This window comes from Escherichia sp. E13S3 (assembly GCF_004212325.1).
In the GTDB taxonomy this organism is placed as follows: domain Bacteria; phylum Pseudomonadota; class Gammaproteobacteria; order Enterobacterales; family Enterobacteriaceae; genus Escherichia.
This window is the reverse complement of the sequence record NZ_RHJR01000018.1, coordinates 115,344-230,029: the sequence shown is the minus strand read 5'-3', so window position 1 is coordinate 230,029 and position 114,686 is coordinate 115,344. Positions and strand designations below refer to the sequence as shown.

Sequence of the window (114,686 nt, the reverse complement as noted above, 5' to 3'; positions counted from 1 at the left end):
GATCTGCCTGAAGGTGAAGATTTATAAGGAGTTGTCGATGTCAGTACCTCTCATTCTGACCATACTGGCGGGGGCAGCCACGTTTATTGGCGCGTTTCTCGGCGTTCTCGGGCAAAAACCCTCGAACCGACTGCTGGCGTTTTCGCTAGGGTTTGCGGCGGGGATCATGTTGCTGATCTCATTGATGGAGATGCTCCCTGCCGCATTAGCCGCCGAAGGAATGTCCCCCGTTCTGGGCTACGGGATGTTTATTTTTGGTCTGCTGGGCTATTTTGGTCTGGACCGCATGTTGCCGCATGCGCATCCGCAGGATTTAATGCAAAAATCGGTGCAACCGTTGCCCAAATCACTCAAGCGCACTGCTATTCTGCTCACTCTTGGAATCAGTCTGCATAACTTCCCGGAAGGGATTGCCACCTTTGTTACGGCAAGCAGTAACCTGGAGCTGGGCTTTGGCATCGCACTGGCCGTGGCTTTGCACAATATTCCTGAAGGTCTGGCGGTTGCGGGGCCGGTTTACGCGGCAACGGGGTCGAAACGCACCGCAATTCTGTGGGCGGGGATTTCTGGGCTGGCGGAAATTCTCGGCGGCGTTCTGGCGTGGTTAATCCTTGGTAGCATGATTTCCCCGGTGGTCATGGCGGCAATCATGGCGGCGGTTGCAGGAATCATGGTGGCGCTCTCCGTAGACGAATTAATGCCGTTAGCCAAAGAGATTGATCCCAATAATAATCCCAGCTATGGCGTGCTGTGTGGGATGTCAGTAATGGGATTTAGTTTAGTGCTGTTACAAACGGCGGGAATTGGTTGAAAACAACTTCAGATGTTGTCCAGCATGGACAACATCTGCAGGCATCGCAGAAGCACTACTCCAGCTTTTCTGCTGTCTCTTCTCTCGCACTGTTTAAGTATTTGTTTCTCGCTTCAAGCAGTGCGTCTCTGTCCTGGCGAAACGCCCGACAATAACGTTTCAAATGCAGGAAATACCCCACCACAACCAGCGCAATCAATACAATCCAGTACCAGGAGATAAACATCCTTTTTACCCTTAATATTTAACAATACCAAACATTTAGCGCATAAATTTCACATATCCATTTTCGGATATATTTATATGGTCGCATAATATCGGAACATTTATATGATTTTGATCATAATGAAAAAGGTTGTCTGATATTAGTGAAATTTACTCATAGATAAAGCGGTGAAATTTACATTCAGCAGGGTAAGGGCAAAATAAAACCGAAGCCTTCTACAGCTTCGGTTTCTTTGATTATCGCACCAGTTTTAGCAGTTATTTTCAGCTAGCTTTGCGCTCATGCGCCTGACGGTATGCAACCAGATCCTCAATAGTGACCAGCGCCATATTGTGTTTGTTGGCAAACTCGATGCACTCTGGCGCGCGGGCCATGGTGCCATCGTCATTAGTCAGTTCACACAGCACACCTGCAGGTTTAAAGCCTGCCAGCGTCATCAGATCAATAGTCGCTTCGGTATGACCGCCACGAGTCAGTACACCACCCGCCTGTGCGCGCAATGGGAAAACGTGGCCAGGGCGATTCAAGTCTGAAGGTTTAGCACCATCAGCAATCGCAGCGCGAACAGTCGTGATACGGTCAGCAGCAGAAACACCGGTAGTCACACCTTCAGCAGCTTCAATGGTCACGGTAAAACCAGTGCCATAGGCGCTGGTATTATTTTCGACCATCATTGGCAGATCGAGTTGTTTACGGCGTTCTTCGGTTATGCACAAGCAAACAATACCGCTACCGTGGCGAATGGTCAGAGCCATCTGCTCAACGGTCATGGTTTCTGCCGGGAAGATCATATCGCCTTCGTTTTCACGGTCTTCATCATCAAGCACCATCACACCGCGTCCTTCACGCAGCGCAGCCAGTGCATTTTCAACACGTTCGAAAGGCGTACCAAAAGAGGAAAGTAGCGTCTGATTCATGGTAAAAAAACCTCACTAAAATTATGGTTACCAGAATCAGGGCAGTCTTAGGAGTGGCGGCATATAGCCAAAATAACGTGAGCGGGTCCATGCCCGACAGAATCGTTACTCTCTCCCATCCGGACTCTAACCGTCGGCCCCGGAATTACACCGGATCTGCTGTCCTTTGAGTTTGCACCCAAAGCGCTCGCGGGCTTTCAACTGAGTTGATTTACCGCCGGTGGGGAATTTCGCCCCGCCCTGAGAATAAGCGGATTCACTATAACGCTAATGATTAGCGGCAGCAACGCATAGGTTCACATAATTCTGGTTTATGACTTACCCTTATCGCACTACAATGGCACTAAACACCTATCAGTACAGGGAAACTACAATGATTGACCCGAAAAAAATTGAGCAAATTGCTCGCCAGGTTCACGAATCAATGCCTAAAGGAATCAGGGAGTTCGGGGAAGATGTGGAGAAAAAAATCCGCCAAACCCTACAAGCACAGCTGACTCGCCTCGATTTGGTAAGCCGCGAAGAATTCGATGTGCAGACGCAGGTCCTGTTACGGACTCGTGAGAAACTGGCGTTACTGGAGCAGCGCATCAGTGAACTGGAAGCTCGTAGTAATCCGGCAGCAGAAGTTCAATCTCCTCCCGCCATCCCGCCAGTTGATAAAGCAGAATAAAGCACCACAAAAACGGGCCTGACGGCCCGTAATATCAATGTTCTAGTTCCAGTTCTCTTGACTGTGTCATTTGCTGGCAATACCAGGCATAACGAGCGCAAAACCAGGTTCTGTGTTCTTCATCCATATTACCAGTGACGGCCAGAATATCGACCGGTCGACCTTCAGCATTCATTCTGGCAAAACTACGCGCCAGGAAATCGAAATTATTTAAAGAATTAAGACCATGATCCATAAGCACATCCTCCGGTTATCGCATACCTTTTAAGGCCATATGCTTTTTCTGATTTCAGTATTCCTTAATCAGTGTAGTGCCTTTAAACATAACGTGCGTAAATATATTGTTTTGGATCACACTTTTTATTGAAAATAATTACAACGTTAAAAGACTTTCCCTTTTAAAATTTCACTAACGCATGTTATTATTAGCAAAGATAAATGTAAGAAAGGAAATCATACCATAGTAAACAATGCGTCACTGAATGGACGATGGAGTGACTGATGATTTTATTTGCCGACTATAACACACCTTATCTTTTCGCTATTTCCTTTGTACTTTTGATCGGCCTGTTAGAAATTATTGCTATTGTCTGCGGTCACATGCTCTCCGGTGCTCTTGATGCACATCTTGATCATTACGATTCCATAACCACAGGTAATATTAGTCAGGCACTTCATTATCTTAATATTGGAAGGCTACCAGCCCTCGTCATCCTCTGCCTGTTAGCTGGTTTTTTTGGCCTTATCGGCATCGTTCTACAGCATGCCTGCGTGACGGTCTGGAAAGCTCCGCTCTCAAACCTGTTGGTGGTTCCTGTTTGTTTACTGCTCACTGTTATTACAGTGCATTATATCGGCAAGGCGATCGCCCCCTGGATTCCTCGCGATCATAGTTCTGCTATTACAGAAGAAGAATATATTGGCTGCATGGCATTAATTACCGGTCATCAGGCAATATCTGGCAGACCCTGTGAAGGAAAACTTACCGATCAATTTGGTCAAATACACTATTTATTACTGGAACCTGAAGAAGGAAAAAACTTCACCAAAGGTGACAAGGTATTGATTATTTGCCGACTTTCTGCAACACGATATTTAGCAGAAAAAAATCCCTGGCCAAATATATTGTAAATATTTAATCAAAAGGAAATTTAATAATGGATGATATTGTTAACTTAGTACCGTCATGGATGTTTATGGCGATTGTTGCCGTATGTTTTCTGTTTATTATCGGTATTATTTTCGCGCGACTTTATCGTCGGGCATCTGCCGAGCAGGCATTTGTTCGTACCGGGTTAGGCGGGCAAAAAGTGGTAATGAGCGGCGGCGCAATCGTAATGCCGATCTTCCACGAAATCATTCCTATCAATATGAATACGCTCAAGCTGGAAGTCAGCCGTTCTACTATTGATAGCCTGATTACGAAAGATCGTATGCGTGTTGATGTTGTAGTGGCTTTCTTTGTACGGGTAAAACCGTCAGTAGAAGGCATCGCCACTGCGGCCCAGACGTTGGGGCAACGCACGCTATCACCAGAAGATTTACGTATGCTGGTCGAGGATAAATTCGTCGATGCCCTACGCGCCACCGCTGCGCAAATGACCATGCATGAGTTACAGGATACCCGCGAGAACTTCGTGCAGGGTGTACAAAATACCGTGGCAGAAGACTTGTCGAAAAACGGACTGGAACTGGAAAGTGTTTCACTCACCAACTTTAACCAGACTTCGAAAGAGCATTTTAACCCGAACAACGCTTTTGACGCCGAAGGTTTGACCAAACTAACCCAGGAGACGGAACGCCGTCGTCGCGAGCGTAACGAAGTTGAACAGGATGTAGAAGTTGCGGTGCGAGAGAAAAATCGAGACGCTCTTTCGCGGAAACTGGAGATTGAACAGCAAGAAGCGTTTATGACGCTTGAGCAGGAGCAGCAGGTTAAAACCCGTACCGCTGAGCAGAATGCGAAAATTGCGGCTTTTGAAGCTGAACGTCGTCGTGAAGCAGAGCAGACGCGAATTCTGGCTGAACGACAGATTCAGGAAACGGAAATCGACCGCGAACAGGCCGTCCGCTCAAGAAAGGTTGAGGCTGAACGTGAAGTTCGCATTAAAGAGATCGAACAGCAGCAGGTCACCGAAATCGCCAACCAGACGAAATCAATCGCCATTGCGGCAAAATCAGAGCAACAATCCCAAGCAGAAGCGCGTGCCAACCTCGCACTTGCAGAAGCGGTAAGTGCGCAACAAAACGTAGAAACCACTCGCCAGACAGCCGAAGCCGATCGTGCCAAGCAGGTGGCGCTGATTGCCGCAGCGCAAGACGCAGAAACCAAAGCGGTCGAACTGACCGTCCGAGCAAAAGCAGAGAAAGAAGCCGCAGAGATGCAGGCGGCAGCGATCGTTGAGTTAGCCGAAGCTACGCGTAAAAAAGGTCTGGCGGAAGCAGAAGCGCAACGTGCGCTGAACGATGCAATCAACGTACTTTCTGATGAACAAACCAGCCTTAAATTCAAACTGGCGCTATTACAGTCGTTACCTGCGGTAATAGAGAAATCCGTTGAACCGATGAAGTCTATCGACGGCATCAAGATTATTCAGGTCGATGGATTGAACCGTGGTGGCGCTGCGGGGGATGTGGCATCAGGCAGCGTTGGTGGCGGAAATCTGGCGGAACAGGCATTGTCTGCCGCCCTTTCTTACCGCACACAGGCACCGCTGATTGACTCCTTGCTCAATGAAATTGGCGTTTCAGGCGGCTCGCTGGCGGCATTGACTTCACCCTTAACCTCAACAACTCCCGTCGCAGAAAACGTAGAATAAATATTCATCTATGAATATCCCTGGCCCAAAAAGCCGGGGATTTTTTATATCTGCATTCCGCTAAAAAGTGTAAATGATCAGGTTGTTACAGCGTTTTGCGAGTCGACTCGGGGAAGAGAAAACTGCATCAGAGAAAGCGTTGCGTGGGGTCAGGCGCTAATCAACAATCGGGGAGCCAGCAAGGGGCTGAAACGGGAAAGCCCCTCCCGAGGAAGGGGCCTTACAGAAGGAAAGGGTTATGATGAAGCTTGTCATCATACTGATTGTGTTGTTACTCGTAAGTTTCGCAGCTTATTAACAGCCAATCAGAGGGGGGAGAAATCCTCCCTCACCCTTATTCCTTTACTCTAGGTTGAAAAAACAACAGCGTCAATAGGTCTACCTGCCACGAAGCGAGATCTGTGAACCGCTTTCCGGTTAGCCTTTTTTATCCTGTTGGATCTTCTTGATGATGTTGGTCGTCGAACAACCGTCTTCAAAGTTGAGCACCAGCACTTCGCCGCCGTTGGCCCAGACTTCTTTACTCCCGGCAATCTCTTCCGGTTTATAGTCGCCACCTTTCACCAGCAGATCTGGCAGGATGCCTGCAATCAGGCGCTGCGGCGTGTCCTCTTCAAACGACACCACCCAGTCGACCGCTTCCAGTGCGCCCAGCACAATCATACGCTGTTCGAGCGGGTTAACCGGGCGAGAATCCCCTTTCAGGCGTTTGGTGGAGGCATCGCTGTTCACGGCGACAATCAAGCGGTCACCCAGCTTGCGGGCATTTGCCAGATAAGAGACATGCCCGGCGTGGAGAATGTCGAAGACGCCGTTGGTCATCACTACTTTTTCGCCACGTTTACGCGCCGCCGCTACAGCCAGCTTCAGCTCATCTTCGGTCATCACGCCAAAACCGGTATCTGCACGTCCACGTACTGCGTTTTCCAGCTCGATCGGCGAAACCGTGGATGTCCCCAGTTTGCCGACCACCACACCAGCCGCCGCATTGGCAAAGAAGCAGGCTTCTTCCAGCGAATTACCCGCTGCCAGCGTTGCCGCAAGCACGCCAATCACCGTGTCGCCTGCACCGGTAACGTCATAGACTTCTTGCGCCTGAGTTGGCATATGTAGCGGCTCTTTACCCGGTTGCAGCAGCGTCATCCCTTGCTCGGAACGGGTTACCAGCAGCGCAGAGAGTTCGTAGTCGGCAATCAGTTTCAAGCCGCGTTCAACAATCTCTTCTTCGGTTTTACATTTACCAACAACAGCTTCAAATTCCGAGAGATTAGGCGTTAACAGCGTAGCGCCGCGGTAGCGTTCAAAATCGGTGCCTTTTGGATCAATCAGCACCGGAACGCCCGCTTTACGCGCCAGTTGGATCATCTGCTGTACGCTTGCCAACGCACCTTTCGCATAGTCAGAAAGCACCAGCGCGCCAATCGTACCGAGAGCCTGATTAATCCGCTCATGCAGCGGCTGCGGATCAACACCTTCGAAACCTTCTTCGAAATCCAGGCGGATCAACTGTTGGTTACGAGAAAGCACCCGCAGTTTGGTGATGGTCGGATGCGTCGGCACAGAAACGAAGTCGCATTTTACGTTCACGTCGGCCAGCGATTTACTGAGCGCGCGCGCCGCATCATCAATACCTGTCAGCCCCACCAGGCGTGCGTTTGCACCGAGAGAAGCGATGTTCATCGCCACGTTGGCCGCGCCGCCCGGACGTTCTTCGATGGTATTCACTTTAACCACGGGTACTGGCGCTTCCGGCGAGATACGGCTGGTGGGACCGTACCAGTAACGATCCAGCATTACATCACCAACCACCATCACTCCTGCACGTTCAAACTCTGGCAGCGTTACTTTCATTCCTGTCTCCTGAGAGATTCAAAATTTGCGCGCGATAATACCATATTTCATTCCTCCACCAGCCACTTCTGCCAGCTTGCCCGCACCAGTTCACGCTCTGCGGTAAAGTAATCCTCCGGCACATGGCCCGGCAACTCTTGTAATGCCAGATGATGAAGTTCATCGCGCAGCGTAGTGTAAGCACGGCTCAGCGCCATCGCTTCCTGCTCTTCCATAATGTCGTTTTGCGCCAACAGTTCCAGAATGCGCACGTTGTCTGACCAGCGCGTTAACTTCGGTTTTTCATGGGCGTAGCGCAACACCAGATATTGGGTAATAAATTCGATATCGGTAATTCCGCCTTCATCGGCTTTGATATCAAAGCGATCGCGATGTTTATTGCCGAGATGGGCGCGCATTTTCTCGCGCATTTCCCGCACTTCTGTCTGTAAGGTTTTGCCCTCACGCGGCAGCGTCATAATCTCCCGGCGTACTGCGTCAAATTGAGCGGTCAATTGTGGATCACCATATACCACGCGAGCACGTACCAGCGCCTGATGTTCCCACGTCCAGGCCTCGTTTCTCTGATAATCGGCAAACGCTTCTGCGGAAGTCACCAGCATTCCCGCCGCCCCGGACGGGCGTAGCCGTGCATCCACTTCGTACAAAATACCGGAAGACGTGCGCGTGCTGAACAAGTGCATAATGCGTTGCGCCAGACGCAGGTAAAACTGCCGCCCGTCGATTTCCCGCTCGCCGTCCGTCATTACATCCATCGGGCAATCATGGAGGAAGATCAGGTCAAGATCAGAACTATATCCCAGCTCCCAACCGCCCAACTTGCCGTAGCCAACCACCGCAAAGCCGCGACCTTCGCGTTCGTTCAGGTGGGTCGGTTTTCCGTAACGGGCGACCATTTGAACCCACGCCTGCTGAACGACGGCATCTATCATGGCTTCCGCCAACCAGGTTAAGTGATCGCTCACTTTCATTACTGGCAGCGTACCGGCAATATCCGCTGCGGCGATGCGTAACAGTTGCGCCTGTTTAAACTGACGCAGCGCCTCAAGTTGTTGTTCTTCGTCATCTTCTGGCACGCGCAGTAAATACTGGCGCAATTCGTCACGATAGGCATCCGTCGCTGTCGGCTGGTAGAGGGTGTTCGGATCGAGCAGTTCATCCAGCAATAATGGATAACGCGCCAGTTGACTGGCAATCATCGGCGATGCAGCACACAGAGAAATCAAATGCTTAAGCGCCGCGGGGAATTCACTGAGCAATTCTAAATAGGTGGTGCGGGTAACAATCCCCACCAGCAAGGCGGTAATGCGCGACAGCGTGACAGCAGCGTCTTCACGCGCGCATACGTCACTTAACAAATGCGGCATGAGATGGTCGAGCACCTGACGTCCGCGCGGCCCAATAGTGCGCTTATCCAGCTCTTTGCGGAAATCGGCAATCAGCGTCAGCACCTGTTTGCGATCATCTTCTCTAAGATGCGCCAGCACTGGCGTGGTGTCATCTTCCTGCAATGCATCCTGCCACAGCTCACGCCACTGCTCCGATAGAGTCTCTTCCAGGGTTTCGCTTTCGTCGTCACCAATCAGATCGTTAAATACCCGACGCACATTAGCCATATGTCCGCCCAGCGCTCCGGTCAGTTGCTGCCAGTCAGCAAAGTCCATCGCCCACGCCAGCCGCGCACGGTTAAGCTCATCAGAAGGAAGCGTCTGGGTTTGTTCGTCATTAATGCTTTGCAGCAGGTTTTCCAGACGCCGCAGGAACAGATACGCCACTCGCAATTGTTCCGCATCGTTTTCAGAAAGCAGATGCAGCGCGGCAATGGCGCTGAGCGTTGGCAGTAAAGAGCGCGATTGCAGCGACGGTTCGCGCCCGCCGCGAATGAGCTGGAACACCTGGACGATAAATTCAATTTCGCGAATGCCGCCTGCGCCGAGTTTGATGTTGTCGGTCAAACCGCGGCGACGCACTTCACGGGCAATCATTCCTTTCATGTTGCGCAGAGACTGAATCACACTGAAATCGATGTAACGACGAAAAACAAACGGGCGCAGCATCGAACGCAATTCGTTAGCATAAGCGCCGTCGCTATCGCCCATAATCCGCGCCTTGACCATCGCGTAACGCTCCCAGTCACGCCCCTGCTCCTGGTAATAATCTTCCAGCGCTGCAAAGCTCAGCACCAGCGGGCCACTTTCGCCAAACGGACGCAGCCGCATATCTACGCGATAGACAAAGCCATCTTGCGTTGGTTGATCCAGCACTTTAATCAGCCGCTGCCCCATGCGGGTAAAGAACTGAGCGTTGTCCAGTTCCCGGCGTCCGCCCTGCGTACAACCATGTTCAGGCCAGGCAAAAATCAGATCGATATCTGAGGAGAAATTCAGTTCCCCTCCACCCAGCTTACCCATGCCTAAAATCAGCAGCGGTTGCGCTTCGCCCTGCGCATTGCACGGCGTTCCCCACTCGCGGCAGCATGCGTCATACAACCAGTCACGCGCCGCGACAATCAGCGTCTCAGCGAGATGGCTGAGCTGCTGCAATATGCTCTCTTCAGTAACCAGCGCCAGCGTTTGCGCCCAGGCGATACGTACCATAATGCGCCGCCGGAACAGCCGCAGTTCACGCATTAACCCAGCCTCGTCACTCACGTTACTGAGCGCCTCCTGTAACCACTCGCCGTAATACTGCCATTCATCGGCTTGTGGCGGCTCGCTTTCCAGCTCCGTCAGCCACTCTGGATGCGCAATTACGCTATCCTGCACAAAATCACTAAAAGTAAGTACTGACTTCGCCTGTGCGCTAAGTGATTCCTCGGCTAAAGGCGCTGGCAGCCGCTCAACAACGGTCTGCCAGTACTGCTGTAACGGTGAAGAGAGCGGCTTCATAAGCGATTTTATCCTTGCCTGATTAACGTTTTCCGCTATGCAACCAGAACGGTTCCTGATTGTTTGCCTCATTACGGAAATGTTCAATTTCAATGCGTTGCCCGGTCGCAATAGCGTGACGCAGCCCCTGCCAGTTCTCCAGCCAGGCTTGCGCGACGACAGGATCGTAGTAACCCGCCAGCAACAGTATTGAGTCAATGTCACGTGTCAGGCGTGGCAACTGGTCACGGTAGCGATCGCCCAGCGGCTGGCAAAAAACGCTTTTCAGTTCAGCAGCATGGCGGGAAAGATGGATATCGGCAAAGCGTTTGAAGGAATCGCTGATTTTGCCCTGCGCTTTGGCATCTAAAAACGGCTGCCAGGCTTTGCTAACCAGCCATTCGGTCAACGCCAGTTTCGCCATTGCCGTTTCGGTAGAATAGACCGCCGTCACGGCAGAAACCGCAGAAGCAATGGTCGCCTCGCATTGAGTCAGCAGATCACGTAAGTGAGTGCTCGCTTTACGCGGCACGATACCGCCGAACAGCATCAGAGTATGGCGAACCAGGCCGATTGCTGCCAGCACCTGCTCTTTTGCCGCCTCGTTGCCGCGTATCCACAACTCTTCATGGTACTGCCATTGTGCTAACGCCAGCTCGAGCGCCGCTTCCAGCCCCTGTTCCACATCGGCTTTTGCCGCAACATGCAAAATGGTGGTGGGTTTGATTTCACGCGCGGGATTTCCCTGCGCCAGATGATAGCCACGCGCCGCCTTGCTCAGGCTGCCCTGGCGTAAACCAGTTTGCGATACCAGTTGGTTTGCCAGTTTCAGCACCGCGCGCGTTTCGCCGCGAAGTAGTTCCAGTTCCAGCTCGCAGATAGATTCAGCAAATTCTCCGGCTTTCACCTCCCCCTGATCGAGGGCGATTTCAATCCGACTGCCATCGATCTCCACCAGCCATTTTTCGCGATAAAAATCGGTGCTGAACAGCGGTTGTACGCGGGAAGCGAGATCGGCAGGTAACTCGTTGTTCGGCCAGACTTCCGTCGGCAACTGCGCCAGGTCGAGCGTCGGTTCGTTCAACGCCACGTTATATTCCGGGCGCTGGTGTAAACCGCCAGTCACTCGCCCGGCGACTTTCATCGTCATTTCATAGCGACCATTTTCGCCACGAATACGCAAGCCCATATCGTGCCCACGCAGCCAGTTATCCGGCGTTTCGTAGTAAATATTCAGCAACTGCACGGGGTCATGGTGCTCGCCGCCCAGCGTATTGAGATGGTCACGCAACGCCTCAACGGCACTGTGATTAACAATAAACTTTAATTCGATTTCCTGAGCCATGGCCTTTACTTATCCGGTTATGTCACATTAGTGACGATGAACGGCGAACTTAATGCGATCTTTTTTGTCAGTAGATAGTATTTTGCGCCAAATTGCCATGCAACGGGCAATTTGACGGGCGTAAAAGATTGAAGCTGTGGCAAGACCTGACACAGAGGATTCCGATTGATAGCGAATGCTTTGCGTAGCGACACTGATGCCACTACTATCGTTCCACTTTTCCCAGACAATAACGACAGCCTGATGCCAAAATTACGCCTGATCGGATTAACTATACTTGCACTTAGCGCCACTGCCGTCTCGCACGCCGAAGAAAAGCGCTATGTTTCTGACGAACTGAACACCTGGGTCCGCAGCGGTCCGGGGGATAATTATCGCCTCGTGGGCACAGTTAACGCGGGCGAGGAAGTAACCTTATTACAAACTGACGCCAACACCAATTATGCCCAGGTGAAAGACAGCTCCGGCCGTACCGCCTGGATCCCGTTAAAAGAACTTAATACCGAGCCAAGCCTGCGCACTCGTGTACCGGTGCTGGAAAATCAGGTCAAAACGCTGACCGATAAGCTCACCAATATTGATAACACCTGGAATCAGCGCACTGCAGAAATGCAGCAAAAAGTGGCGCAAAGTGACAGCGTGATCAACGGGTTAAAAGAAGAAAATCAGAAGCTGAAAAACGAACTGATTGTCGCACAGAAAAAGGTCGATGCCGCCAGCGTGCAGTTAGATGACAAACAGCGCACCATCATCATGCAATGGTTTATGTATGGCGGCGGTGTACTGGGTCTTGGCTTGCTGCTCGGACTGGTATTACCGCACCTGATCCCAACGCGCAAACGCAAAGATCGCTGGATGAACTAAATCGCCTTCTTCGTTGCACTGTCTTATTATTAGGAATTGTGTATTTGACGAAGGGAAGATGGCGTGAAGATTTATCTGGTCGGTGGTGCGGTACGGGATGCATTGTTAGGGCTACCGGTCAAAGACAGAGATTGGGTGGTGGTCGGCAGTACGCCACAGGAGATGCTCGACGCGGGCTACCAACAGGTAGGCCGCGATTTTCCTGTTTTTCTGCATCCGCAAACGCATGAAGAGTATGCGCTGGCACGTACCGAACGGAAATCCGGCTCCGGTTACACCGGTTTTACCTGCTATGCCGCACCGGATGTCACGCTGGAAGATGATCTTAAGCGTCGCGATCTGACCATTAATGCGCTGGCCCAGGACGATGACGGCGAGATTATCGACCCGTACAACGGTCTGGGCGATCTGCAAAATCGTCTGTTACGCCATGTTTCCCCCGCTTTTGGCGAGGATCCGCTACGCGTGCTGCGCGTGGCGCGTTTTGCTGCGCGTTATGCCCACCTCGGTTTTCGTATTGCTGATGAAACCCTGGCGCTGATGCGCGAGATGACCCACGCGGGCGAACTGGAACACCTGACGCCTGAACGGGTGTGGAAAGAGACGGAAAGCGCCCTCACCACCCGCAATCCACAAGTGTTCTTCCTAGTGCTGCGCGATTGCGGCGCACTGCGCGTTTTATTCCCGGAAATTGACGCCCTGTTCGGCGTTCCGGCCCCCGCCAAATGGCATCCGGAAATCGACACCGGGATTCATACCTTAATGACGCTCTCCATGGCGGCGATGCTAAGTCCGCAGGTCGATGTCCGTTTCGCGACGTTATGCCACGATCTCGGTAAAGGGCTGACGCCGCCAGAGCTTTGGCCTCGTCATCACGGCCACGGTCCGGCAGGTGTTAAGTTGGTGGAACAACTATGTCAGCGTCTGCGCGTGCCAAATGAAATTCGCGATTTAGCCAAACTGGTGGCTGAGTTTCACGATCTCATTCACACCTTCCCGATGCTGAACCCGAAAACCATCGTTAAATTATTTGATTCCATTGATGCCTGGCGTAAACCGCAGCGTGTTGAGCAACTGGCGCTGACCAGCGAAGCTGACGTGCGCGGCAGAACCGGTTTTGAATCGGCGGACTACCCGCAAGGCCGCTGGTTGCGCGAAGCCTGGGAAGTGGCACAGTCAGTGCCGACAAAAGCCGTCGTTGAAGCAGGATTTAAAGGTGTAGAGATTCGCGAAGAGCTGACTCGCCGCCGGATTGCAGCGGTAGCTTGCTGGAAGGAACAACGTTGCCCAAAGCCTGAGTGAGTGTTGGGCATTTTGCCGGATGCGACGTGAACGCCTTATCCGGCTACATGTCAACGACGGTTGTAGGCCTGATAAGACGCGCGAGCGTCGCATCAGGCGTTGATTGCCGGATGGGCGTGAACGCCTTATCCGGCCTACGCAATCGTGGACAATTCCAGGCATCCGACACTATTCTTCACATCAAAAGAACACGACGTACACCGCAGCCGCCACAATAAAGCGATAAATGGCGAATGGGATAAACGAAATCCGCTTAATCAATTGCAGGAAGGTTTTAATCGCTATCAGCGCCACTACGAAGGCAGTGATAAACCCAACAGCAAACATCGGGATATCGCCGGTTGTCAGGAAGCCCCAGCTTTTGTAGAGATCGAGCGCCGTTGCGCCCATCATCATCGGCACTGCCAGCAGGAACGAGAACTCAGAAGCCGCGTAACGGCTCACCCCCATCAGCATCCCACCTGAAATGGTCGCCCCGGAGCGAGAGAATCCCGGCCACAGCGCCAGACACTGGAAGCAGCCAATCATAAACGCCTGGCGATAGGTCATATCATCCAGACCCGGCGCACGCGGCTCTTTCGGCTTCAGGCATTCGGCGGCAATCAGCAACAAACCGCCGACGACCAGCGCATACATGACATTTATCGGGTTAAACAAGGATTTAATCATGTCGTGGAACAACAGCCCCAGTACCACCGCCGGAATCATCCCCAGCAAAATGTGGATCAGCGTTAAACGACCTTTGCTTTCTCCTTCGTGCTGCAACGGGCGGCCAAAGTGAATGCCAATCAGCCCAAACAGACGCCGCCAGAACATCACTACTACCGCCAGAATTGATCCTAACTGGATCACGACTTCAAAGGTTTTCGCCGTATCGCCCTCAAATCCCAACAAATGACCGACAATAATCATATGGCCCGTGCTGGATACCGGCAGAAATTCTGTCAATCCTTCGACCACACCCAATATTGCCGCTATCAGCAGCGAGTGCATATCGCTCATCAATAAACCCCTAAATTATTAAAATGTACCGCTTGTCCGAACTACTGCAGTATGACCAGGTTATAACCGTTTGGTTTAACAGCTGTAAAATTAATTATTTTCTTTCAGATTATTGCCACGCTCAATGATGACGCCGACATTCGCCGCCCGCGCCACTGCGCCTGGCTTGCTGAGTTTGATGCGAACCCACGGCGAGTTGAAGCGTGCTAACAGCAGCTCCGCCACCTCTTCCGCCACACGTTCCACCAGCGCAAAACGCGCCCCCTCGACGTGGCTGACCACCGTTTCTGCAATGTCAGCGTAACTGAGGCAATCCGCCACATCATCACTTTTCGCCGCTTTACGGTTATCCCACGCCATTTCGATATCGAACACTAACTTCTGTTCGATGGTCTGTTCCCAGTCGTAAACACCAATAGTGGTGATTACCGAAAGTTGCTCTATAAATACAATATCCATCACGTCCTGCCTGCTTTTTGGCTAACCGGATACCACTTCCGGCGAAATGTGCGTATTATCCACAGATTCATCGTTGAACACGAATTTTCAAAACGGAACAGCTTATGAGTGCAATCGCGCCTGGAATGATCCTCATCGCGTACCTCTGCGGCTCCATTTCCAGTGCCATTCTGGTTTGCCGCCTTTGTGGCTTGCCCGACCCGCGAACCAGCGGCTCCGGTAATCCTGGCGCGACCAACGTTTTACGCATGGGTGGCAAAGGGGCAGCCGTAGCAGTGCTGATCTTTGACGTTCTAAAAGGTATGTTGCCTGTCTGGGGAGCATATGAATTAGGCGTCAGCCCCTTTTGGCTGGGATTAATTGCGATTGCCGCCTGTCTTGGACACATCTGGCCCGTTTTCTTCGGTTTTAAAGGGGGAAAAGGCGTTGCCACCGCTTTTGGCGCTATTGCTCCGATCGGCTGGGATTTAACGGGCGTGATGGCGGGGACCTGGCTGCTTACCGTGCTATTGAGTGGATATTCGTCGCTGGGGGCGATTGTCAGCGCGCTGATTGCTCCGTTTTATGTCTGGTGGTTCAAGCCACAGTTCACCTTCCCGGTTTCGATGCTCTCTTGCCTGATCCTGCTGCGTCATCATGACAACATCCAGCGTCTGTGGCGTCACCAGGAGACAAAAATCTGGACGAAATTCAAAAGAAAGCGCGAAAAGGATCCCGAGTGATTTCTCGCGAGTCTACATAACCTGATAGCCTTCGTCGGGCTTGCCCAGCCGTTGCTGGCACCATGCCGCCAGAAATTCCACACAGACACGTAATTTCATGCTGCGATAGAGCGGCTCCCGGTAAACAGCCCAGATATTGGCGCTTTGCGCATACTCCGGCAATACTCGCACCAGTTTACCACTCTCCAGAAACGGCAACACATCCCACTCGGAACGCAGCATAATCCCTTTGCCCTCCAGCGCCCATTGCAGCACAATCTCGCCGCTGTTGGAGGAAAGATGCCCGCTTACCTTCACCGATTTTTTCTCCTGGCCGTTCCCCAACTCCCATATTCCGTGGGTCATGTCGCGCTCTTTGGTCACCAGACAGTCATGACGACTTAATTCCTGTAAGGATTGTGGCTGCGGATATTTTTGCAGATACTCAGATGCGGCGCATAATATTCTTTTATTTTTTGTCAAAAGATGCGCAATATAATAATCAGGAATTTCGTCATTAATACGAATATCCAGATCAATATTATCCTGCACTAAATCAATTTGCCGATCGAACAATTCAAAATGCACCTGTAATTCAGGGTAATTGCGCATCAGTTCGGTAATAGCTGGCGCAATATGGCTGCGCCCAAAACCAAAACTACAGCCAATACGAATCATCCCCTCCGGGCGCGTTTTGATTTGCGTGACGTCATCGACCAGTCGCTGATATTGGGTGAGGATTTCCAGCGCATGTTCGTAACAACGTTGGCCACCTTCAGTCAGTGCCACGCCGCGAGCGGAGCGGTTCAGCAGTGTGGTTGCCAGCGTATTTTCAAGGATTTGGATCCGCTTGGTGACAAATGCAGGCGTTTGCCCAAGCGTTGCCGCAGCGGCGCTAAAACTCCCGCTATGGACGATTTCCACCAGTACCTGCAAGTCTTTGGCTAAAGGCCAGCTATTTAGCATTGTTAAATATCCGCAGTTTTGATAAACGCAGTGTATTTCGCAAAACATTGCTATTCCCTGCTCTGGCGCAATATTCGTTCTTATTTTCGTGTTGATTAACGAACTGTTAATTACATATTCACGGTGGCAAAAAGTATAAAACCACATTTTTAGTGGTAGTTTGTGGCGGTGAATTTTTCCAGACAAATACATAAACTGGAGTTGCCATGATGAGCGAATGTAATAAGCAACAGGCAGTAAAAAAGTTGACGGATATTGTCGCTAACTTTACCGCCATGATTTCTACCCGAATGCCCGATGACGTGGTGGACAAACTAAAACAGCTAAAGGATGCCGAAACGTCGTCGATGGGGAAAATTATCTACCACACGATGTTCGATAACATGCAAAAAGCGATCGATCTTAATCGCCCTGCCTGTCAGGACACCGGGGAGATTATGTTCTTCGTTAAAGTCGGTTCCCGCTTCCCGCTGCTTGGCGAGCTGCAAAGCATTCTTAAGCAAGCTGTGGAAGAAGCAACCGTCAAAGCGCCACTGCGCCACAACGCGGTGGAAATTTTTGACGAAGTGAACACCGGCAAAAATACCGGCAGCGGCGTACCGTGGGTTACCTGGGACATCATTCCCGACGGTGACGATGCGGAAATCGAAGTTTACATGGCTGGCGGCGGCTGCACACTGCCTGGCCGCTCGAAAGTGTTAATGCCGTCAGAAGGCTACGAAGGCGTGGTGAAATTCGTCTTCGAAAATATCTCCACCCTCGCCGTAAACGCCTGTCCACCGGTACTGGTGGGCGTGGGCATCGCCACCTCGGTGGAAACCGCCGCGGTGCTCTCGCGTAAAGCCATTTTGCGCCCGATTGGCAGCCGCCATCCCAATCCAAAAGCGGCAGAGCTGGAGCTACGCCTGGAGGAAGGACTCAACCGTCTGGGGATTGGTCCACAAGGGCTGACTGGCAACAGTTCAGTGATGGGCGTACATATCGAATCTGCCGCCCGCCATCCGTCAACCATCGGCGTTGCTGTTTCTACAGGCTGCTGGGCGCATCGTCGCGGCACGCTGCTGGTTCATGCCGATCTCTCCTTTGAAAATCTGTCTCACACCCGGAGCGCGTTATGAAAAAGATCCTGACAACCCCGATCAAAGCTGAAGATCTGCAAGATATTCGCGTCGGCGATGTGATCTACCTGACCGGTACGCTGGTGACCTGCCGTGACGTTTGTCACCGCCGCTTGATCGAACTCAAACGTCCGATCCCTTACGATCTCAACGGCAAAGCGATTTTCCACGCTGGCCCCATCGTGCGCAAAAACGGCGACAAATGGGAGATGGTTTCCGTCGGCCCGACAACCAGTATGCGTATGGAAAGTTTTGAACGTGAATTTATCGAGCAGACCGGCGTGAAACTGGTGGTTGGCAAAGGTGGAATGGGGCCGCTGACCGAAGAAGGCTGCCAGAAATTCAAGGCGCTACATGTGATTTTCCCGGCTGGCTGCGCGGTGCTGGCGGCAACTCAAGTGGAAGAGATTGAAGAGGTGCACTGGACAGAACTCGGGATGCCAGAGTCGCTGTGGGTCTGTCGGGTCAAAGAGTTCGGTCCGCTGATTGTCTCTATTGATACCCACGGCAACAACCTGATAGCCGAAAACAAAAAGCTGTTCGCCGAACGCCGCGATCCCATCGTGGAAGAGATATGCGAGCACGTCCATTACATCAAATAACCCTCCCGGAGAGGCTCGCCCCCTCTCCTTTTTCGCAGGCATAACACGATGAAACCTTCCACTGAATGGTGGCGATACCTTGCGCCGCTGGCGGTCATCGCCATTATTGCTCTACTTCCGGTTCCCGCAGGGCTGGAGAGTCATACCTGGCTCTACTTTGCCGTTTTTACTGGCGTGATCGTTGGGCTGATCCTCGAACCCGTGCCGGGTGCCGTGGTGGCGATGGTGGGTATATCCATCATCGCCATACTGTCTCCCTGGCTGCTGTTTAGCCCGGAGCAGCTCGCCCAGCCAGGCTTTAAATTCACTGCAAAATCCCTCTCGTGGGCGGTTTCCGGTTTTTCTAATTCGGTTATCTGGCTGATTTTCGCCGCCTTTATGTTTGGTACGGGCTATGAAAAAACCGGGCTGGGGCGACGTATCGCGCTGATTCTGGTGAAAAAGATGGGGCATCGCACACTGTTTCTCGGCTATGCGGTGATGTTCTCCGAGCTGATCCTAGCACCTGTAACACCGTCCAACTCGGCGCGTGGTGCGGGGATTATCTATCCCATCATCCGTAACCTGCCGCCGCTCTATCAATCACAACCAAACGACAGCAGTTCGCGCAGTATTGGCTCGTACATCATGTGGATGGGGATTGTTGCCGACTGCGTGACCAGCGCCATTTTCCTGACGGCGATGGCTCCTAACTTGCTGTTAATTGGACTGATGAAAAGCGCATCTCACGCCACGCTGAGTTGGGGCGACTGGTTCCTCGGGATGTTGCCGCTCAGTATTTTACTGGTCCTGCTGGTTCCCTGGCTGGCTTACGTGCTGTACCCGCCGGTACTGAAGTCAGGCGATCAGGTGCCGCGCTGGGCAGAGACGGAACTGCAGGCAATGGGACCACTCTGTTCGCGTGAAAAACGGATGCTGGGGCTGATGGTAGGCGCGCTGGTGCTGTGGATTTTCGGCGGTGATTATATCGATGCCGCGATGGTCGGTTACAGCGTGGTAGCACTGATGCTGCTTCTGCGCATTATCTGCTGGGACGATATTGTCAGTAATAAAGCGGCGTGGAACGTTTTCTTCTGGCTGGCCTCGCTTATCACCCTCGCTACCGGACTCAACAACACCGGTTTTATTAGCTGGTTTGGCAAACTGTTAGCAGGCAGCTTAAGCGGTTATTCGCCGACGATGGTGATGGTGGCGTTGATTGTGGTGTTTTATCTGCTGCGCTACTTCTTTGCCAGCGCCACGGCGTATACCTCTGCTCTCGCACCGATGATGATTGCCGCTGCGCTGGCGATGCCGGAAATCCCGCTGCCGGTGTTCTGCCTGATGGTTGGCGCGGCAATTGGTCTGGGGAGCATTCTTACACCATACGCCACCGGACCCAGTCCGATTTACTACGGTAGTGGTTATCTGCCAACGGTGGATTACTGGCGACTGGGGGCGATTTTTGGGCTGATATTCCTCGTGTTGCTGGTGATTACCGGCTTACTGTGGATGCCCGTGGTGTTGCTTTAAGAAAGGAAGGTGCCGGAAGAGACTATCCGGCACCTGATAGTTTTACGCAGCCGGTAACTCCGCCAGCGGCCAGCGCGGACGCACGCTCACGCCGAGATCCGCCGTCGCGCCTGCTTTAAACCGCACCATTCCGGCATAGGCGATCATCGCGCCGTTATCAGTACAAAATTCCGGACGCGCGTAGAACACTTCGCCACGACGCTTTTTCATCATTTCCGCCAGTTTCGCCCGCAGCGTGCGGTTAGCACTCACGCCGCCCGCCATGACCAGTCGCTTAAAGCCCGTCTGATCCAGTGCTCGCTTACACTTAATCATCAACGTATCGACCACCGCATCTTCAAAGGCGCGGGCGATATCAGCACGCGTCTGGTCGTCGGTGCCGTTATCACGAATAGTGTTCGCTGCGAAGGTTTTCAGGCCAGAGAAGCTGAAATCCAGCCCCGGACGGTCGGTCATCGGGCGCGGGAATACAAAGCGTCCGGCTGTACCCTGAGCCGCCATTTTCGACAGTAACGGTCCGCCAGGATAATCCAGCCCCAGCAGCTTCGCGGTTTTATCAAACGCTTCACCGGCGGCATCATCAATAGACTCGCCGAGCAGCTCGTACTGCCCAATGCCAGTCACGCTGATTAACTGCGTATGACCGCCGGAAACCAGCAGCGCGACAAACGGAAATTCTGGCGGGTTATCTTCCAGCATCGGCGCTAACAGATGCCCTTCCATATGGTGTACCGGGATCGCCGGAACGTCCCAGGCAAACGCCAGAGAACGCCCCACGGTCGCGCCAACCAGCAGCGCGCCGACTAATCCAGGACCTGCGGTATAGGCCACAGCGTCAATGTCTTTTGCCGTTAAACCAGACTCCTTCAGCGCTGCCTGGATCAACGGTACGGTTTTACGCACGTGATCGCGGGAAGCCAGTTCAGGCACTACACCGCCGTAGTCAGCGTGCAATTTCACCTGACTATACAATTGGTTGGCTAACAAACCTTTTTCATCGTCGTAAATGGCGATGCCAGTTTCATCGCAGGAAGTTTCAATACCCAGTACACGCATGACTTGTTTTACCTCGCTTTATTACCGCGCAGTGTAGGACCAATGCGGGTTGATGTAAAACTTTGTTCGCCCCTAGAGAAAGCCTCGTGTATACTCCCCACCCTTATAAAAGTCCCTTTCAAAAGAGGCCGCGGTGCTTTACAAAGCAGCAGCAATTGCAGTAAAATTCCGCACCATTTTGAAATAAGCTGGCGTTGATGCCAGCGGCAAACCGAATTAATCAAAGGTGAGAGGCACATGCCGGTAATTAAAGTACGTGAAAACGAGCCGTTCGACGTAGCTCTGCGTCGCTTCAAGCGTTCCTGCGAAAAAGCAGGTGTTCTGGCGGAAGTTCGTCGTCGTGAGTTCTATGAAAAACCGACTACCGAACGTAAGCGCGCTAAAGCTTCTGCAGTGAAACGTCACGCGAAGAAACTGGCTCGCGAAAACGCACGCCGCACTCGTCTGTACTAATTCCCCGAGAGCGTTGCTCTCCGATCAGACCGAGTTGTAGTTGTAAGGCCGTGCTTCCGAAAGGAATGCGCGGCTTATTTTCGTTTATGAATTGCTAAAAATCGGGGCCTATGGCTGGACGAATCCCACGCGTATTCATTAATGATCTGCTGGCACGCACCGACATCGTCGATCTGATCGATGCCCGTGTGAAGCTGAAAAAGCAGGGCAAGAATTTTCACGCGTGTTGTCCATTCCACAACGAGAAAACCCCGTCATTCACCGTTAACGGTGAGAAACAGTTTTACCACTGCTTTGGATGTGGCGCGCACGGCAACGCGATCGACTTCCTGATGAACTACGACAAGCTCGAGTTCGTCGAAACGGTCGAAGAGCTGGCGGCAATGCACAATCTTGAAGTGCCATTTGAAGCAGGCAGCGGCCCCAGCCAGATCGAGCGCCATCAACGGCAAACGCTTTATCAGTTGATGGACGGTCTGAATACGTTTTACCAACAATCTTTACAGCAACCTGTTGCCACGTCTGCGCGCCAGTATCTGGAAAAACGCGGATTAAGCCACGAGGTTATCGCCCGCTTTGCGATTGGTTTTGCGCCCCCCGGCTGGGACAACGTCCTGAAACGGTTTGGCGGCAATCCAGAAAATCGTCAGTCATTGATTGATGCGGGCATGTTGGTCACTAACGATCAGGGTCGCAGTTACGATCGTTTCCGCGAGCGGGTGATGTTCCCCATTCGCGATAAACGCGGTCGGGTGATTGGTTTTGGCGGGCGCGTGCTGGGCAACGATACCCCCAAGTACCTGAACTCGCCGGAAACGGACATTTTCCATAAAGGCCGCCAGCTTTACGGTCTTTATGAAGCGCAGCAGGATAACGCTGAACCCAATCGTCTGCTTGTGGTCGAAGGCTATATGGACGTAGTGGCGCTGGCGCAATACGGCATTAATTACGCCGTTGCGTCGCTGGGTACGTCAACCACTGCCGATCACATACAGCTGTTGTTCCGCGCAACCAACAATGTCATTTGCTGTTATGACGGCGACCGCGCAGGTCGCGATGCCGCCTGGCGAGCGCTGGAAACGGCGCTGCCTTACATGACAGACGGTCGTCAGCTACGTTTTATGTTTTTGCCTGATGGCGAAGACCCTGACACGCTGGTACGAAAAGAAGGTAAAGAGGCGTTTGAAGCGCGGATGGAGCAGGCGATGCCGCTCTCCGCATTTCTGTTTAACAGCCTGATGCCGCAGGTTGATCTGAGTACCCCTGACGGACGCGCGCGCTTAAGTACCCTGGCGCTACCGCTGATTTCACAGGTGCCGGGCGAAACGCTGCGAATATATCTTCGTCAGGAATTAGGCAATAAGTTAGGCATACTTGATGACAGCCAGCTTGAACGATTAATGCCAAAAGCGGCAGAGAGCGGCGTTTCTCGCCCTGTTCCGCAGCTAAAACGCACGACCATGCGTATACTTATAGGGTTGCTGGTGCAAAATCCAGAATTAGCGACGTTGGTCCCGCCGCTTGAGAATCTGGATGAAAATAAGCTCCCTGGACTTGGCTTATTCAGAGAACTGGTCAACACTTGTCTCTCTCAGCCAGGTCTGACCACCGGGCAACTTTTAGAGCACTATCGTGGTACAAATAATGCTGCCACCCTTGAAAAACTGTCGATGTGGGACGATATAGCAGATAAGAATATTGCTGAGCAAACCTTCACCGACTCACTCAACCATATGTTTGATTCGCTGCTTGAACTGCGCCAGGAAGAGTTAATCGCTCGTGAGCGCACGCATGGTTTAAGCAACGAAGAACGCCTGGAACTCTGGACATTGAACCAGGAACTGGCGAAAAAGTGATTTAACGGCTTAAGTGCCGAATAGCGATCGGGAAGCCCCCGACAGCCGCACTGAGAGGCAGCGGCAAATATATAAGTACGCCCTCGTAATTATCGTTGGCGGTAAACAGCCGTTGGATTTCAGCGTTAACACCTGAAGGACATCGGGTCAATCGCCCAACACCAACCTCATGAAATAAGTGTGGATACCGTCTTATGGAGCAAAACCCGCAGTCACAGCTGAAACTTCTTGTCACCCGTGGTAAGGAGCAAGGCTATCTGACCTATGCCGAGGTCAATGACCATCTGCCGGAAGATATCGTCGATTCAGATCAGATCGAAGACATCATCCAAATGATCAACGACATGGGCATTCAGGTGATGGAAGAAGCGCCGGATGCCGATGATCTGATGCTGGCTGAAAACACCGCGGACGAAGATGCTGCCGAAGCCGCCGCGCAGGTGCTTTCCAGCGTGGAATCTGAAATCGGGCGCACGACCGACCCGGTACGCATGTACATGCGTGAAATGGGCACCGTTGAACTGTTGACCCGCGAAGGCGAAATTGACATCGCTAAACGTATTGAAGACGGGATCAACCAGGTTCAATGCTCCGTTGCTGAATACCCGGAAGCGATCACCTATCTGCTGGAACAGTACGATCGTGTGGAAGCAGAAGAAGCGCGTCTGTCAGATCTGATCACCGGCTTTGTTGACCCGAACGCAGAAGAAGATCTGGCACCAACCGCCACTCACGTCGGCTCTGAGCTTTCCCAGGAAGATCTGGACGATGACGAAGATGAAGACGAAGAAGATGCTGACGACGATACCGCCGACGATGACAACAGCATCGACCCGGAACTGGCTCGTGAAAAATTTGCGGAACTGCGCGCTCAGTACGTTGTAACGCGTGACACCATCAAAGCGAAAGGTCGCAGTCACGCTGCCGCCCAGGAAGAGATCCTGAAACTGTCTGAAGTCTTCAAACAGTTCCGCTTGGTGCCGAAGCAGTTTGACTACCTGGTCAACAGTATGCGCGTCATGATGGACCGCGTTCGTACGCAAGAACGTCTGATCATGAAGCTCTGCGTTGAGCAGTGCAAAATGCCGAAGAAAAACTTCATCACCCTGTTTACCGGCAATGAAACCAGCGATACCTGGTTCAATGCGGCAATTGCGATGAACAAGCCGTGGTCGGAAAAATTGCACGATGTCTCTGAAGAAGTACATCGCGCCCTGCAGAAACTGCAGCAGATTGAAGAAGAAACCGGCCTGACTATCGAGCAGGTTAAAGATATCAACCGTCGCATGTCCATCGGTGAAGCGAAAGCCCGCCGTGCGAAGAAAGAGATGGTTGAAGCGAACTTACGTCTGGTTATTTCTATCGCCAAGAAATACACCAACCGTGGCTTGCAGTTCCTTGACCTGATTCAGGAAGGCAACATCGGTCTGATGAAAGCGGTTGATAAATTCGAATACCGCCGTGGTTACAAGTTCTCCACCTACGCAACCTGGTGGATCCGTCAGGCGATCACCCGTTCTATCGCGGATCAGGCGCGCACCATTCGTATTCCGGTGCATATGATTGAGACTATCAACAAGCTCAACCGTATTTCTCGTCAGATGCTGCAAGAGATGGGCCGCGAGCCGACGCCGGAAGAATTGGCTGAACGTATGCTGATGCCGGAAGATAAGATCCGCAAAGTGCTGAAGATCGCCAAAGAGCCAATCTCCATGGAAACGCCGATCGGTGATGATGAAGATTCGCATCTGGGGGATTTCATCGAGGATACTACCCTCGAGCTGCCGCTGGATTCTGCGACCACCGAAAGCCTGCGTGCGGCAACGCACGACGTGCTGGCTGGCCTGACCGCGCGTGAAGCGAAAGTTCTGCGTATGCGTTTCGGTATCGATATGAACACCGACCATACGCTGGAAGAAGTGGGTAAACAGTTCGACGTTACCCGCGAACGTATCCGTCAGATCGAAGCGAAGGCGCTGCGCAAACTGCGTCACCCGAGCCGTTCTGAAGTACTGCGTAGCTTCCTGGACGATTAATCGGTAGCCGGATAAGGCGTTTACGCCGCATCCGGCACTTGTCCCTTTGCACAAACGCCACCTTTTCGGTGGCGTTTTTTATCGCCCACGCACCACCAGTGCCTGGTCCAGCTCGCGATACGCCTCCACCAGCTTTTCCAGAGAAACTCGACTTAAACCGCTGGGATTTGGCAGCACCCAAATCTGCGTCGAACCAATAGTGAGCGTTTGTTTCCCCCACTGTGCGCCGCGCTGGCTGAATCCCTGCTCATATGCTTGTTTGCCCAGAATCGCCAACGCCTGAGGCTGATAATCTTCAATTTTTTCAATCAACTTACGCCCGCCTGCGTGCATCTCCTGCTTTGAAACTTCATTGGCTTGCACCGTTGGACGGTCAACCAGTTTGGTCACTCCACAACGATAATCCAGCAAATGCTGCGCCTCCTGCGGCTTCAACTGTCTGTCAGTAAACCCGGCCTGATAAATCACCTTCCAGAAACGGTTCGCCGGATGAGCAAAAGGAAAGCCAGTATCCGCAGATGAAAGCCCCGGATTGATGCCGCAAAACACCACGCGCAACCCTGGTGCAATAATATCTTCAACCATATTAACCCCTGAACAACACAACCTGGAGAAAGTATAACGAATTGAAAACACATTGTTTATAAAAACAGCAGGCGCGCGGTAATGGCTGGATTGCGACACGGAGTTACTTTATAATCCGCTACCATGGCCCCTTAGCTCAGTGGTTAGAGCAGGCGACTCATAATCGCTTGGTCGCTGGTTCAAGTCCAGCAGGGGCCACCAGATACAGTAAAGGCTGACGAGAAATCGTCAGCCTTTTTCTTTTCATATATCAGTTACTTCGCGTGCCAGTAAGCCGCTGCACGTACCTGTTGAGGGTCATACTGTTCCGCTTCAAAGCGACGGCTTAAATTCTTCACCACCTTCCCTTCGCCGGTTATCCAGATGAAGTAATCATCGGCAGGGATTTGCATCTGCGCCAGACGCGCATCTACCGCCTGCTCATCATGCGCCAGCCATTCGATATTAAAACCATCAAGGTGCGCGAGATAATCCTGACAGGCGTTATCCCGCACGCTGACCAGCGCGGTAACTTGCGGTTTAACGGCAAGTTTGCTCAACGTTTCCAGGCGGCGGCGCAGTGCGGGCATCCCGGATTCATCGCAGACATACAGCTGATACGCGTAATCCTCTGGCACCACCAGCGAACCGCGCGGACCTGCCACCGTGAGTTTATCGCCCGGTTGCGCCTGCATCGCCCAGCCACTGGCGACGCCGCCTTCGTGAATAAAGAAATCGATCGCCAGTTCATGGCGTTGTTCGTCATACAGCGGCGTATAGTCACGCGACGGTGGGCGTGGTCCTTCCGGCCAGACGATCCCCTCTTCCGTTACCGTTGGCGGCACAAAGTGAGCGTCAGGTTGAGGAAAGAAGAGTTTGCTGTGATCGTCAAAGCCGCGCGACGTAAAGCCGTCCAGCGCCTCGCCGCCGAGGACAATGCGCTGAAAACCGGCGCTGATGCGCTCAACGCGTAACACAGTCAGTTCACGGAAGCGCAGATCATTGCGAACGCGCTGCGGGTAGCGGGGGGAGTTATTCATTGTTATCGCCTTCGTGATGGTAATCAGATATATCTAAATAAATTTCGCAAATGATAATGATTGCTAATCATGATAAATGCAAGCGATTTGTAGAACTGATATATCTATTGTCTGATAAGACGAACCGCCTCTTCTCAGGCATCATTGCTCAATGCCGGATGCGGCGTGAACGCCTTATCCAGCCTGGATGTTGAGTACATCTGCGTTTAAAAATCATTTTTACACTTGCAAGAACTCTCATATCAGATATAAATTAGATATATCTAATTAAGCAAAAGGAGGCTGATATGAGCCATCATCACGAAGGGTGTTGTAAACATGAAGGCCAGCCACGCCATGAAGGCTGCTGCAAAGGTGAGAAGTCAGATCACGAGCACTGCGGACACGGTCACCAGCATGAACACGGTCAATGCTGCGGGGGGCGCCACGGTCGCGGCGGCGGTCGTCGGCAACGTTTCTTTGGTCACGGTGAATTGCGTCTGGTGATTCTGGATATTCTCTCGCGCGATGACAGCCACGGCTACGAGTTGATTAAAGCGATTGAGAATCTGACCCAGGGGAATTACACCCCAAGCCCGGGCGTCATCTACCCGACGCTGGATTTTCTGCAGGAGCAGTCGCTAATTACCATCCGCGAAGAGGAAGGCGGCAAAAAGCAGATTGCGTTGACCGAACAAGGCGCGCAGTGGCTGGAAGAAAACCGCGAACAGGTGGAGATGATTGAAGAACGCATCAAAGCGCGTTGCGTTGGTGCGGCGCTGCGCCAGAACCCGCAAATGAAGCGAGCGCTGGATAATTTTAAAGCGGTGCTGGATTTACGCGTCAATCAGAGCGACATCAGCGACGCGCAGATAAAAAAGATCATTGCGGTGATCGACCGCGCCGCGTTTGATATTACGCAACTGGATTAATCACCGATTGCCGGATGCGGCGTGAACGCCTTATCCAGCCTACGCGCCGCCCCGTAGGCCTGATAAGATGCGCCAGCATCGCATCAGGCATCGTGTATCAACCGCCGGATGCGACATACCGATTAATGCAGCACCGTCACCGCGTCTTCCAGTCGGCTGGCGCGGTGTTTCACCATCGCCGACACCTGCGCACTCTCTTCCACCAACTCGGCGTTTTTCTGCGTGATCAGGTTAAGCTCATCCACCGCACGGGTCAGGCTGGAAAGCCCATCGGCCTGTTCCAGCGTTGAGTGGCTAATCTGGGCGATCAACTGGGTGACATTTTTCACCTGCGCCACAATATCGTCCATCGTCCGTCCGGCAGCGTGCACCTGCTGCGAACCGGATTGCACCTTATCAGCACTGGCATCGATCAACTTGCGAATATCGTTGGCAGCATTGGCACTGCGGCTGGCTAAATGACGCACTTCCCCTGCCACCACTGCAAAACCTTTGCCCTGTTCTCCGGCACGCGCCGCTTCCACCGCCGCATTCAGGGCGAGAATATTGGTCTGAAACGCAATATCGTTAATCAGCGAAGTAATGGTGCCAATGCGCTGGGTACTGTCGGCGATATCGTCCATCGTCTTGATCACCGTGGTCATCGCTTCCCCGCCCTGCACAGCCGCATTACTGGCGGTGATAGAAAGTTTATCGGCAGCCGATGCTGTGGCTGAGTTCTGTTTCACCGACGCCGCCATCTGGTTCATGGTCGCTACAGTTTGCTGGACATTATCTACCGTCTGCTGAGTATGCTCGTTCAGTTCATCAGTGCCTTTTGCCAGCGCCTCACTCCCGTTTCTGACGCTGGAAACCTGGCTTGAGACATCATTAATCAACCAGCGACACATCAGGCCAAGCTGCCCTACCGCGCGTAATGTCAGCCCCAGCTCATCGCTGCGATTCAGGTGCTCAACACTATTACGTTCCCCGGTCGCCACCTTCAGTGCCTGGCTGGCGACATTTTCTATCGGACGTACAATTTGCCATTCAAAACAGGCATTTCCCAACAACATCACTAACGCACAGAGGAAATACGTCACCACCGGGGCAGCGGCAAACCAGAGCATGGCCGCCAGCACGATAAACATCAGTGTCATCACTCCACGCACTCGCCAGCGAAGCGGTAATGAAGGCAGTTTACCCAGCCAGCCTTTACGCACCACCAGGCCTTTATGAATACGTTTATTGGTACGTCCAGCGTTCAGCGCCTTATACAGCGGCTCCACCGCCGCGATTTCTTCATCCGTCGCCCGGGAGCGAATCGACATATAGCCACTGATTTTGCCCTCGCGCACCATCGGCACCGCATTCGCCCGTATCCAATAATGGTCGCCATTTTTGCGGCGATTTTTCACGATGCCGCTCCAGGGTTCCCCTTTTTTCAGGGTGTACCACATATCCGCAAACGCCGCTTTTGGCATATCCGGGTGACGCACCATGTTGTGCGGCTGGCCCTGTAACTCCTGCAAGGTATAGCCGCTCACTTGCACGAAAGAATCATTGGCGTGGGTGATATAGCTTTGCAGATCGGTAGTGGACATCAGGGTAGTATCGTCAGCCAGCGGGGTATTTTGCTGGGTGACATACGGATGAGAAGACATAATCGCGTCCTGTGCAGGTTATATGGTTGTTAACTTCTTGTCGGAAGTTATGTCGGCCCCGGCGCGGTTATCTTTAGCACTTTAATTTGATTTAGATCGCAATTTGCAACTAAAGCACAAAGCCTAATCCCTTGATTTAAAATACTTTCATTCTGTTATTATCCGAGAACGTTAATTATCTTGCCCAAAAATCCGGCATTTATTGCCCTGAAAGAATGCATTTGCACAGCGATCGCAAAATTCCCCCCCGATAAAATCGTACAAAATAACGACAACAGTTAACATTTAGCATTAAATGTTACGCAAATGATAATGTAATTTGTGTTTATCCCGATTTTCGCGATCGCAGCCGGAGTGGCGCAATCCCTGCAATACTTAAATCGGTATCATGTGATACGCGAGCCTCCGGAGCATATTTTGAACAGGTTACCTTCGAGCGCATCGGCTTTAGCGTGCAGCGCCCACGCCCTGAATCTCATTGAAAAGCGAACGCTGGATCATGAGGAGATGAAAGCACTTAACCGGGAGGTGATTGAATACTTCAAAGAGCATGTCAATCCGGGGTTTTTAGAGTATCGCAAATCTGTTACCGCTGGCGGGGATTACGGAGCCGTAGAGTGGCAAGCGGGAGGTTTAAATACGCTTGTCGACACCCAAGGACAGGAGTTTATCGACTGCCTGGGAGGTTTTGGAATTTTCAACGTGGGGCACCGTAATCCAGTTGTGGTTTCCGCCGTACAGAATCAACTTGCGAAACAACCGTTACATAGCCAGGAGCTGCTCGATCCGTTACGGGCGATGCTGGCGAAAACCCTTGCTGCGCTAACGCCCGGTAAACTGAAATACAGCTTCTTCTGTAATAGCGGCACCGAGTCCGTTGAAGCAGCGCTGAAGCTGGCGAAGGCTTACCAGTCACCGCGCGGCAAGTTTACTTTTATTGCCACCAGCGGCGCGTTCCACGGTAAATCACTTGGCGCGCTGTCGGCCACGGCGAAATCGACCTTCCGCAAACCGTTTATGCCGCTGCTGCCGGGGTTCCGTCATATACCGTTTGGCAATATCGAGGCCATGCGCACAGCCCTTAGCGAGTGCAAAAAAACCGGTGATGATGTTGCTGCGGTGATCCTCGAACCGATTCAGGGTGAAGGTGGCGTAATTCTGCCGCCGCCGGGCTATCTCACCGCCGTGCGTAAGCTGTGCGATGAGTTCGGCGCACTGATGATCCTCGATGAAGTACAAACCGGTATGGGGCGCACGGGCAAGATGTTTGCCTGCGAACATGAGAACGTTCAGCCGGACATTCTGTGTCTGGCAAAAGCCCTCGGCGGCGGCGTGATGCCGATTGGCGCAACCATCGCCACTGAAGAGGTGTTCTCAGTCCTGTTCGACAACCCGTTCCTGCATACCACCACCTTTGGCGGCAACCCGCTGGCCTGTGCGGCGGCACTGGCGACCATCAATGTGTTGCTGGAGCAGAACTTACCGGCTCAGGCTGAACAAAAAGGCGATATGTTGCTGGACGGTTTCCGTCAACTGGCGCGGGAATATCCCGATCTGGTACAGGAAGCGCGTGGTAAAGGGATGTTGATGGCGATTGAGTTTGTTGATAACGAAATCGGCTATAACTTTGCCAGCGAGATGTTCCGCCAGCGCGTACTGGTAGCCGGAACGCTCAATAACGCCAAAACGATCCGCATTGAACCGCCACTGACACTGACCATTGAACAGTGTGAACTGGTGATCAAAGCGGCGCGTAAGGCGCTGGCGGCCATGCGAGTCAGTGTCGAAGAAGCGTAATATCAAATCGGATGGCGATACGACGTCGCCATCCGATCTTTTTATACGATACGTACGCCCGCAGGCATCATCCGCTCCGGCGTTAACAGCACGCTTTCACTGCCGTCATCGGTTTCCGCACACAACAGCATGCATTCCGACGTTTCACCGCGCATTTTCGCTTTTTGCAGATTGCACAAGACCACCACCGTTTTCCTCATCAGCTCTTCTTCGCTGTAGTACGGCACCAGGCTGGTCACGGTTTGCAGCGTTTTTTCCCCCACATCAACCTGTACGATGTACAGCTTGTCGGCGTTTTCATGGCGTTTCACTTCCACAATCTTTCCGACGCGCATTTCCAGACGTGCAAAATCAGCGTAAGCCACGGTTTCCATTGTTTCCTCCCTTCGAGTAAAATTTTACTAAACTATAGCAAAAATTTTTCTCAATCCTGTAGGCTAAAAATGGAGAATGCAGGCGTGATCACATTCGCAAGCCGCTGTGTTACCGTTACAGCGTCAAAGAAACGCGCTTTATTTACTGAAAACAGGTGACCCGATAAGCACTTCCTCTACAATGGAAGCGCACATCAGGGAAAGTAAAAAAGGTAAACATGGCAACACTAAAAGACATCGCAATCGAAGCTGGCGTATCCCTGGCGACAGTATCCAGGGTCTTAAATGACGATCCGACATTGAATGTGAAAGAAGAGACGAAACATCGCATTCTCGAGATCGCCGAAAAGCTGGAGTACAAGACCAGTAGCGCCCGTAAACTCCAGACAGGTGCAGTCAACCAACACCATATTCTGGCTATCTACAGCTACCAACAGGAGCTGGAGATCAACGATCCTTACTATCTGGCGATCCGCCACGGCATTGAAACTCAGTGCGAAAAGCTGGGCATCGAGCTCACCAACTGTTATGAACACAACGGCTTACCAGACATTAAAAACGTCACCGGTATTTTAATTGTCGGCAAACCCACGCCCGCCCTGCGCGCCGCTGCCAGCGCATTGACCGACAATATCTGTTTTATCGACTTTCACGAACCCGGCAGTAATTACGATGCAGTAGATATCGATCTGGCACGCATCAGTAAAGAAATCATCGACTTCTATATCGATCAGGGCGTTAATCGCATTGGTTTTATTGGCGGCGAGGACTTGCCTGGCAAGGCGGATATTCGTGAGGTCGCCTTTGCGGAATATGGCCGACTGAAACAAGTGGTACGCGAAGAGGATATCTGGCGCGGCGGTTTTTCCAGTTCGTCGGGCTATGAACTGGCAAAACAGATGCTGGCGCGGGAAGACTATCCGAAGGCACTGTTTGTTGCTTCCGATTCCATTGCTATCGGCGTACTGCGGGCAATTCATGAACGTGGCCTGAACATCCCACAGGATATTTCGCTTATCAGTGTGAACGACATCCCCACCGCGCGATTTACCTTTCCGCCGCTCTCCACCGTGCGCATCCATTCCGAAATGATGGGAAGTCAGGGCGTTAACCTGGTGTATGAAAAAGCCCGCGATGGTCGCGCGCTGCCGCTGTTGGTCTTCGTTCCCAGCAAATTAAAACTGCGCGGCACGACCCGTTAAATCCCCTTACACACTGTCCGGCAATCGTTTTTGCCGGACAGTGCTGCCGTTTATTTTCGTGATCCAGTTAAAGTAAATGCATTTACCTGCTACTTTTTAGTAAAAATTTTACTAAACTCCCCAGCAATTACACAAACTACCATCACCATGAATGGTTCCGATTTCTCTCTACCGGGAGGCCCTATGAATCGCTGGGAAAACATTCAGCTCACCCACGAAAACCGACTTGCGCCGCGTGCGTACTTTTTTTCTTATGATTCTGTTGCGCAGGCGCGTACCTTTGCCCGCGAAACCAGCAGCTTATTTCTGCCCTTAAGCGGTCAGTGGAATTTCCACTTTTTTGATCATCCGCTGCAAGTGCCAGAAGCCTTCACCTCTGAGTTAATGGCTGACTGGGGGCATATTACCGTCCCCGCCATGTGGCAAATGGAAGGCCACGGCAAACTGCAATATACCGACGAAGGTTTTCCGTTCCCCATCGATGTGCCGTTTGTCCCCAGCGATAACCCAACCGGTGCCTATCAACGTATTTTCACCCTCAGCGACGGCTGGCAGGGTAAACAGACGCTGATTAAATTTGACGGCGTCGAAACCTATTTTGAAGTCTACGTTAACGGTCAGTATGTGGGGTTCAGCAAGGGCAGTCGCCTGACCGCAGAGTTTGACATCAGCGCGATGGTAAAAACCGGCGACAACCTGTTGTGTGTGCGCGTGATGCAGTGGGCAGACTCTACCTACGTGGAAGACCAGGATATGTGGTGGTCAGCGGGGATCTTCCGCGATGTTTATCTGGTCGGAAAACAACTAACGCATATTAACGATTTCACCGTGCGTACCGACTTTGACGAAGCCTATTGCGATGCCACGCTTTCCTGCGAAGTGGTGCTGGAAAATCTCGCCGCCTCCCCTGTCGTAACGACACTGGAATATACCCTGTTTGATGGGGAACGCGTGGTGCACAGCAGCGCCATTGAGCATCTGGCAATTGAAAAGCTGACCAGCGCCAGCTTTGCTTTTACTGTCGAACAGCCGCAGCAATGGTCGGCAGAATCCCCTTATCTTTACCATCTGGTCATGACGCTGAAAGACGCCGACGGCAACGTTCTGGAAGTGGTGCCACAACGCGTTGGCTTCCGTGATATCAAAGTGCGCGACGGTCTGTTCTGGATCAATAACCGTTATGTGATGCTGCACGGCGTCAACCGCCACGACAACGATCATCGCAAAGGCCGCGCCGTTGGAATGGATCGCGTAGAAAAAGATCTCCAGTTGATGAAGCAGCACAACATCAACTCCGTGCGTACCGCTCACTACCCGAACGATCCGCGTTTTTACGAACTGTGTGATATCTATGGCCTGTTTGTGATGGCGGAAACCGACGTCGAATCGCACGGCTTTGCTAACGTCGGCGATATCAGCCGCATTACCGACGATCCGCAGTGGGAAAAGGTCTACGTCGAGCGCATCGTTCGCCATATTCACGCGCAGAAAAACCATCCGTCGATCATCATCTGGTCGCTGGGCAATGAATCCGGCTATGGCTGTAACATCCGCGCGATGTACCACGCGGCGAAGGCGCTGGATGACACGCGACTGGTGCATTACGAAGAAGATCGCGATGCTGAAGTGGTCGATATTATTTCCACCATGTACACCCGCGTGCCGCTGATGAATGAGTTTGGTGAATACCCGCATCCGAAGCCGCGCATCATCTGTGAATATGCTCATGCAATGGGGAACGGACCGGGCGGGCTGACGGAGTACCAGAACGTCTTCTATAAGCACGATTGCATTCAGGGACATTATGTCTGGGAGTGGTGCGACCACGGGATCCAGGCGCAGGATGACCACGGCAATGTCTGGTATAAATTCGGCGGCGACTACGGAGACTATCCCAACAACTATAACTTCTGTCTTGATGGTTTGATCTATTCCGATCAGACGCCGGGACCAGGCCTGAAAGAGTACAAACAGGTTATTGCGCCGGTAAAAATCCACGCGCTGGATCTGACTCGCGGCGAGCTGAAAGTCGAAAATAAACTGTGGTTTACCACGCTTGATGACTACACCCTGCACGCAGAGGTGCGCGCCGAAGGTGAAACGCTCGCGACGCAGCAGATTAAATTGCGCGACGTTGCGCCGAACAGCGAAGCCCCCTTGCAGATCACGCTGCCGCAGCTGGACGCCCGCGAAGCGTTCCTCAACATTACGGTGACCAAAGATTCCCGCACCCGCTACAGCGAAGTCGGGCATTCTATCGCCACTTATCAGTTCCCACTGAAGGAAAACACCGCGCAGCCAGTGCCTTTCGCACCAAATAATGCGCGTCCGCTGACGCTGGAAGACGATCGTTTGAGCTGCACCGTTCGCGGCTACAACTTCGCGATCACCTTCTCAAAAATGAGTGGCAAACCGACATCCTGGCAGGTGAATGGCGAATCGCTGCTGACCCGCGAGCCAAAGATCAACTTCTTCAAGCCAATGATCGACAACCACAAGCAGGAGTACGAAGGGCTGTGGCAACCGAATCATTTGCAGATCATGCAGGAACATTTGCGCGACTTTGCCGTAGAACAGAGCGATGGTGAGGTGTTGATCATCAGCCGCACGGTTATAGCACCGCCGGTGTTTGACTTCGGGATGCGCTGCACCTACATCTGGCGCATCGCTGCAGATGGCCAGGTTAACGTGGCGCTTTCCGGCGAGCGTTACGGCGACTATCCGCACATCATTCCATGCATCGGTTTCACTATGGGAATTAACGGCGAATACGACCAGGTGGCGTATTACGGTCGTGGACCGGGCGAAAACTACGCCGACAGCCAGCAGGCTAACATCATCGATATCTGGCGCAGCACCGTCGATGCCATGTTCGAGAATTATCCCTTCCCGCAGAACAACGGCAACCGTCAGCATGTCCGCTGGACGGCACTGACTAACCGCCACGGCAACGGTCTGCTGGTGGTGCCACAGCGCCCAATTAACTTCAGCGCCTGGCACTATACCCAGGAAAACATCCACGCTGCCCAGCACTGTAACGAGCTGCAGCGCAGTGATGACATCACCCTGAATCTCGACCACCAGCTGCTTGGCCTCGGCTCCAACTCCTGGGGCAGCGAGGTGCTGGACTCCTGGCGCGTCTGGTTCCGTGACTTCAGCTACGGATTTACGTTGCTGCCGGTTTCTGGCGGAGAAGCTACCGCGCAAAGCCTTGCGTCGTATGAGTTCGGCGCAGGGTTCTTTTCCACGAATTTGCACAGCGAGAATAAGCAATGAGGATCATCGATAACTTAGAACAGTTCCGCCAGATTTACGCCTCTGGCAAGAAGTGGCAACGCTGCGTTGAAGCGATTGAAAATATCGACAACATTCAGCCTGGCGTCGCCCACTCCATCGGTGATTCATTGACTTACCGCGTGGAGACAGACTCCGCGACCGATGCGCTATTTACCGGGCATCGACGCTATTTTGAAGTGCATTACTACCTGCAAGGGCAGCAAAAAATTGAATATGCGCCGAAAGAGACATTACAGGTAGTGGAATATTATCGTGATGAAACTGACCGTGAATATTTAAAAGGCTGCGGAGAAACCGTAGAGGTCCACGAAGGGCAAATCGTTATTTGCGATATCCATGAAGCGTATCGGTTTATCTGCAATAACGCGGTCAAAAAAGTGGTTCTCAAAATCACCATCGAAGATGGTTATTTCCATAACAAATAACAACTACGGCGGCAAAAGGAGTTTGCCGCCACCGCTACCCTACTCATTTTCGGAGATGTGTTATGTCTGATACCAAACGTAATACAATCGGTAAATTCGGCTTGCTCTCGCTGACTTTTGCCGCCGTTTACAGCTTTAACAACGTTATCAATAATAATATTGAGCTTGGACTGGCCTCGGCACCGATGTTTTTCCTCGCGACGATTTTTTATTTTATTCCCTTCTGTCTGATCATCGCAGAATTTGTTTCGTTAAATAAAAACTCAGAAGCTGGTGTCTACGCGTGGGTAAAAAGTTCGCTGGGCGGACGTTGGGCATTTATTACTGCCTATACCTACTGGTTCGTAAACCTGTTCTTTTTCACCTCGCTGTTGCCGCGCGTTATTGCTTATGCTTCGTATGCCTTCCTCGGCTACGAATATATTATGACGCCGATTGCCACCACTATTATTAGTATGGTGCTGTTCGCCTTCTCCACCTGGGTTTCTACCAACGGGGCGAAAATGCTGGGGCCAATCACCTCCGTCACCTCAACACTGATGCTGCTGTTAACGCTCTCCTATATTTTACTGGCAGGTACGGCGCTGCTTGGCGGCGTACAGCCTGCCGATCCGATCACCGTTGACGCAATGATCCCGAACTTCAACTGGGCGTTCCTCGGCGTTACCACCTGGATCTTTATGGCCGCAGGTGGTGCGGAGTCCGTCGCGGTATACGTTAACGACGTCAAAGGCGGTTCGAAATCGTTCGTTAAAGTGATCATCCTCGCTGGGATTTTTATCGGCGTACTGTATTCCGTCTCCTCAGTGCTGATTAACGTCTTCGTCAGCAGCAAAGAGTTGAAATTTACCGGTGGATCGGTGCAGGTATTCCACGGCATGGCGGCGTATTTTGGTCTGCCGGAAGCGCTGATGAATCGCTTTGTCGGTCTGGTGTCCTTTACCGCGATGTTCGGTTCCCTGCTGATGTGGACCGCAACACCGGTGAAAATTTTCTTCTCCGAAATCCCGGAAGGCATCTTTGGTAAGAAAACCGTCGAACTGAACGAAAACGGCGTTCCGGCGCGCGCGGCGTGGATCCAGTTCCTGATCGTCATCCCGCTGATGATTATCCCGATGCTCGGTTCCAATACTGTGCAGGATCTGATGAATACCATTATTAATATGACTGCCGCAGCGTCCATGCTTCCGCCGTTATTCATCATGCTGGCTTACCTGAATTTACGCGCCAAATTAGATCACCTGCCACGCGATTTCCGTATGGGCTCCCGCCGCACCGGTATTATCATTGTTTCAATGCTGATTGCGATATTTGCCGTAGGGTTTGTCGCTTCGACATTCCCGACTGGCGCGAATATTCTGACCATCATTTTTTATAACGTCGGCGGTATTGTTATCTTCCTCGGGTTTGCGTGGTGGAAATACAGTAAATATATAAAGGGATTAACGGCTGAAGAGCGGCATATTGAAGCGATGCCAGCCAGCAATGTTGATTAAGCAGACTAATAAAAAATGAGCAGGCATTTTCCCTCTTCCTGGATGGGGAGAGGGAAAATAGTTTCTGCCTTTATATTTTTATAATTACAACGATAAAAGGCTGTACTTTTTCTTTAGCTCATGGATTAACACAATGAAATTAATCACTGCACCATGCAGAGCATTACTTGCTCTGCCGTTTTGCTATGCCTTTTCTGCGATGGGCGAAGAAGTACGTCCGGCAGAACATGACGACACAAAAACACCCGCAATTACCTCAACATCTTCTCCTTCATTTCGTTTTTACGGCGAATTAGGGGTTGGTGGATATATGGATTTAGAGGGTGAGAATAAACATAAATACAGCGATGGTACCTATATTGAAGGTGGTCTGGAGATGAAGTACGGCTCCTGGTTCGGCCTGATTTACGGCGAAGGCTGGACCGTGCAGGCCGACCACGACGGTAATGCCTGGGTGCCTGACCATAGCTGGGGCGGTTTCGAAGGTGGGATTAACCGTTTCTATGGCGGTTATCGTACCAATGATGGCACCGAAATCATGCTCAGTCTGCGTCAGGATTCCTCGCTGGATGACCTGCAATGGTGGGGCGATTTCACGCCCGATCTGGGCTACGTCATTCCCAATACCCGCGACATTATGGCCGCGCTGAAGGTACAGAACTTAAGCGGTAACTTTCGTTATAGCGTCACCGCCACACCTGCCGGACATCATGACGAAAGCAAAGCCTGGCTACATTTTGGCAAGTACGATCGCTACGACGACAAATACACCTATCCGGCAATGATGAACGGTTACATCCAGTATGACCTTGCCGAAGGCATCACCTGGATGAACGGTCTGGAAATCACCGACGGCACAGGCCAACTCTATCTCACGGGCCTGCTAACCCCTAACTTTGCCGCTCGCGCCTGGCACCATACCGGACGCGCCGACGGGCTGGACGTACCGGGAAGTGAAAGCGGGATGATGGTGAGCGCCATGTATGAAGCGTTAAAGGGTGTTTATCTCTCCACCGCTTACACCTACGCCAAACATCGCCCTGACCACGCTGACGATGAAACCACCTCTTTCATGCAGTTTGGTATCTGGTACGAATACGGCGGCGGACGTTTCGCAACGGCTTTTGATAGCCGCTTCTACATGAAAAATGCCTCTCACGATCCCAGCGACCAAATCTTCCTGATGCAATATTTTTACTGGTAATAAGGACAGTAATCTCATGAAAATCAAAACTATTTTAACGCCAGTAGCCTGTGCTCTGCTGATGAGCTTTTCCGCCCATGCCGCTAACGCCGACAATTATAAAAACGTGATTAACCGTACCGGCGCGCCGCAGTACATGAAGGATTACGATTACGACGACCACCAGCGTTTTAATCCGTTTTTTGATCTCGGTGCCTGGCATGGTCATCTGTTGCCAGACGGCCCGAATACCATGGGCGGTTTTCCGGGCGTTGCGCTGCTGACGGAAGAGTACATCAACTTTATGGCCAGCAATTTCGACCGCCTGACCGTCTGGCAAGACGGCAAGAAAGTCGACTTCACGCTGGAGGCATACAGTATTCCCGGCGCGCTGGTGCAAAAACTGACAGCAAAAGATGTGCAGGTCGAAATGACTCTGCGCTTCGCCACGCCGCGCACGTCACTACTGGAAACCAAAATCACCAGCAATAAACCGCTGGATCTGGTGTGGGATGGCGAACTGCTGGAAAAACTGGAAGCGAAAGAAGGAAAACCGCTTTCCGATAAAACCATTGCTGGCGAGTACCCTGACTATCAGCGCAAAATCAGCGCCACCCGTGATGGCCTGAAAGTCACCTTTGGCAAAGTGCGCGCTACCTGGGATCTGCTGACCTCCGGCGAATCGGAATATCAGGTGCATAAATCCCTGCCGGTGCAGACTGAAATCAATGGCAATCGCTTTACCAGTAAGGCACATATCAACGGTTCGACCACGCTCTATACCACCTATTCCCACCTGCTGACCGCCCAGGAAGTTAGCAAAGAGCAGATGCAAATCCGCGATATTCTGGCGCGTCCGGCGTTTTATCTCACCGCCTCGCAGCAACGCTGGGAAGAGTATCTGAAGAAAGGGTTAACCAATCCGGATGCGACGCCGGAACAGACGCGCGTCGCGGTGAAAGCGATCGAAACGCTCAACGGTAACTGGCGCTCGCCTGGCGGCGCGGTGAAATACAACACCGTCACGCCGTCGGTGACCGGACGCTGGTTCTCCGGCAATCAGACCTGGCCGTGGGATACCTGGAAGCAGGCGTTTGCGATGGCGCATTTCAATCCGGATATCGCCAAAGAGAATATCCGCGCGGTCTTCTCCTGGCAGATCCAGCCCGGCGACCGCGTGCGTCCGCAGGATGTGGGCTTTGTCCCCGACCTGATAGCGTGGAACCTTAGCCCGGAGCGTGGCGGCGATGGCGGCAACTGGAACGAACGTAATACCAAACCCAGCCTTGCCGCCTGGTCGGTGATGGAAGTGTATAACGTCACCCAGGATAAAACCTGGCTGGCAGAGATGTACCCGAAACTGGTGGCCTATCACGACTGGTGGTTACGTAACCGCGATCATAACGGCAACGGCGTGCCGGAATATGGCGCGACCCGCGATAAAGCCCACAACACCGAGAGCGGCGAGATGCTGTTTACGGTGAAAAAAGGTGACAAAGAAGAGACGCAGTCTGGGCTGAACAACTACGCCCACGTGGTGGAGAAAGGCCAGTACGACAGTCTGGAAATTCCGGCACAGGTCGCTGCGTCGTGGGAATCGGGCCGTGATGATGCCGCCGTCTTTGGGTTTATCGACAAAGAACAGCTGGATAAATATGTCGCTAATGGCGGCAAACGTAGCGACTGGACGGTGAAATTCGCCGAAAACCGCAGTCAGGACGGAACGTTGCTGGGCTACTCGCTATTGCAGGAGTCGGTGGATCAGGCCAGCTATATGTACAGCGATAATCATTATCTGGCGGAGATGGCGACGATTCTCGGTAAACCAGAAGAGGCTAAGCGCTATCGCCAGTTGGCACAGCAGCTCGCGGACTACATCAACACCTGTATGTTCGACCCGGCTACGCAGTTCTACTATGACGTGCGTATTGAAGATAAACCGCTGGCGAACGGCTGCGCGGGCAAACCGATTGTCGAACGCGGTAAAGGGCCGGAAGGCTGGTCACCGCTGTTTAACGGTGCGGCAACGCAGGCCAACGCCGACGCGGTGGTGAAGGTGATGCTCGATCCTAAAGAGTTCAACACCTTTGTCCCGCTGGGAACGGCAGCGTTAACCAACCCGGCTTTTGGCGCGGATATCTACTGGCGCGGGCGCGTATGGGTGGATCAGTTCTGGTTTGGTCTGAAAGGGATGGAGCGTTACGGTTATCGCGATGATGCCCTGAAACTGGCGGATACGTTCTTCCGGCACGCCAAAGGGTTAACCGCCGATGGCCCGATTCAGGAAAATTACAACCCGCTGACCGGCGCACAGCAAGGCGCACCAAATTTCTCCTGGAGTGCCGCGCATTTGTATATGTTGTATAACGATTTTTTCCGTAAGCAGTAATTTACAACGGCTGGCGGATGCGGCGTGAACGCCTTATCCGCCCTACATGTGCAATCCCCCAGGCCGGATAAGACGCGTCAGGCGTCGCATCCGGCGTTACCACCGGGCGTATTCTTTTTGAATCCCATCACAAACCCCGCATTCCCCTTTTCCCTTTTCCCCGACGACGGCTAAATTAGAACTCATCCGACCACATAACAATTATTTTACATACTGGACAATTTTATGAGCTACCCGTCGCTGTTCGCCCCGCTTGATTTAGGTTTTACCACGTTAAAAAACCGCGTGCTGATGGGCTCAATGCACACCGGGCTGGAGGAATATCCAGACGGTGCCGAGCGGCTGGCAGCGTTTTATGCCGAACGCGCCCGTCATGGCGTGGCGCTGATTGTCAGCGGCGGCATTGCACCAGATTTAACAGGCGTTGGCATGGAAGGTGGCGCAATGCTCAACGACGCCAGCCAGATCCCACACCATCGCACCATTACCGAAGCCGTACATCAGGAAGGCGGCAAAATCGCCCTACAAATTTTGCATACCGGACGCTACAGCTACCAGCCGCATCTGGTAGCGCCCTCCGCGTTGCAGGCCCCCATCAACCGTTTCGTTCCTCATGAACTCACCCATGAAGAGATCCTGCAACTGATCGACGATTTCGCCCGCTGCGCGCAACTGGCGCGGGAGGCCGGATACGATGGCGTAGAGGTGATGGGTTCCGAAGGGTATTTGATCAACGAATTTCTGACGCTGCGCACCAATCAGCGTAGTGACCAGTGGGGCGGCGATTACCACAACCGGATGCGGTTTGCCGTTGAAGTGGTGAGTGCGGTACGCGAACGCGTTGGCAACGACTTCATTATTATCTACCGACTGTCGATGCTCGACCTGGTCGAAGACGGCGGGACTTTTGCCGAAACGGTAGAGCTGGCGCAGGCCATTGAAGCGGCGGGCGCGACCATTATCAACACCGGCATTGGCTGGCATGAAGCACGTATTCCGACCATCGCCACGCCCGTGCCGCGCGGCGCATTTAGCTGGGTCACGCGCAAACTGAAAGGCCATGTCTCGCTGCCGCTGGTAACCACCAACCGGATTAACGATCCGCAGGTTGCCGACGACATTCTCTCGCGCGGCGATGCCGATATGGTGTCGATGGCACGACCGTTTCTTGCTGATGCGGAGCTGCTGTCAAAAGCGCAATCGGGGCGAGCCGATGAGATCAACACCTGCATTGGCTGCAATCAGGCCTGCCTCGATCAGATCTTCGTTGGCAAAGTCACCTCGTGCCTGGTGAATCCTCGCGCCTGCCACGAAACCAAAATGCCAATCCTTCCCGCCATGCAGAAAAAAAATCTGGCGGTGGTCGGTGCGGGACCAGCTGGGCTGGCGTTTGCCATTAACGCGGCGGCGCGTGGGCATCAGGTAACATTGTTTGATGCGCACAGCGAGATCGGCGGGCAGTTTAATATCGCCAAACAGATCCCAGGCAAAGAGGAGTTTTACGAAACGCTGCGCTACTACCGCCGGATGATCGAAGTGACGGGCGTGACGCTGAAACTCAATCACAGCGTGACGGAGGATCAGTTACAGGCGTTCGATGAAACGATCCTCGCCAGCGGGATCGTGCCGCGCATTCCGCCCATTGACGGGATCGATCACCCGAAGGTGTTGAGCTATCTCGATGTCCTGCGCGACAAAGCGCCGGTGGGCAACAAAGTTGCCATCGTCGGTTGTGGTGGGATTGGTTTTGATACGGCGATGTATTTGAGTCAGCCGGGCGAATCCACCAGCCAGAATATCGCCGGGTTCTGTAATGAATGGGGGATCGACAGTAGCCTACAACAGGCTGGTGGCTTAAGCCCGCAGGGAATGCAGATCCCGCGTAGCCCACGGCAGATTGTGATGCTCCAGCGCAAAGCCAGCAAACCGGGACAGGGGTTAGGCAAAACTACGGGCTGGATCCATCGCACCACCCTGCTCTCGCGGGGTGTGAAAATGATCCCAGGCGTAAGCTACCAGAAGATCGACGATGACGGGCTGCATGTGGTGATCAACGGCGAAACGCAGATATTAGCCGTGGACAATGTGGTGATCTGCGCAGGGCAAGAGCCAAACCGCGCGTTGGCGCAACCGCTGATTGATAGCGGGAAAACTGTGCATTTAATTGGCGGCTGCGATGTGGCTATGGAGCTGGACGCACGACGTGCAATTGCCCAGGGAACACAGCTGGCGCTGGAGATTTAAATCGTTGTTTGAAGTGCCGGATGCGACGCTTGCCGCGTCTTATCCGACCTGGGGGTAACGTGCTGAACGTAGGCCGGATAAGGCGTTTACGCCGCATCCGGCAGGCCGCGTTAATCAATAAACAATGCAGGGGAAATGCCGAATCGCGCTGCCAGTTTTTTAGCGTGTTCCAGCGTTAATTTTCTCTTCCCGTTCAAAACACGTGACACCATCGATTTACTGCCAATTTCCGGCAGATCAGAAAGGGTTAAACCGTATTGATCCATCAGTGTACGAATCACAGCAACACCGCCAGGCATGGCTTGAGCCATCGCATTAAATTCAGCAAATTCGGGCGCTGATTCTTCCCACGCGGTTATTTTGGCACACACCAGATCCAGCAAGGGGTTTTCAGGATCGTTGAGCAGCAGATGATCGACCAGTTCCAGCGCCTGGGCGTATTGTTCTTCGTTCTGGATACCCGCCAGAAAAGGTGCCACAGCAGTTAGTTTTTCTCCTGCTTGCAAGATGTCGGCAATCGCAATCATTTTTTCCCCTTAGTACGATGAACGGCGGTAAAGAAATCGTATTCTTTATGCGTCATAACTTCACGTATGTAGCACTTTTGCGATTCAAAAAAGACCATTGCTACAACACGTAATTCATTGCCCCCGACATTGAAAACATAATGCTTATCCAGATATTTGAAGTTATCCAGAGATGGGAATACAGCTTTTAATGACTCAGGTTTTTTGAAATATCCCTTAGCAATCGTGTTCCCCAGAGCCACCAACTCCGTTTTATGTTGCGGGTATTTTTCCGCAGCATCTTTCAATGCTTTTTGAGTTATCAGGTGCATTCTTCATCACGTCCGTTGACAAATTGGCAATATGATAACATCCGTTGACAGATTGGCAACGGATGAATTTATCTGCTTGACGGAAGAATAAACGTTGAACAACGCGAAACAAGAGAATGCAGAGGATGGTGACTGGGATTTTTGTTTTATGGAAGCGTGATTCCAGAACTGGGCAGACATTGCCGGATGCGACGCTTGCCGCGTCTTATCCGGCCTGGGGGGTAACGTGCTGAACGTAGGCCGGATAAGGCGTTTACGCCGCATCCGGCAGGTAACTCCCAATCTTACCGACGACGTCCCAGCTTCACCGCTTTCAGCACCACAAATTTATTATTCGTCGCAATAGTGGTGCAGTTGCCGAAAATTTTCTTCAGTTTATGGAAGTAATCCAGGTGACGGTTGGCAACGATATACAGCTCGCCGTTGATTTTCAGGCAGCGGCGGGCGTGGTGGAACATCTCCCAGGCGACGTTATCAGTCAGCGCATGTTGCTGATGAAACGGCGGGTTGCAGAGCATAGCATTAAAGCGAAAAGGCTCCACGCCGGAGAGCGCGTTGTTGATCATAAACTCGCAGCGATCCAACGCCTCAGGCATGTTGGTTTCAACGTTCAAACGGCTGGAAGCAACCGCCATCGGCGATTCATCGACAAACACCACTTTCGCCTGCGGGTTTTTATCAAGCAGTGTCAGGCCAATAACGCCGTTACCACAGCCGAGATCGACAATCTCACCTTCGAGATTCTCCGGCAGATGCTGCATAAAGAAGCGCGCGCCAATATCAAGCCCGGTGCGGGAAAAGACATTCGCATGGTTGTGGATAGTCCAGTCAGTACCTTCCAGCTTCCAGCTAACGGTCTGCGGCGCATCGGCCAGCGGCGGTTCATTGAAAGTGCAATTAATCAGGCGCGCTTTTTTCCATGCCAGCGTGGTGGTGGTCGGGCCGAGCACTTTTTCGAACAGTTCCAGCGTGGAAGTGTGAATGTCACGGGCTTTGGCACCGGCAATAATGCGTGTTTCCGGCGTGACCACTTTGCGCAGTGCGCGCAGTTGCTGTTCCAGCAATGCCAGTGTTTTCGGTACTTTGATCAGCACTACGCCCGGCTGTTGCGGGTAGTCAGCGGTGCTGTCAAGAAACTTCACGCTCGACTCATCAATGCCGTTGAGGCGTAAATTCTCGCGCGTGGCCAGTTCACTGATGTATGAGTCGCCAATGCTGTACGGCTTATGTTCCGCCAGCGCACAACTTAACGCACCAAAGGCATCATTCAGGATCAACACCGGGCCGCGGATTTCTGTGTCGTCCAACTGTTGCAGCAAATATTCATCCGCCGCTTCCCACGCCTGTAGCGGGTTAACGTCATCCGTCGCCGGAAAACGTTGTAGTGTCAGTGAACGGAAACCGTTGTCTAAGTGGCTCATCGGCCCTCCTGAATGATAAAATTTCGACGTTGCCCCTGAAAAGGGTGCGTGAGTATACCCTTTTTCTCTTTTTCGTGGGCGGTTATGAGCAATCTTACTTATCTTCAGGGTTATCCCGAGCAGCTGCTTTCCCAGGTGCGCACGCTGATTAATGAACAGCGTCTGGGCGATGTACTGGCAAAACGCTATCCGGGAACGCACAACTACGCCACCGATAAAGCCCTCTGGCAATATACTCAGGATCTGAAAAATCAGTTTCTGCGCAATGCCCCGCCGATCAATAAAGTGATGTATGACAATAAGATTCACGTGCTGAAAAACGCGCTCGGGTTACATACCGCTGTTTCACGTGTGCAGGGCGGCAAGCTGAAAGCGAAGGCGGAGATCCGCGTCGCCACCGTGTTTCGCAACGCGCCAGAACCGTTTTTGCGCATGATTGTGGTGCACGAGCTGGCGCATCTGAAAGAGAAAGAACATAACAAAGCGTTCTATCAGTTGTGCTGCCATATGGAACCGCAGTACCACCAGCTTGAGTTCGACACTCGCCTGTGGCTGACGCAACTGTCACTGGGACAAGACAAAATCTGAAAATGATCTCAGGCGCTATCTTTTCCTCCTTTAGCGCCTAAAATCGACCTCCCCTCTATCGTTAAGGATAACGACCATGCTGCGCGCATTTGCCCGCCTTCTTCGCCGCATTTGTTTTTCTCGCCGGACTCCAAAAATTGCCTGTTTTCTGTTGCTTGTGGCAGGCGCGACGATTTTTATCGCCGATCGGGCAATGGTCAACGCCAGCCAACAACTCACCTGGAGTGACATCAACGCTATTCCGGCACGTAACGTGGGTTTATTGTTGGGAGCAAGGCCAGGTAATCGCTACTTTACCCGACGTATTGATACCGCCGCAGAGTTGTACCACGCAGGAAAAGTGAAATGGTTGCTGGTCAGTGGCGACAACGGACGTAAAAATTACGATGAAGCGTCAGGCATGCAGCAGGCTTTGATCGCTAAGGGCGTACCGGCAAAAGTGATCTTCTGTGACTATGCCGGATTCTCAACGCTTGATTCAGTGGTACGTGCCAATAAAGTGTTTGGGGAAAACCATATCACCATTATCTCGCAGGAATTTCATAACCAACGCGCCATCTGGCTGGCAAAACAGTACGGCATCGATGCTATCGGGTTTAACGCGCCAGACCTGAATATGAAGCACGGTTTGTATACTCAGCTGCGGGAGAAACTCGCCAGGGTTAGAGCGGTGATAGACGCAAAAATCCTCCATCGCCAGCCAAAATATCTCGGGCCGTCGGTCATGATTGGTCCGTTCAGTGAGCATGGTTGTCCGGCGCAGAAATAATGCGTATCCGCGCACGTCGAAGATGAAAAAGGCGTGCTACATTGACGGCAGAATACCTTTATGGAGTATCCACGCGTTATGATACGTTTCGCTGTGATTGGTACGAACTGGATCACTCACCAGTTCGTGGAGGCCGCACATGAGAGCGGTAAATATAAGTTAACCGCCGTCTATTCCCGCAGCCTTGAACAGGCCCAGCACTTCGCCAATGAGTTTTCTGTCGAGCATCTGTTTACGTCTCTGGAAGCGATGGCGGAAAGCGATGCCATTGACGCGGTGTATATTGCCAGCCCGAATGCCCTGCACTTTTCCCAGACGCAGCTTTTTCTGAGCCACAAAATCCATGTGATTTGCGAGAAACCGCTGGCGTCGAATCTGGCGGAAGTGGATGCCGCCATTGCCTGTGCGCGGGAAAATCAGGTGGTGCTGTTTGAAGCATTTAAAACGGCCTGCCTGCCTAACTTTCATCTGTTACGCCAGGCGCTGCCAAAAGTCGGCAAACTGCGGAAAGTCTTTTTCAACTACTGCCAGTATTCCTCGCGTTATCAACGTTATCTGGATGGTGAGAATCCCAACACCTTCAATCCGGCGTTCTCTAACGGTTCGATTATGGATATCGGCTTTTACTGCCTGGCGTCGGCGGTGGCATTATTCGGTGAACCGAAAAGCGTGCAGGCAACCGCCAGTTTGCTGGCAAGCGGCGTGGATGCCCACGGCGTGGTGGTGATGGATTACGGTGATTTCAGCGTTACGTTGCAGCACTCAAAAGTCAGTGATTCTGTCCTGGCGAGCGAGATTCAGGGCGAAGCAGGATCGCTGGTGATTGAAAAACTCTCTGAATGCCAGAAAGTCTGCTTTGTGCCGCGCGGCAGCCAGATGCAGGATCTCACTCAGCCACAGCATATTAATACCATGCTCTACGAAGCAGAGCTGTTTGCTGAACTGGTGGATGAGCATCTGATTAATCATCCGGGGCTGGCGGTCAGTCGCATCACAGCCAAACTGCTGACCGAGATCCGCCGCCAGACCGGAGTGATTTTTCCGGCAGATAGCGTAAAACAATAATGGTTACCGTAAAGCAGTGTAAAAGGCATGTAACAGACCATTGACTGGATGAATGGTCTGTCATACTTTGTTACCTGCAAAGGGGAGTAACTTCATTGCTGGTCGATCGTCATTACGATGTGTGAAAAACCACATCCGGTCACCGGGCAACCCGAAAGGTATACGCAGACGTATTCCTTTGAGACTGATGACAAACGCAAAATTGCCTGATGCGCTACGCTTATCAGGCCTACATAGTTCCTGCAATCTTTTGAATTCGCATGATTTTGTAGGCCGGATAAGGCGTTCACGCCGCATCCGGCATAAACGCAGGCACTTTGTCACCAATCTGAAAGGAATACGCAGACGTATTCCTTTTTTGTTGTAAGTGAGACCTTGCCGGAAGGCGAGGTCTATGCATAAAAAGCAGCGGCTGACGTCTTCCGACGTTGGCCGTTTTTTTATGTGTAAGGAACTTCTATGAATACTGTCGGCACGCCGTTGCTATGGGGCGGATTCGCTGTTGTTGTCGCCATTATGCTGGCTATCGACCTGTTGTTGCAGGGGCGTCGTGGCGCGCATGCCATGACCATGAAACAGGCTGCGGCCTGGTCGCTGGTGTGGGTGACCCTTTCGTTACTGTTTAACGCCGCTTTCTGGTGGTATTTAGTCCAGACGCAGGGGCGCGAAGTCGCGGACCCGCAGGCACTGGCCTTCCTCACCGGTTATCTGATTGAGAAATCGCTGGCGGTCGATAACGTCTTTGTCTGGCTGATGTTGTTCAGCTATTTCTCTGTTCCGGCGGCGTTACAACGGCGCGTGCTGGTGTATGGCGTGCTCGGGGCGATTGTTCTGCGTACCATCATGATCTTCACCGGTAGTTGGCTGATTTCGCAGTTCGACTGGATCCTGTATATCTTCGGTGCCTTCCTGCTGTTTACCGGCGTGAAGATGGCGCTCGCCCATGAAGATGAATCAGGGATTGGTGACAAGCCGTTGGTGCGCTGGCTGCGCGGTCATTTGCGTATGACCGACACCATCGACAACGAGCATTTCTTTGTGCGTAAGAATGGCTTGTTGTATGCCACGCCGCTGATGCTGGTGCTGATTCTGGTGGAGTTGAGCGACGTGATTTTCGCCGTGGATAGCATTCCAGCTATCTTCGCCGTGACTACCGATCCGTTTATTGTGCTGACCTCAAACCTGTTTGCGATCCTCGGCCTGCGTGCGATGTATTTCCTGCTGGCGGGCGTAGCAGAGCGTTTCTCGATGCTCAAATATGGCCTGGCGGTGATTCTGGTGTTTATCGGTATCAAGATGCTGATTGTCGACTTCTACCATATTCCGATCGCCGTTTCGCTGGGCGTGGTGTTTGGCATTCTGGTGACGACGTTTATTATCAACGCGTGGGTGAATTATCGGCATGATAAGCAGCGGGGAGAATGATTCGCTGTATATTAAGCCATTACCAGAGATAACTCATTCCAGACAAAGATGAGCTACTAATTATGTAATCGGCTTATAGCTCTTTACAAAAAGACCGCACGGGTGCAGGGGGCGGCGGCGATTGGCCGCTCCCCGCGCCAGTGACTTTATATGGCATAGCACATTAAAGGAGCGCAACCGTTCTCATATTCCAAATAGTTTGCCCATATGTTATCTAATCAGCCTTAGTAGCCAGTCCTTCCTTCTGTTTATGTCAAATAAATGTAACCATTAAGTTGCAAAATATGACCTCTCTTTAAAATCCAGCATTTTTCGCTTCCCGAAGCTGTAACTTTCCTTATACTCGACCTTGCAAACACTTTGTTACATCCTGAAAGATGCGTCGACAGAACGCACCAGGGATGTGCGACAACACAACGAAAGGATCGAAAAATGACTACGCAACGTTCACCGGGGCTATTCCGGCGTCTGGCTCAGGGCAGCCTGGTAAAACAAATCCTGGTCGGCCTTGTTCTGGGGATTCTCCTGGCATGGATCTCAAAACCGGCGGCTGAAGCTGTCGGTCTGTTAGGCACTTTGTTCGTTGGTGCATTGAAAGCTGTAGCGCCAATTCTGGTGCTGATGCTGGTAATGGCTTCCATCGCTTACCACCAGCACGGGCAGAAAACCAATATCCGCCCTATTTTGTTCCTCTATCTGCTGGGTACTTTCTCTGCCGCGCTGGCTGCGGTTGTCTTCAGCTTCGCCTTCCCTTCTACCCTGCATTTGTCCAGTAGCGCGGGCGATATTTCCCCGCCGTCAGGCATCGTGGAAGTGATGCGTGGGCTGGTGTTGAGCATGGTTTCTAACCCTATTGAGGCTCTGCTGAAAGGTAACTACATCGGGATTCTGGTGTGGGCCATTGGCCTTGGTTTCGCTCTGCGTCACGGTAACGAAACCACCAAAAACCTGGTCAACGATATGTCGAATGCCGTTACCTTTATGGTGAAACTGGTGATTCGTTTCGCACCAATCGGTATTTTTGGTCTGGTTTCTTCTACGCTGGCAACCACCGGTTTCTCCACACTGTGGGGCTACGCGCAACTGCTGGTCGTGCTGGTTGGCTGTATGTTGCTGGTGGCGCTGGTGGTTAACCCATTGCTGGTGTGGTGGAAAATTCGTCGTAACCCGTTCCCGCTGGTGCTGCTGTGCCTGCGCGAAAGCGGTGTATACGCCTTTTTCACCCGTAGCTCGGCGGCGAATATTCCGGTAAACATGGCATTGTGTGAAAAGCTGAATCTGGATCGCGATACCTATTCCGTTTCTATTCCGCTGGGTGCCACCATCAATATGGCAGGCGCAGCCATTACCATTACCGTGTTGACGCTGGCTGCGGTTAATACGCTGGGTATTCCGGTGGATCTGCCCACAGCGCTGCTGTTGAGCGTAGTGGCTTCTCTGTGCGCCTGTGGTGCTTCCGGCGTGGCAGGTGGTTCTCTGCTGCTGATCCCGCTGGCCTGTAATATGTTCGGTATTCCGAACGATATCGCCATGCAGGTGGTTGCCGTTGGCTTTATCATCGGCGTATTGCAGGACTCCTGCGAAACCGCGCTGAACTCTTCAACTGACGTGCTGTTCACCGCAGCGGCGTGCCAGGCGGAAGACGATCGTCTGGCAAATAGCGCCCTGCGTAACTAATACTTAGCCCCTTTCGTCTACGGCGGAAGGGGTTTTCTCCACTTTAAACGGATCAATTCCCCTTCTCTGCATACGCCAGAAACGAATGATATTCAGGCCATTCATCAGCAGAAAACTGCCTTCAATCATCGTGCCGCCTATCGACCCGGCCCAGATGTTGTGAGTTAACCAGCAACACGTAGAAAACCACATCACGCAGCGCATGGTCAGTCCTTTAAAGCGAAATAGCGCCCAGGTACTGACAATCGTGCCAATGACCGGCAGCAGCTCCATCGGATGATGGAACTTCGCCAGACCAACTCCACCCGTCAGCACGATGAAGATCGCCATTATCCATAAACTACGGGTACGCAGAGTAATTAACGTACGGATAGCATTGAGGATTGAGCTGGCCCCCGCCGGGAAGACACCCATCAGGAAAAAATGTATGCCAATAAATACGCTATAGATGGAAAGCTGAATTTTGAAGCGACGTTCATCGCGGTTGAAGAATGTTGTAATACCAATCAGAAAGGCGATGACACCCACGCCCTGGGCCAGCCAATACGCGGTCATGATAAATCCTTAGCAGGTATGGAAAAGCAAACGGCGCTTCGAGTTAGAAACGCCGCTTCAGATTGCTGACAAAGTGCATCTCATTTCTTGCCGGATGCGGCGTAAACGCCTTATCCGGCCTACAAGATCGTGCAACTTTACTATATTGCGAAGCGCATCAGGCAATTATGCGTTTATCAACAATCTTAAACGACGCTTCATATTATGAAACGCCGTTTTTTATTCACAACTTATTTCGACTTTACAGCGTTACGCCGCTTTTAAAGATCGCCAGTTCGCGGAAGTCGTTACGCTCGTTGCAGGTTTGCTTACCGTTGGCAAACTCAACGATGGTATCGATAAATTCTTCCAGCAACTGCGGCATCGCTTTACCGTGGATCAGCTGACCCGCGTCAAAGTCGATCCAGTGTTTTTTCTTCGCTGCCAGTTCGCTGTTGGTGGCGATTTTCACCGTCGGTACAAATCCGCCGTACGGCGTGCCGCGACCGGTACTGAACAGCACCATGTGGCAGCCCGCACCCGCCAGGGCGCTGGTCGCTACGGCATCATTACCCGGCGCACTTAACAGGTTCAGCCCTGGTGTTTTCAAACGTTCGCCGTAGCGCAGCACGTCTACCACCTGGCTGGAGCCCGCTTTCTGCGTACAGCCGAGAGATTTATCTTCCAGCGTGGTGATACCACCCGCTTTGTTCCCCGGCGATGGGTTTTCGTAGATCGGCTGGTCATGGGCAATAAAGTACTGTTTGAAGTCGTTGACCATGGTGACCAGTTTTTCAAACGTCGCTTCATCGCGACAATGGTCCATCAGTAACTGCTCTGCACCAAACATCTCCGGTACTTCGGTCAGCACTGTAGTGCCGCCGTTAGCGATGACGTAATCAGAGAAACGCCCCAGCATTGGGTTAGCAGTAATACCGGAAAGACCGTCAGAACCGCCGCACTCCAGACCAAACTTCAGTTCGCTAAGTTTGCCCGGCTCGCGCTTGTCATTGCGCATGACGTTATACAACTGATGCAAATGCTCGATCCCGGCTTCAATCTCATCATCCTGCTGTTGGCAGATCATGAAATGAACGCGTTCAGGATCGATATCGCCCAGCGTTTCACGGAAAGCATCAACCTGGTTGTTTTCACAGCCCAGACCAATGACCAACACGGCGCCTGCGTTCGGATGACGCACCATGTTTTGCAGCATGGTGCGGGTATTAATGTGATCGTCGCCCAGCTGCGAGCAGCCGTAGGTGTGGCTGAAGAGGAACACGCCGTCGGTACCTTCAGCGTTGTTCGTCTCTTTCAAAAAACGGTTCTGGATCTGTCGCGCGATGCCGTTGACGCAGCCCACGGTCGGCAGGATCCACAACTCGTTACGTACCCCGACATCACCGTTAGCGCGACGATAGATCTGCACTTCACGATCTGCCGCTTGCGCAGGCAGATCCTGAAAATCAGGTTGATAGCGATACTGATCCAGATCGCTCAGATTCGTGCGCGTATTGTGGGCGTGAACGTGTTCCCCCGCCGCAATATCCGCCAATGCATAACCAATCGGCAGGCCATATTTGATGACGTTGGCCCCTTTTGCGATATCCGTTAACGCAAATTTATGTCCACGAGCAACATCCTGGCGCAGCGTTACGGTCTGGTTATCGACACTGATTTCTGTGCCTTCAGCCAAATCCGCTAAAGCGACCGCGACGTTATCCAGCGCATGGATCTTGATGTATTGCATATCAACCCCAGACCTTAGTTCAGTTCAATGGCGAAGTAGTCACGCGCATTGTTAAAGCAAATATTTTTCACCATCTCGCCCAGCAGGTTGATGTCCGCCGGTGCTTCGCCCGCTTCCACCCAGCGGCCAATCATCTGGCACAGAATGCGGCGGAAGTATTCGTGACGGGTATATGACAGGAAGCTACGGCTGTCAGTCAGCATACCGACAAAGCGGCTCAGCAGACCGAGCTGCGCCAGTTGGGTCATCTGACGTTCCATACCGTCTTTCTGATCGTTAAACCACCAGCCGGAACCAAACTGCATTTTGCCCGGCATACCTTCGCCCTGGAAGTTACCGATCATGGTGCCCAGCACTTCGTTATCGCGCGGGTTCAGGCAGTAGAGAATGGTTTTCGGCAGCAGGTTTTCTTCATTCTGTTTGCTCAGCAGCTTAGACAGTTCTTCCGCCATCGGACGGTCGTTGATGGAGTCAAAGCCTACATCCGGCCCCAGCAGTTTGAACTGACGCAGGTTGTTATTACGCAGCGCGCCAATGTGGTACTGCTGTACCCAGCCGCGACGTGCGTATTCGGCGCCCAGGAATACCAGCACCGCAGTTTTGAACTGTGCGACTTCATGCTCACTCAGGGTTTCGCCTGCCAGACGGCGCGCCAGAATGCTATCCAGTTCCGCTTCGTTCGCTTCGGCAAACATCACCACGTCCAGCGCGTGGTCAGACACTTTACAGCCGTGAGCCGCGAAGTGATCCAGACGTTTGGTCAGGGCTGTTTGCAGGTCTGCAAAGCGGCGAATGTCGGTATCGGAAACTTCACCCAGCTTCGCCATGTAGTCGTTAAAGGTCGCCTGTTCAATGTTGAAGGCTTTATCCGGACGCCAGCTCGGCAGCACTTTAATAGTGAAAGAGCCGTCTTTGGCGATCTCTGCGTGATGCTCCAGAGAGTCGATCGGGTCGTCGGTGGTGCCGACCATTTTCACGTTCATCTGCTGCATGATGCCGCGCGCGGAGAATTTGTCCTGCGCCAGCAGTTCGTTACATTCGTTCCAGATTTCATCTGCAGTAGACTGAGACAGCAGTTTGCCAGTGATGCCAAACGGACGACGCAGTTCGAGGTGCGTCCAGTGGTATAACGGGTTACCGATCGTGTGCGGAACGGTCGCCGCCCAGGCATCAAACTTCTCACGGTCAGATGCATCACCAGTACACAGGCGCTCAGCAACACCATTGGTACGCATTGCACGCCATTTGTAGTGGTCGCCTTTCAGCCAGATGTCATACAGATTCTTAAAGCGATAGTCTTCTGCGATTTGCTGCGGCGGTAAATGGCAGTGGTAGTCGAAAATCGGCTGGTCTTTTGCGTAGTCGTGATACAGACGGCGGGCAAATTCAGTATCTAACAGGAAATCTTCAGTCATAAACGGAGTCATTATCGTCTTCCTCTCAACGAGTGAGCTAGCTTGCTTAGGGTGCGATGCTGACAAAGTTATCACACCAATTTCCAGAGCCCGAAGATATTTTCGTGAGTTAGATCAATAAACGTAGTTAAAAAAATTACTCTCAAAATGGTAAATCCCTCTGCAAGCCGCGCCAGTTCTGGCTTCACTCTCATCCAGTAATGCCCCTACAAATATTCCCACATTTGTGATGGCTCTCACCTTTTAAAGTTGTATGACAAGTTATCTTTCTGCCGTCGCGAATCATAAGTCGACGGAATGCAAATTGCCGATTCATTCATTTGTTAGATGGATTGGGTTGACCGGTACGGAAGCCGAATTAGCACGAAACTTTCATGGCAGCGTTCGGGGTGTACCGGTTTTTTTTTCGGTCATCCGGTCGTAACTAACATCCTCTGCCCCAGGCAGGATGATGACCGCGCTTATTGCGGATATAACAAAACGATGAGGTTTTACATGCGTAAAATTAAAGGGTTACGTTGGTACATGATCGCATTGGTGACGCTCGGCACCGTGCTCGGTTACCTGACGCGTAACACTGTGGCGGCAGCTGCACCAACTCTGATGGAAGAGTTAAACATCTCCACCCAACAGTATTCCTACATCATCGCAGCCTATTCTGCTGCATATACGGTCATGCAACCTGTAGCGGGTTATGTTCTGGATGTTCTGGGGACAAAAATCGGTTACGCAATGTTTGCCGTGTTGTGGGCGGTATTCTGTGGCGCAACTGCACTGGCTGGTAGCTGGGGCGGTCTGGCGATTGCCCGTGGTGCGGTAGGTGCGGCAGAAGCAGCGATGATCCCTGCAGGTCTGAAAGCCAGTTCCGAATGGTTCCCGGCGAAAGAACGCTCCATCGCAGTAGGTTACTTTAACGTTGGTTCCTCAATTGGTGCGATGATTGCGCCGCCGCTGGTGGTATGGGCAATCGTCATGCACAGCTGGCAGATGGCATTTATTATCTCCGGTGCGTTGAGCTTTATCTGGGCGATGGCATGGCTGATTTTCTATAAACATCCACGCGACCAGAAACATCTGACCGATGAAGAACGTGACTACATTATTAATGGTCAGGAAGCCCAGCACCAGGTTGGCGCGGCGAAGAAAATGTCCGTTGGTCAGATCCTGCGTAACCGTCAGTTCTGGGGTATCGCATTACCGCGCTTCCTGGCTGAACCGGCCTGGGGTACTTTCAACGCGTGGATCCCGCTGTTCATGTTTAAAGTTTACGGCTTTAACCTGAAAGAGATCGCGATGTTCGCCTGGATGCCAATGCTGTTTGCTGACCTTGGTTGTATCCTCGGTGGTTACCTGCCGCCACTGTTCCAGCGTTGGTTTGGTGTGAACCTGATTGTTTCCCGTAAGATGGTGGTAACACTGGGTGCGGTACTGATGATTGGCCCAGGTATGATCGGTCTGTTCACCAACCCGTATGTCGCGATTATGCTGCTGTGTATCGGTGGTTTTGCTCACCAGGCACTGTCTGGCGCGCTGATTACCCTCTCTTCTGACGTGTTTGGTCGTAACGAAGTGGCAACGGCAAACGGTCTGACTGGGATGTCTGCGTGGCTGGCAAGTACGCTGTTTGCGCTGGTTGTAGGTGCACTGGCTGACACCATCGGCTTCAGCCCGCTGTTCGCAGTACTGGCGGTATTCGACTTGCTGGGCGCGCTGGTTATCTGGACCGTGTTGCAGAACAAACCGGCAATTGAGGTAGCGCAGGAATCACATAACGACCCCGCACCGCAACATTAACGTTTAGCGTAAGTTGTAATGACGAAGCCGCCTTTTCAGGCGGCTTCGTTGTTTTTATTGCCGGGACGACACGACCTTCGGGATTAATTGATGGTTGGTAAGGACGGAGTAAATATTACCGACAATTTTCCCATGTAGTACCCCGCCTGTTTGTCCATCACACTAAATTTATCGACCGCCAGGGTTAACGGCGTGGGGACACACATCACAGCATAACGAATGCCTGGCAGTACCACCGGGCGTACTCGCTTCAGGTTGATGCTGTTCCAGACCATATTTTCATTGTTGCGCACATCTATTTGCCCGCCCGTTTCCGGGTTATACATTTTTACCCGATAGTCGATCCGTTCTGCGTCGTCAGTGGTTGTTCCTCCCTGACGATATATAGAGAAATAACCATCCCTGCGTCCTGCTGCCGGGCGACCTTCATCTTTGAGCTGGATTTCATAGCTGATGGCATTACCGTTAAAGCCATCGTACAAACACATATCCAGCATCGTCAGATCTTGCGCATAGTTGCTGCCATTAACGCTGCCCGTCGGGTGCAAGTCTAGCTGTACTCGAGGCGTGGCGTGGGCGAACTCCGGGAAAAACACGTCGATATGGTTGGGGTCAAGCGTATTCAGGGTAATATCCGCGAAATAGTCCTGGGATGGACTATTCAAATGCAGTTTTACCTGTCCTTTCCAGACACCACCAATTGGCAGTTTCTTCATTTCTGTCTGCTCAAGGTAGAGGGTTAGCTGTTTTCTGTCTGCGTCGTGTGGCCCATTTTCGTCATAGCAAGTTCGCCCACCACTATCATTTAATGGGCGTTGCCTGTTATAACCCGCTTCACCGCACCCTACCGATCCCGTTTCTGAGGTGATAACCTTTTGAAAACACTTAAGTTTCACCGGCCAGCGCATACCGCTACGCTGTTCAGTGAGATAAATTTGTACAATGGATATTGAACCCGAGGTAGTACAAGTTTGTTGAAGATTGGCATAATTACATTCGTACCACATGAACATATTTTTTCCGGGCGGCTCTTCGTTGTCCCAGAAGTAATAATCCGCTCTGCCAGACGCCAAATCGTACGTAATTTCACTGGTCACGTTAGGAGCTGCCTGAACGCCAGTAAGCGCGCCAAACAAGCTCAATATCGCCGCAATCAATCGATTTCTCATGGTGCAACCTCCCTTTGCGCCGTCTGAACGTTTCCACGTAATTTAGGCTGTTTCAACTGTGCCTGAACCTGAATCGACTCCGGTAATTGTGAATAAGTCACCACACTACATGTGACATCTCCGCTGTAACGAATGCTGACGCGTTTCTTCTGCACGCTCAGTGGGCATTTCAGAAACTCATGGCCGGAAAGCAGATAAAGCTCTTTCTCCTGACTATTAATTTCGAGGGTAAACCCACCGTCATCTGCCAGGAGCAGCATGGCGCTGTTCAGACCCACAATCGGGAATTTTTTCACCGATGCCGGGAGTAACAAGCGACCGATATAGTTGTAATTAAAGCTGGCTGATACTTCGCGATAACGTAATTTACCGGGCAATAGCATTAACTCACGATTCCCGGCACCGTTAATCACGTTGGTTGTCCCTTGCTGATTTCCCTGGTTGCTGTCGCTGACGTCCACAAAACCAGGCTGGAAACTGCCATAAGGGAAAAGCGCAGTGTCATTGGCACCAAGCTGCATTGTGCGACTTCCTGCCACCCGAGCTTCCAGTTGCATCTCCTGACTCTCTTCGTCACCTTCGGCAAAACCTTTGACATCTACCAGCACCGCCCCCAGTAAATCGTCGGTTCCGCTGGCACCTAAATTGATGCCGTAACGGCTGACCGCAAGCGTTGAACTGTACGTTCCGGTAAATGCGGTGAGATGATCGCGCTCATTACGGTCGTAACTGTCAGAAACCGTACCGTAGAGATTGCCGTATTGACCATCCAGTCGCCCATGAACCGCGCTGTTAATGGTGTCGGTGTTAAGGCCACCCACTTCCACTCCCAACTCTTTATGGCTAAAACTGTCGTTATAAAAAGTATGCGATACTTGCCACGAGGTCTGGTCACCGTCCTGATCGCTGTGACGATAATCGGTGGTCACATTGGTCGAATGACTATTGTTATTGCTGTCCATGGCTGGCGTATCAGAGAGCGATAAGGTCAGATAGACACCGTTATCATCGTTATCATTGCCATCATCATTACGGTGGAAAACACCGACCGAGGTACTCAGCACCCAGTCGCGCATGACAAAAGCGCGTGAGGCGCTTAGTTGTACGGTTTCCGAGGTATTTTGTGCCGTAGTTTGGCGTAAGTAATTATTTTCAAAGCTTTCCTGTTTATCCCAGAGGAAGTTATCATCAGTATGGTTTTGCGTGCGGCTATAACCCAGCAACATGTTCCAGCCAAACAGATTTTGCGATATCGTCGCGGAAATACTTTCGTAGCAGCTTAACGCGTTGTAATTATCATTACTGCTGCTTGAACAGGAATCACCTTCCGAATTAGTACGATAGAACCCTAGCGTCGGCCATCCTGCCAGGCTCCAGTTAGCCTATTGCATATCGCCCTTGCCGCCATCATCATTACGAAACACACTCGCACTGACGTTTAAATTTCCCGCTCCGCCAAAGTCAGTATTCCAGTTATTCCCCAGTTCAAACGCATTTATGTCATCTGCATTCGCCAGACCTGCATAAAGTTCATAACGGGGATGCAATGGCAGCCGTAAACCCAGTTGATAGACAGCACTGGTGTCATCTGATGATTCAGAGGTCGTCTGCCCTGCCTGTAAAAACCATTGTATTTGCCCGTCTGTCAGACCACCTGTTTTGGTGAATGGCACCATCTCGGTACGCGTAAGTTGGTTATTTTCATACACTTTTAACGCGACGTTGTAGCTGCCAGAAGGGAAAGAAGTGGTATCAATAAACTGTGTACCGCTATTCAGGTAGAAAGAACCTAGCAGTTGTTCATTGCGCCAGGCATCGACACGAGCATTACGTGACAGCAGCAACATCACAGGCGTTCCCTGCTGACTTTGTGCCTGGTTCAGATAACTCAGTGTCGAACCCACGCGCATTCCGTCAATTGCACCGAGCGGTAAAAAATTAAAAGTAAAACTGCCACCCTGTGCATTAAATAAGGTACGACTATCCATTCGCCCAGCCTGGGCATAATAGCGACGGAAGAAATCGTAGCGGTAATAGAGGTCGCTGACATCGACGTTAGTATCGCTGCCATCATCGGTGTCATAACCGTTTAAATTCCAGTGACCACCAATATAACTATTTTCTGTTACTCCCAGCGCACCATTACCCTGAATGGATAAAGATTTGTAATCGTCCTGCGCCAACACGTTGATATCCTGCTGATGGAGAAATGCGTTAACCACATTTTTATCGGGAGTCAGATAAAGTGATTTACCAAAATCGGCAGAAAACCATTGTGGATTCAGAAAAAGAGTAACAGAACCTTCTTCATCATTATAAATAATATCAACCGAATCCGTATTCAGATAACCGCAGCCATTATTAGTATGCATGTAGGCACAGGCTAATTCGCCGTGGCGTGCCAGCGGTTGTGATAGCTTTTCTTTTATCGTATTTGCAACTTTTCGGTCTTCAGTATCTAATTCGATCTTATTAAATAAACTCTCTGATTCATTAAACGTTACAGTATCAAGGTTCACCATCGCGTAATATTTGCCAAGGCTTTTCCCTGCAAAGAAAACCTCTATGTATTCCTGTTGCCCTTGAGCAATGACTTCAAACCCGGCGGGGATTTTCGTTAATGCCGCCCGTGCCGGGCTAAGACATGACAGGATCAAAAGAGCCAATATTTTTTTATCCATGGCAAACCTGTAATCCATAAGCAATAAAATTATTCAGCAAAATAAGGGAGGCAATTACCTCCCTCATAGTGCAATTGTAAATCTCAACCTAAAAAAGAGGTATTAGATATCCTGGGAGAGATAAATGCTGACTACGCCACGATAAATACCGGTATCCAGAACACCTTTGGTAGTCTGAGCAAACATCAGGGTTTTAGCCAGAGAGCCGTTAGTTAACGCATCGGAAGCAAAGATTTTGGTTGCGGTAAAAGTGGTTGCCGCATCAGCTTTAATCTCGTCACCACCCCAGCTTACAGTCAGTGGAACGATTTTGCTGGCGTCCAGGTTGTGAACCAGCTGAGCTGGAGAAACTAACTGCATTTTGACGTTTTTGGTGGTGTCATTTGACCAAATTTTGGTCATCAATTGGTAAGATTGCAGACCCTGACCTGGCAGATATTGCATCTCTACTGCTTTCGGCAGCGCGGTGTTGTCGCTCTGAGTCATATCCAGAGCAGCATCAACGTTGGCTGTTACAGTAATGTCTTTCTGTACAGCTAACGCTGAACCGGCAACAGAGAACATTGCTGCAACGAGGAGAGATTTTACAAATACCTTTTTCATTACTATTCCTTTATTTAAAAAACACATTAATGAATTACTAGTTCAACTTCACCGTTGTCTTTAGTGATCCAGTTATTATATTTGACCACAATTTTATTGTAGCCAGATATGCTGTCTAATGTTCTTACTTGTCCTGGAAAGAGATTTTTGTTTACCGTCTGTGTCTTATAGGAACCGGTATTACAATAATCAATGGTAAGAATTTTTACACGCTGATTCCCTTCATTAAGCAACTCACCACTGGAATTCGTTTTTAAAGCAATAACAGGATTCTGTGGGGGAACGCTTACAACGATCCCCCAAATTAAATTAACTGTTAACTGCATAGAGAGATTTTTTTTATCCGTGGCAACGTCATCAATACTGGGAACCGCTTCAAATTTAACGCGATAATTTTTCTCTTTTTGCTCTGGTTCCATTGCGACAAAGCGCACGGTTTTGCTGCTACCCGCTGGCAGCGCGAACTTAGGCGGCATCACTACCAGATGAGTGGCATCCCCGGATTTTATTTCAACTTCCTGCTCTTGAGGCGTTGAAGGATTATCAATACGAAATACCGTCGCTTTAATATATTGGACTTCGTTCGTTTTCGATATTACGCGAACGCTTCCTTCTCCCTGACTGTTAATTGAAACCGCCATAGGGTAGACGGTCATATTTGACTGCGCAAAAAAAGGAGCGAACACGAATAAAAGCGGCGTAAGCCGTGATAAGAGGTTAATTTTCGCCACCATATAGATTTGATTTTACAATATTGCTTCCAAAAGTTAGCGCATTAGAAATGTATATTTATTGTAAGTCAATATAAAAAAGCATTTTTAGTTAAAATTAAATTTAAAAGCAAAGAATCAACTTACTGAAATATAGTAATTTTAACAATAGTGACACTTAATTTTTAGGAATTTATAAATATTCACAATATGAATTAAATACATTATTTCAATCAATATATTTATATATGAACAATGGCATACCCATAAACAAAGTGGTATGATAACTTTGTCCGCATTCCACTCCGGGAGACGCATATGGAAATCACTGAACCACGCCGTTTGTACCAACAGCTCGCCGCTGACCTGAAAGAGCGCATCGAGCAGGGCGTCTATCTGGTGGGTGATAAACTGCCCGCCGAACGTTTTATTTCTGATGAAAAAAACGTCAGCCGCACCGTGGTTCGTGAAGCCATCATCATGCTTGAAGTCGAGGGCTATGTAGAAGTACGCAAAGGCTCGGGAATTCATGTGGTTTCCAACCAGCCTCGCCATCAGCAGGCGGCGGACGCGAATATGGAATTTGCCAATTACGGTCCGTTTGAACTGCTCCAGGCACGTCAACTTATCGAAAGCAATATTGCCGAGTTTGCTGCAACCCAGGTAACGAAACAGGACATCATGAAACTGATGGCCATCCAGGAACAGGCGCGCGGCGAACAATGCTTCCGTGATTCCGAGTGGGATTTGCAGTTTCATATTCAGGTCGCATTAGCGACGCAGAACTCTGCACTGGCTGCTATCGTTGAGAAAATGTGGACCCAGCGTAGTCATAACCCGTACTGGAAAAAATTGCACGAGCACATTGATTCCCGTACCGTCGATAACTGGTGTGATGACCACGATCAGATCCTCAAAGCGTTGATACGCAAAGATCCTCATGCCGCCAAACTTGCAATGTGGCAGCATCTGGAAAATACCAAAATTATGTTGTTTAACGAAACCAGTGACGATTTCGAGTTCAATGCCGACCGCTATTTGTTCGCCGAGAATCCTGTCGTTCATCTGGATACTGTGGCCAACAGCAGCAAATAAACTCCCATTTCTGACAGGCGCAGCAACGCGCCTGTTCGCTTTATCAGTAAGCGAAAAGTATAAAGTGTCAGCCTGTGTAAATCCTCTCGCCACCCTCCTCTGCAATCAGCAAAATCAGACTCCACGGACATGTAATTTTGATAACGAACAACGTTGACCTTTGTTACAATTAGATTCAATTTGAATTTATGCTATTAAATGTTTTCTTATCTCACGTTTTAACAGGGAATAGTTCAGGCCGTATTGGTGTCTCGACCCGCAATATATACAACAACAGCAATAACCTGACGGGTGTGCATCATTTAAAACCGGCGTGGCGTTAACCGATTCACCAGGAATAATGAATGGAACTTTTGACCCAATTGCTGCAAGCCCTGTGGGCGCAGGATTTTGAAACCCTGGCCAATCCGTCGATGATTGGCATGTTGTATTTTGTCTTGTTTGTGATTTTGTTCCTCGAAAACGGCTTGCTTCCAGCGGCCTTTTTACCAGGCGACAGCTTGCTGGTGTTGGTTGGTGTATTGATTGCTAAAGGCGCAATGGGTTACCCGCAGACTATTATGCTGCTCACTGTTGCGGCCAGCCTCGGTTGCTGGGTCAGCTACATACAGGGGCGATGGCTGGGAAACACCCGCACCGTACAAAACTGGCTATCCCATTTACCTGCGCACTACCACCAACGCGCACACCATCTTTTTCATAAACACGGTTTATCTGCGCTGTTAATTGGTCGCTTTATCGCATTTGTCAGAACATTACTGCCGACCATTGCCGGACTGTCAGGGCTGAATAACGCCCGCTTCCAGTTCTTCAACTGGATGAGTGGCCTGCTGTGGGTGTTGATCCTGACAACCTTAGGTTACATGCTCGGCAAGACGCCGGTATTTTTGAAGTATGAGGACCAGCTGATGTCATGCCTGATGCTGCTCCCGGTGGTGCTGCTGGTGTTCGGCCTGGCAGGTTCTCTGGTTGTTTTATGGAAAAAGAAATATGGAAATCGGGGGTAAAGGATGCAAATACCTCGCATGTCGCTTCGCCAGCTAGCCTGGTTCGGCGCTGCTATATTGCTGGCTGGCACGCTGCTGCTGGCCTGGTCTGCGGTTCGTCAACAAGAATCCACGCTGGCGATCCGCGCCATTCATCAAGGGACGACGATGCCGGACGGTTTTTCCATCTGGCATCACCTTGATGCTCATGGAATTCCGTTCAAAAGCATCACCCCTAAGAATGACACTCTGTTGATTACGTTTGATTCCAGCGATCAAAGCGCCGCCGCCAAAGCGGTCCTCGATAGAACATTGCCTCATGGCTACATCATTGCGCAGCAGGACGATAATAATCAGGCCATGCAATGGCTGACCCGGCTGCGGGACAACTCTCATCGCTTCGGATAACTTCCTGTTATCCGAAACATATCACTCACTTTGGTGATTTCACCGTTACTGTCTATGATTAATAAGGCGGTGGTTAATACCACCGCCTCGTTGTCTGGACAATCGTTCCTCTGTAATGGGTCCGAGTCACAATGGAAGGTTCAAGAATGAAATACCGCATCGCTTTAGCTGTTTCTCTTTTTGCTCTTAGTGTCAGTAGTTATGCCACTACCCTTTGTCAGGAAAAGGAGCAAAATATCCTTAAGGAGATCAGCTATGCCGAAAAACATCAAAACCAGAATCGTATCAACGGCCTGAACAAAGCCCTTAGCGAAGTGCGGGCGAATTGTTCAGATAACCAGTTGCGTGCCGATCATCAAAAGAAAATCGCGAAGCAGAAAGATGAAGTGGCAGAACGCAAACATGATTTAGCCGAGGCGAAACAAAAAGGCGATGCGGATAAGATTGCTAAACGCGAACGGAAACTGGCAGAAGCGCAGGAAGAGCTGAAAAAGCTGGAAGCGCGCGACTACTAATCCCCAATAGTTAATACTTACTCACCTGGAGAAAACTATGTCGAAAGAACACACTACGGAACACCTGCGTGCTGAGTTAAAATCCCTGTCCGATACGCTGGAAGAGGTGCTTAGCTCCTCTGGCGAAAAGTCAAAAGAAGAGCTGAGTAAGATTCGTAGCAAAGCGGAACAGGCACTGAAGCAGAGTCGCTATCGTCTGGGTGAAACCGGTGATGCGATTGCTAAACAAACCCGCGAAGCGGCGGCGCGTGCCGATGAATATGTGCGTGAAAATCCGTGGGCGGGAGTTGGTATTGGCGCAGCCATCGGCGTGGTGCTGGGCGTTCTGCTGTCGCGTCGTTAATTATGGCGGAAACTCATCACGCGCAAGGGCCCGGTAAAAGCGTTCTGGGCATCGGGCAGCGAATTGTCACCATCATGGTCGAAATGGTGGAGACGCGTTTGCGGCTGGCGGTGGTTGAGCTGGAAGAAGAAAAAGCCAATATCTTTCAGCTTTTACTGATGCTCGGCCTGACGATGCTTTTCGCTGCATTTGGTCTTATGAGCCTGATGGTGCTGATTATCTGGGCCGTTGATCCGCAATATCGCCTGAATGCAATGATTGCCACCACTGTGGTGTTGCTGCTTCTGGCACTCATCGGCGGTATCTGGACGTTACGCAAGTCGCGCAAATCCACCTTGCTGCGCCATACGCGTCACGAACTGGCAAACGATCGACAACTTCTCGAGGAGGAGTCCCGTGAGCAGTAAAGTCGAACGTGAACAACGTAAGGCACAACTGCTTCGTCAGATCCAGCAGCAACGGTTGGATCTTTCCGCCAGTCGGCGTGACTGGCTGGAGGCAACGGGTGCCTATGATCGCCGCTGGAATATGCTGTTGAGCCTGCGTTCCTGGGCGCTGGTCGGCAGCAGCGTGATGGCTATCTGGACGATTCGCCATCCGAATATGCTGGTCCGCTGGGCCAGGCGCGGTTTTGGCGTCTGGAGTGCGTGGCGTCTGGTTAAAACCACCCTCAATCAGCAACAGCTTCGCGGTTAACTTCCTCTCTGGCCGGAACTATTCCGGCCTTATCCCTCAAATTTTTTGAAAATTTTTGACAGTTTTCCTTGCTAACAATCATCGTTCACCACGTTTATTATTCTCTCCATCGACAGCAATGACGCTAATACCGCGCTCTTGCAGAAAAAAACAATCAGCAGCCTGAGCGGCGCAGTGGAGAGTAAGATGAAAAAATTAGAAGATGTTGGTGTACTGGTAGCGCGTATTTTAATGCCGATTCTGTTTATTACGGCCGGCTGGGGAAAAATTACTGGCTACGCTGGTACTCAACAATACATGGAAGCAATGGGCGTCCCGGGCTTTATGCTGCCGCTGGTGATCCTGCTTGAGTTCGGTGGCGGTCTGGCAATCCTGTTCGGTTTCCTGACTCGCACCACCGCGCTGTTTACCGCTGGCTTTACACTGTTGACGGCGTTTTTATTTCACAGCAACTTTGCTGAAGGCGTCAACTCGCTGATGTTCATGAAAAACCTGACAATTTCTGGCGGATTCCTGCTGCTGGCGATTACCGGACCGGGCGCGTATAGCATCGACCGCCTGCTGAATAAAAAGTGGTAAGCACGCGCTATACTTAACGATAAAAAAACGAGGGGGAAACTCCTCGTTTCAGATTGTTGACAAAGTGCGCGTTGTTCATGCCGGATGCGGCGTGAACGCCTTATCCGGCCTACAAAAACATGCAAATTCAAAAGATTGCAGGAACTATGTAGGCCTGATAAGCATAGCGCATCAGGCAGTTTTGCGTTTGCCATCAGTCTCAAACGGGGAGAAGCGCTCCTCGTTTTTGCTATTGGAGGAGAGAAAAATGGGTCAACTGATTGACGGTGTCTGGCACGACACCTGGTACGACACCAAATCCACTGGCGGTAAATTTCAACGTTCAGCTTCCGCATTTCGTAACTGGCTCACTGCCGATGGCGCACCAGGCCCCACTGGCAAAGGTGGATTTGCCGCAGAAAAAGATCGTTATCATCTCTATGTTTCACTCGCCTGCCCGTGGGCGCACCGCACGCTGATCATGCGTAAACTCAAAGGACTGGAACCGTTTATTTCCGTTTCCGTGGTGAATCCGCTGATGCTGGAAAACGGCTGGACCTTTGATGACAGTTTCCCGGGTGCAACCGGCGACACGCTCTATCAACATGAATTCCTGTACCAGCTTTATCTCCACGCTGATCCACACTACAGCGGACGAGTTACAGTCCCCGTGCTGTGGGACAAAAAGAACCACACCATTGTCAGTAACGAATCAGCAGAAATCATCCGCATGTTCAATACCGCGTTTGACGCACTGGGCGCAAAAGCGGGTGATTATTACCCCCCTGCTCTGCAAACTAAAATTGACGAACTTAACGGCTGGATATACGACACCGTAAATAATGGCGTCTATAAAGCTGGTTTTGCCACCAGCCAGGAAGCGTACGACGAAGCGGTGGTGAAAGTGTTTGAATCGCTGGCGCGACTGGAACAGATATTAGGGCAGCATCGCTTCCTGACGGGTAACCAGTTAACCGAAGCCGATATTCGCCTGTGGACCACGCTGGTTCGTTTTGATCCGGTGTATGTCACCCACTTCAAGTGCGATAAGCACCGTATCAGCGATTACCTGAATTTGTATGGCTTCCTGCGCGATATCTATCAGATGCCGGGAATAGCCGAAACCGTCAATTTCGACCATATCCGTAATCACTACTTCCGCAGCCATAAGACCATCAACCCAACGGGAATTATTTCGATTGGTCCGTGGCAGGATCTCGAAGAACCGCACGGGCGGGATGTTCGCTTCGGTTAAACAAAGGCACCCTTCGTGGTGCCTCTGGTTGTTGGCTAAGTGCGTGTTGTTATGTCGGATGCGGCGTGAACGCCTTATCTGACCTACAAAACATTGTACATTCAATATATTGCAGAACCCGCCCAGGCCAGATAAGCGTAGCGCATCTGGCGATTTTGCGCTTGCCCTTATCCTTCACAGCGCCTTATTAATTCATCGAGATAATATTTACTGCAAATTCATTCATGTCTATTCTTAATTTGCTGCTTTAAAAACAAGTGATTGAGCAAAATTGAGGCAAAAATGGACTGGTATCTGAAAGTACTAAAAAATTATGTCGGTTTCCGGGGGCGTGCACGGCGCAAAGAGTACTGGATGTTTATTCTGGTCAACATCATCTTTACGCTCGTGCTGGGACTGCTGGATAAAATGCTGGGCTGGCAACGTGCCGGTGGCGAAGGCATCCTGACGACTATCTACGGCATTCTGGTGTTTTTGCCGTGGTGGGCAGTACAGTTCCGTCGCCTGCATGACACCGACCGTTCAGCATGGTGGGTGCTACTGTTCTTAATTCCGTTTATCGGTTGGCTGATTATCATCATCTTTAACTGCCAGCCGGGGACACCAGGCGAAAACCGCTTTGGACCTGATCCAAAACTGGAACAGGAATATTAATTAAGCACCTTGTGAAAGGTGCTTTATAGATTATTTTCCAGCGAACAACTTTGGAATTTCCCGCAGACACCAGGATTTTGCTTCCCCCATACTGTCGCGACGCCAGGCCATAATAATATCGATTTCACTGGTCGATTCCGGACTAACTACACGCAAACGCCCTTCAGCGATATCTTTTTCTACCATCGGGTACGGCATCGTTGCGACGCCAAGCCCTGCCAGCAATGCCTGACGTTTATCTTCAATGGTACTGACCGTCAGGCGCGGTTGTTTATCCAGTAACTGTACGGTCAATACCGGGCGTTCACGAGCAGTATCTGCCACTGCAATTCCGCGATATTTCACGCGCGTCACTTCAGAAAGCGGTTCCGGCTCCTGATGAATCGGGTGATCAGGCGCTGCCACGTAGACGTTCATCAAGGTGTAAAGCTTACGAGAGTTGATCTCCGACGAGGAACGAAAATGCATATCCGGCGCGATAACAATATCTGCTCGCCCCTGTTCCAGCCGCTCCCACGCCCCCGCCAGCACTTCGGTGATGATTGCCAGTTGGGTATTGGCTTTAGCGGCCAGTTTGTCGATCAACGGGAAAAAGGCAGGCGTGGGCACCAGCGCTTCAGTCACGATGGTGAGATGCGTTTCCCAACCACGCGCGAGGGCTTCGGCGTCGGTGGTCAGTTTATCTGCGGCTTCCAGCAGAACACGTCCCCGCTCCAGCAACATCCGCCCGACATTGGTGAATTTGGTGCGATGGCCCGAGCGGTCAAACAGCACCACATCGAGCTCTTCTTCCAGTTTTTGCATGGTGTAGCTAAGCGCGGAAGGCACGCGTCCCAGCTCATCGGCCGCCGCCGCAAAACTACCACGGCGATCGATCGCATCCATAACCCTTAGTGCTTCCAGCGTTAATGCCCTTTCTTTGGCCATTTCGTTCTCATTCAGGAAATTTGAACATACCGGGCAGAATATCTGGCTAACAATGTAGCGTCCAGCCCCTTACCATAAAAGGAAGTAAAGAGAGGTCAAGAATTATGATTACTACCCGAACTGCCAGGCAGTGTGGACAAGCAGACTACGGATGGTTGCAGGCCCGGTATACTTTTTCCTTTGGACACTACTTCGACCCTAAATTGTTAGGCTATGCCTCCCTGCGCGTGCTTAACCAGGAAGTGTTGGCCCCAGGAGCCGCCTTCCAGCCACGTACCTACCCAAAAGTTGATATTTTGAATGTGATTCTCGACGGAGAAGCAGAGTATCGGGACAGCGAAGGTAATCATGTTCAGGCCCACGCCGGTGAAGCCTTATTGCTTTCTACTCAGCCGGGCGTGAGTTATAGCGAACATAATATCAGCAAGGACAAACCGTTAACGCGAATGCAGCTCTGGCTGGATGCCTGCCCGCAACGGGAGAATCCGCTGATTCAAAAACTGGCGCTGAATATGGACAAGCAGCAATTAATCGCCTCGCCAGATGGCGCGAAAGGTAGCCTGCAACTGCGCCAGCAGGTGTGGCTGCATCATATTGTGCTCGCCGAGGGAGAAAGCGCGAACTTTCAACTGTACGGTCCGCGCGCTTATTTGCAATCAATCCACGGTCAATTTCATGCGATTACACATCACGAAGAGAAAGCAGCGCTGACCTGCGGTGATGGCGCATTTATTCGTGACGAGGCTAACATTACACTCGTTGCTGATTCCCCGCTGCGCGCTTTGCTGATAGATTTACCTGTCTAGTTTTTTTACAGGGAGAAGATGATGAGTAAAAAATCGGCGAAAAAACGTCAGCCAGTAAAGTCCGTTGCAGCGAAAGAAACCACCCGCGCTACCAAAAGTTTTGGCTATGAAGAGATGTTGAGTGAGTTGGAGGCGATAGTCGCCGACGCCGAAATACGGTTAGCCGAGGATGAAGCTACCGCATAAAAACAGATTGCCGGATGCGGCGTAAACGCCTTATCCGGCCTACAAAACCAACAAATTGCACAATCCGTAGGCCGGATAAGATGCGTCAGCATCGCATCCGGCATCAGGTATGACATCCGAAATCCGGTGCTTACCTGGCCTTACTGGCCATAATCTCGATAATCTGCCGATCAGTTTGCTGCATTGAATGGCTTGCCAGCGCGCACAGGTTGGCGATTGACTGCTCAACATCATGCGCCACAATCCCTTCATTGCCAGTCACGGCGGTATCATCCAGCGCCATTAACACCGCTTTCCACGCCGCCGACGCACTGGTCGAAACCTTCATCGCGCAACTGTTCGACGCGCCATCGCAAATCATACCGCTAACATCACCGATCATGCTGCTGATCGCCATCGAGATGGTTTCATAACGCCCATCCACCAGCCATGCCATCCCGGCGGCGGCGCCCATTGCGGCGGTCGTTGCAGCGCACAGCGCAGACAAACGCGGTAACTGGTTATGGATATAAATCGCGCTCAAATGCGAAAGCATCAGCGCACGCGCCAGCCGTTCATCATCTGCCCCGAAGTGTTCCGCGACCACCACCACGGGCATTGTTGCGGTGATCCCCTGGTTGCCAGAACCGGAGTTACTCATTGCCGGAAGCGTTGCGCCACCCATACGCGCATCGGATGCCGCGCTGGTACGAATCACAATTGACGAGGAGAGATCTTTCGCCAGCAAACCGCGTGCACACTGTTTTTCCAGCGTCGCGCCAATATGCAGCCCCCAGTTGCCACTCAAACCTTCCTGCGATAACGCGCAGTTTAGTTTCGCAGAATCGAGGATAAAGCGGATAGCCTCAAACGGCACTTCATTGACGAACTTCAGGATCTCGGCCAGCGTCGTTCTGGAGAGCACCGCCAGCGGCGACTCTTGCTCGCCCTCTGCTACACAGGCCTGCTGAGTAAACACCACGCCATTGTGCGTCTCGATATGCACAATGTTGGTATGCCCGCCGACGATGGTGACACAAGCCCACTGCTCGCCGTTCCAGACTTTGGCGCGTGAGAAGAGGATTTCATCGCAAGGTTCCTGGATCTTGACCGAGACTTTCCCCGCCGCCAGCAACGCTTTGGCATCGGCAATTGCCTGCGCCGTTGCGTCTTTCAGCACTTCCAGCCCGGCGTTGGCATTTCCACCTAACGCCCCCAGCGCCGCTGCAATCGGCAGCCCCACCATTCCCGTACCGGGAACGGTGACACCCAGACCGTTCTTCATCAGATTTGGCGAAACCCAGGCTTCTACACGTTCAACCGGACCTTCCAGTTCTGCCGCAGCAACCGCCGCCGCCAGCGCCAGTGAGATCGGTTCAGTACATCCCAGCGCCGGTTTTACTTCCTCCTGAACTGCAAGGATGTAACGCTGCCATAACGGATTTAAAGTCGAATCAAACATAATAAAAACCTTAAAATTTCAGGTAAATCATGAAAATGCCAGGAACGGAGAAACGCAAAGCAACAAACCGGTGATGATAATCAGGTACAGAGAGGCACCTTTGTATTTGTGCAATGCCGGTACTTTGTAAACCAACCACGCCGGGATCAGGCACCCTACCATGCCGAAAATCGGGCTACAGATAGAGGTAAAGCTCAACACTGGCGCATTCAGTACGATGGCGCTCCAGGCCAGTAAAATGGCGAAAATCATGATGCCGCGCTGAACGAGATTTTCGTTAATCTTCTCAGCTGGCATCTTGCGGCGCAGGATGTTCATTACGATCCCTTGCGTTGCTTCGCGAAAGCCTAAATAGACGCCAAAGAACGCTGTCATTACGGCAAAGATATTGAGGATGACGCTGACAACTTTCACCCATGCTGCACCGTCGCCGCTAATAAATTGAGCTGCAATCGCCAGCGCGGAAATATTCTGCTCATAGGCTTTTACTGCTTCGTCATGTCCCATCGCCAGAGTGAACGACACTGCGTAGAAAAAGACGGTGACAAACAGGATCCCAAACGCAATGTTCATCGCCCGCAACGCTTTATGTCGCGCTACTTCGATCGATTTTTCTCGCGAGCGATAGGAAATCACCATCGGGCTTAACGTCTGAATAAACAGAATCGAGGTTAAGGTAAACGGCAGTGTGATAATGGCGTTTTTCACCAGCAGCCCCAGCGGCGGCAGCGAACCCACGTTATACAGATGCCACATCCCGACCATCGACACGCCCAGCGCTGCCACCACCAGCAGTTTGGTCAGCACCATGCCGGTCGAAATTTTGAATAACAGTTTCTCGCCGCGTGAAGAGATCGCTACCAGAATACAAATCAGTACCAGGCCATAAAACGGACTGTCAGACAGCAATCCTTCCGTCACGCCGAAAGTGTGCAGATAGGAGGCGCTATCGTTAGTGATGGCGGTGGAGTAAACAAACATCCAAATAACCAGCATCACAAAGTAAAGTGCACCTAATAAAATGCCCCAGTTTTTACCCAAATAACCACTAATGACACTCGGGTAATCTTTACACTCTGGAGATTCCGCCAGCGTATTAATAAACAATCGCTGAAACAGATACATTGCCGGGTAGCCAATCACTGATGAGAGCAAAAATACCCACAATCCCATCAATCCGACCTGCACCGGGAGAAAAACTATCCCCGCGCCAATTGCCATCCCAATACTCATAATCACCCAACCGGTGTCGGTACTGTCGAATTTGATAGCTTCACGCCATTCACTTTCACTCATTCCAGCACGACCCGCCGGGGTCGAAGCGTCTGCAATGACGCCTTTATTCGTTGCAATTTCCATAAGTTCTCGCTCAATATTTTGTAGGGCTTATTATTTTTTTCGAGCCGCATCAAGGCGATACGCGGTCTACGTTTTTTTGCAGGCGAGTTATTAGAATGAAGAAATGATACGCGTGAGGTCAGAGAAAATCTTCACAATCAAGACTTTGAAATAGCAGTTATGGATAATAATTTTCTATCAAATCAATCTAAGAGAAATAGTTATTCTCTATTTGCGGCAGATCACAATAAAAAAGGGTGCACATTTTGTGCACCCCAGTATAAATGCGGATGAGATATCAGCCGCAGACCACTTTAATGGCCAGTCCTCCGCGTGAAGTTTCGCGGTATTTATCGTTCATATCTTTGCCGGTTTCGTACATCGTCTCGATAACTTTATCGAGAGAAACACGCGGTGCAGAAGTGCGTCCCATCGCCATCCGCGCGGCGTTCACGGCTTTAACAGCATTAATAGCATTGCGTTCAATACACGGAATTTGCACCTGCCCGGCAACCGGATCGCAGGTCAGTCCCAGGTTGTGTTCCATAGCGATTTCCGCCGCATTGCACACCTGCGCCGGGCTGCCGCCCAGCAGTTCGGTTAACCCTGCCGCCGCCATTGAACAGGCCACACCAATTTCGCCCTGACAGCCCACTTCCGCACCGGAAATGGAGGCATTCATTTTATACAGCGCACCGATAGCGCCAGCCGCCAGCAGAAAACGAGCAATGGAGCGCTCATTGAGCGGACGGCGGAATTTATCGTAATAGGCCAGCACCGCAGGAATAATGCCGCAAGCGCCGTTAGTTGGCGCTGTCACAACACGTCCGCCAGCGGCGTTTTCTTCGCTGACTGCCAGAGCAAACATATTGATCCAGTCGATCACGTTCATCGGATCGTTAGAGATATTGTCGCTGGAAACCAGCAAACGCCGCAGCGCCACCGCCCGACGTGGCACATTGAGCGGGCCTGGCAGCACACCTTCGGTATTCATACCGCGTTCAATACCGTCATGCATCACCTGCCAGATACGCGAAAAACCAGCATCAATTTCGGCTTTGCTACGTAGCGCCAACTCGTTTTGCAGCATCAAACCAGAAATAGATAAACCGTTGTAATCACACATTTTCAGCAGCTCACCTGCTGAATGGAAATCGTAAGGGACGAGCGTTTCAACATCCAGTGACAGGCCGAATTGTTCTTCTTCGACAATAAACCCGCCACCGACTGAATAATAGGTTTTGCTTAACAGTTCTTCCTGCTCTTTCCACGCGGTAATACGCATCCCATTCTCATGACGGGGCAGCGTTTCCGCATGGAAAATAATGTTCTTTGCCACTGGGAAATCAACGACATGTGCGCCCGCTGCCACCGGCAACCTTCCGTTGCGCGTCACTAATTCCATAAATGCAGGTATCTCATCAATAACAACGTCCTGCGGACTATTTCCTGCCAGTCCCATGATGATAGCGATATCCGTGGCGTGACCTTTGCCCGTCAGTGACAACGATCCATAAAGATCGACCACAATGTGGCTCGTCGCGGTTAATAAGCCGCTCTTCTCCAGTCGATCAATAAAACTTTTTCCGGCATTCATTGGCCCCACGGTATGAGAACTGGAGGGACCAATCCCAATTTTGAAAATATCGAATGCACTAATCATATCCACACCCTCGGATTGCCGTTCGTGAAGAGGAGCGGAGCGACCCTGCGATCGCCCCGCTCAGGAGCTTTATGCGTTGCGTACCGCGATAGCTTCAATTTCCAGCTTCACATCTTTCGGCAAACGCGCTACCTGCACGCAGCTGCGTGTCGGGTAGGTCGCCTGATGCTCGTCAAAAAACTGCTTGTAAACTTCATTGATGGTGCCAAAGTCATTAAGGTCGGTAATGAACACCGTCATCTTCACGATATCGCCAACGGTCAGCCCGGCAGCAACCACGATCGCTTTGACGTTTTCCAGACTTAAACGCGCCTGATCTTTCACATCCGCAGGGATCTCCCCGGTCTGCGGGCAAACCGGAATTTGCCCGGAGGTGAAGACCATGCTGCCTAAATCAACGCCCTGAACATACGGGCCGATTGCGCCTGGCGCACGTTGCGTTTCGATAATCTTTTTCATACATCCTCCGGCATCAAAGCGCCTGGGTAAAGGTACGTGAAATCACATCCTGCTGCTGTTCACGGGTCAGTGCGTTGAAGCGCACGGCGTAGCCAGAGACACGGATTGTCAGGTTTGGATATTTTTCCGGGTGCTCAATGGCATCCAGCAACATTTCCCGATTCATAACGTTGACGTTGAGGTGCTGACCGCCTTCCACATCCGCTTCGTGGTGGAAATAACCATCCAGCAGGCCGACAAGGTTGGTTTTGCGTACCGGATCTTCTTTGCCCAGCGCCGCAGGGACAATTGAGAAGGTGTACGAAATACCGTCTTTGGCGTAGGTGAACGGCAGCTTGGCAACGGAGGTCAGCGAAGCCACGGCCCCTTTGCGGTCACGACCGTGCATCGGGTTAGCGCCCGGTGCGAACGGTGTTCCGGCGCGACGACCGTCCGGCGTATTACCGGTTTTCTGGCCGTACACCACGTTAGAGGTGATGGTCAGAATCGACTGAGTTGGTACAGCGTTACGATAGGTTGGCAGGGCTTTGATTTTCTTCATAAAGCGTTCAACCAGGTCGCAAGCAATGCTGTCTACGCGCTCGTCGTTGTTGCCATACTGCGGATATTCGCCGTCGATTTCGAAATCCACCGCCAGGCCGTTTTCGTCACGGATTGGTTTCACGCGGGCATATTTGATAGCAGACAGGGAGTCCGTCGCCACCGACAGGCCCGCAATACCACATGCCATCGTGCGATAAACATCACGATCGTGCAGCGCCATCAGTGAGGCTTCGTAGCTGTACTTGTCATGCATGTAATGGATGATGTTCAGCGCGCTGATGTACTGCACTGCCAACCAGTCCATGAAATGGTCGAGGCTGCTCATGACTTTGTCGTAGTCCAGAACGTCGTCCATCAGTGGTGCTGTTTTCGGGCCGACCTGAATCTTCAGCTTCTCATCCACTCCGCCGTTAATTGCGTACAGCAGCGTTTTCGCCAGGTTAGCGCGCGCGCCGAAGAACTGCATCTGCTTACCAATCACCATCGGGCTGACGCAGCAGGCAATCGCGTAATCGTCGCTGTTGAAGTCAGTACGCATCAGATCGTCGTTTTCATACTGCAAAGAAGAAGTGACGATGGAGACTTGTGCCGCATATTTTTTGAAGGCAATCGGCAATGCTTCCGACCACAGAATGGTCAGGTTAGGTTCCGGTGCTGGCCCCATGGTGTGCAGTGTATGCAGATAACGGAAGGAGTTTTTGGTCACCAGGGTACGACCGTCCAGCCCCATCCCGCCGATGACTTCCGTTGCCCAGATAGGGTCGCCGGAGAACAGCGAATCAAATTCCGGCGTACGCAGGAAGCGCACCATGCGGATCTTCATGATGAAGTGGTCGATCAATTCCTGCGCCTGCTGCTCGTTGAGCACACCGGCTTTGAAGTCACGTTCAATGTAGATATCGAGGAACGATGCAGTACGACCCAGCGACATCGCGCCGCCGTTTTGCGATTTCACCGCCGCCAGGTAAGCGAAGTAGAGCCACTGCACCGCTTCCTGTGCATTCTGCGCTGGACGAGAGATGTCGAAGCCGTATTTCGCCGCCATTTCCTGAATCTGCAGCAGCGCATGACGATGTTCTGCCAGCTCTTCACGCAGACGGATGGTGGCTTCCAGATCTTGCCCTTTTTCCAGACGAGACTGGAGATCGGCAAATTGCAGTTCGCGTTCACGGACCAGATAACTGATGCCGTACAACGCCACGCGGCGATAGTCACCGATAATACGTCCACGGCCATAACCGTCCGGCAGACCAGTCAATACGCCAGATTTACGGCAGCGCAGCATATCCGGTGAGTAAGCATCAAATACGCCCTGGTTATGGGTTTTACGCAGATCGGTAAACACGTATTCAAATTCGCTGTCCATTTCACGGCCATAGGCGTGGAATGAACTTTTAATCATGTTGATGCCGCCAAACGGATGCAGCGCACGTTTCAGTGGCGCATCTGTTTGCAGGCCAACAATTTTTTCCAGCGGCTGGTTGATATAACCGGCATCATGGGCAGTAATGGTGGTGGCAATATTGGTATCGAAATCAACCGGCGCATGGGTCGCGTTTTCGATACGAATACCTTCCATCACCTTTTCCCACAATGCCGTGGTGGCTGGCGTCGCTTCGGCGAGGAAGGATTCATCCCCTTCATACGGTGTATAGTTATGTTGAATAAAATCGCGGACATTAATTTCGTTTTTCCAGTCCGTACCTTTAAAGCCAAGCCATGAGTCGGCGTACAGCTTATCGCTGGTATCAATATCTACCTTCATGAAAAATAATCTCTCTACAATACTTCAACTAAATTATGCAAATTCTGCGGGTGCTTTAACTTTGCCTAAATGAATTGCATCTAGCGCAATCATTTTTTCTTCATTAGTCGGAATAACGGCGCAAATTACGCGCGCATTTTCACTGGACACAATTCTTTCACCGTAAGCGTTAGAGCGATTATTCATTTCTGCATCAATCTCTACGCCTAATACAGCTAAATGTTCCATGACCAGACGACGAATTAAACTTGAATTCTCACCTATTCCGCCGGTGAATATAATTCCATCCAGGCGATGTAATGAGGCAGCGTGTCCGGCAATATGACGGGCAATTCGGTGAACAAACGTTTTAATTGCCAGTTGTGCACGTTCATGACCTTCATGCCAGGCTTTTTCCAGTACACGCAGGTCGGAAGAAAGACCGGAAATCCCCAATAGTCCCGATTCTTTATTCACCACGCGTTCCAGGTCGCTAAGACTCTGGTTGGTTTGACTGGCCACCCAGGACATCGCGCCGAAGTCGACATCGCCACTGCGCGTCCCCATCATCAGCCCTTCCAGCGGCGTCATCCCCATTGAGGTGTCCACGCTCTGCCCGTTACGGGCCGCGCAAATAGACGCGCCATTGCCAAGATGCGCCACCACCAGGCCGGAGTCATCTTCCGCCAGATCCAGCAGAGAATGCGCACGCTGGGACACATAGCGGTGAGACGTGCCATGGAAGCCGTAGCGGCGCACCCCCAGCTCTTCGTAATATTTCCACGGCAAGCCGTATAAAAACGCTTCCGGGGCCATTGTCTGGTGGAAGCTGGTATCAAATACTGCTACCTGAGTTACGCCAGGAAATAATTGCTGGGCCGATTCAATGCCACTTAAATTGGCGTAATTATGCAGCGGCGCCAGTGGAGAAACGCGACGGATATTATCAATGACTTCATCGGTAATAATAGCGGACTCGGTAAAAATACTGCCGCCGTGAGCGATGCGGTGGCCAATTAAGGCCACGCTGTCATTTAAATTCCGCTTTTCCAGTTCAAACGCAATTGCCTTCAATGCACCTTCGTAGCTGTGGTGAGCCAGCGGTGCTGGCTCTCCTCCATTTACGGATAAGAATGCATTTTCCGAATTAATACCGTCGGCAATACCTGACATTAATACTTCACAGTTCGAGGCATCCAACACGGAAAACTTAATTGAAGACGAACCACAGTTAATAACCAAAACAACCGGAAATTCATTCATCTCTTTTCTCATCCTGAGTTACGGATTAAAACAGTTTGTATACGATGTTCAGGATGGTCAGCAGACCAATCACGGTAACAAACACGTTATCCAGACGACCACGGTATTTCGCCAGCGACGGCGCTTTACGGATGGCATACATCGGCAACAGGCACAGCAGTGAAGCGATAATCGGCGCGCCCATGGCTTCAATCAGGTCCAGAATGTTCGGGTTGGCGTAAGCAACTACCCAGGTGGAACCCATGATGAAGATCATGCTGATGGTGTTCAGTTTGCCGGAAGACACTTTCGTCTTATCGCCTTTGTAGCCGAACTTCAGTACCAGACCGTTCAGACCTTCCAGCGTTCCCAGATAGTGACCGAAGAAAGATTTGAAGATAGCAACCAGTGCGATGATAGAAGCGGCATATTCCAGTACGGTGGCGAACGTCGATTTCTCACCGGACATGGAAGCAAAGTGGTTAGCCAGATAAGAAAGCACCGGAATGTTCTGTGCTTTTGCTTCCGCCATGTTTGCCGGAGACAGCGTAAACAGGCAGCTGAAGGCAAAGAACATGACCACGGCAACCATCAGCATGCTGGCACGGGAGATGATCTGTGAGCATTTCTGCTCGGTGAAGTCGCGACCGAAGTCTTTCTCATACTCTTCACGCTTAGAAACCACGAAGGAAGAGACGATTGGCGAGAAGTTAAAGGAGAAGACCATGATGGAAATCCCCAGCCAGACGGTAATCAAGATACCGTCATGACCGGTTAACGTCAGCGCACTGAGGTCAACTTGATCAATAACAGCAGAGTTCCAGTAAGGGATCAGTGACAGAGAAATCAGTACCAGGCTGGCGATAAATGGCCATACCAGGTAACTCATCACTTTAACCATCAGATCCTTACCAAACCAAATGACGAACGCCATCAGCAGCAGCAGGAACAGCGCCACGAAGCCGCGGTTCAACGCCGCAAAGCCAAGCTGGTTTTCCCAGAACGTCATAAAGGTGTTGGTAATGGTTACGCCATAAATCCACAACAGTGGGCAAATCGCGAAGAAGTACAGGAACGTGATGACCACGCCACCCGTTTTACCAAAGTGCTCTTCCACCGTTTCCGTAATGTTGCCGGAAGGGTTAGAGCCAGAAAGACACAGACGCGCCAGCGCCCGGTGGCAATAAAACGCGATGGGGTATGCCAATACCAACATCAGAAGAATCGGGATCAGTCCGCCAAAACCTGCGCGGATAGGGAAGAACAGCACGCCGGCACCAATAGCTGTGCCGAACAAACCCAACGTCCATGTGGTATCTGATTTACGCCAGGACGATTGTTTTGTCTGGCTGGATACAATGCTATCTGAAGTACTCATATCCTATCCTCAACGAATTAATTAAGCGTCAACGAAACCGGTGATTTGAGAGACGCGAGAAAGATCGATATTACCGCCGGAAATAATGCTGACGGTTTTTCTGTTTTGAATATATTGGTCTAATTTACCGCTTAATAACGCAGCACATGCCAGAGCGCCTGCGCCTTCGGTGACGACTTTATTGCGCTGAATTAAGGCAATCATACTGTTTCTGATTTCGTCTTCGCTGACCAGCACGATGTCATCGACTAATTCACGAACGATTTGGTAAGTTAAATTACCCGGGCGGGCGACATCACAACCATCCGCCAGGGTGCCGGTAGTTCGGTGCGTGGTTATTTCTCCCGAGTGGAAAGAAGCCGCCATGCCGTGAACGTTTTCTGATTGCACACCAATAACACGAATTGTCGGGTTAATAGATTTAATCGCTACCGCAATACCAGCAATTAAACCGCCACCGCCAATTGGCACAATCACATTATCGACATCATAGAGATCTTCCATAATTTCCAGGCCAATCGTTCCCTGACCGGCAATCACTTTCGGATCATCATAAGGTGGGATAAAAATACGGCCTTCCGTTTCGACAATTTCGCTAACTTTGGCGATGGTGTCGTTAAAGTTGTCGCCGTGCAGAACAACTTCAGCGGAGTAGTCACATGTCGCCGCGACCTTGGATTTTGGCGCGCCTTTCGGCATTACTACTTTCCCGTCGATGCCCAGCATTGCGCAGGAGAGCGAAACCCCTTGCGCATGGTTACCCGCAGAACAGGCCACCACACCTTTGCGTTTTTCAGCATCGGTTAAAGAGCTTAATTTATTAAATGCGCCACGAATTTTAAATGAACCAGTACGCTGCATATTTTCAAACTTAAGGAATATTTCACCTTTGCAACGTTCACTAAAATAATTGGATCGAGGCATGCCTGTTTTATAAATTCGCCCAGCCAGTCGTTGTTTTGCTTCGATAATGTCATCAATAGCAACCGGGAGATCGTATGTAATATGCATGATAAACCTCTTAACCTGAATTAAATATGTAGGTAACCGTAACCGACACCCGAGAAAAGACAGGTGGATTATTTATGTTTGAGAAAAACAAATAACTAATCAGCTTCTATTAATTGTCTTCGTCTACACCCATTATAAGATGAATACTCTTTGGCTAGTTCAACCAAAACCGATGCTGCTTTTTTAATACGATAATTTTTTGACCATACCGCGGCATATCGCGCCACGGGCAACGTTTCTTCAACCGGAATAGTAATAAATTGATTAGAACCAAAAGGTGAAGTCATATCACAAGGAATCACGGTTAAGAAATCAGCATTGAGAACAAGATTATAAATTGTCACGACTGAGTCGGTTTTAACGATGTTTTCAATACTGATGCCATTTCTTTGTAACGTGGTGAGAAGTTCGCTGTAGTATCCCATATTAGTTTGCGGCAACACCCACTGTTCGTTTTTCAACGACTCCAGCGTGGTAGTGCCGGTGCATGTTCGGGACTTGCTGGCCACCAGCACAAACTCGGACTCGAACAGCGGCTCAACATGCAAATCCTGAAGCTTCATCTCTGCACTTAATGTACCAATCGCAAAATCGAGGCGTCCGTCGCGGATAGCAGGTAAGAACGAGGACAACTGTGCTTCATACATTGAGACTTGCGCTCTCGGGAACACCTCTTTGAATTTGTTGATCATCCCGGACATAAAGGTAAAGCCAATTAGCGAAGGAAAACCAAATGAGACTTCCACCACGGCTTCAGAGGACATACCGCTTATCTCATTAACCATATTTTTCATTTCGCGGGTAATGGATTCGGAACGTGAGAGCAACAATTGACCGGCTGGCGTCAGCGTTACACCGGTATTTTTCCGTACCACTAATTCCACGCCAAAATAATCTTCAATATCGTTAATGATTTTACTTACAGCAGGTTGAGTTAAACCTAATTCTTTTGCAGCCGAGCCAATAGAGCCACTTCTGATGACTTCCTGAAAGACTACCAGGTGCTGCGTTTTAGGAAGAAGAATAGTGCTCATATCGGCCTGCATTAATTACCTCATTGACGACATGAAGTGTATCAAAATGGAATGAATAGGATATGTGCGACCACTCACAAATTAACTTTCAATTGCTTTCCAGGCATCTACTTAAATCAATATAAATCTTTAATATCAATGAGTTAACATAATAAAATCGGCGTAAAGCCTGACTTTTATCAAAAAACAAAGGGGGGGATAACCATATTTTATGGCGATAACAACACGCTTTATATGGCTTATTAAAAAATGTCCTGCGACGATATTTCAAGCAAATATCGTGTATTTCTCAGGCGAATTTTAAGTTAAATTTAATGAGCAAGTTATCAAATTTTATTATAAACAAATCATATTTACAGGTAAATAATGCGCCGCGTCACATTTTTTCGCGGAATTTGTTGGTCACAAAACATCTATTTTATCAATATTTTAAAAAATCGAATACAGATATTGATCATCTCGAACAATTGATTAACGTCAACTTTTACCATCATAGCAGGGCGTCATTTTGTGAATGCAATCGTTTTCCATGATTTCTGCTGCCCTCATAATGCACGGATAGCATTTTGTGTTGATGATCACAAAACTAATAATTCATATTTGAAGGTAAGTAATCTCGGGAGACAACAAGGGTGACGAAAAAAGAGTATTTATACTGAAAAAAAAGAAACTGACCGATAAGCCGCTTTCTTTTGGGTATAGTGTCGTGGACAGTCATTCATCTTACCGCCGCGCAAAAGCAAAAACCCGCCAGTTTACGCTGGCGGGTTTTCGTTGAAGAGGTGAAACTGACCGATAAGCCGCTTTCTTTTGGGTATAGTGTCGTGGACAGTCATTCATCTTACTGCCGCGCAAAAGCAAAAACCCGCCAGTTTACGCTGGCGGGTTTTCGTTAAAATAGGTGAAACTGACCGATAAGCCGGGTTCTGTCGTGGACAGTCATTCATCTAGGCCAGCAATCGCTCACTGGCTCAAGCAGCCTACCCGGGTTCAGTACGGGCCGTACCTTATGAACCCCTATTTGGCCTTGCTCCGGGTGGAGTTTACCGTGCCACGGACTGTTACCAGCCGCGCGGTGCGCTCTTACCGCACCCTTTCACCCTTACCTGATCCCACTCGCGTGGGCCATCGGCGGTTTGCTCTCTGTTGCACTGGTCGTGGGTTTCCCCCCCAGGCGTTACCTGGCACCCTGCCCTATGGAGCCCGGACTTTCCTCCCCTCCGCCCGTCTCCCCCGAAGAGGACGACGACGAAGCGGCGACTGTCTGGTCAGCTTCGGCGCGCAGTATAGAGGGTTTACACGCCCTTGTCACCCCGCGTTGCGCATTCCAATCGCCAGTGTTGCAGCAATATTGCGCGAAGCTCGGTAAATATTGTCATAAGCCCCGCTGAAAGCTTCATCCAGCGTAACAATACTGTTTAACACGCTGAATACAGCATCGATACCATGCTGGTGCACAACGCCAACATCCTTCGTAAGACTACCCGCAATGCCAATTACCGGTTTATTGTATTTCTTCGCCACATTAGCCACCCCAATCGGTACTTTGCCATGGATGCTCTGGCTATCAATGCGCCCTTCTCCGGTGATAACCAGCGTGCAATCATGAATATGTTCTTCCAGATTGAGCGCCGTAGTCACAATCTCAATACCGCTCTTTAGCTCTGCGCCAAGAAAAGCCATCAACGCCGCGCCCATTCCGCCCGCCGCACCTGCACCGGGGACGTCTTTCACATCAACATGCAGCGATTTTTTGATGACATCAGCATAGTGAGAGAGATTCTTGTCCAGCTCGACAATCGTGGTTTCATTCGCCCCTTTTTGCGGGCCAAAGATCCGCGAAGCGCCACTGTCGCCCACCAGTGGATTGGTGACATCACAGGCGACGCGAATCGTACAATTCTTTAAACGTGGATCGAGGCCAGTGATATCAATGGTATTCAGAGTATTAAGACTGCCGCCGCCAAAGCCGATTTCATTGCCATTGGCATCGCTTAACTTCGCTCCCAGCGCCTGCATCATCCCTGCACCGCCATCGTTGGTGGCGCTGCCGCCAATGCCGATAATGATACTTGTTGCACCGCTCTCCAGCGCCTGCAGGATTAACTCCCCTGTGCCGCGTGAAGTGGTTACCAGCGGATCACGCTTTTCCGATGGCACCAGCGCCAGCCCACTGGCCGCCGCCATTTCGATAAACGCGGTTTTGCCGTCGCCGGAGATCCCCCAACTGGCATTCACTTTCTCGCCCAGCGGCCCTGTAACCCAGGCGTGACGTTCAGCCCCCTGGGTGGCAGCAATCATCGCTTCCACCGTTCCTTCGCCACCGTCGGCAACAGGAACAGAAACGTACTGTGCATCAGGAAAAATTTCCCGAAATCCTTTTTCTATCGCCTGCGCAACCTCGCTGGCTGATAAACTTTCTTTATAAGAGTCTGGGGCGATTACGATTTTCATACCTTTGCCTGTTACCACATGACGCCGGGGGGCGTTTCTCTTATTCGGCCTGGATTCCAGGCCCGGATAGCAATAAGCCATCCGGGCACGACGTCATTAGCGAGTAACTTCGACTTTCGCCAGTTTTTCGTAGTAGCACGCAAGGGCGCTATGGTCTGCTGTTCCCAGACCATCGGCACGCAGCGCTTGCATCATCTCCATAACCGCAGCCGTCAGCGGCAGTTGCGCGCCAACGCCGTGGGAGGTATCCAGCGCATTCGCCAGATCCTTAATATGCAGATCAATACGGAAACCTGGCTTGAAGTTACGGTCCATCACCATTGGCGCTTTCGCATCCAGCACGGTACTGCCCGCCAGTCCACCACGAATTGCCTGATAAACCAGATCCGGGTTAACGCCTGCTTTCGTTGCCAGCGTCAACGCTTCTGACATCGCGGCAATATTCAGCGCCACAATGACCTGGTTGGCCAGTTTGGTGACGTTGCCTGCGCCGATTTCCCCGGTATGTACCACAGACCCCGCCATCGCTTTCATTAAGTCATAGTATTTGTCGAAAATAGCCTTATCGCCACCCACCATCACTGACAGAGTGCCATCAATCGCTTTCGGCTCACCACCGCTAACCGGAGCATCCAGCATATCAATGCCTTTCGCTTTCAGCGCTTCGCTGATTTCACGGCTTGCCAACGGTGCGATAGAACTCATGTCGATCAATACCGTGCCGGGTTTCGCGCCTTCAATAATGCCATTTTCACCCAGCGCCACTTCTTTCACATGAGGAGAGTTTGGCAGCATGGTAATGATGACGTCGCACTGTTCAGCGATCGCTTTAGCCGTAGCGGCTGTTTCTGCACCTGCAGCAATCACGTCAGCAATAGCTTCTGGGTTACGGTCAGCAACCACCAGCGAGTAACCTGCTTTCAGAAGGTTTTTACTCATTGGTTTACCCATAATACCCAGGCCAATAAAACCAACTTTCATAGTCATATCAATCATCTCTCTTGTTGCGGTGGTGGTTATTTTTTAAAGGTATCTGCCAGTTTCTGGGTGGCAGAGCGGAACACGCCGAGATCGCTACCAACAGCCACAAACGTCGCGCCCCATTCCAGATAACGACGCGCATCGGCTTCGACCGGTGCGAGGATACCGCTGGGTTTGCCGTGCGCTCTGGCACGGTTAAAAATATGTTGAATCGCTTTTTGTACATCCGGGTGTGATGCATTGCCGAGATGGCCTAATGCCGCAGCCAGATCGCTGGGACCGACGAAGATGCCGTCTACACCTTCGGTAGCGGCGATAGCATCGACGTTATCTACGCCTTGCTGACTTTCAATCTGGACCAGAATGGTGATGTTCTTGTTCGACTGTGCGAAATAATCCGCCACGGTGCCAAACATATTGGCGCGGTGAGAAACGGAGACGCCGCGAATACCTTCTGGTGGATAACGAGTAGATGCCACAGCTTGTACCGCTTCCTCTTCTGTTTCGACAAATGGAATCAGGAAGTTATAGAAACCGATATCCAGAAGACGCTTAATAATTACCGGTTCGTTGGTCGGCACCCGCACCACTGGCGCGCTGGGGCTACCTTTCAGGGCCATCAGTTGGGGAATAAATGTGGAGATATCGTTTGGCGCATGTTCGCCATCCAACACCAGCCAGTCAAAGCCAGCCAAACCAAGAACTTCAGTGCTAATCGGGTTAGAGAGAGCTGACCAGCAACCAATTTGTACCTGTTTCGCAGCTAGTGCGGCTTTGAATTTATTGGGAAAAATATCGTTATTCATCGCTTATACCTGTGCTTATTTCTGCAATTCCATACGTTTAATGTCGCCAACCACGAAGAGGTAGCAGACCATCGCCATCAGCGCCGAACATCCCACGAAGACCAGTGCTGCATTGAAGGAGTGCAGTTCACTTACCAGGTAGCCAATCACCAGTGGAGTGACAATGGAGGCAACATTGCCAAAGACGTTAAAGACGCCGCCGCAGAGACCAACAATCTCTTTCGGCGCGGTGTCAGAAATCACCGGCCAGCCCAGCGCACCAAATCCTTTGCCAAAGAAGGCCAGCGCCATCAGCATGACCACCAGCGTGGTGTTGTTGGTGTAGTTACATAAGATGATGGTGGAAGCCAGCAACATTCCCAGTACAATCGGTAGCTTACGAGCCAGGGTCAGTGACAAACCGCGTTTGATCAGATAATCCGAGAAGACACCACCGAGCACGCCTCCAGCAAAACCACACAGTGCCGGAATCGAGGCGACCAGGCCTACCTTCAGAATCGACATACCTTTTTCCTGCACCAGATAAATCGGGAACCAGGTAAGGAAGAACCAGGTGATGGTGTTGATAAAATATTGTCCGAAAAATACACCCAGCATCATGCGACTGGAGAGCAATTGCTTGATGTAATGCAGTTTGGGACCGCTTGCCACTGCACAGCCCGGCTTTTTATGGTCCATATCAACCACCGCGCCATTTTCAGAGATAAACTTCAACTCTTCCGCGGACATGCGTGGATGATCTGTCGGGTTATGAATCAACTTGATCCACAGCGCCGTCAGCACAAAGCCAATCACTCCCATAACGGTAAAGACGTGCTCCCAGCCCCAGGCAAAAGTCAGCCAGCCAAGCAGCGGTGAGAAGAGCGCCAGCGAGAAATATTGCGCCGAGTTAAAGATGGCGGAGGCAGTACCACGTTCTTTCGTCGGGAACCAGGCCGCGACAATACGGGCGTTCGCCGGGAATGACGGCGCTTCCGAAAACCCCAGCATAAAGCGCATAAAGAACATGGAGATCCCTGCCCAGGCCAGCGGGAACATATCGACAAAGCCTTGCAGGAAGGTGAACAACGACCAGAAAAAGAGGCTGTAAGTATAAACTTTCTTCGAGCCAAACTTATCAAGCAACCAGCCGCCGGGGATTTGCATCAGCAGGTAGGCCCAGCCAAAAGCAGAGAAGATGTAACCCATCGAAACCGCACTTAACTGCAACTCTTTTGCCACTTCGGTACCAGCAATAGACAGCGTTGCACGATCGGCGTAGTTAACGGCGGTAACAATAAAAATAATCAGTAATATTAAATAGCGGGTATGCACGCCTTTCTTTTTTTCGTCAACGGTGTCCAGAATCATTTTATTTACCTCGGGTACTTATGCTGATTTTTATTATTATGGGGAAGATGTTATTTATGAGTTTCATTTATGCCGTAATGACAATGAACTCGGGAATCAGTATAAGCAGCGCGAGAATAATAATCATTGTGCAAATGCTAATTTAATTAATACGATTTAAATATTATTTTGAGCATATGCACATAAGGTTGCGCGCTAAAGCACAGATTTACGCATTGCCTTGCCGGGCGGTACTGCAATCCCTGAAATGATTGACATTGATCACATTTCTGCGTTTAAACTCCTGACATTCTTATTTCACCCAATGAAGTCATTTATTTTTAAATGAGACCAGGTCCTCATTTTAATAGTCCCTGGCTGGAGAATATTGCACAATGGCCAACATCGAAATCAGACAAGAAACGCCAACTGCGTTCTATATAAAAGTTCACGACACAGATAATGTGGCAATTATTGTTAATGATAATGGCCTGAAAGCAGGAACGCGTTTTCCGGACGGACTGGAATTAATTGAACATATTCCTCAGGGGCATAAAGTCGCATTGCTGGACATTCCGGCTAATGGTGAAATTATTCGTTATGGCGAAGTGATTGGTTACGCCGTGCGCGCAATCCCACGCGGAAGCTGGATCGACGAATCAATGGTAGTACTACCGGAAGCGCCGCCGTTACACACGCTACCACTGGCAACCAAAGTCCCGGAACCCTTACCGCCGCTGGAAGGTTATACCTTTGAGGGCTATCGCAATGCTGATGGTAGCGTGGGTACCAAAAACCTGCTCGGCATTACCACCAGCGTCCACTGTGTGGCAGGCGTGGTGGATTACGTAGTAAAAATCATTGAGCGCGATCTGCTGCCAAAATACCCGAACGTCGATGGCGTGGTGGGGCTGAATCACCTGTACGGTTGTGGCGTGGCGATTAATGCTCCGGCGGCTGTAGTGCCAATACGTACCATTCACAATATTTCGCTCAATCCAAATTTTGGCGGCGAGGTGATGGTGATTGGCCTGGGCTGTGAAAAGTTACAGCCTGAACGCCTGCTGATTGGAACGGATGATGTGCAAGCTATTCCAGTAGAAAGCGCCAGCATTGTCAGCTTGCAGGATGAAAAGCATGTCGGTTTTCAGTCCATGGTCGAGGATATTTTGCAGGTCGCCGAACGCCATCTACAAAAACTGAATCAACGTCAGCGAGAAACCTGCCCGGCTTCAGAACTGGTTGTCGGCATGCAATGCGGCGGCAGCGATGCATTTTCTGGCGTAACGGCAAACCCGGCGGTTGGATATGCGTCTGATTTACTGGTGCGCTGCGGTGCAACGGTGATGTTTTCAGAAGTAACGGAAGTGCGTGACGCGATCCATCTGCTGACACCGCGCGCCATTAACGAAGAGGTCGGCAAACGGCTGCTGGAAGAGATGGAGTGGTACGATAACTATCTCAATATGGGAAAAACCGACCGCAGCGCCAACCCTTCGCCGGGCAACAAGAAAGGCGGTCTGGCAAACGTGGTAGAGAAGGCACTCGGCTCCATTGCTAAATCGGGTAAAAGCGCAATTGTTGAAGTGCTGTCGCCCGGTCAACGCCCGACTAAACGCGGATTAATTTACGCCGCGACGCCAGCCAGCGATTTTGTCTGTGGCACGCAACAGGTGGCTTCGGGTATCACCGTGCAAGTGTTTACGACCGGCCGTGGTACACCATACGGCCTGATGGCGGTACCCGTCATTAAAATGGCGACCCGCACCGAGCTGGCAAACCGTTGGTTTGACTTAATGGATATCAACGCAGGCACCATCGCCACCGGCGAAGAAACCATTGAAGAGGTGGGCTGGAAGCTGTTCCACTTTATTCTCGACGTCGCCAGCGGGAAGAAGAAAACCTTCTCGGATCAATGGGGATTGCATAACCAGCTGGCGGTGTTTAACCCGGCACCGGTGACCTGATTTCTTTTGGAACGCACCTCGCAAAACATGGCCTTAGTGCCATGTTTTTATTGTTTAAAGTCCCCACACCCATTAATAATGCATTTGCATTACCTTAGTTCAAGCTTATAATTTGAGCAGAAAACAGGCTGTAAAAGGACAGTGAACAATGCCCGCTAATGCTCGCTCTAACGCTGTACTGACCACTGAATCAAAGGTCACGATACGCGGACAAACAACTATCCCCGCGCCAGTGCGTGAGGCCTTAAAACTGAAGCCAGGCCAGGACAGCATTCATTACGAAATTCTGCCTGGTGGGCAAGTATTTATGTGCCGACTGGGAGATGAACAGGAGGATCATACTATGAATGCATTTTTGCGTTTTCTGGATGCAGATATCCAGAACAACCCGCAAAAAACTCGTCCATTCAACATTCAACAAGGAAAGAAACTTGTCGCTGGCATGGACGTCAACATTGATGATGAGATTGGCGACGACGAATAATGGATTTTCCACAAAGGGTTAATGGTTGGGCGCTATATGCTCATCCCTGCTTTCAGGAAACCTACGACGCTTTAGTTGCCGAAGTCGAGACATTAAAGGGGAAAGAGCCTGAAAATTATCAGAAAAAAGCCGCCACAAAGTTATTGGCGGTAGTCCATAAAGTGATTGAGGAGCATATCACGGTCAATCCATCATCGCCGGCATTCCGTCATGGTAAGTCGTTAGGCTCTGGGAAAAATAAAGACTGGTCACGGGTAAAATTTGGCGCTGGTCGTTATCGTCTCTTCTTTCGTTACAGCGAAAAAGAGAAAGTCATCATTCTGGGATGGATGAACGATGAAAACACGCTGCGCTCCTACGGTAAAAAAACAGATGCCTATACCGTATTCAGCAAAATGTTAAAAAGAGGACATCCTCCTGCCGACTGGGAAACCCTCACCCAAGAGACAGAAGAAAAGCATTGATAGTGTTCACAATGCCCGCCGAACGCATTGGTGTTGACCAGCGGGCACCCTTTCTCACTCCCCGACCAGAATCACTTCAACCCCTGCCTTTCGCAGCCCTTCCAGACTATCCGCAGGAATGCCTTCATCAACAATGATCATGTCGATCCGCTGGGTATCGATGATCTTATGTAGGCTGGAGCGGTTGAACTTACTGGAATCGGTGACTACGATGATCCGTTCCGCAACTTCGCACATCCGACGGTTTAAACGAGCTTCATCTTCATTATGCGTGCTAACGCCACGCTCCAGATCAATAGCATCTACGCCAAGAAACAGCATATCGAAGTGGTAATTTTGCAGCGATTGTTCAGCCTGATCGCCGTAAAAAGATTGCGATTGACGGCGCAAATGCCCGCCGGTCATCAGCAGCTCAACGCCTTCCGCTTCCAGTAAAGCATTGGCCACGTTCATACCGTTGGTCATCGCAATTACGTCAGTGTGCTTGCGCATCAGACGAGCAATCTCAAAAGTGGTGGTCCCGGAGTCGAGGATCACCCGATGACCTGGCTGAATCAACTCAACGGCAGCTTTCGCAACGCTGCGTTTCATCGCCGTGTTGAGCGCGCTTTTATCTTCCACTGATGGCTCGACTGACGGCGTCGTGCTATCGCAGATCAACGCGCCCCCATAGGCCCGCACAGCGATCCCCTGCTTTTCCAGAAACGCCAGATCGTTACGGATCGTCACAGTAGATACACCATACAATGCCGATAGATCATTAACTTGCACACTTCCTTGCTGGCGCAGGCGTTGAATGATCTGCTCTCGTCGCTCACTGGTGCCTGTCACTCGCTTCTCGCCTGAAGCGTCGGTATTACTCATAGTAAGTCCTTTCGTAAAACTTTCGTTTCATTTCGTTTTGCCTATTAACGCCTTTCTATTATGCAAATGCAAGCCCACCTTGCCCATTGACGCAAGCTACGCTCGTTTCAGTGGCTTTCATTATGTTTCTTTTGTGAATCAGATCAGAAAACCATTATCTTTCGTTTTATTTTTATCTCACCATGTCGCAGTATCAATTGAAACAAAACGAAAGATTAAAGTTGCAGTAATCTGAACTAGAGAGGAAAGTGAAACATCTGACAGAAATGGTGAGACAGCATAAAGAGGGCAAAACAAATGGGATTTACGCCGTTTGTTCCGCACATCCGCTGGTGCTGGAAGCTGCAATCCGCTACGCCTGTGCAAACCAAACGCCGCTACTGATTGAAGCGACGTCCAATCAGGTGGACCAGTTCGGCGGTTATACCGGAATGACGCCAGCCGATTTTCGCGGCTTTGTTTGCCAGCTTGCTGACTCGCTGAATTTCCCACAGGACGCGTTGATTCTGGGTGGCGACCATCTGGGGCCAAACCGCTGGCAAAACCTGCCTGCCGCTCAGGCGATGGCCAATGCCGATGATTTGATTAAAAGCTACGTCGCGGCAGGATTCAAAAAAATTCACCTTGATTGCAGCATGTCCTGTCAGGACGATCCGGTTCCCTTAACCGATGGCATCGTTGCCGAACGCGCCGCTCGTCTGGCGAAAGTGGCGGAAGAAACCTGCCGTGAACATTTTGGCGAGGCCGATCTGGTGTATGTCATAGGCACCGAAGTTCCGGTGCCTGGCGGCGCACATGAAACCTTAAGCGAACTGGCAGTCACCACGCCGGATGCCGCCCGCGCCACGCTGGAAGCCCATCGTCACGCTTTTGAAAAGCAAGGTCTGAATGCCATCTGGCCACGCATCATTGCGCTGGTAGTTCAGCCTGGCGTCGAATTCGATCACACCAATGTTATTGATTATCAGCCCGCCAAAGCGACCGCCTTAAGCCAAATGGTCGAAAACGACGAAACGCTGATTTTCGAAGCTCACTCTACGGATTATCAAACGCCGCAATCGTTACGTCAGTTGGTTATTGACCATTTTGCCATTCTGAAAGTTGGCCCTGCGCTGACCTTCGCCCTGCGTGAAGCTCTGTTCTCTCTGGCGGCGATTGAAGAAGAACTGGTGCCAGCGAAAGCCTGTTCCGGTCTGCGTCAGGTACTGGAAAACGTGATGCTCGACCGCCCGGAATACTGGCAAAGCCACTACCACGGTGACGGCAACGCGCGTCGTCTGGCGCGTGGTTATAGCTACTCGGATCGCGTGCGTTACTACTGGCCGGACAGCCAGATTGATGACGCTTTCGCCCATCTGGTTCGTAATCTGGCGGATTCACCAATTCCGCTACCGCTCATCAGCCAGTATCTGCCGCTGCAGTACATGAAAGTTCGCGCCGGCGAGCTGCAGCCAACGCCACGGGAACTCATTATCAACCATATTCAGGACATCCTGGCGCAGTACCACACAGCCTGTGAAGGCCAATAAGCAAAACAAAGAGGAACACGCTATGCCAAATATTGTTTTAAGCCGGATTGATGAACGCTTGATTCACGGTCAGGTCGGCGTTCAGTGGGTCGGATTTGCGGGGGCAAATCTGGTGCTGGTAGCCAACGATGAGGTTGCCGAAGATCCGGTACAACAAAACCTGATGGAAATGGTACTGGCAGAAGGGATCGCCGTACGTTTCTGGTCGCTGCAAAAAGTTATCGACAACATTCATCGCGCCGCCGATCGGCAGAAAATCCTGCTGGTTTGTAAAACACCCGCCGATTTCCTGACGCTGGTGAAAGGTGGCGTCCCGGTTAGCCGCATTAACGTTGGCAATATGCACTACGCCAATGGCAAGCAGCAAATCGCCAAAACGGTTTCTGTGGATGCGGGCGATATCGCAGCATTTAACGACCTGAAAGCCGCTGGGGTGGAATGCTTCGTTCAGGGCGTCCCGACAGAGCCTGCTGTGGACCTCTTTAAATTACTTTGAGGGATTCATCATGGAAATCAGTCTGTTACAGGCATTTGCGTTGGGCATTATCGCCTTTATCGCTGGCCTGGATATGTTTAACGGCTTAACCCATATGCACCGCCCGGTGGTTCTCGGCCCGTTGGTCGGGCTGGTACTTGGCGATCTGCATACCGGTATTTTAACCGGCGGTACGCTGGAACTGGTGTGGATGGGACTGGCCCCGCTGGCGGGCGCACAGCCGCCTAACGTGATTATCGGTACTATCGTCGGCACAGCGTTTGCCATTACCACTGGCGTGAAACCCGATGTCGCGGTCGGCGTCGCCGTACCTTTCGCTGTCGCAGTACAGATGGGGATTACCTTCCTGTTCTCGGTGATGTCTGGCGTGATGTCTCGCTGTGACCGAATGGCGGAGAACGCCGATACACGCGGCATTGAACGCGTGAACTATCTGGCGCTGCTGGCACTCGGCACTTTCTATTTTCTCTGCGCTTTCCTGCCTATCTACTTCGGCGCGGAACATGCAAAAACCATCATTGATGTCCTGCCGCAACGATTAATCGACGGCCTCGGCGTCGCGGGCGGCATCATGCCAGCAATCGGTTTCGCCGTGCTGCTGAAAATCATGATGAAAAACGTCTACATCCCCTACTTCATCCTGGGCTTTGTTGCCGCAGCCTGGCTCAAGTTACCGGTGCTGGCTATTGCTGCCGCCGCGCTGGCGATGGCGCTGATCGATCTGCTGCGTAAATCTCCTGAACCGACTCAACCTGCGGCACAGAAAGAGGAATTTGAAGATGGCATCTAATCAAACCACCCTGCCGAACGTCAGTGAAAACGAAGAAACATTGCTGACTGGCGTCAATGAAAACGTGTATGAAGATCAGAGCATTGGCGCGGAGCTGACGAAAAAAGATATCAATCGCGTCGCCTGGCGTTCCATGCTGTTACAAGCGTCTTTTAACTACGAACGTATGCAGGCTTCCGGCTGGTTGTACGGTCTGCTGCCTGCTCTGAAAAAGATCCACACTAATAAACGCGACCTGGCGCGCGCCATGAAGGGGCATATGGGTTTCTTCAATACCCATCCGTTTCTGGTGACGTTTGTTATCGGCATTATCCTTGCGATGGAGCGTTCTAAGCAGGATGTAAACAGTATTCAGAGCACCAAAATTGCCGTCGGTGCGCCGCTCGGCGGGATTGGCGATGCGATGTTCTGGCTAACGCTACTGCCGATTTGTGGCGGGATAGGTGCAAGCCTCGCGCTACAAGGCTCTATTCTCGGCGCAGTCGTCTTTATTGTGCTGTTCAACGTGGTGCATCTTGGTTTGCGTTTTGGTCTTGCGCATTACGCGTATCGAATGGGCGTGGCGGCGATTCCACTCATTAAAGCGAATACCAAAAAAGTCGGCCATGCTGCGTCTATCGTTGGGATGACGGTAATCGGTGCGCTGGTGGCAACCTATGTTCGCTTAAGTACCACGCTGGAAATCACGGCGGGCGACGCAGTGGTTAAGTTACAGGCTGATGTTATCGACAAACTGATGCCTGCCTTCTTACCACTGGTCTACACCCTGACCATGTTCTGGCTGGTACGCCGCGGCTGGAGTCCGCTGCGCCTGATTGCGGTGACCGTGGTTCTCGGCATCGTCGGTAAATTCTGTCATTTCCTTTAAATACAATGAGGTATTAGATGTTAAGTATTATTTTGACAGGGCATGGCGGATTTGCCAGCGGCATGGAAAAAGCAATGAAGCAAATCCTCGGCGAGCAATCACAGTTTATTGCCATCGATTTTCCCGAAACCTCAAGCACCGCGCTGCTTACATCTCAGCTTGAAGAGGCCATTGCCCAACTGGATTGTGAAGACGGCATTGTTTTTCTGACGGATTTGCTGGGCGGCACGCCGTTTCGCGTAGCTTCAACGCTGGCGATGCAAAAACCGGGCTGTGAAGTGATCACCGGCACCAATTTGCAACTGCTACTGGAGATGGTGCTGGAGCGCGAAGGGTTAAGCGGTGAAGAATTCCGTGTGCAGGCGCTGGAGTGTGGACATCGTGGGCTGACCAGTCTGGTGGACGAGTTAGGCCGCTGCCATGAGGAATGTCCGGTCGAGGAAGGAATATGACACACGTTCTGCGCGCCAGAAGGCTGCTGACTGAAGAAGGATGGCTCGATGACCATCAGTTGCGTATTGCTGACGATGTAATCGCAGCAATCGAACCGATTCCAGTGGGCGTGACTGAACGCGATGCGGAACTGCTCTGCCCTGCTTACATCGACACTCATGTACACGGTGGTGCGGGCGTTGATGTAATGGATGACGCGCCGGATGTGCTCGACAAACTGGCAATGCACAAAGCGCGCGAAGGTGTCGGCAGTTGGTTGCCGACTACCGTAACCGCGCCGATTAATGCCATTCATGCGGCGCTGAAACGTATTGCTCAACGTTGCCAACGCGGCGGACCTGGTGCGCAAGTGCTGGGGAGTTATCTCGAAGGACCGTACTTCACGCCGCAGAATAAAGGCGCACATCCGCCGGAGCTGTTCCGCGAGCTGGAAATTGCCGAGCTGGATCAATTGATTGCCGTTTCTCAGCACACCTTGCGCGTGGTAGCGCTGGCACCAGAAAAAGAAGGGGCATTGCAGGCCATCCGCCATCTTAAACAGCAAAACGTACGGGTGATGCTGGGGCATAGCGCGGCGACCTGGCAACAAACCCGTGCCGCGTTTGATGCTGGTGCCGACGGCCTGGTGCATTGCTATAACGGGATGACAGGTTTACATCACCGCGAACCGGGAATGGTTGGCGCGGGATTAACGGACAAGCGCGCCTGGCTGGAACTGATAGCCGATGGGCATCATGTGCATCCGGCGGCGATGTCGCTGTGTTGTTGCTGTGCGAAAGAGAGAATCGTACTGATCACCGACGCGATGCAGGCAGCCGGGATGCCGGATGGTCGTTATACGTTATGTGGTGAAGATGTGCAGATGCGCGGTGGCGTTGTCCGTACCGCGTCCGGTGGGCTGGCGGGTAGTACGCTGTCTGTCGATGCGGCAGTGCGCAACATGGTCGAGCTGACGGGCGTAACGCCTGCGGAAGCGATCCATATGGCGTCGCTGCATCCGGCGCGAATGCTGGGTGTTGATGGTGTTCTGGGATCGCTTAAACCGGGCAAACGCGCCAGCGTCGTTGCGCTGGATAGCGGGCTGCATGTGCAACAAATTTGGGTTCAGGGTCAATTAGCTTCGTTTTAATTGTTTGCTCCGTTGTTGGGCCTTCACTTCCCCCGTAAGGCCTTTCTTTTTCTTTCGTTTTGATCTGAGCAGTGGTGTCGGATGCGACGCTGACGCGTCTTATCCGACCTACAGTTGGTGACCGTAAGGCCGGATAAAGCGTTTACGCCGCATCCGGAAATCCCTTTTGCTTCCCTTATCTTTTCTTTCAACGATCACAGATTTCGTTTTATTTCCTTTCTCTCCATTGAACTTTCAGTTTCTTTTCTATAGATTTTAATCAACGAAAGAAATCACTAAGTGAAATGAAACGAAAGGCAAGCGAAAGCTACCACGCCGGAAGTCAAGTTCATCAGACTAAGGATTGAGTTATGCCAGAAAATTACACCCCTGCTGCCGCGACCACCGGCACATGGACTGAAGAAGAGATCCGTCATCAGCCTCGCGCATGGATCCGTTCACTCACCAACATCGACGCGCTACGTTCCGCGCTCAATAACTTCCTTGAACCGTTATTGCGCAAAGAGGATCTGCGGGTAATCCTGACCGGAGCCGGAACATCGGCATTTATCGGTGACATCATCGCGCCGTGGCTTGCCAGCCATACCGGCAGAAACTTCAGCGCTGTACCGACCACCGATCTGGTCACTAATCCGATGGACTACCTGAACCCAGCTCATCCGCTGCTGTTGATCTCCTTCGGGCGTTCCGGCAACAGCCCGGAAAGCGTTGCCGCCGTGGAGCTGGCGAATCAGTTTGTACCCGAGTGCTATCACCTGCCGATCACCTGCAACGAAGCGGGCGATCTTTACCAAAACGCGATCAACAGCGACAACGCGTTTGCCCTGCTGATGCCCGCAGAAACGCACGATCGCGGCTTTGCGATGACCAGCAGCATTACCACCATGATGGCCAGCTGCCTCGCGGTTTTCGCACCTGAGACGATCAACAGCCAGAGCTTCCGCGATGTGGCGGATCGTTGCCAGGCGATCCTGACCTCACTGGGTGATTTCAGCGAAGGTGTGTTTGGTTACGCACCGTGGAAACGGATCGTTTATCTCGGCAGCGGTGGCTTACAGGGCGCAGCACGCGAGTCGGCGCTGAAAGTGCTGGAACTGACGGCGGGTAAACTGGCGGCCTTTTATGATTCCCCGACCGGATTCCGTCATGGCCCGAAATCGCTGGTCGATAACGAAACGTTGGTGGTGGTGTTTGTCTCCAGCCACCCTTACACCCGTCAGTATGATCTTGATCTGCTGGCAGAACTCCGCCGTGACAACCAGGCAATGCGCGTAATCGCCATCGCCGCGGAAAGCACCGACGTTATCGCCGCTGGCCCGCATATCATCCTGCCGCCATCCCGTCACTTTATCGACGTTGAACAGGCATTTTGCTTCCTGATGTACGCCCAGACGTTTGCACTCATGCAGTCGTTGCACATGGGCAATACGCCGGATACCCCATCAGCCAGTGGCACCGTAAACCGCGTGGTGCAAGGCGTAATCATTCATCCGTGGCAGGCATAAGAGGATCGCATTATGAGCATTATCTCCACCAAATATCTGTTACAGGACGCCCAGGCCAATGGCTACGCGGTGCCAGCCTTTAACATTCATAACGCCGAGACGATCCAGGCGATCCTCGAAGTATGTAGCGAAATGCGATCGCCAGTGATCCTCGCCGGGACGCCGGGGACCTTTAAACATATTGCGCTTGAAGAGATTTACGCTCTGTGTAGCGCCTATTCCACAACCTACAACATGCCGCTGGCGCTGCATCTCGACCACCACGAATCACTCGATGATATTCGCCGAAAAGTCCACGCAGGCGTACGCAGTGCGATGATCGACGGCAGTCACTTCCCGTTTGCCGAGAACGTGAAGCTGGTGAAATCGGTTGTCGACTTCTGCCACTCGCAGGATTGCAGCGTGGAGGCAGAACTGGGCCGTCTGGGCGGTGTTGAAGATGATATGAGCGTCGACGCCGAAAGTGCATTCCTGACCGATCCACAAGAAGCTAAACGCTTTGTCGAACTGACTGGCGTCGACAGCCTGGCGGTAGCGATTGGTACGGCGCACGGCTTATACAGCAAAACGCCGGAGATTGATTTCCAGCGGCTGGCGGAAATTCGTGAAGTGGTGGATGTTCCTCTGGTGCTGCATGGTGCCAGCGATGTCCCGGATGAATTTGTCCGTCGCACTATTGAGCTTGGTGTAACAAAAGTGAACGTTGCCACGGAATTGAAAATTGCCTTCGCAGGTGCGGTAAAAGCCTGGTTCGCGGAAAATCCGCAGGGTAATGATCCTCGTTATTATATGCGCGTCGGTATGGATGCGATGAAAGAAGTCGTCAGAAATAAAATTAATGTCTGTGGTTCAGCGAATCGAATTTCCGCGTAATCATTAATTTTATACGATTTTTCAGAATGCACTAGCCGATTAATATCGGGTAGTGCATTAATGGCAAAGGAGATAACCAAACATTAATAAATACATCAGTACAATGTCTCAATAATAATATATTTAAAAAATTATATTATTCAACTTTTATGGTGAGGATTACACAATGAGCAGTCCAAATATTCTCTTAACCCGTATTGATAACCGTCTGGTTCATGGCCAGGTTGGCGTGACCTGGACATCCACTATCGGTGCGAATCTGCTGGTGGTCGTGGATGATGTCGTCGCGAACGATGATATTCAACAGAAATTAATGGGTATTACCGCAGAAACCTACGGCTTTGGCATTCGTTTCTTTACTATCGAAAAAACCATTAACGTCATCGGCAAAGCTGCGCCGCATCAGAAGATCTTCCTGATTTGCCGTACGCCACAAACGGTACGTAAATTGGTAGAAGGTGGTATTGACCTGAAAGATGTCAACGTCGGTAATATGCATTTCTCGGAAGGGAAAAAGCAAATCAGCAGTAAAGTGTATGTCGATTCTCAAGATCTCACGGACTTACATTTTATTAAACAACGCGGCGTAAATGTTTTTATCCAGGACGTCCCCGGCGATCAAAAAGAACAAATCCCTGACTAAATCTAAAATCGCCTTAATATTGGTTTGAGGTAATAAAAATGCATGAAATAACCCTAATTCAGGGATTATCCCTGGCGGCGTTAGTTTTCGTTCTGGGGATTGATTTTTGGCTGGAAGCCTTATTTTTATTCCGCCCGATAATCGTTTGTACCCTCACTGGCGCTATTCTCGGTGATATTCAGACCGGTTTAATTACCGGTGGTCTGACAGAGCTGGCTTTCGCCGGATTAACCCCTGCCGGTGGTGTTCAGCCGCCCAACCCGATTATGGCGGGTCTGATGACCACTGTCATTGCGTGGTCTACGGGCGTTGATGCCAAAACGGCAATTGGTCTTGGCCTGCCGTTTAGTTTGTTAATGCAGTACGTCATTCTGTTCTTCTATTCGGCATTCTCATTATTTATGACCAAAGCCGATAAATGCGCGAAAGAGGCGGATACAGCAGCGTTTTCCCGACTTAACTGGACAACGATGCTGATTGTCGCTTTAGCGTATGCGGTAATTGCTTTCCTCTGTACTTACCTGGCGCAGGGCGCGATGCAGGCGCTGGTGAAGGCGATGCCCGCCTGGCTGACCCACGGCTTTGAAGTGGCTGGCGGCATTCTACCTGCCGTTGGTTTTGGTCTGCTGCTGCGCGTGATGTTCAAAGCGCAATATATCCCTTACCTGATCGCTGGTTTCCTGTTTGTTTGCTACATCCAGGTCAGCAACCTGTTGCCGGTTGCCGTGCTGGGCGCAGGCTTTGCGGTGTATGAGTTTTTCAATGCGAAATCCCGGCAGCAAGCGCAACCGCAGCCCGTTGCCAGTAAAAATGAAGAAGAGGACTACAGCAATGGGATCTGAAATCAGTAAAAAAGATATCACCCGTCTGGGGTTTCGTTCGTCACTCCTGCAAGCGAGCTTTAACTACGAAAGGATGCAGGCGGGCGGTTTTACCTGGGCGATGTTGCCGCTCCTGAAAAAGATTTATAAGGACGACAAACCGGGCCTAAGCGCGGCGATGAAAGATAATCTCGAATTTATTAATACCCACCCGAATCTGGTCGGATTCCTGATGGGATTGTTAATTTCGATGGAAGAGAAAGGGGAAAACCGCGACACCATTAAAGGTCTGAAAGTGGCGCTGTTTGGCCCAATCGCCGGGATTGGCGATGCGATTTTCTGGTTCACTTTGTTGCCGATTATGGCGGGAATTTGCTCATCATTTGCCAGCCAGGGAAACCTGCTGGGGCCGATTCTGTTCTTCGCCGTGTACCTGATTATCTTTTTCCTCCGCGTCGGCTGGACCCACGTTGGTTATTCGGTCGGCGTAAAGGCTATCGATAAAGTTAGAGAAAACTCGCAGATGATCGCCCGTTCGGCAACCATCCTCGGGATCACGGTAATCGGCGGGCTGATCGCTTCATATGTGCATATTAACGTGGTGACGTCGTTTGCTATCGACAGTACCCACAGCGTCACCCTGCAACAGGATTTCTTCGATAAAGTCTTCCCGAATATTTTGCCGATGGCTTATACCCTGCTGATGTATTACTTCCTGCGGGTGAAAAAAGCGCATCCGGTGCTGTTAATCGGCGTGACTTTTGTGCTTTCCATCGTTTGTTCCGCCTTCGGCATTTTATAAATAAAACGAGGCACTGCGTCTGGCGGTGCCTCAGATTGTTAACAAAAATCGCTTTGTTCATGCCGGATGCGGCGTTACCGCCTTATCCGGTCTACAAAATCATGCAAATTCAATATATTGCAGAAACGATGTAGGCCTGATAAGCGTAGCGCATCAGGCAATTTTGCGTTTGCCATCGGTCTGAGCATCGCACCTGACGGAGCCTCTTTACTTAAGGAATTTCATCCTGTGCAAATCCTTCAGCAAGTTGAAAACTATACGGCGTTAAGTGAACGCGCCAGCGAATATTTATTAGGTGTGATTTGTAGTAAACCGAACGCCGTGATCTGCCTGGCGACCGGAGCCACGCCATTACTGACGTATTATTATCTGGTGGAAAAAATCCACCAGCAGCACGTTGATGTCAGCCAACTTACCTTCGTCAAGCTCGACGAATGGGTGGATCTGCCATTAACCCTGCCCGGCACCTGCGAAACCTTCCTTCAGCAACATATCGTGCAGCCGCTGGGGCTACGTGAAGACCAGCTCATCAGCTTTCGCTCTGAAGATATTAACGAGACGGAGTGTGAGCGGGTGACAAACCTGATTGCGCTTAAAGGTGGTATCGATTTGTGCGTACTTGGACTGGGGAAAAACGGTCATCTGGGGCTGAACGAACCGGGAGAAAGCCTGCAACCGGCCTGCCATATCAGCCAACTTGATGCCAGAACGCAGCAACATGAAATGTTAATAACCGCGGGTCGCCCCGTAACCCGGGGGATCACCTTAGGACTGAAGGATATTCTCAATGCCCGCGAAGTTTTGCTACTGGTGACTGGCGAAGGAAAGCAGGATGCAACAGCGCGTTTTCTCACGGCTAAAGTCTCCACCGCTATCCCAGCTTCGTTTTTATGGCTGCATAACCATTTCACATGCGTGATTGATGAGATGTGTCGTCGTTAACATCCCCCTTTGCCCGGCAAAATAAGAAAAGTGCTCATGAGTTTTGAGCACTTCGTTCCGGTTCAGTATGAACGTCCTCCGTTATTATGCCATCACAATGTAAACCTAAAGGTTGACAAAAAGATGGTGAAAAATCAGACTAACAAAAAACGTGATAAAAATTTTCCAGTCATGCTGTTAAGTGTGGCCAGAAAGGAATTGTTTGATCTTAGTGCAATCGATCGAGCGGAATTCATTGCTGCTATTGACGATTTCGAAGAGTTAGGTCCCTGCTCTTCCCTGGTGAATACCGAAAAAGTTCAAGGGGATATGTATGAAATTAAAACACATAGTCAGAGCCATTGGTTAAGGGGTTTTTATTTTCACTTTCATCAAGGGCTATGGGTCATCACACATATCTTTGCTAAAAAAACGAACAAAACGCCTAAAGCCAACATCGAGTTAGGTTTAGCACGTTATAAGGCCTTACTTTCGACAAACAAAGCAAGCCTCCAGGAGAAATAGAAATGAAGAAAAATAACGAGTTACATCACTGGGAAGACGTGAAAACAGAATTACTTAAGGACGAAGCAACCGCTAATGCTCTTGATGTTGTTGTACAACGCAAAGCGGTTCTTTCCCAACTCGTGGAAAAACGCAAAGCCCTCAATCTGAGCCAAACCGCAGTGGCGAAGCAACTTGGTGTTACCCGACAAGCGGTGAGTAAATTTGAAAAAGGAGAAAGTTCACCAACATTAGATGTTGTTTTTAGCTATGCAAATGCTATCGGCATCGATCTGTTCGGCTCACTAAAAAGACTGATTGTTTAGCAAGTGGCCCCTGGGTTCTTCAAACGGGGCCACGGAGAGATATCACTCCCCCTGTTGCTCCAGCGCATACTTATACAGCGCATTTTTCTTCACGCCGTGAATTTCTGCCGCCAGCGCCGCCGCTTTCTTCAGCGGAAGCTCGGCCTGTAACAGCGCCAGCGTGCGCAGCGCATCTGCGGGTAAGTCGTCTTCCTGCGCCTTATGGCCTTCGACAATCAGCACCATTTCGCCTTTGCGGCGGTTTTCATCTTCCTTTACCCACGCCAGCAGCTCGCCAACGGGCGCGCCGTGAATGGTTTCCCAGGTTTTGGTGAGCTCACGTGCCAGCACCACGTAGCGCGATTCGCCTAATACCGCAACGATATCTTCAAGGCTATCTAGCAGACGGTGGGTCGATTCATAAAAAATCAGCGTACGTGGTTCCGCTTCAATGGCTTTCAACGCATCGCGGCGGCCTTTTGATTTGGCAGGCAGGAAGCCTTCATAACAAAAACGATCGGATGGTAAACCCGCGGCGCTTAACGCAGTGATGGCAGCACACGGTCCGGGTAGCGGCACCACGCGAATCCCCGCTTCACGGCAGGTACGCACCAGATGGTAGCCAGGATCGTTAATTAGCGGCGTCCCGGCATCGGACACCAGCGCAATGTTTTGCCCCTCTTGCAGCTTCGCCAGCAGCGTTTCGGCTTTTTGTTGTTCATTATGGTCATGAAGCGCGAACAACCGGGCGTTTATGCCAAAATGTTGCAGCAGTAAACCGGTATGACGGGTATCCTCGGCAGCAATCAGATCAACGGCCTGCAATACCTCAAGCGCACGCTGGGTAATATCCGCCAGATTACCGATTGGCGTAGGTACAATATAGAGCTGGCCTTGAGAATTATCCGCCGATTGGTGTTGTTTCATTGTGTCGTCCGTATTGCCGATTTAATATTGAGCATTGCGTAAAAAAAATATCACTGGATACATTATGGTACCCTCAACATTTTCTCGTTTGAAAGCCGCGCGTTGTCTGCCTGTTGTTCTGGCAGCCCTGATTTTCGCCGGTTGTGGCACCCATACCCCCGATCAGTCCACTGCCTACATGCAGGGGACGGCGCAGGCCGATTCTGCCTTTTATCTTCAGCAGATGCAGCAAAGCTCTGATGATACCAGGATCAACTGGCAATTACTCGCCATTCGTGCACTGGTGAAAGAAGGCAAAACCGGGCAAGCGGTGGAATTGTTTAATCAGCTACCGCAAGAACTAAACGATACCCAGCGTCGCGAGAAAACGCTGCTGGCGGTAGAAATCAAGCTGGCGCAAAAAGATTTTACTGGTGCACAGACCTTGTTGGCAAAAATCACGCCGACCGATTTAGAACAAAACCAGCAAGCGCGCTACTGGCAGGCGAAAATCGATGCCAGCCAGGGACGTCCTTCCATTGAATTACTGCGTGCGTTAGTCGCCCAGGAACCTCTGCTCGGCGCGAAGGAAAAGCAACAGAATATTGACGCTACCTGGCAGGCGCTATCGTCCATGACCCAACAGCAGGCGAATACGCTGGTGATTAACGCCGACGAAAATATCCTGCAAGGCTGGCTGGATCTGCAACGCGTCTGGTTTGATAACCGTAACGATCCCAACATGATGAAAGCCGGGATCGCCGACTGGCAAAAACGTTATCCGAACAACCCGGGCGCGAAAATGCTGCCAACACAGTTGGTAAACGTAAAAGCGTTCAAACCAGCGTCAACCAATAAAATCGCCCTGCTGCTGCCGTTGAATGGTCAGGCTGCGGTATTTGGTCGCACAATTCAGCAAGGCTTTGAAGCGGCGAAAAACATTGGCACTCAGCCAGTGGCGGCTCAGGTAGCTGCCGCACCTGCCGCTGACGTAGCAGAACAACCCCAGCCACAAACCGTGGATGGCGTTGCCAGCCCGGCACAAGCCTCGGTTAGCGATCTAACGGGTGAAGAAACCGCAGCGCAGCCGGTGCCTGTAAGCGCCCCTGCGGCAAGTACTGCGGCGGTAAGCACGCCAGCGAATCCAGCCGCAGAACTGAAAATCTACGATACCTCATCACAACCGCTTAGCCAGATCTTAAGCCAGGTTCAGCAGGACGGCGCGAGCATTGTGGTCGGTCCGCTGCTGAAAAATAACGTTGAGGAGTTGCTGAAGAGCAACACGCCACTGAACGTACTGGCGCTGAATCAGCCGGAAAATATCGAAAACCGCGCTAATATCTGTTACTTCGCGCTATCGCCGGAAGATGAAGCACGCGATGCGGCACGTCATATTCGTGACCAGGGGAAACAGGCGCCGCTGGTACTGATCCCGCGCAGTTCGCTTGGCGACCGCGTAGCAAACGCCTTCGCGCAAGAGTGGCAGAAATTGGGTGGCGGCACCGTTCTGCAACAAAAATTGGGTTCCATCAGCGAATTACGCGCGGGCGTGAACGGCGGCTCCGGCATCGCCTTAACGGGTAGCCCGATTACCCCCAGAGCGACAACCGATTCCGGCATGACCACAAACAATCCGACGCTGCAAACCACACCAACCGATGACCAGTTCACTAATAACGGTGGTCGTGTCGACGCGGTCTATATTGTGGCAACGCCGGGCGAAATCGCTTTCGTCAAACCGATGATCGCCATGCGTAACGGCAGTCATAGCGGCGCAACGCTGTACGCCAGTTCCCGCAGCGCACAAGGCTCCGCTGGCCCTGATTTCCGACTTGAGATGGAAGGATTACAGTACAGCGAGATCCCGATGCTGGCAGGCGGTAATCTGCCGTTAATGCAGCAGGCACTAAGCGCGGTGAATAACGATTATTCGCTGGCTCGCATGTATGCAATGGGTGTTGATGCATGGTCGCTGGCAAATCATTTCTCACAAATGCGCCAGGTTCAGGGTTTTGAAATCAACGGTAATACCGGAGGTCTGACGGCTAACCCGGATTGCGTGATTAACAGGAAGTTATCATGGCTACAGTACCAACAAGGTCAGGTAGTCCCCGCCAGTTAACCACTAAACAGACCGGCGATGCGTGGGAAGTACAAGCGCGTCGCTGGCTGGAAGGCAAAGGACTGCGGTTTATCGCCGCTAACGTGAACGAGCGTGGCGGCGAGATCGATCTGATAATGCGTGAAGGCCAGACCACCGTTTTTGTCGAAGTGCGCTACCGCCGCTCTGCCCTATACGGCGGCGCGGTAGCCAGTGTGACCCGCAGCAAACAACACAAATTATTACAGACTGCCCGCTTGTGGCTCGCGCGTCATAATGGGAGTTTTGATACTGTGGATTGCCGGTTCGATGTGGTAGCCTTCACCGGGAATGAGGTTGAGTGGATTAAGGATGCCTTTAATGACCACTCATAATTAAGGTTTAAGGATTAGCGTGCAAGAAAGAATTAAAGCTTGCTTCACTGAAAGCATTCAAACTCAAATTGCGGCGGCAGAGGCGCTTCCGGATGCCATCTCCCGTGCAGCCATGACGCTGGTTCAGTCTCTGCTCAATGGCAACAAAATCCTCTGTTGTGGTAATGGAACCTCCGCTGCCAACGCACAGCATTTTGCTGCCAGCATGATCAACCGTTTCGAAACGGAGCGGCCCAGCCTACCTGCCATTGCACTAAATACTGATAATGTTGTCTTAACGGCGATTGCCAACGATCGCTTACATGATGAAGTGTATGCAAAACAGGTGCGGGCGCTGGGTCATGCGGGAGATGTATTGTTAGCCATTTCCACCCGTGGCAACAGCCGCGATATCGTAAAAGCGGTTGAAGCCGCCGTTACGCGTGATATGACCATTGTGGCATTAACCGGCTATGACGGCGGTGAACTTGCTGGTTTGTTAGGGCCACAGGATGTAGAGATCCGCATTCCTTCACATCGTAGTGCTCGCATTCAGGAAATGCATATGCTGACGGTAAATTGCCTGTGCGATCTGATCGATAACACGCTTTTCCCTCACCAGGATGATTAAGGAGAATACATGAAGGCATTATCGCCAATCGCAGTCCTTATTTCCGCGCTGCTGTTGCAAGGTTGTGTTGCCGCTGCCGTAGTGGGTACCGCTGCTGTGGGTACCAAAGCCGCAACTGACCCACGCAGTGTCGGTACCCAGGTGGACGATGGTACTCTGGAAGTGCGCGTGAACAGCGCATTGTCGAAAGACGAACAGATTAAGAAAGAAGCGCGCATTAATGTAACGGCCTATCAGGGCAAAGTGCTGCTGGTTGGGCAGTCACCAAACTCTGAGCTTTCGGCTCGCGCCAAACAGATTGCTATGGGCGTAGACGGTGCCAACGAAGTGTATAACGAGATTCGTCAGGGCCAGCCGATTGGTCTGGGCGAAGCGTCTAACGATACGTGGATCACCACCAAAGTGCGTTCGCAGCTCTTAACCAGCGATCTGGTGAAATCGTCCAACGTGAAAGTGACCACCGAAAATGGTGAAGTGTTCCTGATGGGGCTGGTGACTGAACGTGAAGCGAAAGCAGCGGCAGATATTGCCAGCCGGGTGAGCGGCGTGAAGCGTGTAACCACAGCGTTTACGTTTATTAAATAGCAGCCCTTGTAATGCCTGATGCGACGCTTGCCGCGTCTTATCAGGCCTACAACGATACAAACCGTAGGTCGGATAAGGCGTTTACGCCGCATCCGACATGTTTTCCCTCAAATTAGAACAACAGCGCCAGCCCGCCGACAATCACGCCTGACACTGCCACCATCGCCCCCGTCAGCCATAAGGCTTTCGCCGGAAACGCTTTACGCAACATTATCAACGACGGCAAACTTACCGCTGGAAGCGTCATCAACAATGCCAGCGCCGGAGCAGTTCCCATACCTGCCAGCATCATCGTTTGTACAATCGGAATTTCTGCTGCCGTGGGAATGACAAACAAGCATCCTGCTACCGCCATCGCCACCACCCACATCAGGCTGTTATCGACAGCACCATCGGCATGGGGGAATAACCAGACGCGAGCGGCACCCAACGCCAGTACTGCAAGGATATAAACCGGGATCGTACTCCAGAAAAGCGTCCATAGCGCCCTGCCCCAGCGGCTAAAAAACCCGCCCTGCACTTCCGGCATGTCAATTTCGACTGGCATCTGCGTTTGCGGTGTTTCACGCACCCATTTTTGCACCAGCGTCGCAATCAACAACACCATCACCAGCCCCGCCACCAGACGAATCGCGGCAAAGCCCCAGCCAAGGACAAAGCCCATAAACACCAGCGTCGCCGGGTTTAACAACGGATTCCCCATCCAGAATGCCAGTGCACCGCCCATCGACACCTGTTGGCGACGCATCCCTGCCGCGACCGGAGCCGCACAGCAGGTACACATCATACCCGGCAGCGAAAACAGCGTTCCCAGCAGCGTGCCGCGAAAGCGTGATTGCCCAAGCGTGCGCAGCAGCCAGTCACGCGGGATCAGCACCTGTATCAACGAACCGAGGATCACCCCCAGCACCGCCGCTTTCCATACCGCGAGGAAATAGATCATCGCGTAATCCAACGCCGCCTGCCACGGATTAGCATCCGCCTGCGCAAGGATAGATTTACCGATACTGTGGGTTTCAGCGGCAGTAAAGGCTTTGCCGTAGTAAGGTTGCCATTTCACATACCAGAGACCGGCAATGACAACGAGAAAGAAAAGCGCGGGTTTCCACCACTGAATGGGCGTTGCCGCCTGAGATGAAGACTGACCAGTCATAGCATTCCCCAGGAATAAGTTATGATAATTGAGCGCGTGAATATTACGCTCACTATCAATTCTTGGGAATAATTATTCAGCTCTTTTGCGTAATTCTGAAGAGCTTAAAATAGTCACACCTTCATGCTCGGGCCGCATCGCCTCTGCCAGCATGACCCGCGCCACGTCTCTCGCATCAATGGATTTCCAGTTACCGGGTAACAAACGGAACAGCGGCGCAAAAAGCGTTTCGTTCATTCGCTGTTTGCTACGATCGCCCAGCAACATCGACGGGCGAGCAATGGTCAATTTCGGCCAGTTCTGGGCAATTAATGCTTCTTCCATCTCCCCTTTGACGCGGTTATAGAAAAACGGCGAATGGGCATTAGCACCCATAGCACTGACCACCAGCATATGCTGCGCGCCCAGTCGCCGCCCGGTTAATGCGGTGTCCACAACCAGCGTGTAATCGGCATGAATAAACGCCTCTTTGCTCCCCGCTTCTCGCCGCGTGGTGCCGAGACAACAAAACACAATGTCGATGGGATCGGTGACCTGCGCCAGCGCGTCGGTCAGTTGCGGATCATGGGGGTTAAACACCCCTGGCATATCGCCCAACGGGCGTCGCGTCGGCGCGGCTATGGCGTTAACTTTCGGTTCGTTAATCAACATCCACAGCAGATGACCGCCCACCAGCCCCGTTGCGCCTGTAATCAGTACCTGACTCATCTTCGCTCCTTTACAGAATTGTCCGCCTTGCGCTCCCTGGTACATGCACCAGGCTTAATAGTCTACGAGGTAATTATCCCCGATCGTGAGAAATTCGCCTCATCCAATGCAACAACGCGGAGGAAACATGAGTAAGAAGATTGCCGTTTTAATCACTGATGAATTTGAGGATTCAGAATTCACTTCACCCGCAGACGAGTTCCGTAAAGCCGGACACGAAGTGATTACCATTGAAAAACAAGCGGGTAAAACGGTGAAAGGCAAAAAAGGAGAAGCCAGCGTGACCATCGATAAATCCATCGATGAAGTGACGCCAGCGGAGTTTGATGCCCTGTTGCTACCGGGTGGTCATTCACCGGATTATCTGCGTGGCGACAACCGTTTTGTCACCTTTACCCGTGATTTTGTGAATAGCGGCAAACCTGTTTTCGCCATCTGTCACGGCCCGCAGCTGCTGATCAGCGCCGATGTGATTCGGGGGCGCAAACTGACCGGCGTTAAACCGATCATTATTGATGTTAAAAACGCGGGCGCGGAATTTTACGATCAGGAAGTAGTGGTCGATAAAGATCAGCTGGTTACCAGCCGGACGCCGGACGATCTGCCAGCGTTTAACCGCGAGGCGTTACGCCTGCTTGGTGCCTGAGTTACGTAGCCAAATCATTTTTTTACCAAAGCCCAGCGTGTTGTCGGTGAATTTGATTTCATCGAGCCGGATTTCCCACACCGGGGCCGACAGCATTCTGGCAACCGGAAAGCGACGATTGTACGCCTTGCGCGCAAGGTCGCTTTCCTCACCTTCCAGCCTGCGGATCTCGCCTTTAAACTGCACACCGCGAATTAACGCTACCGTTTTCGGCTGACCGTTTACCGTTCCGGCCACCGCCGCCTGCGGCCCGCTCATCTGCGCATGACGCGTTTTTTCTTCCGTCAAAATGTAGAAGGCGACTTTCTGCGCATCAAAAAGATAAAAGGCATTAGCGCACCACAGTTCCCCTTCCTGCTGCACACACCAGGTGACAACATGTTGTTTTGCCAGCCAACGGCTGATGGCGGTGAGTGTTTCCATTGCTGTTCTCTTTTATACTGTGGGCCAGACCTTAACATGTGACGCAGACGATGACACCCTGGTTTCTTTACTTGATCCGTACCGCCGACAATAAGCTTTATACCGGGATCACCACGGATGTCGAACGCCGCTATCAGCAGCACCAAAGCGGCAAAGGGGCGAAAGCACTGCGCGGGAAAGGAGAACTAACGCTGGCGTTTTCCGCGCCAGTGGGCGACCGTTCGCTGGCATTACGGGCGGAATATCGCGTTAAGCAACTGACCAAACGGCAAAAAGAGCGTCTGGTAGCGGAAGGCGCAGGGTTTGCAGAACTGTTGAGCAGCCTGCAACCCCCAAAGATTAAAAGCGATTGAAATGCTCGTGATACTCAACCAGACCGGTTACGCCATTCAGCGCGTCATCCGCTAAACGATGTACCTGGAAGGCGCTTTCAGTGCCCGGCCAGCGGCAACGCAGATCGTGATGCGCCGCCAGTTCAAAGCCAAAACGGCTGTACAGCGCCGGATCGCCCAGCGTCACCACTGCGGCATAGCCAAACTCATTAAGCGAATCGAGTCCTTCATAGACCAGTTGGCGTGCCAGCCCCTGTCCACGGTATTTTTCATCAACCGCCAACGGAGCCATGCCGACCCATTGCAGGTCTTCGCCCTGCACATCAACCGGACTAAATGCCACATAGCCAATGACCTGACCTTCGTCATCTGTCGCCACCAGCCCCAGCGTCAGAAAGCCATCTTCACGCAGATCGTGAACCAGCTTCGCTTCCGCATCACTTTCGAATGAACGACGCAGCAGGGCATCAATACCCGGCGCATCAATGGGAATTTCTACTCGAATTAGCATGGTTCACCTACCGATGTCTGTTTGGTTTCAGGCGCGGTTTTCATTCCCGCCTCAACAAAATCCGCCAGTTGCAGCAGCATCATACGTAAGGCTTTCGGCATCTGCTCCAGTTCAATGGCGTCCATCAGGTTTTTCACATACAGCCCCAGCTCCGTATCGCCTTCAATCATCAGCCGACGCTGGAAGAAGAGCGTGTCTGGATCTTGTTTACGCGCCGCAATCATCAGCAGATCGCTGGCGTCGGCACTAAAACTCACATCAGCTTGCGCGTTCTGGCTGACCACCAGTTTGCCATTCACCACCGAGGTAAACCATTGCAGGTCAATATCACGCACATGAATACTTAACCAGCGGCCTTCAAGAAACTCCAGCTCGCCGTCGTCCAGCGCCTGACGGAATTGCCAGCTTAAGACCTGCTCAAGAACCTGGCGTTTAAGCGCAAATGGCGTCAGTTTTACCGGTACACTCAACAGAGATGGCCCCAAATGCACAATGCGGGAACGCAGTTTATCCAACACGAGTTTTACTCCCTGCTTCAACAATCATCCTATTTTGCCATATTGGAAAAATAACATAGCGGTATAAATCAACAATTCCATATGAAATTGCAGCTACCACCAATACAACTTTAACTGCCTTAAATCAAAAATTGTCGCAGCAGGGTTAACTAAAATCCCAGTTCGTTAACATTTTTGCGCTTTGACTGCGCAACCTTCAGGAAAAATTATGGAGCTGCTCTGCCCTGCCGGAAATCTCCCGGCGCTTAAGGCGGCCATCGAAAACGGCGCAGATGCTGTTTATATCGGGCTAAAAGATGATACTAATGCCCGCCACTTCGCCGGCCTTAACTTTACCGAGAAAAAATTGCAGGAAGCGGTGAGTTTTGTTCATCAACATCACCGCAAACTTCACATCGCAATTAACACTTTTGCGCATCCGAACGGTTACGCCCGTTGGCAGCGCGCCGTGGATATGGCGGCGCAGCTGGGTGCCGACGCGCTGATCCTCGCCGACCTCGCCATGCTGGAGTACGCCGCCGAGCGATACCCGCATATTGAGCGTCACGTATCGGTGCAGGCTTCGGCGACCAATGAAGAGGCGATTAACTTTTATCATCGCCATTTTGACGTTGCTCGCGTGGTGCTGCCGCGCGTGTTGTCGATTCATCAGGTAAAACAACTGGCGCGTGTTACCCCTGTACCGCTGGAAGTGTTCGCTTTCGGCAGCCTGTGCATTATGTCGGAAGGGCGTTGCTATCTGTCGTCGTATCTGACGGGGGAATCGCCCAACACCGTGGGCGCGTGTTCTCCGGCCCGCTTCGTGCGCTGGCAACAAACGCCGCAGGGGCTGGAATCCCGCCTGAACGAAGTGCTGATCGACCGTTATCAGGACGGCGAAAACGCAGGTTATCCGACGTTGTGTAAAGGGCGTTATCTGGTGGACGGCGAGCGTTATCACGCGCTTGAAGAACCAACCAGTCTCAATACCCTGGAACTGCTGCCGGAGTTAATGGCGGCGAATATTGCTTCGGTGAAAATTGAAGGCCGCCAGCGTAGCCCGGCGTATGTCAGCCAGGTGGCGAAAGTCTGGCGTCAGGCTATCGACCGTTGTAAGGCCGATCCGCAAAACTTCATACCGCAAAGCGCGTGGATGGAAACGCTCGGGTCGATGTCCGAAGGCACGCAAACCACTCTTGGCGCGTATCACCGTAAATGGCAGTGAGAAAAGCAATGAAATATTCCTTAGGGCCAGTGCTGTGGTACTGGCCAAAAGAGACGCTGGAAGAATTTTATCAGCAGGCCGCCGCCAGCAGCGCCGACGTGATTTATCTTGGTGAAGCAGTATGCAGCAAGCGCCGGGCAACTAAAGTTGGTGACTGGCTGGAGATGGCAAAATCGCTCGCCGGAAGTGGCAAGCAGATTGTGCTCTCCACGCTGGCGCTGGTGCAGGCATCCTCCGAACTGGGCGAACTGAAACGCTATGTTGAGAACGGTGAGTTTCTGATTGAAGCCAGCGATCTCGGCGTGGTGAATATGTGCGCTGAACGCAAACTGCCGTTCGTCGCCGGACATGCGCTGAACTGCTACAACGCGGTGACGCTGAAAATATTGCTTAAACAGGGCATGATGCGCTGGTGTATGCCGGTGGAGCTTTCCCGCGACTGGCTGGTGAATCTGCTTAATCAGTGCGATGAACTGGGCATTCGTAACCAGTTTGAAGTGGAAGTCTTGAGCTACGGTCATCTGCCGCTGGCCTACTCCGCCCGCTGCTTTACCGCGCGTTCGGAAGACCGCCCGAAAGATGAGTGTGAAACCTGCTGCATTAAGTATCCGAACGGGCGCAACGTGCTGTCGCAGGAGAATCAGCAAGTGTTTGTACTCAATGGCATTCAGACCATGAGCGGCTACGTTTACAACCTCGGTAACGAGCTGGCATCCATGCAGGGGCTGGTCGATGTGGTCCGCCTGTCACCGCAGGGTACTGACACTTTCGCGATGCTCGACGCCTTCCGCGCCAATGAAAATGGCGCTGCGCCACTGCCGTTGACGACAAACAGCGATTGTAACGGCTACTGGAGACGGTTGGCGGGGCTGGAGCTGCAAGCGTAAGTATATAGCTCACTTTGT

Annotated in this window: 112 protein-coding genes, 1 tRNA gene, 1 other RNA gene, 2 pseudogenes and 1 riboswitch; of the genes and pseudogenes, 69 read left to right on the top strand and 47 right to left on the bottom strand. The window is 51.4% G+C overall.

What is annotated here, in order from left to right:
• The first annotated feature begins 37 nt into the window (after positions 1-37).
• A complete protein-coding gene (gene zupT, locus D9597_RS18725) occupies positions 38-811 on the top strand; it encodes a zinc transporter ZupT (RefSeq protein ID WP_001339991.1) in 774 nt (257 codons plus the stop codon).
• Positions 812-866: 55 nt separating this feature from the next.
• Here zupT and yqiD read toward each other — a convergent pair whose 3' ends face one another.
• Both yqiD and ribB read right to left on the bottom strand, forming a co-directional pair.
• The gene (gene yqiD, locus D9597_RS23140) at positions 867-1,037 is read right to left on the bottom strand and encodes a protein YqiD (protein ID WP_165382779.1); all 171 of its coding nucleotides are present in this window, start codon (positions 1,035-1,037) and stop codon (positions 867-869) included.
• Positions 1,038-1,300: 263 nt separating this feature from the next.
• Positions 1,301-1,954 (bottom strand): 3,4-dihydroxy-2-butanone-4-phosphate synthase, encoded by a 654-nt coding sequence (gene ribB, locus D9597_RS18720; RefSeq protein ID WP_113305203.1) that lies wholly within the window; start codon positions 1,952-1,954, stop codon positions 1,301-1,303.
• A gap of 103 nt (positions 1,955-2,057) precedes the next feature.
• A riboswitch (FMN riboswitch) is annotated at positions 2,058-2,206 on the bottom strand.
• Positions 2,207-2,327: 121 nt separating this feature from the next.
• Here ribB and ubiK point away from each other — a divergent pair.
• The gene (ubiK, locus tag D9597_RS18715; RefSeq protein WP_064529620.1) at positions 2,328-2,627 is read left to right on the top strand and encodes a ubiquinone biosynthesis accessory factor UbiK; all 300 of its coding nucleotides are present in this window, start codon (positions 2,328-2,330) and stop codon (positions 2,625-2,627) included.
• Positions 2,628-2,661: 34 nt separating this feature from the next.
• On the opposite strand, the gene glgS is transcribed toward ubiK, so the two are convergent.
• On the bottom strand, positions 2,662-2,862 hold the full coding sequence (gene glgS, locus D9597_RS18710; RefSeq protein WP_130210460.1) for a cell surface composition regulator GlgS: 201 nt from the start codon (positions 2,860-2,862) through the stop codon (positions 2,662-2,664).
• 266 nt (positions 2,863-3,128) lie between these two features.
• Here glgS and D9597_RS18705 point away from each other — a divergent pair, with 266 nt between their 5' ends.
• The 3 genes from D9597_RS18705 (at position 3,129) to D9597_RS18695 (ending at position 5,744) form a co-directional block, all read left to right on the top strand.
• Positions 3,129-3,758 (top strand): OB-fold-containig protein, encoded by a 630-nt coding sequence (locus tag D9597_RS18705; protein ID WP_130210458.1) that lies wholly within the window; start codon positions 3,129-3,131, stop codon positions 3,756-3,758.
• 26 nt (positions 3,759-3,784) lie between these two features.
• On the top strand, positions 3,785-5,446 hold the full coding sequence (locus D9597_RS18700) for a flotillin family protein (RefSeq protein WP_130223910.1): 1,662 nt from the start codon (positions 3,785-3,787) through the stop codon (positions 5,444-5,446).
• A gap of 238 nt (positions 5,447-5,684) precedes the next feature.
• Positions 5,685-5,744 carry a type I toxin-antitoxin system Ibs family toxin gene (locus tag D9597_RS18695; RefSeq protein WP_001387081.1) on the top strand — a complete coding sequence of 20 codons (60 nt, stop codon included), beginning with the start codon at positions 5,685-5,687 and terminating at the stop codon, positions 5,742-5,744.
• 119 nt (positions 5,745-5,863) lie between these two features.
• On the opposite strand, the gene hldE is transcribed toward D9597_RS18695, so the two are convergent.
• Genes hldE through ygiF form a run of 3 tightly spaced genes read right to left on the bottom strand, consistent with a single transcriptional unit; the run spans position 5,864 to position 11,509 of the window.
• On the bottom strand, positions 5,864-7,297 hold the full coding sequence (gene hldE, locus D9597_RS18690) for a bifunctional D-glycero-beta-D-manno-heptose-7-phosphate kinase/D-glycero-beta-D-manno-heptose 1-phosphate adenylyltransferase HldE (protein ID WP_130223908.1): 1,434 nt from the start codon (positions 7,295-7,297) through the stop codon (positions 5,864-5,866).
• Positions 7,298-7,344: 47 nt separating this feature from the next.
• Positions 7,345-10,185: a bifunctional [glutamate--ammonia ligase]-adenylyl-L-tyrosine phosphorylase/[glutamate--ammonia-ligase] adenylyltransferase gene (gene glnE / locus D9597_RS18685; protein ID WP_130223906.1), complete on the bottom strand. Its 2,841-nt coding sequence runs from the start codon at positions 10,183-10,185 to the stop codon at positions 7,345-7,347.
• 22 nt (positions 10,186-10,207) lie between these two features.
• Positions 10,208-11,509: an inorganic triphosphatase gene (gene ygiF, locus D9597_RS18680; protein ID WP_130223904.1), complete on the bottom strand. Its 1,302-nt coding sequence runs from the start codon at positions 11,507-11,509 to the stop codon at positions 10,208-10,210.
• 243 nt (positions 11,510-11,752) lie between these two features.
• On the opposite strand from ygiF, the gene D9597_RS18675 reads away from it, so the two are divergent.
• Positions 11,753-12,373 (top strand): TIGR04211 family SH3 domain-containing protein, encoded by a 621-nt coding sequence (locus D9597_RS18675; RefSeq protein ID WP_130210468.1) that lies wholly within the window; start codon positions 11,753-11,755, stop codon positions 12,371-12,373.
• A 63-nt stretch (positions 12,374-12,436) separates the two neighbouring features.
• Entirely contained in the window at positions 12,437-13,675 is a 1,239-nt protein-coding gene (gene cca / locus D9597_RS18670; protein WP_130223902.1) for a fused tRNA nucleotidyltransferase/2',3'-cyclic phosphodiesterase/2' nucleotidase/phosphatase Cca, read from the top strand.
• Positions 13,676-13,855: 180 nt separating this feature from the next.
• Here cca and bacA read toward each other — a convergent pair whose 3' ends face one another.
• Both bacA and folB read right to left on the bottom strand, forming a co-directional pair.
• Positions 13,856-14,677, bottom strand: a complete 822-nt coding sequence (gene bacA, locus D9597_RS18665; protein WP_130210446.1) for an undecaprenyl-diphosphate phosphatase — start codon at positions 14,675-14,677, stop codon at positions 13,856-13,858.
• A 90-nt stretch (positions 14,678-14,767) separates the two neighbouring features.
• On the bottom strand, positions 14,768-15,136 hold the full coding sequence (gene folB, locus D9597_RS18660) for a bifunctional dihydroneopterin aldolase/7,8-dihydroneopterin epimerase (RefSeq protein ID WP_001295541.1): 369 nt from the start codon (positions 15,134-15,136) through the stop codon (positions 14,768-14,770).
• Between the two features lie 104 nt (positions 15,137-15,240).
• Between folB and plsY the strand changes: the two genes are divergently transcribed.
• Positions 15,241-15,858, top strand: coding sequence for a glycerol-3-phosphate 1-O-acyltransferase PlsY (plsY, locus tag D9597_RS18655; RefSeq protein ID WP_130210442.1), 618 nt, complete (start codon positions 15,241-15,243; stop codon positions 15,856-15,858).
• 12 nt (positions 15,859-15,870) lie between these two features.
• Here the strand turns inward: plsY and ttdR are convergent, their stop codons facing one another.
• Complete coding sequence (gene ttdR / locus D9597_RS18650; protein WP_130223900.1) at positions 15,871-16,803, bottom strand: L-tartrate utilization transcriptional activator TtdR; 933 nt, start codon at positions 16,801-16,803, stop codon at positions 15,871-15,873.
• Between the two features lie 206 nt (positions 16,804-17,009).
• Here ttdR and ttdA point away from each other — a divergent pair, with 206 nt between their 5' ends.
• The 3 genes from ttdA to ttdT are packed head-to-tail and all read left to right on the top strand — an operon-like array spanning position 17,010 to position 20,035.
• Positions 17,010-17,921: a L(+)-tartrate dehydratase subunit alpha gene (gene ttdA / locus D9597_RS18645; protein ID WP_130223898.1), complete on the top strand. Its 912-nt coding sequence runs from the start codon at positions 17,010-17,012 to the stop codon at positions 17,919-17,921.
• Entirely contained in the window at positions 17,918-18,523 is a 606-nt protein-coding gene (gene ttdB, locus D9597_RS18640) for a L(+)-tartrate dehydratase subunit beta (protein WP_000722957.1), read from the top strand. The genes ttdA and ttdB overlap by 4 nt, the downstream gene beginning before the upstream one ends.
• Before the next feature lie 48 nt (positions 18,524-18,571).
• Complete coding sequence (ttdT, locus tag D9597_RS18635) at positions 18,572-20,035, top strand: L-tartrate/succinate antiporter (protein WP_130223896.1); 1,464 nt, start codon at positions 18,572-18,574, stop codon at positions 20,033-20,035.
• Positions 20,036-20,077: 42 nt separating this feature from the next.
• On the opposite strand, the gene tsaD is transcribed toward ttdT, so the two are convergent.
• Entirely contained in the window at positions 20,078-21,091 is a 1,014-nt protein-coding gene (gene tsaD, locus D9597_RS18630; RefSeq protein WP_001264352.1) for a tRNA (adenosine(37)-N6)-threonylcarbamoyltransferase complex transferase subunit TsaD, read from the bottom strand.
• Between the two features lie 237 nt (positions 21,092-21,328).
• Here tsaD and rpsU point away from each other — a divergent pair, with 237 nt between their 5' ends.
• From rpsU to rpoD, 3 genes are all read left to right on the top strand, one after another.
• Positions 21,329-21,544 carry a 30S ribosomal protein S21 gene (gene rpsU, locus D9597_RS18625; protein WP_001144069.1) on the top strand — a complete coding sequence of 72 codons (216 nt, stop codon included), beginning with the start codon at positions 21,329-21,331 and terminating at the stop codon, positions 21,542-21,544.
• 110 nt (positions 21,545-21,654) lie between these two features.
• Positions 21,655-23,400 (top strand): DNA primase, encoded by a 1,746-nt coding sequence (gene dnaG / locus D9597_RS18620; protein ID WP_000918827.1) that lies wholly within the window; start codon positions 21,655-21,657, stop codon positions 23,398-23,400.
• A gap of 194 nt (positions 23,401-23,594) precedes the next feature.
• On the top strand, positions 23,595-25,436 hold the full coding sequence (gene rpoD / locus D9597_RS18615) for an RNA polymerase sigma factor RpoD (protein WP_130223894.1): 1,842 nt from the start codon (positions 23,595-23,597) through the stop codon (positions 25,434-25,436).
• Between the two features lie 78 nt (positions 25,437-25,514).
• Here the strand turns inward: rpoD and mug are convergent, their stop codons facing one another.
• On the bottom strand, positions 25,515-26,021 hold the full coding sequence (gene mug, locus D9597_RS18610) for a G/U mismatch-specific DNA glycosylase (protein WP_130223892.1): 507 nt from the start codon (positions 26,019-26,021) through the stop codon (positions 25,515-25,517).
• 125 nt (positions 26,022-26,146) lie between these two features.
• Here mug and D9597_RS18605 point away from each other — a divergent pair.
• Positions 26,147-26,222 (top strand) — tRNA-Ile (locus tag D9597_RS18605).
• A gap of 53 nt (positions 26,223-26,275) precedes the next feature.
• Here D9597_RS18605 and nfeF read toward each other — a convergent pair.
• Positions 26,276-27,040 (bottom strand): NADPH-dependent ferric chelate reductase NfeF, encoded by a 765-nt coding sequence (nfeF, locus tag D9597_RS18600; RefSeq protein WP_130223890.1) that lies wholly within the window; start codon positions 27,038-27,040, stop codon positions 26,276-26,278.
• A 287-nt stretch (positions 27,041-27,327) separates the two neighbouring features.
• On the opposite strand from nfeF, the gene nfeR reads away from it, so the two are divergent.
• On the top strand, positions 27,328-27,951 hold the full coding sequence (gene nfeR / locus D9597_RS18595; protein ID WP_130218239.1) for a DNA-binding transcriptional regulator NfeR: 624 nt from the start codon (positions 27,328-27,330) through the stop codon (positions 27,949-27,951).
• Between the two features lie 122 nt (positions 27,952-28,073).
• On the opposite strand, the gene aer is transcribed toward nfeR, so the two are convergent.
• Positions 28,074-29,594, bottom strand: coding sequence for an aerotaxis sensor receptor Aer (gene aer / locus D9597_RS18590; protein ID WP_130223888.1), 1,521 nt, complete (start codon positions 29,592-29,594; stop codon positions 28,074-28,076).
• A 417-nt stretch (positions 29,595-30,011) separates the two neighbouring features.
• Between aer and ygjG the strand changes: the two genes are divergently transcribed.
• Positions 30,012-31,391 carry a putrescine aminotransferase gene (gene ygjG / locus D9597_RS18585; RefSeq protein WP_038430226.1) on the top strand — a complete coding sequence of 460 codons (1,380 nt, stop codon included), beginning with the start codon at positions 30,012-30,014 and terminating at the stop codon, positions 31,389-31,391.
• A gap of 41 nt (positions 31,392-31,432) precedes the next feature.
• Here ygjG and D9597_RS18580 read toward each other — a convergent pair whose 3' ends face one another.
• Positions 31,433-31,765, bottom strand: coding sequence for a tRNA-binding protein (locus tag D9597_RS18580; protein WP_130223886.1), 333 nt, complete (start codon positions 31,763-31,765; stop codon positions 31,433-31,435).
• Between the two features lie 218 nt (positions 31,766-31,983).
• Between D9597_RS18580 and ebgR the strand changes: the two genes are divergently transcribed.
• The 7 genes from ebgR (at position 31,984) to fadH (ending at position 44,001) form a co-directional block, all read left to right on the top strand.
• A complete protein-coding gene (gene ebgR, locus D9597_RS18575) occupies positions 31,984-32,967 on the top strand; it encodes a transcriptional regulator EbgR (protein WP_130223884.1) in 984 nt (327 codons plus the stop codon).
• Between the two features lie 183 nt (positions 32,968-33,150).
• Complete coding sequence (gene ebgA / locus D9597_RS18570) at positions 33,151-36,243, top strand: beta-galactosidase subunit alpha (protein ID WP_130223882.1); 3,093 nt, start codon at positions 33,151-33,153, stop codon at positions 36,241-36,243.
• On the top strand, positions 36,240-36,689 hold the full coding sequence (locus tag D9597_RS18565; RefSeq protein ID WP_130223880.1) for a beta-galactosidase subunit beta: 450 nt from the start codon (positions 36,240-36,242) through the stop codon (positions 36,687-36,689). Before ebgA ends, D9597_RS18565 begins: the two co-directional genes overlap by 4 nt.
• A 62-nt stretch (positions 36,690-36,751) precedes the next feature.
• Complete coding sequence (locus D9597_RS18560) at positions 36,752-38,185, top strand: amino acid permease (protein ID WP_130223878.1); 1,434 nt, start codon at positions 36,752-36,754, stop codon at positions 38,183-38,185.
• Between the two features lie 133 nt (positions 38,186-38,318).
• Positions 38,319-39,389, top strand: a complete 1,071-nt coding sequence (gene ygjJ / locus D9597_RS18555; RefSeq protein ID WP_130223876.1) for a protein YgjJ — start codon at positions 38,319-38,321, stop codon at positions 39,387-39,389.
• Between the two features lie 16 nt (positions 39,390-39,405).
• A complete protein-coding gene (gene ygjK / locus D9597_RS18550) occupies positions 39,406-41,757 on the top strand; it encodes an alpha-glucosidase (RefSeq protein ID WP_130223874.1) in 2,352 nt (783 codons plus the stop codon).
• A 225-nt stretch (positions 41,758-41,982) separates the two neighbouring features.
• A complete protein-coding gene (gene fadH / locus D9597_RS18545; protein ID WP_130223872.1) occupies positions 41,983-44,001 on the top strand; it encodes an NADPH-dependent 2,4-dienoyl-CoA reductase in 2,019 nt (672 codons plus the stop codon).
• A 110-nt stretch (positions 44,002-44,111) separates the two neighbouring features.
• Here fadH and higA read toward each other — a convergent pair whose 3' ends face one another.
• The 3 genes from higA to rlmG all read right to left on the bottom strand — a co-directional run bounded on the left by higA (position 44,112) and on the right by rlmG (position 46,260).
• Positions 44,112-44,528: a type II toxin-antitoxin system antitoxin HigA gene (gene higA, locus D9597_RS18540; RefSeq protein WP_000560254.1), complete on the bottom strand. Its 417-nt coding sequence runs from the start codon at positions 44,526-44,528 to the stop codon at positions 44,112-44,114.
• Complete coding sequence (higB, locus tag D9597_RS18535) at positions 44,525-44,839, bottom strand: type II toxin-antitoxin system toxin HigB (RefSeq protein WP_000550189.1); 315 nt, start codon at positions 44,837-44,839, stop codon at positions 44,525-44,527. The genes higA and higB overlap by 4 nt, the downstream gene beginning before the upstream one ends.
• Before the next feature lie 284 nt (positions 44,840-45,123).
• Positions 45,124-46,260: a 23S rRNA (guanine(1835)-N(2))-methyltransferase RlmG gene (rlmG, locus tag D9597_RS18530; RefSeq protein ID WP_130223870.1), complete on the bottom strand. Its 1,137-nt coding sequence runs from the start codon at positions 46,258-46,260 to the stop codon at positions 45,124-45,126.
• Positions 46,261-46,344: 84 nt separating this feature from the next.
• On the opposite strand from rlmG, the gene D9597_RS18525 reads away from it, so the two are divergent.
• The 3 genes from D9597_RS18525 (at position 46,345) to D9597_RS18515 (ending at position 48,682) form a co-directional block, all read left to right on the top strand.
• Entirely contained in the window at positions 46,345-46,848 is a 504-nt protein-coding gene (locus D9597_RS18525; RefSeq protein WP_130218261.1) for a M48 family metallopeptidase, read from the top strand.
• Between the two features lie 76 nt (positions 46,849-46,924).
• Positions 46,925-47,617: a vancomycin high temperature exclusion protein gene (locus tag D9597_RS18520; RefSeq protein WP_130223868.1), complete on the top strand. Its 693-nt coding sequence runs from the start codon at positions 46,925-46,927 to the stop codon at positions 47,615-47,617.
• Between the two features lie 78 nt (positions 47,618-47,695).
• Entirely contained in the window at positions 47,696-48,682 is a 987-nt protein-coding gene (locus D9597_RS18515; protein ID WP_130218265.1) for a Gfo/Idh/MocA family oxidoreductase, read from the top strand.
• Between the two features lie 203 nt (positions 48,683-48,885).
• Here the strand turns inward: D9597_RS18515 and D9597_RS23545 are convergent.
• A pseudogene (locus tag D9597_RS23545) lies at positions 48,886-48,984 on the bottom strand (hypothetical protein); the annotation flags it as partial.
• Between the two features lie 157 nt (positions 48,985-49,141).
• On the opposite strand from D9597_RS23545, the gene alx reads away from it, so the two are divergent.
• Together alx and sstT are read left to right on the top strand one after the other, a co-directional pair.
• Positions 49,142-50,107, top strand: a complete 966-nt coding sequence (alx, locus tag D9597_RS18505; RefSeq protein WP_130223864.1) for a TerC family membrane protein Alx — start codon at positions 49,142-49,144, stop codon at positions 50,105-50,107.
• Positions 50,108-50,539: 432 nt separating this feature from the next.
• Positions 50,540-51,784 (top strand): serine/threonine transporter SstT, encoded by a 1,245-nt coding sequence (gene sstT / locus D9597_RS18500; RefSeq protein WP_130223862.1) that lies wholly within the window; start codon positions 50,540-50,542, stop codon positions 51,782-51,784.
• 3 nt (positions 51,785-51,787) lie between these two features.
• On the opposite strand, the gene D9597_RS18495 is transcribed toward sstT, so the two are convergent.
• From D9597_RS18495 to uxaC, 3 genes are all read right to left on the bottom strand, one after another.
• Complete coding sequence (locus D9597_RS18495; protein ID WP_130210398.1) at positions 51,788-52,339, bottom strand: YgjV family protein; 552 nt, start codon at positions 52,337-52,339, stop codon at positions 51,788-51,790.
• A 241-nt stretch (positions 52,340-52,580) separates the two neighbouring features.
• Positions 52,581-54,068, bottom strand: a complete 1,488-nt coding sequence (uxaA, locus tag D9597_RS18490) for an altronate dehydratase (RefSeq protein WP_130218271.1) — start codon at positions 54,066-54,068, stop codon at positions 52,581-52,583.
• Between the two features lie 14 nt (positions 54,069-54,082).
• Complete coding sequence (uxaC, locus tag D9597_RS18485; RefSeq protein WP_130223860.1) at positions 54,083-55,495, bottom strand: glucuronate isomerase; 1,413 nt, start codon at positions 55,493-55,495, stop codon at positions 54,083-54,085.
• A gap of 483 nt (positions 55,496-55,978) precedes the next feature.
• On the opposite strand from uxaC, the gene exuT reads away from it, so the two are divergent.
• Entirely contained in the window at positions 55,979-57,277 is a 1,299-nt protein-coding gene (gene exuT, locus D9597_RS18480) for a hexuronate transporter ExuT (protein WP_130223858.1), read from the top strand.
• An 83-nt stretch (positions 57,278-57,360) separates the two neighbouring features.
• On the opposite strand, the gene D9597_RS18475 is transcribed toward exuT, so the two are convergent.
• The 4 genes and pseudogenes from D9597_RS18475 to D9597_RS18460 form a co-directional block, all read right to left on the bottom strand.
• Positions 57,361-58,446: a CfaE/CblD family pilus tip adhesin gene (locus D9597_RS18475; RefSeq protein ID WP_130223856.1), complete on the bottom strand. Its 1,086-nt coding sequence runs from the start codon at positions 58,444-58,446 to the stop codon at positions 57,361-57,363.
• Positions 58,443-61,127: pseudogene (locus D9597_RS18470) on the bottom strand (TcfC E-set like domain-containing protein). Before D9597_RS18470 ends, D9597_RS18475 begins: the two are co-directional and overlap by 4 nt.
• A gap of 102 nt (positions 61,128-61,229) precedes the next feature.
• On the bottom strand, positions 61,230-61,730 hold the full coding sequence (locus tag D9597_RS18465; protein WP_130223854.1) for a CS1 type fimbrial major subunit: 501 nt from the start codon (positions 61,728-61,730) through the stop codon (positions 61,230-61,232).
• Between the two features lie 26 nt (positions 61,731-61,756).
• The gene (locus D9597_RS18460) at positions 61,757-62,464 is read right to left on the bottom strand and encodes a fimbria/pilus periplasmic chaperone (RefSeq protein WP_130223852.1); all 708 of its coding nucleotides are present in this window, start codon (positions 62,462-62,464) and stop codon (positions 61,757-61,759) included.
• Positions 62,465-62,758: 294 nt separating this feature from the next.
• Here D9597_RS18460 and exuR point away from each other — a divergent pair, with 294 nt between their 5' ends.
• From exuR to D9597_RS18410, 10 genes are all read left to right on the top strand, one after another.
• A complete protein-coding gene (exuR, locus tag D9597_RS18455) occupies positions 62,759-63,535 on the top strand; it encodes a transcriptional regulator ExuR (protein WP_064529587.1) in 777 nt (258 codons plus the stop codon).
• A 344-nt stretch (positions 63,536-63,879) separates the two neighbouring features.
• Entirely contained in the window at positions 63,880-64,542 is a 663-nt protein-coding gene (gene yqjA, locus D9597_RS18450; RefSeq protein WP_064529586.1) for a DedA family general envelope maintenance protein YqjA, read from the top strand.
• Between the two features lie 3 nt (positions 64,543-64,545).
• Positions 64,546-64,929: an EnvZ/OmpR regulon moderator MzrA gene (gene mzrA / locus D9597_RS18445; RefSeq protein ID WP_130210390.1), complete on the top strand. Its 384-nt coding sequence runs from the start codon at positions 64,546-64,548 to the stop codon at positions 64,927-64,929.
• 146 nt (positions 64,930-65,075) lie between these two features.
• Positions 65,076-65,444, top strand: coding sequence for a DUF1090 family protein YqjC (yqjC, locus tag D9597_RS18440; protein WP_130210388.1), 369 nt, complete (start codon positions 65,076-65,078; stop codon positions 65,442-65,444).
• A gap of 37 nt (positions 65,445-65,481) precedes the next feature.
• The gene (locus tag D9597_RS18435) at positions 65,482-65,787 is read left to right on the top strand and encodes a YqjD family protein (RefSeq protein WP_130210386.1); all 306 of its coding nucleotides are present in this window, start codon (positions 65,482-65,484) and stop codon (positions 65,785-65,787) included.
• A gap of 2 nt (positions 65,788-65,789) precedes the next feature.
• Positions 65,790-66,194 carry a phage holin family protein gene (locus D9597_RS18430; RefSeq protein WP_130223850.1) on the top strand — a complete coding sequence of 135 codons (405 nt, stop codon included), beginning with the start codon at positions 65,790-65,792 and terminating at the stop codon, positions 66,192-66,194.
• A complete protein-coding gene (locus D9597_RS18425) occupies positions 66,184-66,483 on the top strand; it encodes a YqjK-like family protein (RefSeq protein WP_130218279.1) in 300 nt (99 codons plus the stop codon). Before D9597_RS18430 ends, D9597_RS18425 begins: the two co-directional genes overlap by 11 nt.
• A gap of 186 nt (positions 66,484-66,669) precedes the next feature.
• Positions 66,670-67,062, top strand: a complete 393-nt coding sequence (locus D9597_RS18420) for a DoxX family protein (RefSeq protein ID WP_000732240.1) — start codon at positions 66,670-66,672, stop codon at positions 67,060-67,062.
• A 247-nt stretch (positions 67,063-67,309) separates the two neighbouring features.
• Complete coding sequence (yqjG, locus tag D9597_RS18415) at positions 67,310-68,296, top strand: glutathionyl-hydroquinone reductase YqjG (protein ID WP_130223846.1); 987 nt, start codon at positions 67,310-67,312, stop codon at positions 68,294-68,296.
• Positions 68,297-68,578: 282 nt separating this feature from the next.
• Positions 68,579-68,950, top strand: a complete 372-nt coding sequence (locus tag D9597_RS18410; protein ID WP_130223844.1) for a DUF805 domain-containing protein — start codon at positions 68,579-68,581, stop codon at positions 68,948-68,950.
• Between the two features lie 30 nt (positions 68,951-68,980).
• Here the strand turns inward: D9597_RS18410 and yhaJ are convergent, their stop codons facing one another.
• Positions 68,981-69,877, bottom strand: coding sequence for a DNA-binding transcriptional regulator YhaJ (gene yhaJ / locus D9597_RS18405; protein WP_001041008.1), 897 nt, complete (start codon positions 69,875-69,877; stop codon positions 68,981-68,983).
• Between the two features lie 104 nt (positions 69,878-69,981).
• Between yhaJ and D9597_RS18400 the strand changes: the two genes are divergently transcribed.
• Positions 69,982-70,683 (top strand): pirin family protein, encoded by a 702-nt coding sequence (locus D9597_RS18400; RefSeq protein ID WP_130223842.1) that lies wholly within the window; start codon positions 69,982-69,984, stop codon positions 70,681-70,683.
• Between the two features lie 21 nt (positions 70,684-70,704).
• Positions 70,705-70,869, top strand: a complete 165-nt coding sequence (gene yhaL / locus D9597_RS18395; protein ID WP_130210466.1) for a protein YhaL — start codon at positions 70,705-70,707, stop codon at positions 70,867-70,869.
• Between the two features lie 130 nt (positions 70,870-70,999).
• Here yhaL and cyuA read toward each other — a convergent pair whose 3' ends face one another.
• The 9 genes from cyuA to tdcA all read right to left on the bottom strand — a co-directional run bounded on the left by cyuA (position 71,000) and on the right by tdcA (position 82,722).
• Positions 71,000-72,310, bottom strand: a complete 1,311-nt coding sequence (cyuA, locus tag D9597_RS18390) for a cysteine desulfidase (protein ID WP_130210816.1) — start codon at positions 72,308-72,310, stop codon at positions 71,000-71,002.
• Between the two features lie 27 nt (positions 72,311-72,337).
• Positions 72,338-73,669, bottom strand: coding sequence for an amino acid permease (locus tag D9597_RS18385; protein WP_130218289.1), 1,332 nt, complete (start codon positions 73,667-73,669; stop codon positions 72,338-72,340).
• A gap of 277 nt (positions 73,670-73,946) precedes the next feature.
• Positions 73,947-75,311: an L-serine ammonia-lyase gene (tdcG, locus tag D9597_RS18380; protein WP_130223840.1), complete on the bottom strand. Its 1,365-nt coding sequence runs from the start codon at positions 75,309-75,311 to the stop codon at positions 73,947-73,949.
• Positions 75,312-75,380: 69 nt separating this feature from the next.
• Complete coding sequence (locus D9597_RS18375) at positions 75,381-75,770, bottom strand: enamine/imine deaminase (protein WP_064529572.1); 390 nt, start codon at positions 75,768-75,770, stop codon at positions 75,381-75,383.
• A gap of 13 nt (positions 75,771-75,783) precedes the next feature.
• Entirely contained in the window at positions 75,784-78,078 is a 2,295-nt protein-coding gene (gene tdcE / locus D9597_RS18370; protein WP_130223838.1) for a 2-ketobutyrate formate-lyase/pyruvate formate-lyase, read from the bottom strand.
• 33 nt (positions 78,079-78,111) lie between these two features.
• Positions 78,112-79,320 carry a propionate kinase gene (gene tdcD, locus D9597_RS18365; RefSeq protein ID WP_130223836.1) on the bottom strand — a complete coding sequence of 403 codons (1,209 nt, stop codon included), beginning with the start codon at positions 79,318-79,320 and terminating at the stop codon, positions 78,112-78,114.
• A gap of 25 nt (positions 79,321-79,345) precedes the next feature.
• Positions 79,346-80,677: a threonine/serine transporter TdcC gene (gene tdcC / locus D9597_RS18360; protein WP_130210806.1), complete on the bottom strand. Its 1,332-nt coding sequence runs from the start codon at positions 80,675-80,677 to the stop codon at positions 79,346-79,348.
• A 21-nt stretch (positions 80,678-80,698) separates the two neighbouring features.
• Entirely contained in the window at positions 80,699-81,688 is a 990-nt protein-coding gene (gene tdcB / locus D9597_RS18355; protein WP_130218297.1) for a bifunctional threonine ammonia-lyase/L-serine ammonia-lyase TdcB, read from the bottom strand.
• A 95-nt stretch (positions 81,689-81,783) separates the two neighbouring features.
• On the bottom strand, positions 81,784-82,722 hold the full coding sequence (gene tdcA / locus D9597_RS18350) for a transcriptional regulator TdcA (RefSeq protein ID WP_130210820.1): 939 nt from the start codon (positions 82,720-82,722) through the stop codon (positions 81,784-81,786).
• A gap of 314 nt (positions 82,723-83,036) precedes the next feature.
• On the opposite strand from tdcA, the gene tdcR reads away from it, so the two are divergent.
• Positions 83,037-83,255: a transcriptional activator TdcR gene (gene tdcR, locus D9597_RS18345; protein ID WP_240780440.1), complete on the top strand. Its 219-nt coding sequence runs from the start codon at positions 83,037-83,039 to the stop codon at positions 83,253-83,255.
• A gap of 168 nt (positions 83,256-83,423) precedes the next feature.
• Positions 83,424-83,618 carry a hypothetical protein gene (locus D9597_RS18340; protein ID WP_130223834.1) on the top strand — a complete coding sequence of 65 codons (195 nt, stop codon included), beginning with the start codon at positions 83,424-83,426 and terminating at the stop codon, positions 83,616-83,618.
• Between the two features lie 3 nt (positions 83,619-83,621).
• Here D9597_RS18340 and rnpB read toward each other — a convergent pair.
• The 5 genes from rnpB to garP form a co-directional block, all read right to left on the bottom strand.
• Positions 83,622-83,998, bottom strand: an RNA gene (rnpB, locus tag D9597_RS18335) — RNase P RNA component class A.
• A gap of 32 nt (positions 83,999-84,030) precedes the next feature.
• Positions 84,031-85,176, bottom strand: a complete 1,146-nt coding sequence (garK, locus tag D9597_RS18330) for a glycerate 2-kinase (RefSeq protein WP_130223832.1) — start codon at positions 85,174-85,176, stop codon at positions 84,031-84,033.
• A gap of 96 nt (positions 85,177-85,272) precedes the next feature.
• Complete coding sequence (gene garR / locus D9597_RS18325) at positions 85,273-86,163, bottom strand: 2-hydroxy-3-oxopropionate reductase (RefSeq protein ID WP_001350452.1); 891 nt, start codon at positions 86,161-86,163, stop codon at positions 85,273-85,275.
• Between the two features lie 29 nt (positions 86,164-86,192).
• Positions 86,193-86,963: a 2-dehydro-3-deoxyglucarate aldolase gene (garL, locus tag D9597_RS18320; protein WP_130204646.1), complete on the bottom strand. Its 771-nt coding sequence runs from the start codon at positions 86,961-86,963 to the stop codon at positions 86,193-86,195.
• A gap of 15 nt (positions 86,964-86,978) precedes the next feature.
• The gene (gene garP, locus D9597_RS18315; protein WP_130223830.1) at positions 86,979-88,313 is read right to left on the bottom strand and encodes a galactarate/glucarate/glycerate transporter GarP; all 1,335 of its coding nucleotides are present in this window, start codon (positions 88,311-88,313) and stop codon (positions 86,979-86,981) included.
• A gap of 374 nt (positions 88,314-88,687) precedes the next feature.
• Between garP and garD the strand changes: the two genes are divergently transcribed.
• From garD to yhaV, 3 genes are all read left to right on the top strand, one after another.
• The gene (gene garD / locus D9597_RS18310; protein WP_130223828.1) at positions 88,688-90,259 is read left to right on the top strand and encodes a galactarate dehydratase; all 1,572 of its coding nucleotides are present in this window, start codon (positions 88,688-88,690) and stop codon (positions 90,257-90,259) included.
• A 148-nt stretch (positions 90,260-90,407) separates the two neighbouring features.
• Complete coding sequence (gene prlF / locus D9597_RS18305; RefSeq protein ID WP_130223826.1) at positions 90,408-90,743, top strand: type II toxin-antitoxin system antitoxin PrlF; 336 nt, start codon at positions 90,408-90,410, stop codon at positions 90,741-90,743.
• Positions 90,743-91,207, top strand: coding sequence for a type II toxin-antitoxin system ribonuclease toxin YhaV (yhaV, locus tag D9597_RS18300; RefSeq protein ID WP_130223824.1), 465 nt, complete (start codon positions 90,743-90,745; stop codon positions 91,205-91,207). Before prlF ends, yhaV begins: the two co-directional genes overlap by 1 nt.
• A gap of 54 nt (positions 91,208-91,261) precedes the next feature.
• On the opposite strand, the gene agaR is transcribed toward yhaV, so the two are convergent.
• Entirely contained in the window at positions 91,262-92,071 is an 810-nt protein-coding gene (agaR, locus tag D9597_RS18295; protein WP_000072187.1) for an aga operon transcriptional regulator AgaR, read from the bottom strand.
• Between the two features lie 248 nt (positions 92,072-92,319).
• Between agaR and kbaZ the strand changes: the two genes are divergently transcribed.
• The 14 genes from kbaZ (at position 92,320) to D9597_RS18225 (ending at position 103,731) form a co-directional block, all read left to right on the top strand.
• Positions 92,320-93,600, top strand: coding sequence for a tagatose-bisphosphate aldolase subunit KbaZ (kbaZ, locus tag D9597_RS18290; RefSeq protein ID WP_130223822.1), 1,281 nt, complete (start codon positions 92,320-92,322; stop codon positions 93,598-93,600).
• 22 nt (positions 93,601-93,622) lie between these two features.
• Positions 93,623-94,096, top strand: a complete 474-nt coding sequence (gene agaV, locus D9597_RS18285) for a PTS N-acetylgalactosamine transporter subunit IIB (protein WP_002461030.1) — start codon at positions 93,623-93,625, stop codon at positions 94,094-94,096.
• A 10-nt stretch (positions 94,097-94,106) separates the two neighbouring features.
• Positions 94,107-94,886 carry a PTS N-acetylgalactosamine transporter subunit IIC gene (agaW, locus tag D9597_RS18280; protein ID WP_000406214.1) on the top strand — a complete coding sequence of 260 codons (780 nt, stop codon included), beginning with the start codon at positions 94,107-94,109 and terminating at the stop codon, positions 94,884-94,886.
• Positions 94,876-95,754, top strand: a complete 879-nt coding sequence (gene agaE / locus D9597_RS18275) for a PTS N-acetylgalactosamine transporter subunit IID (protein WP_001295548.1) — start codon at positions 94,876-94,878, stop codon at positions 95,752-95,754. Before agaW ends, agaE begins: the two co-directional genes overlap by 11 nt.
• Before the next feature lie 17 nt (positions 95,755-95,771).
• Positions 95,772-96,206 carry a PTS galactosamine/N-acetylgalactosamine transporter subunit IIA gene (gene agaF / locus D9597_RS18270; protein WP_000948824.1) on the top strand — a complete coding sequence of 145 codons (435 nt, stop codon included), beginning with the start codon at positions 95,772-95,774 and terminating at the stop codon, positions 96,204-96,206.
• Positions 96,203-97,336, top strand: coding sequence for an N-acetylglucosamine-6-phosphate deacetylase (nagA, locus tag D9597_RS18265; protein WP_130223820.1), 1,134 nt, complete (start codon positions 96,203-96,205; stop codon positions 97,334-97,336). The genes agaF and nagA overlap by 4 nt, the downstream gene beginning before the upstream one ends.
• 350 nt (positions 97,337-97,686) lie before the next feature.
• Entirely contained in the window at positions 97,687-98,841 is a 1,155-nt protein-coding gene (locus tag D9597_RS18260) for an AgaS family sugar isomerase (RefSeq protein WP_130223818.1), read from the top strand.
• A gap of 12 nt (positions 98,842-98,853) precedes the next feature.
• Positions 98,854-99,714 carry a tagatose-bisphosphate aldolase subunit KbaY gene (kbaY, locus tag D9597_RS18255; protein ID WP_130223816.1) on the top strand — a complete coding sequence of 287 codons (861 nt, stop codon included), beginning with the start codon at positions 98,854-98,856 and terminating at the stop codon, positions 99,712-99,714.
• A 166-nt stretch (positions 99,715-99,880) separates the two neighbouring features.
• On the top strand, positions 99,881-100,357 hold the full coding sequence (gene agaB, locus D9597_RS18250) for a PTS galactosamine transporter subunit IIB (RefSeq protein ID WP_130219231.1): 477 nt from the start codon (positions 99,881-99,883) through the stop codon (positions 100,355-100,357).
• 38 nt (positions 100,358-100,395) lie between these two features.
• Complete coding sequence (agaC, locus tag D9597_RS18245) at positions 100,396-101,199, top strand: PTS galactosamine transporter subunit IIC (protein WP_130204632.1); 804 nt, start codon at positions 100,396-100,398, stop codon at positions 101,197-101,199.
• Positions 101,189-101,980, top strand: a complete 792-nt coding sequence (gene agaD / locus D9597_RS18240; protein WP_130223814.1) for a PTS galactosamine transporter subunit IID — start codon at positions 101,189-101,191, stop codon at positions 101,978-101,980. Before agaC ends, agaD begins: the two co-directional genes overlap by 11 nt.
• Before the next feature lie 174 nt (positions 101,981-102,154).
• The gene (locus D9597_RS18235; RefSeq protein ID WP_130224065.1) at positions 102,155-102,922 is read left to right on the top strand and encodes a galactosamine-6-phosphate isomerase; all 768 of its coding nucleotides are present in this window, start codon (positions 102,155-102,157) and stop codon (positions 102,920-102,922) included.
• A gap of 36 nt (positions 102,923-102,958) precedes the next feature.
• Positions 102,959-103,426 (top strand): type II toxin-antitoxin system RelE/ParE family toxin, encoded by a 468-nt coding sequence (locus tag D9597_RS18230; RefSeq protein ID WP_240780233.1) that lies wholly within the window; start codon positions 102,959-102,961, stop codon positions 103,424-103,426.
• 2 nt (positions 103,427-103,428) lie between these two features.
• Entirely contained in the window at positions 103,429-103,731 is a 303-nt protein-coding gene (locus tag D9597_RS18225) for a helix-turn-helix transcriptional regulator (RefSeq protein ID WP_032281646.1), read from the top strand.
• 42 nt (positions 103,732-103,773) lie between these two features.
• Here the strand turns inward: D9597_RS18225 and rsmI are convergent, their stop codons facing one another.
• Complete coding sequence (gene rsmI, locus D9597_RS18220) at positions 103,774-104,637, bottom strand: 16S rRNA (cytidine(1402)-2'-O)-methyltransferase (RefSeq protein WP_000809258.1); 864 nt, start codon at positions 104,635-104,637, stop codon at positions 103,774-103,776.
• A 64-nt stretch (positions 104,638-104,701) separates the two neighbouring features.
• Between rsmI and lpoA the strand changes: the two genes are divergently transcribed.
• Genes lpoA through dolP form a run of 4 tightly spaced genes read left to right on the top strand, consistent with a single transcriptional unit; the run spans position 104,702 to position 108,286 of the window.
• On the top strand, positions 104,702-106,738 hold the full coding sequence (gene lpoA, locus D9597_RS18215) for a penicillin-binding protein activator LpoA (protein WP_130223812.1): 2,037 nt from the start codon (positions 104,702-104,704) through the stop codon (positions 106,736-106,738).
• Complete coding sequence (locus D9597_RS18210; protein WP_130204624.1) at positions 106,696-107,091, top strand: YraN family protein; 396 nt, start codon at positions 106,696-106,698, stop codon at positions 107,089-107,091. The genes lpoA and D9597_RS18210 overlap by 43 nt, the downstream gene beginning before the upstream one ends.
• 19 nt (positions 107,092-107,110) lie before the next feature.
• Positions 107,111-107,701, top strand: coding sequence for a DnaA initiator-associating protein DiaA (diaA, locus tag D9597_RS18205; protein ID WP_001158034.1), 591 nt, complete (start codon positions 107,111-107,113; stop codon positions 107,699-107,701).
• 9 nt (positions 107,702-107,710) lie between these two features.
• Complete coding sequence (gene dolP / locus D9597_RS18200; protein WP_000646037.1) at positions 107,711-108,286, top strand: division/outer membrane stress-associated lipid-binding lipoprotein; 576 nt, start codon at positions 107,711-107,713, stop codon at positions 108,284-108,286.
• Between the two features lie 112 nt (positions 108,287-108,398).
• Here the strand turns inward: dolP and D9597_RS18195 are convergent, their stop codons facing one another.
• Positions 108,399-109,439, bottom strand: a complete 1,041-nt coding sequence (locus D9597_RS18195; protein ID WP_130223810.1) for a permease — start codon at positions 109,437-109,439, stop codon at positions 108,399-108,401.
• Positions 109,440-109,511: 72 nt separating this feature from the next.
• Positions 109,512-110,147: an NAD(P)H-binding protein gene (locus tag D9597_RS18190; RefSeq protein WP_130223808.1), complete on the bottom strand. Its 636-nt coding sequence runs from the start codon at positions 110,145-110,147 to the stop codon at positions 109,512-109,514.
• Between the two features lie 127 nt (positions 110,148-110,274).
• Here D9597_RS18190 and yhbO point away from each other — a divergent pair, with 127 nt between their 5' ends.
• Positions 110,275-110,793 (top strand): protein/nucleic acid deglycase, encoded by a 519-nt coding sequence (gene yhbO, locus D9597_RS18185; protein WP_130223806.1) that lies wholly within the window; start codon positions 110,275-110,277, stop codon positions 110,791-110,793.
• Here the strand turns inward: yhbO and D9597_RS18180 are convergent.
• Complete coding sequence (locus tag D9597_RS18180; RefSeq protein WP_130223804.1) at positions 110,773-111,216, bottom strand: YhbP family protein; 444 nt, start codon at positions 111,214-111,216, stop codon at positions 110,773-110,775. The genes yhbO and D9597_RS18180 overlap by 21 nt on opposite strands.
• A 50-nt stretch (positions 111,217-111,266) precedes the next feature.
• Here D9597_RS18180 and yhbQ point away from each other — a divergent pair, with 50 nt between their 5' ends.
• Entirely contained in the window at positions 111,267-111,569 is a 303-nt protein-coding gene (yhbQ, locus tag D9597_RS18175; protein ID WP_130223802.1) for a DNA damage response exodeoxyribonuclease YhbQ, read from the top strand.
• On the opposite strand, the gene D9597_RS18170 is transcribed toward yhbQ, so the two are convergent.
• On the bottom strand, positions 111,556-112,059 hold the full coding sequence (locus D9597_RS18170) for an N-acetyltransferase (protein ID WP_000908554.1): 504 nt from the start codon (positions 112,057-112,059) through the stop codon (positions 111,556-111,558). The two genes, yhbQ and D9597_RS18170, sit on opposite strands and share 14 nt — an antisense overlap.
• Positions 112,053-112,577 (bottom strand): SCP2 domain-containing protein, encoded by a 525-nt coding sequence (locus D9597_RS18165; RefSeq protein ID WP_046081285.1) that lies wholly within the window; start codon positions 112,575-112,577, stop codon positions 112,053-112,055. Before D9597_RS18165 ends, D9597_RS18170 begins: the two co-directional genes overlap by 7 nt.
• A gap of 208 nt (positions 112,578-112,785) precedes the next feature.
• Between D9597_RS18165 and D9597_RS18160 the strand changes: the two genes are divergently transcribed.
• Together D9597_RS18160 and D9597_RS18155 are read left to right on the top strand one after the other, a co-directional pair.
• Positions 112,786-113,781, top strand: coding sequence for a peptidase U32 family protein (locus D9597_RS18160; RefSeq protein ID WP_130223800.1), 996 nt, complete (start codon positions 112,786-112,788; stop codon positions 113,779-113,781).
• 8 nt (positions 113,782-113,789) lie between these two features.
• Positions 113,790-114,668: a U32 family peptidase gene (locus D9597_RS18155; RefSeq protein ID WP_130223798.1), complete on the top strand. Its 879-nt coding sequence runs from the start codon at positions 113,790-113,792 to the stop codon at positions 114,666-114,668.
• Positions 114,669-114,686: the final 18 nt, after the last annotated feature.

What these genes read in the sequence shown, in the direction of transcription:
- zupT (WP_001339991.1), top strand. Translation starts at nt 38, where the DNA reads ATGTCAGTACCTCTCATTCTGACCATACTGGCGGGGGCAGCCACGTTT.
- yqiD (WP_165382779.1), bottom strand. Translation starts at nt 1,037, where the DNA reads ATGTTTATCTCCTGGTACTGGATTGTATTGATTGCGCTGGTTGTGGTG.
- ribB (WP_113305203.1), bottom strand. Translation starts at nt 1,954, where the DNA reads ATGAATCAGACGCTACTTTCCTCTTTTGGTACGCCTTTCGAACGTGTT.
- ubiK (WP_064529620.1), top strand. Translation starts at nt 2,328, where the DNA reads ATGATTGACCCGAAAAAAATTGAGCAAATTGCTCGCCAGGTTCACGAA.
- glgS (WP_130210460.1), bottom strand. Translation starts at nt 2,862, where the DNA reads ATGGATCATGGTCTTAATTCTTTAAATAATTTCGATTTCCTGGCGCGT.
- D9597_RS18705 (WP_130210458.1), top strand. Translation starts at nt 3,129, where the DNA reads ATGATTTTATTTGCCGACTATAACACACCTTATCTTTTCGCTATTTCC.
- D9597_RS18700 (WP_130223910.1), top strand. Translation starts at nt 3,785, where the DNA reads ATGGATGATATTGTTAACTTAGTACCGTCATGGATGTTTATGGCGATT.
- hldE (WP_130223908.1), bottom strand. Translation starts at nt 7,297, where the DNA reads ATGAAAGTAACGCTGCCAGAGTTTGAACGTGCAGGAGTGATGGTGGTT.
- glnE (WP_130223906.1), bottom strand. Translation starts at nt 10,185, where the DNA reads ATGAAGCCGCTCTCTTCACCGTTACAGCAGTACTGGCAGACCGTTGTT.
- ygiF (WP_130223904.1), bottom strand. Translation starts at nt 11,509, where the DNA reads ATGGCTCAGGAAATCGAATTAAAGTTTATTGTTAATCACAGTGCCGTT.
- D9597_RS18675 (WP_130210468.1), top strand. Translation starts at nt 11,753, where the DNA reads ATGCCAAAATTACGCCTGATCGGATTAACTATACTTGCACTTAGCGCC.
- bacA (WP_130210446.1), bottom strand. Translation starts at nt 14,677, where the DNA reads ATGAGCGATATGCACTCGCTGCTGATAGCGGCAATATTGGGTGTGGTC.
- folB (WP_001295541.1), bottom strand. Translation starts at nt 15,136, where the DNA reads ATGGATATTGTATTTATAGAGCAACTTTCGGTAATCACCACTATTGGT.
- plsY (WP_130210442.1), top strand. Translation starts at nt 15,241, where the DNA reads ATGAGTGCAATCGCGCCTGGAATGATCCTCATCGCGTACCTCTGCGGC.
- ttdR (WP_130223900.1), bottom strand. Translation starts at nt 16,803, where the DNA reads ATGCTAAATAGCTGGCCTTTAGCCAAAGACTTGCAGGTACTGGTGGAA.
- ttdA (WP_130223898.1), top strand. Translation starts at nt 17,010, where the DNA reads ATGATGAGCGAATGTAATAAGCAACAGGCAGTAAAAAAGTTGACGGAT.
- ttdB (WP_000722957.1), top strand. Translation starts at nt 17,918, where the DNA reads ATGAAAAAGATCCTGACAACCCCGATCAAAGCTGAAGATCTGCAAGAT.
- ttdT (WP_130223896.1), top strand. Translation starts at nt 18,572, where the DNA reads ATGAAACCTTCCACTGAATGGTGGCGATACCTTGCGCCGCTGGCGGTC.
- tsaD (WP_001264352.1), bottom strand. Translation starts at nt 21,091, where the DNA reads ATGCGTGTACTGGGTATTGAAACTTCCTGCGATGAAACTGGCATCGCC.
- rpsU (WP_001144069.1), top strand. Translation starts at nt 21,329, where the DNA reads ATGCCGGTAATTAAAGTACGTGAAAACGAGCCGTTCGACGTAGCTCTG.
- dnaG (WP_000918827.1), top strand. Translation starts at nt 21,655, where the DNA reads ATGGCTGGACGAATCCCACGCGTATTCATTAATGATCTGCTGGCACGC.
- rpoD (WP_130223894.1), top strand. Translation starts at nt 23,595, where the DNA reads ATGGAGCAAAACCCGCAGTCACAGCTGAAACTTCTTGTCACCCGTGGT.
- mug (WP_130223892.1), bottom strand. Translation starts at nt 26,021, where the DNA reads ATGGTTGAAGATATTATTGCACCAGGGTTGCGCGTGGTGTTTTGCGGC.
- nfeF (WP_130223890.1), bottom strand. Translation starts at nt 27,040, where the DNA reads ATGAATAACTCCCCCCGCTACCCGCAGCGCGTTCGCAATGATCTGCGC.
- nfeR (WP_130218239.1), top strand. Translation starts at nt 27,328, where the DNA reads ATGAGCCATCATCACGAAGGGTGTTGTAAACATGAAGGCCAGCCACGC.
- aer (WP_130223888.1), bottom strand. Translation starts at nt 29,594, where the DNA reads ATGTCTTCTCATCCGTATGTCACCCAGCAAAATACCCCGCTGGCTGAC.
- D9597_RS18580 (WP_130223886.1), bottom strand. Translation starts at nt 31,765, where the DNA reads ATGGAAACCGTGGCTTACGCTGATTTTGCACGTCTGGAAATGCGCGTC.
- ebgR (WP_130223884.1), top strand. Translation starts at nt 31,984, where the DNA reads ATGGCAACACTAAAAGACATCGCAATCGAAGCTGGCGTATCCCTGGCG.
- ebgA (WP_130223882.1), top strand. Translation starts at nt 33,151, where the DNA reads ATGAATCGCTGGGAAAACATTCAGCTCACCCACGAAAACCGACTTGCG.
- D9597_RS18565 (WP_130223880.1), top strand. Translation starts at nt 36,240, where the DNA reads ATGAGGATCATCGATAACTTAGAACAGTTCCGCCAGATTTACGCCTCT.
- D9597_RS18560 (WP_130223878.1), top strand. Translation starts at nt 36,752, where the DNA reads ATGTCTGATACCAAACGTAATACAATCGGTAAATTCGGCTTGCTCTCG.
- ygjJ (WP_130223876.1), top strand. Translation starts at nt 38,319, where the DNA reads ATGAAATTAATCACTGCACCATGCAGAGCATTACTTGCTCTGCCGTTT.
- ygjK (WP_130223874.1), top strand. Translation starts at nt 39,406, where the DNA reads ATGAAAATCAAAACTATTTTAACGCCAGTAGCCTGTGCTCTGCTGATG.
- fadH (WP_130223872.1), top strand. Translation starts at nt 41,983, where the DNA reads ATGAGCTACCCGTCGCTGTTCGCCCCGCTTGATTTAGGTTTTACCACG.
- higA (WP_000560254.1), bottom strand. Translation starts at nt 44,528, where the DNA reads ATGATTGCGATTGCCGACATCTTGCAAGCAGGAGAAAAACTAACTGCT.
- higB (WP_000550189.1), bottom strand. Translation starts at nt 44,839, where the DNA reads ATGCACCTGATAACTCAAAAAGCATTGAAAGATGCTGCGGAAAAATAC.
- rlmG (WP_130223870.1), bottom strand. Translation starts at nt 46,260, where the DNA reads ATGAGCCACTTAGACAACGGTTTCCGTTCACTGACACTACAACGTTTT.
- D9597_RS18525 (WP_130218261.1), top strand. Translation starts at nt 46,345, where the DNA reads ATGAGCAATCTTACTTATCTTCAGGGTTATCCCGAGCAGCTGCTTTCC.
- D9597_RS18520 (WP_130223868.1), top strand. Translation starts at nt 46,925, where the DNA reads ATGCTGCGCGCATTTGCCCGCCTTCTTCGCCGCATTTGTTTTTCTCGC.
- D9597_RS18515 (WP_130218265.1), top strand. Translation starts at nt 47,696, where the DNA reads ATGATACGTTTCGCTGTGATTGGTACGAACTGGATCACTCACCAGTTC.
- alx (WP_130223864.1), top strand. Translation starts at nt 49,142, where the DNA reads ATGAATACTGTCGGCACGCCGTTGCTATGGGGCGGATTCGCTGTTGTT.
- sstT (WP_130223862.1), top strand. Translation starts at nt 50,540, where the DNA reads ATGACTACGCAACGTTCACCGGGGCTATTCCGGCGTCTGGCTCAGGGC.
- D9597_RS18495 (WP_130210398.1), bottom strand. Translation starts at nt 52,339, where the DNA reads ATGACCGCGTATTGGCTGGCCCAGGGCGTGGGTGTCATCGCCTTTCTG.
- uxaA (WP_130218271.1), bottom strand. Translation starts at nt 54,068, where the DNA reads ATGCAATACATCAAGATCCATGCGCTGGATAACGTCGCGGTCGCTTTA.
- uxaC (WP_130223860.1), bottom strand. Translation starts at nt 55,495, where the DNA reads ATGACTCCGTTTATGACTGAAGATTTCCTGTTAGATACTGAATTTGCC.
- exuT (WP_130223858.1), top strand. Translation starts at nt 55,979, where the DNA reads ATGCGTAAAATTAAAGGGTTACGTTGGTACATGATCGCATTGGTGACG.
- D9597_RS18475 (WP_130223856.1), bottom strand. Translation starts at nt 58,446, where the DNA reads ATGAGAAATCGATTGATTGCGGCGATATTGAGCTTGTTTGGCGCGCTT.
- D9597_RS18465 (WP_130223854.1), bottom strand. Translation starts at nt 61,730, where the DNA reads ATGAAAAAGGTATTTGTAAAATCTCTCCTCGTTGCAGCAATGTTCTCT.
- D9597_RS18460 (WP_130223852.1), bottom strand. Translation starts at nt 62,464, where the DNA reads ATGGTGGCGAAAATTAACCTCTTATCACGGCTTACGCCGCTTTTATTC.
- exuR (WP_064529587.1), top strand. Translation starts at nt 62,759, where the DNA reads ATGGAAATCACTGAACCACGCCGTTTGTACCAACAGCTCGCCGCTGAC.
- yqjA (WP_064529586.1), top strand. Translation starts at nt 63,880, where the DNA reads ATGGAACTTTTGACCCAATTGCTGCAAGCCCTGTGGGCGCAGGATTTT.
- mzrA (WP_130210390.1), top strand. Translation starts at nt 64,546, where the DNA reads ATGCAAATACCTCGCATGTCGCTTCGCCAGCTAGCCTGGTTCGGCGCT.
- yqjC (WP_130210388.1), top strand. Translation starts at nt 65,076, where the DNA reads ATGAAATACCGCATCGCTTTAGCTGTTTCTCTTTTTGCTCTTAGTGTC.
- D9597_RS18435 (WP_130210386.1), top strand. Translation starts at nt 65,482, where the DNA reads ATGTCGAAAGAACACACTACGGAACACCTGCGTGCTGAGTTAAAATCC.
- D9597_RS18430 (WP_130223850.1), top strand. Translation starts at nt 65,790, where the DNA reads ATGGCGGAAACTCATCACGCGCAAGGGCCCGGTAAAAGCGTTCTGGGC.
- D9597_RS18420 (WP_000732240.1), top strand. Translation starts at nt 66,670, where the DNA reads ATGAAAAAATTAGAAGATGTTGGTGTACTGGTAGCGCGTATTTTAATG.
- yqjG (WP_130223846.1), top strand. Translation starts at nt 67,310, where the DNA reads ATGGGTCAACTGATTGACGGTGTCTGGCACGACACCTGGTACGACACC.
- D9597_RS18410 (WP_130223844.1), top strand. Translation starts at nt 68,579, where the DNA reads ATGGACTGGTATCTGAAAGTACTAAAAAATTATGTCGGTTTCCGGGGG.
- yhaJ (WP_001041008.1), bottom strand. Translation starts at nt 69,877, where the DNA reads ATGGCCAAAGAAAGGGCATTAACGCTGGAAGCACTAAGGGTTATGGAT.
- D9597_RS18400 (WP_130223842.1), top strand. Translation starts at nt 69,982, where the DNA reads ATGATTACTACCCGAACTGCCAGGCAGTGTGGACAAGCAGACTACGGA.
- yhaL (WP_130210466.1), top strand. Translation starts at nt 70,705, where the DNA reads ATGAGTAAAAAATCGGCGAAAAAACGTCAGCCAGTAAAGTCCGTTGCA.
- cyuA (WP_130210816.1), bottom strand. Translation starts at nt 72,310, where the DNA reads ATGTTTGATTCGACTTTAAATCCGTTATGGCAGCGTTACATCCTTGCA.
- D9597_RS18385 (WP_130218289.1), bottom strand. Translation starts at nt 73,669, where the DNA reads ATGGAAATTGCAACGAATAAAGGCGTCATTGCAGACGCTTCGACCCCG.
- tdcG (WP_130223840.1), bottom strand. Translation starts at nt 75,311, where the DNA reads ATGATTAGTGCATTCGATATTTTCAAAATTGGGATTGGTCCCTCCAGT.
- D9597_RS18375 (WP_064529572.1), bottom strand. Translation starts at nt 75,770, where the DNA reads ATGAAAAAGATTATCGAAACGCAACGTGCGCCAGGCGCAATCGGCCCG.
- tdcE (WP_130223838.1), bottom strand. Translation starts at nt 78,078, where the DNA reads ATGAAGGTAGATATTGATACCAGCGATAAGCTGTACGCCGACTCATGG.
- tdcD (WP_130223836.1), bottom strand. Translation starts at nt 79,320, where the DNA reads ATGAATGAATTTCCGGTTGTTTTGGTTATTAACTGTGGTTCGTCTTCA.
- tdcC (WP_130210806.1), bottom strand. Translation starts at nt 80,677, where the DNA reads ATGAGTACTTCAGATAGCATTGTATCCAGCCAGACAAAACAATCGTCC.
- tdcB (WP_130218297.1), bottom strand. Translation starts at nt 81,688, where the DNA reads ATGCATATTACATACGATCTCCCGGTTGCTATTGATGACATTATCGAA.
- tdcA (WP_130210820.1), bottom strand. Translation starts at nt 82,722, where the DNA reads ATGAGCACTATTCTTCTTCCTAAAACGCAGCACCTGGTAGTCTTTCAG.
- tdcR (WP_240780440.1), top strand. Translation starts at nt 83,037, where the DNA reads ATGAGCAAGTTATCAAATTTTATTATAAACAAATCATATTTACAGGTA.
- garK (WP_130223832.1), bottom strand. Translation starts at nt 85,176, where the DNA reads ATGAAAATCGTAATCGCCCCAGACTCTTATAAAGAAAGTTTATCAGCC.
- garR (WP_001350452.1), bottom strand. Translation starts at nt 86,163, where the DNA reads ATGACTATGAAAGTTGGTTTTATTGGCCTGGGTATTATGGGTAAACCA.
- garL (WP_130204646.1), bottom strand. Translation starts at nt 86,963, where the DNA reads ATGAATAACGATATTTTTCCCAATAAATTCAAAGCCGCACTAGCTGCG.
- garP (WP_130223830.1), bottom strand. Translation starts at nt 88,313, where the DNA reads ATGATTCTGGACACCGTTGACGAAAAAAAGAAAGGCGTGCATACCCGC.
- garD (WP_130223828.1), top strand. Translation starts at nt 88,688, where the DNA reads ATGGCCAACATCGAAATCAGACAAGAAACGCCAACTGCGTTCTATATA.
- prlF (WP_130223826.1), top strand. Translation starts at nt 90,408, where the DNA reads ATGCCCGCTAATGCTCGCTCTAACGCTGTACTGACCACTGAATCAAAG.
- yhaV (WP_130223824.1), top strand. Translation starts at nt 90,743, where the DNA reads ATGGATTTTCCACAAAGGGTTAATGGTTGGGCGCTATATGCTCATCCC.
- agaR (WP_000072187.1), bottom strand. Translation starts at nt 92,071, where the DNA reads ATGAGTAATACCGACGCTTCAGGCGAGAAGCGAGTGACAGGCACCAGT.
- agaV (WP_002461030.1), top strand. Translation starts at nt 93,623, where the DNA reads ATGCCAAATATTGTTTTAAGCCGGATTGATGAACGCTTGATTCACGGT.
- agaW (WP_000406214.1), top strand. Translation starts at nt 94,107, where the DNA reads ATGGAAATCAGTCTGTTACAGGCATTTGCGTTGGGCATTATCGCCTTT.
- agaE (WP_001295548.1), top strand. Translation starts at nt 94,876, where the DNA reads ATGGCATCTAATCAAACCACCCTGCCGAACGTCAGTGAAAACGAAGAA.
- agaF (WP_000948824.1), top strand. Translation starts at nt 95,772, where the DNA reads ATGTTAAGTATTATTTTGACAGGGCATGGCGGATTTGCCAGCGGCATG.
- nagA (WP_130223820.1), top strand. Translation starts at nt 96,203, where the DNA reads ATGACACACGTTCTGCGCGCCAGAAGGCTGCTGACTGAAGAAGGATGG.
- D9597_RS18260 (WP_130223818.1), top strand. Translation starts at nt 97,687, where the DNA reads ATGCCAGAAAATTACACCCCTGCTGCCGCGACCACCGGCACATGGACT.
- kbaY (WP_130223816.1), top strand. Translation starts at nt 98,854, where the DNA reads ATGAGCATTATCTCCACCAAATATCTGTTACAGGACGCCCAGGCCAAT.
- agaB (WP_130219231.1), top strand. Translation starts at nt 99,881, where the DNA reads ATGAGCAGTCCAAATATTCTCTTAACCCGTATTGATAACCGTCTGGTT.
- agaC (WP_130204632.1), top strand. Translation starts at nt 100,396, where the DNA reads ATGCATGAAATAACCCTAATTCAGGGATTATCCCTGGCGGCGTTAGTT.
- agaD (WP_130223814.1), top strand. Translation starts at nt 101,189, where the DNA reads ATGGGATCTGAAATCAGTAAAAAAGATATCACCCGTCTGGGGTTTCGT.
- D9597_RS18230 (WP_240780233.1), top strand. Translation starts at nt 102,959, where the DNA reads ATGAGTTTTGAGCACTTCGTTCCGGTTCAGTATGAACGTCCTCCGTTA.
- D9597_RS18225 (WP_032281646.1), top strand. Translation starts at nt 103,429, where the DNA reads ATGAAGAAAAATAACGAGTTACATCACTGGGAAGACGTGAAAACAGAA.
- rsmI (WP_000809258.1), bottom strand. Translation starts at nt 104,637, where the DNA reads ATGAAACAACACCAATCGGCGGATAATTCTCAAGGCCAGCTCTATATT.
- lpoA (WP_130223812.1), top strand. Translation starts at nt 104,702, where the DNA reads ATGGTACCCTCAACATTTTCTCGTTTGAAAGCCGCGCGTTGTCTGCCT.
- D9597_RS18210 (WP_130204624.1), top strand. Translation starts at nt 106,696, where the DNA reads ATGGCTACAGTACCAACAAGGTCAGGTAGTCCCCGCCAGTTAACCACT.
- dolP (WP_000646037.1), top strand. Translation starts at nt 107,711, where the DNA reads ATGAAGGCATTATCGCCAATCGCAGTCCTTATTTCCGCGCTGCTGTTG.
- D9597_RS18195 (WP_130223810.1), bottom strand. Translation starts at nt 109,439, where the DNA reads ATGACTGGTCAGTCTTCATCTCAGGCGGCAACGCCCATTCAGTGGTGG.
- D9597_RS18190 (WP_130223808.1), bottom strand. Translation starts at nt 110,147, where the DNA reads ATGAGTCAGGTACTGATTACAGGCGCAACGGGGCTGGTGGGCGGTCAT.
- yhbO (WP_130223806.1), top strand. Translation starts at nt 110,275, where the DNA reads ATGAGTAAGAAGATTGCCGTTTTAATCACTGATGAATTTGAGGATTCA.
- D9597_RS18180 (WP_130223804.1), bottom strand. Translation starts at nt 111,216, where the DNA reads ATGGAAACACTCACCGCCATCAGCCGTTGGCTGGCAAAACAACATGTT.
- yhbQ (WP_130223802.1), top strand. Translation starts at nt 111,267, where the DNA reads ATGACACCCTGGTTTCTTTACTTGATCCGTACCGCCGACAATAAGCTT.
- D9597_RS18170 (WP_000908554.1), bottom strand. Translation starts at nt 112,059, where the DNA reads ATGCTAATTCGAGTAGAAATTCCCATTGATGCGCCGGGTATTGATGCC.
- D9597_RS18160 (WP_130223800.1), top strand. Translation starts at nt 112,786, where the DNA reads ATGGAGCTGCTCTGCCCTGCCGGAAATCTCCCGGCGCTTAAGGCGGCC.
- D9597_RS18155 (WP_130223798.1), top strand. Translation starts at nt 113,790, where the DNA reads ATGAAATATTCCTTAGGGCCAGTGCTGTGGTACTGGCCAAAAGAGACG.